The following is a 115,343-nucleotide window of genomic DNA, read 5'->3' as shown; positions in this document are numbered from 1 at the left end:
TGATCGCTTTCGGCGCTATACTGTCCTACACTTTTCTTCGGATTAAAAATATTAAGTAATAATTTAAAGCTAGACCAAAATCCAACGGTTTGAGAAACTATAAATCCAACAAAAAAACCGTGGGTATTATTATTAAAATGTATATCAGTTTTAAATGTTGTTTTTCTATTTACTTCTTTAATTAAGTGCTTTGGAGATGCCGATGAAGGGCAAATCTGAGTCGCAAACTTCGCTTTTTCGGGTTTAAATTTTGCTAAAATATTAAAATGAGCAGGTGTTCCAAAAGTTTGACATTCAGGAAATAAAAGCTCAATATTTCTTCGGATACTCTCTTCTCTGTCGTCAATACAAAAAAATGCTTGTGTTTTTATCGCTGTTAATTCTTCCTTTTTTGAATATTTTATTCCCGCCAAAACTTGGTCGTGAAACATCAATTCAAATGAGGTGTGCCATAATTCTAAAACCTCCCAGTAATCAGTAGTTTTAACCTCTCTAAAAATATCTTCAGGCGCAAAATCGGCACCGATTGCTAGTGGTCTAAAATTTTTATTTACCGATAATTCTAAGGCTTCAAGCTCTAGTAATAATTCTAAATAAATAAATTCAAACAACAAAATTGGACGTGCTGCATACAGCGCATCAGGTTTTTTTTCAATGGCACAAACCATACCCGATATTCCTGGATGTGTGTATTGTTGATCTAGCAAATATTGCTCATAATAGCGCTCATCACCTACAATTAAACACAGTATATCCGACAATGATTTCTCTTTTTTATAAAGAAGTTTTATGGCTCTTTTTGAATTAAAAACCTTTGCATAGCTATGTTCTTGAATTTCAATAATGGTGTTCAGTAAACCATCTGCTTGCTTAGGAAATCCTTTAATTGCAATTCCTTGATCTAGGTAGGCGTTAATAAGTCGAATTAATTTTGGGCGAACCATTGCATCCATATCGATGCTGTAATCGCTTTGCCAATGTGCTCTTAATTGTCCAATTCTTGGATTTATAAAAATAGGTTCTTCCAAGTTGAACATCTTTTTACGCCAATCATCAATTTGATTTTTACCTTTTTTAACGGTAATTATTTCATTGATAATTTGATCGTTAATTTCGCCATTTTTATACTTTTTTCTATAATTAGATAGCGGTAATAATGTTCGATTACCAAAAATATTAGAAGAAACTCGTAGTGCTTTAAAAAATTCTAACTCTTGAAAAGCGTGTAATGTATTATGATGCACAAAATCTTTTAAGGGTGCTTGTGCGGGTAAAAAGTGCTTGAGCTGATGTAACGTAAATGCTTCATCAAAAACGGCTTTTTTTGTAGACATTTTTGTGTATTTATATTGAAAATCAATGTATTTTTATAAAAACCACCAGCAACCACCATGATTTAAAAGAAGTTACAAGGAGTTGAAGTATTGAAATTCAAAAAATTATGAAAATTAAGAAGATAAGCGGTTAAGAGCCTGTTTAAATTTTATCTAAAAAAAATTATCCCTAAAAGTAAAAAACAGAACCATCAAAGGGGTTTTATTTCAGTTTTACATACTGATTTGTGGCAGTTTTTTACTTTATTGCGATGCTGAAATAAATTCAGCCTAACTTTTAAAGTATTTAAACAGGTCTAAAAAAATAAGAAGAATGTAAAATTTGAATTAACAAGGAATTTTTAACGAACAATATTCAATATACTTTGCATTTTTAGGGGTGAAAACACAAAACTCAAAATCAATAAAAAGAGGAATATAATAATCGTGAAAAATAAATGGATTTTTTGGTTTTATAAAAACAGTATTAGCACCACCAGAAGAACTTCCTGATTCTATTGTTTTTTTTTCAGATAATGCCGATACACTTTCTAGTTCAGTTTCTTCTTCAAGCCATTTATTACTTAAATTTTCAGTAGTATTGCAAGGAATAAAATTACCCAATAGCATCGCTTCCGAAACCTCTGGTATCAGAAAAAAAACAAGCGCTATTATAATATATTTTAAATTCACTCTCTAAAAACAAAATACTAAACAAGGTACAAATGTAACAAATATTACATTTAAAAATAACATTTATTACATTTATTGATATATTTTAATGATGAAAAATTTTTTTACACAGTTTGATTTCCAAAGTAATCTCTTATTTGAGGGCTTAAGAAAAGAAGATTTACAATTATTAGCGACTGTTTTAGAGCCTTGGCATATTAAAAAAGGTGCTGATTTATTTATTGAAAATGCGATTCCAACAGGGATATTTCAAATTAAAGAAGGACGTGCTAAAAAATTTAAAAAAGGATTTAGTGGCGATAATCAAATATTTTATATTTATACAGCAGGTGATTTATTAGGATACCACGCTTTATTAGGCGAAGAGCGTTATCAGGATTCTTGTCAGGCGCTAGACGATGTGGTTCTTAATTTTATTTCTGAAAAAAACTTTAGAATGTTACTCCACAAAATCCCGACTCTTAAAGAAGCTTTCATCAAGAATATTAGCCATGAGTTTGGGGTGCTAGCAAACACAATTGCCTTGCTAGCTCAAAAAGATCAAAATGCCCGATTAGCAATTTTTTTAATATTACTAGACCATAAATTCAACCCTGATAAAGAACAAAATAACGGTATTGATTTAACTAGAGATGATTTGGCAAATGTTATTGGTACCTCACGAGAAAGCTTAGGGAGAAGTCTTAAAATTTTTAAAGATAATAATTGGATTACAATACCTAAAAAAATCATTTATATTAAAAACAAAACAGCCCTTTTAAATTTTTTAAATTTAGATTTGACTGCTTTGTAGTCTTGTACTTTTTTAAATATGAAAAATGCGATAAATTACGGCGTTACATTACGCGTTCATCTGCTTTATAAGCACCACGTCTATGTAAAATCCATTGGGCTTCATCTAGTGGATTTACGCCTTTATAATCTCGGTGTGTTCCTTCATTTTTAGGGCAAACATCATAGCCAGAAAATTGCAAACGCAAGCGTAATTTCCCGCTAGATATCGTATTTAATTTAATGCTAAAATCTAAGGAAGTAGCTACAGGAATTTTTCCTTTTAAACTAAAGGTATCGCCTGAAAATTGTGGCGTATCAAAAGTAGCTCTTCGGGTGCTTAATTCAGAGGCTACTTTTCCTAATAACGTCTCATTTGCCTTTATTTCAAAACTTAAAATTGGTTCTAATAAATGCGTTCCCCCCTTTTTTAAACCTTGCATAAGCCCCATCGGAGTTGCTAAATTAAAATCACCAGGGCGAGAATGTATATTATGGTCTTGCCCTTTTATAAGTGTAATTTTTACATCGGTAACCTCCCAACCTAAAATTCCTTGTGCCAATGCTTTTGGAATGGTTCGGGCTATTTCGTTTTGATATTTTATATGCACATCATTTTGAGAAACAATACTACTATAACTAACCCCTGAATTTAACGGCGCAGGCTCGATTAAAAACGTCATAATTGCCCAACAAGGTTTTGGCATCCAATAACGAATATAACCTTCGGCTTTTTTACTGATGGTTTCTTTATACACCACTTGTGGGTTAGTAAAAGTTGCCGAAATATCAAAACGTTCTTTTAAAACATGGGCTAATATTTCAATTTGCATCTGCCCCATTAACAGCAATTGCAATTCTTTTTCTGCTTTAAACCATTTGAATTTTAACGAAGGATCTTCGCTATCTAATTGCTCTAAAGCTTGTGCCAAGGCATTATAATCTTCATTTTTTTCAGGAATAACCTCAACGGTAAGCACTGGAATATGCAATTGCGGAAGTGTAGGTATTTTATAAGGGTTTCCTAAAACATCGCCTGCTTTTGTTCCTAAAACTCCTGTAATTACACCAATATCGCCTGCTTTTAAAACAATATTATCAACATATTTTGTTTGTTCTAATTGCTTGGTTTGATTTATTTTTGTTTCTAATTTCTGAGTATAATTGTACACCGTTATTTTAGAAGATAATTCGCCTGAAAAAACTTTTACGTGTGCCATTGCCCCAAAAACCTTATGATGTTCTAACTTAAAAACATAGGCTGAAAGTGCTGTTTCTGCTATTTTTTCTGATGATGCTATTTCTGTTTTTTCTGATATCGGACAAAAAGCGATAATTCCATCTAACAATTCGGTTACACCCAAGTTATTTTTAGCAATTCCTGTATAAACAGGTGTAATTTTTGCATCAATAGTTAAATTTCGGATGCTTTTTAAGTAGGTTTCATCAGTTATTTTTTCATCATTTAAAAAAGAGACTAGTAAATTTTCGTCCGTCTCTACTAAATGTTCAATTGTTTTTTCTCTGATATCTGAAGTTGTCACTACTGCTTTATCATCCGAAGAAATATTAAAAATCGCCGAAATATTCGCCTCTAGCAAACCATCATTTTCAGAAGTGTATAACACAACAGGTTTTACTTTTAAATCGGTTTCTAATTGCGTAATTACCATTTCGGCATCGGCTCCTTGCCTATCTATTTTATTGATAAAAATAATGGTCGGAATTTGTAATTCTTGTAAGGAGTCCCAAATATTTAAGGTGTGGGCTTGCACGCCTTCTACAGCAGAAACAACCAAAACAACAGCATCAACAACACAGAGTGCTCGCTCTACTTCACTCGAAAAATCAACGTGACCAGGTGTATCAATTAAATTAATTTTAACGCCTTTCCAATCAAATGACGTGGTCGCAGCTTTTATAGAAATACCACGTTCTTTTTCAATATCTAAGCTATCAGTACTTGTTGAACCTTTATCTACACTTCCAAGAGTTCTAATTGCTCCTGAATTATATAAAAAATGTTCTGTTAAAGTTGTTTTACCTGCATCCACATGCGCCAAAACTCCAATATTTATAGTTGGTTTATTCATTAAATTTGATGTGATTTTTAAAAAGCACTTATTATTTTAGTTTCATAATACCTAAAACTATTTTTTAATTATTCCGATTGTGCTTCATTTTTATCTTCTATAATTTTCTTTGTTATTTTTGATGTTTCTTTTTTAACAGATTTTATTTTCTTTTTTTTAGGCATCTTATCTTTAATACGTTTTTTTTGTTCGATAATTATTTCCATAAAAGCCGTATTAAAAGTGTGTTCTTTTGCTTCGTTAATAAAATATAAAGCCTTTTTATATTTTTTTAATTTCTCATACAAAACTGATTTTTTAGCATATAAAACAGCTTTATCAGCACCTTTTACAGTTAAAGCAAAATCTATAAAATCTTCAGCTTCTTTAATATCTTCATTCCATAATAGTGCATTTATAAAAGGTTCATATACCTCAAAAGCATTAATTTTAATAGCTAATACTTGTTTAAAATATAAAATAGCTTCTGTGTAATCATATAATTTTTCACTATACACACGCCCCATTAAAGTTAATGCCATGGTATTTTCAGCATCATAAGACAGGGCGTAATTTAAAGCCTCCATAGTTTCTTCTGTATCGTAATGAAAAGAATCTAATGCTTTAAAAACGTAGTTATTTGGTACTATTCCCATTTGTTTCTTATTTATATTTCTTTAAAAGAAAACTTATTTTAATTATTCTATTTGTTTTCGTAAATCAATTTTTAACTGATTTCTTTTTGATTTAAAAGATGTTTTCTTTTTTTGATTTTTAAAATCAGTACCTGCAAAGATACGCACAGGATTTCCTCTTTCTAAATCTAAATGATTTTTCCATGCCGTTTTTACAGCAGATTTTAATTCAATTGTGCTATGCTCTTTAATTTTCTCTTTTAATCGTTCAATTGCTATTTTTTTATTTTGATGTTGTGAACGACTATCCATCACCAAAACCTGAATACCACTTGGTATATGTTTTGCTCTTATAGCAGAACTTACTTTGTTTACGTGTTGTCCACCTGCACCTGAACTTCTAATTGCTTGAAATTTAATTTCAGTATCAATAATTTTTTTTTGCTGATACTCCTCTAATTCGTAACAACCAATAAACCAATTTTTACGTTTATGAAATTTTCTAATTGTAGATGTTCCAACCCATTGAATAGTTCCTAACCAATCTTTTAAAAATACGGCAAGTTCTTTTCCTTTAATTTCGATACTTACTGATTGTACAGTACCGTTTTCAATACCATCCTCTTTATGAAGAATTTGATACGTACATTTAGTACGCATCAATTCTTTTAAAAACATTTTTAATACTTTTGCAACTACCCATGCACATTCAGCAGGACCTTTTGCAGCAGTAAATTGTATTATTTTTGTGTCCATATTATTTATCCATTCTTACAATTTTCGGTGTAAATGTTCCTAACACCTCAACTAATTCTTGTTGATTATTCATTACTTTTTCAATATTTTTGTACGCCATCGGTGCTTCATCAACTCCGCCACCAATAAGACTCACGCCATTATTTTTCAACTGTTGCTTCACCTCGCTTTTTGTAAATTTCTCTTTACACTTTCTACGAGAAAACAAACGCCCTGCACCATGAGAAGCCGAATTTAAACTTTCACTATTTCCTAAACCTCTAACGATATAACCTGGCGCAGTCATCGACCCAGGAATAATTCCTAATTGTCCTTTATTTGCAGGAGTAGCTCCTTTTCTATGCACAATTAATTCCTGTCCATTTATTTGTTCTTTCCATGCAAAATTATGATGATTTTCAATTGTAGCAATCGCCTTTGCTCCTAACAACTTTGCGATACGTTTATGAATATTATCATGACACGCTTTCGCATAATCACCAGCTAAATTCATTGCCAACCAATATTCTTGTCCATCGTGTGTATTTAAATCTAACCAGGCTAAATGTTGCACATTTTTTGGTAATGGACATTGCTTTGTAGCTAAATACGTATAGTGTTTTGCGATATTTGCACCTAAACCACGGCTTCCACTATGCGTTAATAAACCAACATATTCGCCAAGTGGTAAACCGAACTCATTTTTTTCATCTGTAATTGTTACAATTCCAAATTCTACAAAATGATTCCCTCCTCCCGAAGTTCCTAATTGTTTGTATGCTTTATTTTTTAAGCGTTTTAAAAGCGGAATATCCTGAAATTCTGAACGTTCAAATATTTCATGGTCGTGTTTTGTATTATGAGTTTCATACATTCCGAATTTAGTATGTTCAGATAATATATTTTCTAACTGATATACTTTTCCTTTTAAGTACGAAGCCTTTACAGGATATACCGTTAAACACATTCTACAACCAATATCTACGCCAACGCCATACGGAATTACAGCATTTTCTGTAGCTAAAACTCCACCGATAGGCAAACCATAACCAGCGTGTGCATCGGGCATTAAAGCACCTTGAACGGCTATCGGTAATTTTAAGGCATCATATAATTGATACTTTGCAAGCTCATCAATTTCATTTTCACCATAAATAGAAAAAGGCGCTCGGGTATTTTTTAGTTGATGAAATTTTACATCAACAGGTTTTATTAATCCTTCGACCACTTTTCCCCAAATTGCATTTCCTTGAAATTTTTCAGGCGATAAAAGTACCTCCTTAGCTTCTTCTAAAATACGTTCTTTCTTTTCTTTTTTACGATATCTATTTATTTGCCCCAATGCAATATTGATACTATTATTCTTCGGAAAGCCTAATTTTATAAGGTCTTTTCCTTTTAATTTATTTCCCATTATTTAATTTTGAGATGTTTTTATTTAGAAGTCAACTTTTGATTGATTTCTTTAATAGTTTTCTATTTTGAATAGAAATATAAACTTCGAAAAAAATTCAGGAAATAAACTCCATAAAAAAAGTCCGAAATTTTTAAACTTCGGACTTTTCATATATATAATAGTGCTTATTATTTATAATGAAGAAAGTCGCGAAGTAAACAAGAAAAAGAACCTAGCTCTCTTTGTATGTTTTTATTTTTTGAATATTTAAACATTGTACTTCGTTTTTTTAATATTAAAACCTCTCGTTGGTAAATCATTAGTTAACGATTCCTAAAAGTTTTATTTCAATATTTATTTTGTTGCATAATTGCGGTGCAAACTTATAATGATTTTTTGAATCACACAAACAAAAATTAATATTATCTATCTAAAAATCAATTAGTTAGATGCAAGTGATTTAAAATTAAACACTAGTTTCCCTCTCCACTTTTTGCAGATTATTTAATAGACTGATACCTTGTTATGTATGTTTTTACTAGACTATTTTAAAAGAAGAAATTCAGGATAAAATTTTCCATAAAAAAAGCGTCCAAAAAATTAATTTTGGACGCTTTTACTATTATTTAAAAGTTATATACCTAAAACATCAACTTAAAAAGTCGCAGTTTAGCGCCCGATTTATGTGATTTGAATAAGTTCATAGGTTTAATTTTTGTTTTTTATTTATAAAATATAAAAGCATCTTACTGCCTTATCAATTGTTGTTGTCTTAAAATAATGCCTATGGCATTGTTAGTATTTCTACTATTTTTCCATACACATTTTTAGTCCATCCATTTATTTTACCACGATTATTACCTATTTGTAATCCTCTTTTATCATTTTTACCTTTTACAAGATGTGTAAAGCAGTTTCCACGAACTTTACAATAAACAATATCTCCAACTTCGCAGGCTTCCCAATTAATAGGTTGTAATTTTACGGGTTGTTTCGATTTTAATAGTGGTAACATCGAATTACCAGGTTCTTTTGAAATAATAGTTTCTCCAGCATTTAATTTCTGAATTTTCCAATTCATATTTTTATATTTTATAAATTATGTAACGCAAAATTGAATTACATATCTCATAATATAAAAAGAACCTTTTTTATAATGAACTATCGCAAAGATGCGATAATTAACCTATTACCTCCAAATTTAATTTTTAAGCATTAAAAAAATCAATAAATTACCTGCGTCTGTACGGGATATGATTTAACGTCTTCTTTTTTTCCAAGGTGCATTTTTTTGCCAATTTCCCGCCATAATACAACCATAAGGCAATACTTCATCAATTACTTCGCCTAAACCAAACTCTTTCATTTGCTTACGTACTGTTGTAGCGTTTTTATATGCTGATGGCAATTCTGTAATATCAATTTCATCAGAAAAAAAACGAACATCTAAACCTTTTGTTTCTTCATCAAAAATTTCTTGAACTGTGCCTATTTTGCTTTTTTTATGTTCGGTTCTACTTACATTTCTTCCTGCTCCGTGTGGTGCAAATCCTAAATTATTTTCAGTTGTATTTCCTGATACAATTAAAACTGGCTCACTCATATTTAACGGAATTAAACGTGGTCCTGTAATATCGGGCATAAAAGAATCATCTAACGGAGTTGCGCCTTTTGCATGATAAAATAAATCACCCTTTTTAAAAACAAAATTATGTTCGTTCCAAAATCTGTTTTCTTTTTTAATATTTAATTTTTCTAAAGTTGCGTTATGTAATACTTCATGATTTAACTTCGTCCATTTTCTGATGATTTGCAACGCCTCCCAATAATCTTTACCTTCTTTGGTATCAAAAGGAATCCACGCATTTTGTTTTAAAGTTTTTGGTGATAATTTTTTTCTGAATTTTTCAGCAACCTGCATTCCATTACGATATAAATTAGCTCCAAAACCTCTACTTCCATGATGTGTTACCAACATAGTATTTCCTGTTTTTTTCGATTTCCCGACAAACAAAAAATGATTTCCATCTCCTTGCGTTCCTAAATGACTTCGAGCCACTGAAATAGCTCTTTGAGTATTTAAAAATGAATTTCCTTCAATCTCGGCTAATAAATCCATCGGAAAACGAAATTGAGAATCTCTATCTCTTCCTCCTGCTCCAAAATGAGTAATTGAATGTGCTGCGTTTAAAACATCCTTCGGATTTATCTTTCCAAAATCTGTAAGCATTACCGAACAACAAACATCTGCACTATGCATTCCTGGATGAATAGCATTTTTAGCCACCGCAACACCACCTACAGGAATTGTTCCTGTTCCGCCAGTAGGACAAGCATCTGGCATAATAACAGCATTTACAATAGTAGGCGTTTTTACTAAGGTTTCCATAGTGTTAACTACTTTTGCTACGTTAATTTCTTCCAATTCGTTTTCTGCTTTTATATTTATTTTAACAGCAACAGGATTTTCTAATAATGGAATTGTTGGAGGTGCTTTAAACTGCTCTAAATAAGCTACTACTTCTTCTTCTGATAAATTATTAATATTGATATATTCCATAGCTTCGGGAAACCATTTCCCTGAACTAAATCCCATTTCAATTAATTTTTTTCCTGTAATTTTCATGTTTTTTATTTATTTTGATATTATTCAAATCAACTGATTTATATTCTTTTTATATCTTTTTCTTAACAACACTGCAAATGTTACACACAAATGCGCATTCTTTTTGCGCAGTAAATATTATTTGCTATTTTTATTGAATATTTTTATATAAATTTTATAAAATGGACTTAAAACAACGATTTTATCAGCTTGTTAACAGTTATACAAAAAATCAAAATTTAATCAATAGTTTATGGAGTGCTATTGCTATTCGATATGCCGAAAATCATAGAACTTATCATAACTTAAACCATATTACCGAAATTTTTAAAGCTTTTGATACTTACAAATCAAAATTAGAAAATCCTGATATTGTTGCTTTTTCAATTTTTTATCATGATATTATTTACAGTATTTATAAAAAAGATAATGAAGAAAAAAGTGCACTTTTTGCCTTGCAAGAATTGACACCGTTAAATTTTTCATTAAATACTTCTCTATATAATAATCATACTTTTTTAGATGGTATAAAAAATCAAATTATAGCTACAAAAACACATACAGCAATAAACAACGATACCAAATGGCTACTTGATTTTGATTTAGAAATATTAGGAAAATCTTCAGAAGTATATAAAAACTACACAAAAAAAATTAGAGAAGAATATAAATTAATACCAACCATATTATATAAACAAGGACGAAAAAAAGTGTTGCAACATTTTATTGATAAACCTTTTATATATAATACCGATACCTTTATAAATTTATATGAAAAACAAGCAAAACTAAATTTAAGTAATGAATTAAAATCATTGTAAATTAATACGTTGACAAAAATCATTCTTAAAAATAAATCACAAAAAAGAATTATATAAAATGGCTGCAAATAAAAATGCACTTATCCGATATAAAACAATTGACGAATGTTTACGAAACAATATGAAACGCTGGACACTAGTCGATTTAATTACCGCTTGTTCCGATGCCTTATACGAATATGAAGGTAAAGATGTACACGTAAGTAAACGAACTATTCAAGCAGATATTCAATTAATGCGAAGCGATAAATTAGGATATAATGCACCCATTGAAGTATATGAACGTAAATATTATAGGTATTCAACTACCGATTATAGTATTAAAAATATTCCGATTACAAATACCGATGTAAAAATTATGAATGAAGCAATTCAGGTATTACGTCAGTTTAAAGATTTTTCATTATTTAAAGAAATGGACGGTGTTTTACAACGTTTGGAAGACTCTGTGTATGCTTCTCAAAAAACAAATAAAGCTATTATTCATTTAGAAAAAAATGAAAAATTAAAAGGTTTAGAATATATTGACCCTATTTATAATGCCATTCAAAATAAAAAAGTATTACACATTACCTATAAATCATTTAAGGCTTTAACAGAAAGTAAAATGACTTTACATCCGCAGTTATTAAAAGAATATAATAATCGTTGGTTTGTTTTATCGCTTTATAAAACAAAAAATATAACCTTAGCTCTCGATAGAATTTTAAATATTACCATTGCAGAAAATAACAGCTATAAAGATTTAAAAATTAATGGCGATACCTATTACAAAGATGTAATTGGTGTAACGGTTTCAAATACCCGTGCACAACGTGTTCAGTTTTGGGTCGATGCTATAAATGCACCGTATGTTATTACCAAACCTTTTCATAACAGCCAACGAATAATTAAATATACTGATGATGGCGGAGTTATCTTTAATATTTTAGTTCAAATAAATTATGAATTAGAACGCTTAATTTTAGGCTTTGGTGATGCTATTGAAATTCAAAAACCTGAATTTTTACGCAAACGAATAATTCATAAATTAAATAAAGCTGTTAATCATTATATTGAAAAATAAATGCAATTATTAGACGCGATAAATCGAGTCTCTACAATAATATTTCCTGTAAAATATCTCGTTTTTTTTCTAAAGATACAAGGGCTACTATTAATTTTAATTCTTCATGATAGGGTATGTTTTGTAATGAGTTTTCTAAATGTACTTTACGTAATGTTATCCATTTGGCATCATTAATAGTTATTGATTCTTTTCCCTTTTTTTTTGCAAGTAATACCGTACAGGCTTGTAAGCCTCGTAAAATTACTGCTCGTTTTTTTTGTACCGATTCTAAAAGTTGTTTTTTTTTATAAACTTCTTTATTTGCAATTTTTAACATTCGTTCTAAAGGAGCTTTTGATTTTAATCTTTCTATTCCTAATAAATTAATAACTTCTGGCAATTCATATACGTCAGTTTTTAATGCCAATGCCTCATGCAAAACAAGTAGCTTGTTTAATTTATCTAAAGAATACGTTCTACGGCTTACAGACAATGAATAAAGTGTATGGTAAGACATCCCTACATAATTTGCAAACGCTGTAAAAGAACAACCAAAATATAATTTTAATATATTTAACATTTTTCGAAAATTTTTTAATCTTATATAATACTTTACTGTTTTTTTGTACAAATTTTTAAATCTACTTTTAAAAACTTGTACAACACTTGTACAAATTCCTAAATCTACTTTTAAAAATTTGCACAAACCTGTACAAATTCTTTAATCTATTTTTAAAAATTTGTACAAAAACGACATAAAAAAACCCAACAAGTTAAAACTGTTGAGTTTTTTAACAGTTAAACTAACAAGGTTTCTTTGTAAGTTTCAATTTCTGAGATAGCATTGGCTAATATTGCTACTTGTGCCTCTAATTGTTGGTGGTTTATTTGGTCTTCCAAAACATTTACCGCACTATAATTGGCATTTTTGTTTTCTAAAGATTTTAACTTTGTTTCTTCACGTTCTATTTTTAATTCTAAATTTCTTTTCTCTCTTTCATCAGTAATAACAGCTAGTGCAGCCTCAAAACCTGCAATAATTGCTTTTACACTTACTATTCCTTCTAAAACAGTCGTAGTTCTTTCTGTTTTATCATCTAACGATTCGCCAAGGTTGCGTAATCTGCGGTCTAAAGTTGTTTTTTCTGTTTGTGTAATTTCAATTGCTTTATCACTCTCTTTTTTTGTTTTTAATAATGTTAAATTCAATTCCATAATTTTTTAATTTTAAATTTTAATGATTCTATTTTTTATAAAATCTTTCAATCACAATATACAATCAACTACTTATCAATACCTTAAACCAATATTAATTATATTTTACGATATTGTTATTAATAAATAACCTCAGTACAGACGCGATTTATCGCGTCTCACATAGTAAGAATCACATAATAAATCAGAATAATAATCAAAATTTATTATTACGATAAATAAAGTCGCGATAAATCACGCCTATACGATTATCACATCGAAAATAAACCACACGTACAGACGCGATTTATCGCGTCTCACATAGTAAGAATCACAGAATAAATCACAGAATAAATCACAGAATAATAATCAAAATTTATTGTTACGATAAATAAAGTCGCGATAAATCACGCCTCTACGATTACCACATCGAAAATACACCACACGTACAGACGCGATTTATCGCGTCTCACATAGTAAGAATCACATAGTAAATCAGAATAATAATCAAAATTTATTGTTACGATAAATAAAGTCGCGATAAATCGCATCTCTACGATTATCACATCGAAAATACACCACACGTACAGACGCGATTTATCGCGTCTCACATAGTAAGAATCACATAATAAATCAGAATAATAATCAAAATTTATTGTTACGATAAATAAAGTCGCGATAAATCGCATCTCTACGATTATCACATCGAAAATACACCACACGTACAGACGCGATTTATCGCGTCTCACATAGTAAGAATCACATAATAAATCAGAATAATAATCAAAATTTATTATTACGATAAATAAAGTCGCGATAAATCACGCCTCTACGATTATCACATCGAAAATACACCACACGTACAGACGCGATTTATCGCGTCTCACATAGTAAGAATCTCATAGTAAGAATCTCATAATAAATCAGAATAATAATCAAAATTTATTATTACGATAAATAAAGTCGCGATAAATCACGCCTCTACGATTATCACATCGAAAATACACCACACGTACAGACGCGATTTATCGCGTCTCACATAGTAAGAATCTCATAGTAAGAATCACATAGTAAGAATCACATAGTAAATCAGAATAATAATCAAAATTTATTGTTACGATAAATAAAGTCGCGATAAATCACGCCTATACGATTATCACATCGAAAATACACCACACGTACAGACGCGATTTATCGCGTCTCACATAGTAAGAATCTCATAGTAAGAATCACAGAATAAATCACATTAAAAATTACCGTAAATAAAAATGCGATGATTAGACCCAATAAATCTCATATTTACCAGAATAATTCCGAAATTGCACCATCAAAAAAATCATCAATAATTAATTACATGTCAGAAGAGCAACAAAAATTACTAGAAAAAAAATTATGGGATATTGCCGACCTACTTAGAGGTAAAATGGATGCTGACGATTACAGAAACTACATATTAGGTTTTATCTTTTTTAAATATTTATCTGAAAAATTAGAATTATATGCGAATGAAATATTAGTCACTGATAATTTAATTTACAATCAATTAGATGAAAAAGCAGACAACGATATTATTCATGAAGTAAAAAAAGCATGTATTAAAAAATTAGGTTATTTTTTAAATCCTTCGGAATTATTCACTGAAATTGCTAAAAAAGGAAACAACTTAAATAAAGAAGACGATAATTCAGACACAAATACCAAGCTCAACGAAAATCAAGAAGCTACAGAATTTTTTATTCTTGAAGATTTAGAACGCATCTTAAATAACATCGAACAAAGTACCATGGGGAACGGTTCGGAAGATGATTTTGTCCGTTTATTTGAAGACCTCGATTTAACATCGTCTAAATTAGGGCGTAATGTTAAGGCTCGTAATCAGATTATCGCTAAAATACTTACCTATTTAAACGAAATAGATTTTAAACTTCAAGATACCGAAAGCGATTTGTTAGGCGATGCTTACGAGTATTTAATTGGCGAATTTGCTTCTAATGCTGGAAAAAAAGCAGGCGAATTTTATACACCACAAGAAGTCAGTACTATTTTAGCTAAAATTGTTACTTCAAGAACAAAGCGTATAAAAGCCGTTTACGACCCTACATGCGGAAGTGGTTCGTTATTATTAAGAGTGCAAAAAGAATTAGGCGATAAAAATAACGGTTCTAATATTGGTATGTTTTACGGGCAGGAATTAAACCGTACTACTTACAATTTAGCACGTATGAATATGATTTTGCACGGCGTACATTATTCTCAATTTGACATTAAGCAAGAAAACACCCTAGAAGAACCTCAGCATATAAAAATAAAATTAAAAGCCGATGCTATTGTTGCCAATCCGCCGTTTTCTGCAAAATGGAGCGCGAGTAATACCTTTAATACTGACGACCGTTTTAGTCAGTACGGAAAATTAGCTCCAAAAACGAAAGCCGATTTTGCCTTTGTACAGCATATGATACATCATTTAAGTGATGACGGAATTATGGCAACCGTTTTACCGCACGGAGTTTTGTTTAGAGGTTCTTCCGAAGCACATATAAGACGTTATTTAATTGAAGACCGTAATTATATTGATGCCGTTATAGGATTACCTGCAAACATTTTTTTTGGTACGGGAATACCTACCTGTATTTTAGTTATCAAAAAATGTAGAGAAGAAAATGAAGACGTTTTATTTATTGATGCCAGTAATCATTTTGAAAAACAAGGGAAAGATAACAAGCTATTGCCCGAGCATATAAATACAATCGTAAATACCTACACTAACAGAACCGTTACAGATAAATACAGTTATAAAGCGAGTCTTAAAGAAATTGCCGAAAACGATTACAATTTAAACATCCCTCGTTATGTTGATACCTTTGAAGAAGAGCCAGAAATTGACATTGACCAAATTGCCGATGAAATAAAAGCCTTAGATATTCAAATTACAGAAACCGACCAACGAATTGCCGACTTTTGTAAACAACTGCAAATTAAAACCCCGTTTTAAATGAATAATAAAATGACAATTAATTTGGGCGTGCCCCAAGGGTCGGGCTATACGTTACAATCTTTTTGTTCGTGCCTCACAAAAAGGATTTCCACTGCTATCCCTCACGCAATAAAAAAAAATAACCATGGATAATAAAAAATTAATTCCTAATTTAAGATTTCCTGAGTTTAATAATTCGTGGGAAGAAAAAAGGTTAGAAGAAATTACAACCAAAATTAGTGATGGTATTCATTCTACTCCTAAATATAATAACTCAGGTAAATATTATTTTATAAACGGTAATAATTTAGTTAATGGTAAAATAAAAGTAAATTCTAACACTAAAAAAGTTTCTACTAATGAATTTGATAAACATAAAAGAGATTTAAATTCAAATACTTTATTATTATCTATAAATGGTACAATAGGTAACTTAGCTTATTACAATAACGAATCAATAATACTAGGTAAAAGTGCTAGTTATATAAATATTGAAAAAAAATACCCTGTATCATACTATTATTATATTCTTCAAAGTCCAAGAATTAAAAAATATTTTTTATCTGAATTAACAGGAAGCACAATTAAAAACCTTTCATTAAAGACTATTAAAAATTGCCGATTATATTCACCTCAACTTTCAGAGCAAGAAAAAATCGCATCATTTTTAACTGACGTAGATAGTAAGCTAACGCAATTAACAAAAAAGAAAGCCTTATTAGAAAACTACAAAAAAGGCGTGATGCAAAAAATCTTTAATCAAAAAATAAGATTTAAAGATAACAAAGGAAATAACTTCCCTAAATGGGAGGAGAAAACTTTAGGAGAAGTTTTAGATTATGAACAACCAACAAAATATATTGTTTCATCTACAGAGTATCAAAATAATTTTAAAACACCTGTGTTAACTGCTGGTAAAACTTTTTTACTTGGTCATACAAATGAAGTCAATAATATTTTCACAAATTTACCAGTGATTATATTTGATGACTTTACTATGGCTAATAAATTTGTAGATTTTGATTTTAAAGTTAAATCATCAGCAATGAAAATTTTAAAACCAAAATCTAGTAAAATAAATTTAAAATTTATTTATGAGAGTATTCAATTAATAAAATATCCGAAAGGAGATGAACACAAAAGGTTTTGGATTTCTGAATATTCTAAAATAAATATAAAATACCCCTGTTTAGAAGAGCAAGAAAAAATCGCTAATTTTTTATCAGAAATAGATAACAAGATAAAAACGCTCAATACCAACATAGAAAATAATAAAGTCTTTAAAAAAGGCTTGTTACAAAAAATGTTCGTTTAAAAGGCTAAAAAAAACGGCATCAAAAAAAAATAAAAAAAATCCGAATCCGTCAAAGGGATTTTATTTCAGTTTCACATACTGATTTTTCACCATTTTGTCAATTCGAGTGATTTTAATGACTAGAAGGAATTAAAATTGTATCGAGAATTTTATTTTGATTGATTTTGATGCTAAAAAGTTCTCGATACAATTTTTTTGAAGGAAAAAAATCACTCGAACTGACAGGTTTTTGTAAAAAAATTATTGACAAAAATTTAAAAGGCTAAAAAAAATTGCTATCAAAAAAAGAAAAAAAATAAATGAAAACAGAATCAGAACAAGAATTAGAAAACAAATTAATACAGCAGTTAATAGGTTTAGGGTATAAAAAAGCGGTTATAAATACCGAAGAACAACTAGTAAATAATCTTAAAACACAATTAGAAACTCATAATAATACACAATTTACTGATAACGAGTTTAAACGCATTTTAATCCACCTTAGCAAAGGAAATATTTTTGATAAAGCAAACACCTTGCGAGAGTTAAAATACGATTTGCTAAAAGACAACGGAAAAAAAGAATACATCGAATTTATCAATCAAAATCATTGGTGTAAAAATCAGTTTCAAGTAACGCACCAAGTAACAATACACGGCAAACGTGAAAACCGTTACGATGTTACTATTTTAATAAACGGTTTGCCTTTGGTACAAATAGAGCTTAAAAAAAGAGGCATCGAACTAAAGGAGGCTTTTAATCAAATATGCCGTTATCAACAAGATTCTTTTGCCTCTAATCATTCGTTGTTCAATTATATACAGCTTTTTGTAATTAGCAACGGCGAGAACACCAAATATTTTGCCAATACTTTTAAAGGTAGTAAAATGCCGAGCTATAAATTTACTTCTTATTGGAGCGATGTAAAAAATAAACGAATTACACAGCTTCATAAATTTGCTGATATTTTTTTAACGCCCTGTCATATTGCCAAAATGATAACCAAGTATATTGTGTTGCATCAATCGGACGGTATTTTAATGGCGTTGCGTCCTTATCAGTTTCATGCGGTCGAAGCAATTATTGACAGAGTAAAAAACTCAGAAAAAAACGGCTATATTTGGCACACCACAGGTTCAGGAAAAACATTGACTTCTTTTAAAGCCAGTCAAATACTTACCAATAATCCGAATGTAAAAAAAGTGGTATTTGTTGTTGACCGTCAAGATTTAGACCACCAAACAGTTAAAGAATTTCGAGCCTTCGACAAAGAAAGCATCGACAGTACTGCCGATACAAAAACATTAGTAAAACATTTTTTAGATAATAGTCGACCTTTAATAGTTACAACCATTCAAAAATTAAATGTTGCTATTAAAAAATCTGTGTTTAAAAATCAGATAGCTACTTTAAAGGACGAAAAAATAGTTTTTATTTTTGATGAGTGCCATCGCTCGCAATTTGGCGACACTCACAAAGCAATTGTACGTTTTTTTACTAATCATCAATTATTCGGTTTTACAGGAACGCCAATTTTCGAAAAAAATGCCCTAAGCGTAAAAAGTGTAAAACAAACTACGGTGAATCTTTTTGATGAATGTTTGCATAAATATGTAATTACAGATGCTATCCGTGATGAAAATGTCTTAAAATTTTCGATAGAGTATTATAATGTCTTTAAAAAAAAGGTCTCCGAAAATGAAGAGGATACTCCCGAAGATGATATTAAAGTCGAAGGAATTGACACCCAAGAAGTTTTTGAAAGTGATGCCTATATAAAAACGGTAGGGAATTTTATTTTAAAAAATCATTACGCAAAAACAAACAGCAAAAAATTTACAGCGATATTTTGTGTGAGTTCTATTGATACACTAATAAAATATTACAATTATTTTAAAGCTGAAAAAGAAGCAGGAAAACATCGCTATAAAATAGCAACTATATTTTCTTATAACCCCAATCCGCCCAGAGCTGTTATTGATGGAAATATTGACGGAACTATTGAAGAAGAAGATGTAAGCGATACTGCGCCTGTAAATCAATCGGCACGTGATAAATTAGACGAGTTTATTGACGACTATAATAGTATGTTTAAAGAAAAGCATTCCGCAAACGATGCCAAAAGTTTTTTGAACTATAAAAATAACATCGCCGATAGGGTAAGAAATAAAGACATTGATATTTTACTGGTGGTAAATATGTTTTTAACAGGCTTTGATAGTAAAACTTTAAATACCTTATATGTTGATAAAAATTTAAAATATCATGGCTTAATACAGGCATTCTCACGAACCAACAGAATTTTAGACAAGCATAAAACACAGGGTAATATTGTTACTTTCCGAAATTTAAAACAAAATACCGATGACGCAGTTCGTTTGTTTTCGAATCAATCGGCAAAAGAAAGCATTACTATTGCACCTTATAGCGAACAGCTTGCTTTTTTTGAAGAAGCCTACGCAAAACTTATTGCCATCACTCCTATTCCTGACGATGTAAGTAATTTGGTTACTGAGCTAGACGAATTAAATTTTGCAAAAGCTTTTAGAAATGTTGTAAGGCTTAAAAATATTTTAAATTCGTTTACGCAATTTTCTTTTGATGAAATTTCTATGGAAGAACAAGAGTTTTATAGTTTTTCAAGTAAATATCAAGATTTAGATGATAAAATAAAAAATGACCGCAAAAAAAATAAGGTTTCTATTTTAAATGAAATAGATTTTGAAATTTCGCTGTTACATAAAGATGAAATAAATGTAACCTATATAATGAGGCTATTAAATCAACTAAAAGATGCAAATCCTAAAGAAAAATCCAAGCAGAAAAAAGAAATTTTAGATTTATTGGCAGGAGAATCGACCTTGCGTAGTAAACGAGAATTAATTGTGCAATTTATCGAAAATAATTTGCCAAATATTTCTGATGATGCCGATATTGAAGCAGTTTTTAAAACCTACTGGCAAGAGGAATCGAAAAAAGCATTGCAAAAATTAAGTACCACCGAAGCACTGCACCAAAATAAAGTAGAAATTATTATTAACGATTATCTGTTTACAGGAAAAATGGCAACCGAAGACGAAGTTTTAAATACACTAAAAAAACAACCGAGTATTTTACATCGTGAAACAATCGGTAACAGAATTATCGAAAAAATAAAAGATTTTATTCAAACGTTTATAAATGGTATGGATGCCTAATGTGTGATTAAATATATACGGTATTTTAGACGCGATTTATCGCGTCTCCCATAATAAATTTCACATAATAAATTCAAAATTAATAGATTCAGTTAAATAGACGCGATGTTTTAGATACGATGTTTAGACACGATAAATTGCGTCTCTACGTGAATTATTATTTTTTGAAATGGCAATTGTTTTTTCAAAAAAATAATTGCATTTTTACAATATATTGGATTTTTATCATCAATAAAACCATCAATAAAAAATGGAAAAATTTAATAATAAATATCGCATACCATCAGCACGGTTACAAAATTGGGATTACGGAAATAATGGTGCATATTTTATAACCATTTGTACGGCAGGAAATCAACATTTTTTTGGTGATATAAAAAATAAAGAGCTACATTTTAATAACCTCGGAAAATTAGCAGAAAAATATTGGCTTGAAATTCCTAATCGTTTTTCGTTTATTACATTAGGTAACTTTGTAATTATGCCCAATCATATGCACGGTATATTAATTATTGATAAATTTTCATCCGATATTTCCGAATCATTCGTACAGACGCAATCCGTAGAGACGCGATTAATCGCGTCTCTACCCCCTGACTCAAAAATAGGTGGAATAACAGGCAACACAAACCCGATGTTTCATCAAAATATATCACGAATTATTAGATGGTATAAAGGATGTTGTACTTATGAGATACGTAAAATTCACACCGATTTTTCGTGGCAACCACGGTTTTACGACCATATTATTAGAAATTCAAAGGCGTTTGATAAAATTCAGAATTATATAGAAAATAATCCCGTCAATTGGAATGAGGATAAATTTTATAGATAAATAATATACGTGATAAATCGCATCCAACCCGTACAGATACGATTTATCGCGTCTCACATAATAAATTCACTATTTAATAGATTCACTATTAATAGATTCCGCTAAATAGACGCGATAAATCGCGTCTCTACGGTAAAACACAAAAACACTAACTGAATAACTTACTATCTATATTTTATTCAATATTTTTGTGCTTCAAAAAAACAAAATGAAAAACCTACACCCTATTATGTTAGTCGGCACAGGCTCTGATGTTGGTAAAAGCTGGATAACTACAGGAATTTGTAGGTGGCTAAAACAAAAAGGATATAATCCAGCACCTTTTAAAGCACAAAATATGTCATTAAACAGTTTTTCTACACCCGATAATCTTGAAATTGGAAGGGCGCAAGCTGTACAAGCAGAAGCCTGTGGTATTTTACCAACTGTAGAAATGAATCCGATTTTATTAAAACCTTCTTCTTTAAATAAATCGCAAATTGTTTTACATGGAAAACCAATTGGCAATCAAACTGCAAAAGAATATTTTTTAGGCGATAATAAAAAACAACTGTTTGAAGAAGCTAAAAAAGCCTTTAAAAAATTAACTGCAAAACACAATCCTATTGTTATAGAAGGTGCAGGAAGTATCAGCGAATTAAATTTAAAACACAGAGATATTGTAAATATGCCCATGGCGGCGGCGGCAAATGCTTGTGTTTATTTAATTGCCGATATTGATAAAGGCGGCGTATTTGGTAGCGTATATGGAACCATTGAATTATTAGAACCTTGGGAACGTAAACTTATAAAAGGTATTATAATTAATAAATTTAGAGGCGATCCTGATTTATTTATCGAAGGAAAAAAGAAGTTAGAAGAACTTACAAATATTCCTTTATTAGGAATTTTACCCTATGCTACAGATATTATTATCGAAGAAGAAGATTCTGTTGCTTTAAATAAAAGAGCTACTACGGCAACGGATAATAAATTAAATATTGCAGTAGTAAGACTTCATTACATGTCTAATTACACCGATTTTCAAGTATTAGAACAAGAACCGCTTATCAATTTATATTTTACAAGAGATTCCGAAGAACTTAAAAAGGCTGATATAATTATTATACCAGGTACAAAAAATACTATTGAAGATTTAATCGCTTTAAAAAAAGATAATTTAGATACCGTTATAAAAGAACAATACAAACACGTTCCTGTTTTGGGTATTTGTGGCGGATATCAAATGTTAGGCAAAACAATTAACGACCCTTTTTCTGTAGAAAGTGAAATTAAATCGGAAAAAGGTTTGGGTTTATTTGATATTGAAACCACCCTTTCTAAAACTAAACAAACCATACAACGCAGTTTTTATTTTAAAGATAAAAAGGAACTTTGTGAAGGTTACGAAATTCATATGGGCGAAACAATTGTGCCGAAAAATAAGCATCTAAATTATATCAACGGAAAAAAAACAGAAAAAAAAGAAGGTTATTTTGATGGAAATAAAAGCTGGGGAACCTATTTACACGGTATTTTTGATAATCAAGAAATAGTAACCGAATTATTACGCATAAAATACCCTGATGCTAAGGCTATAAATTATAAAAATTTTAAAGCTAAACAATTTGATAAATTAGCCGATTGGATTAATGAAAATTTAGACATGAAAGCCATCATAAAAAACAGCACAAAAGAATGTTAAACGGACATGGAGATGACCTTCATTTAATTAAAGGAGAAATTAAACACAATTTTAGCTCGAACGTATATTATAAAGGATGCCCAGAAAATTTACTTTCACATATTTCAAAAAACATTCCTTTAATTCAAAGTTACCCCTCGCCCACTGCAAGCGAATTAAATATTTTGGCGGCTAAAAAATTCGATTTAAAAAGCGAAAACTTTTTATTTACCAATGGTGCAACTGAAGCTTTTTATTTGATAGCTCAATTATTTTCTGATAAAAAAACGGCTATTGTTGCTCCTACTTTTTCGGAATATGAGGATTCTTGTAAAATTTTCAAATTAGATTATCAATTAATTTCTAGAGATAGAATAAACCAAACAAATGCCGACCTTATTTTTATTTGTAATCCTAATAATCCTACGGGAGCTATTTTTTCATCCGAAGAATTAGCATTGTTATTTCAACAAAAACCAAATACTATTTTTGTTATTGATGAAGCTTATATCGAGTTTACAAACAGTGCAAAATCAATTGTTTCATTAATAAAAGAGCTTAATAATTTAATAATCGTTCGTTCATTGACAAAAACATTTACCATTCCTGGTTTACGTTTGGGTTATATTATTTCTAATGATAAATTAATAGCATCACTTTTAAATTTAAAAATGCCTTGGAGCGTTAATTTATTGGCAGTAAAAGCGGGTGAATTTATCTTTAACAATTATAAAACGCTTCAATTTAATGTTACTGAATTAATTTCAGAAACTACGCAATTTAAAAATCAACTTGAAAATTTAAAGGGCATAAAAGTTTGTAAAAGTAATACGTCTTATTTTTTAGTAGAAATTTTAAATGATAAAAAAGCAAGTGATTTAAAAGCGCATTTAATTGAAAAACATCAAATTTTAATTAGAGATGCTACTAATTTTAAAAAATTAAACGGCGAATATATTCGATTATCGACACAAAATAAATCGGCAAATAACACTTTAATTCAAGCTTTAAAAGAATGGCTTTAAATTCAATATATATTTTAATTATTGCTTTTTTGTTAGATTTAATCTTTGGCGACCCAAAAAAATTACCGCATCTTATTGTCGCTTTTGGAAACAGTATTTCTTTTGGTGAAAAATGGCTTAATAAAAAAAATAATCAATTTTTAAAAGGTGCTTTTTTAACCATTTTTTTAGTGAGTATTTCTTTTGTCGCTCCATATTTCATTATTAAATGGCTAAATGCTGCCGATTTTAAAATTTTAGCGAACATATTTTCAGTACTGATGTTATTTTATTGTCTTGCAAATAAAACGTTAGTTAAAGAAGGATATGCTGTTTTTAACACCTTAAAAAATGAAGGTTTAGAAGCAGGAAGAAAACGTTTATCATGGATTGTTGGGCGAGAAACCACCAATTTAAACGAACAACAAATCAGAATTGCTACTTTTGAAACCATGTCGGAAAATTTAAGCGATGGTATTATTGCTCCGTTATTTTATTTTTTAATTTTCGGTGTTCCTGGTGCAATGGCTTATAAAATGATAAATACTTTCGATTCTATGATTGGTTATAAAAGTAATCGATATTTTTGGTTTGGAAAATTTTCCGCAAAATTAGATGATGTTGTCAATTATATTCCTGCCCGAATTACTGCAATATTAATGTTAGTTGTGCAAAATAAAATCAGCGGAATTTCTTTTGTTTTTAATGAAGGAAAAAAACACAGTAGCCCAAATGCTGGTTACCCTGAAGCTGCTTTGGCGTATATTTTAAATTGCCAATTTGGAGGCTCTAATTATTATCATGGTAAATTAGTTGAAAAACCTTTTATCGGAACTAATAACCGAATAATTAAACATGAAGAAATTAAAATAGTACATCAAATTAATTATAAAGTAAGCATATTGTTTGTTTTATTGATGATTAGTGTGTTTTTGCTTACCGTAAAATATGCCTAAAAACCAAAAGAAATATATTATTACTGGCGCTCCTGGAACTGGAAAAACAACCTTGATTAATCTTTTAAAAAATCGCTTTTCTTGTATGGATGAAGTTTCAAGAAAGGTAATTACAGAGGAACAACAAAATAACCGAAACGGCATGCCTTGGGCTGATATTAATCGGTTTTCAGAATTAGTTTTCACCCGTACAAAAAAAGAATTATTAACTTCGGATGCCCAATTTTGTGATCGGTCGGTGTTAGATTTAGAGGCGTATTTATCCGTAGAAAAAAAAGAAATACCTGATTATTTAAAAAATTTCTGCTATAAAAAAAACTACCACAAAACCGTGTTTTTTACCCCTACTTGGTTTGCTATTTACCAACAAGATCCACAGCGATTACAAGAATTTGACTATTGTTTGAAATTAGAAAAATCGCTTTTAGAACACTATAAAAGTAAAGGCTTTAAAATCATTATACTACCTCGTTTTTCGGCTATAAAAAGAAAAAAACTCATTTTAGATTCTATCTTTTAAGTCAAAAAAAAACTATACATTCGCGCCGATTTTGGTTTCTTATTCTTTTTGATCATCAGAATATAGAATTAAAAGGGAATTTGGTGTAAATCCAAAGCTGTCCCCGCAACTGTAAAACTTATTTAAAGGCATCATTAATAAAACCACTGTAGCAAAACTATGGGAAGGTAAATGATTGCTTGAGTTGAGTCAGGATACCTGCCTAAATCAAAAACATAATCTAAACTTTCGGGAATAAAAGTTAAAGTGTTCGACTGCCTATATTTTAGGCTTATGACCCTTCATTTTTATTTCTGAACAAATGAAATTCAATGAAATTCAAATTACTTTTTTCTTTTTTAATTAGCAGCAGTTTACTGATTGCTCAAAATTCAAAATCCGTTCAACTTTTAAATAAACAAAACGGGCTACCTATTGAGTTTTCCTCTATTATAAATAACAATTCTAAAAAAGGAACAAGCTCTAACAATAAAGGGATTTTCAAAATTACAGGAAACCCTAACGATGTTATTAACATCTCATATGTTGGCTACAAATCAACAAGTATTTTATTTAAAAAATTAGCCGATATTATTTATTTACACCCGCTATCGGTTCAATTACAAGGGGTCGAAATTTCGAGTACAAGAAAAAAATATGTTGAACTAAACAAGCTTCAATTAAAAAATTTAGACGCGCCATTAACAACCAATAGCGTGAGTTCTAAATTAATTAAAATTAGAAATACCAATGATTTAGGGACTGCTGTTAAAAGTGCTACAGGTGTTCGCCCGATAAACAGATACGGTGGTTTTCAAACTTTTAGAATACGAGGTTTTAACAATTTTGTTTTATTAAATGATGGTACAAGAGATGAACGTCATAATCTTTCTACAAGTGCGCCGAGTACTAATTTAGCCAATGTTGAGCGTATAGAAATACTTAAAGGACCTTCTGGTGTTATGTTTGGACACGCTGCTTTAGGCGGAATTATAAATATTATTCGTAAAAAACCAACTACGGATTTTTCTGCTGAATTTAATACTACCTATGGTTCTTTTAATACTTACGAAATGTCGGTAGGTATGGGAGGCCCTATTGATCAGAAATTAAGATATCGAGTAGATTTTGGTGTTTCTAAATCTGACGGTTGGAGAGATTTTGGCATCAATACAAATAACGCTTCTTTTGCGGTTAATTATACACCGACCAAGAAAGATGTTTTAGATATTTCTTTCCAAGCCAATAATGATAAATATGATACTGACACAGGAATTCCTGTTGATAAAGACGGAAGCATTGTAAAAGCAATGGATGTTAAAACGCGATATAACGATCCTCAAGATTATCTGAAACACAAACGTTTTGACTTACAAATTAAGTACAAACATCAGTTTAATAAAAAATTAAAATTAACTAATAATTTTTCATGGTCTGATGATGATATTAATTATCTTTCAACAGAATGGCTGTCTTTTAATGCAGCAAAAGATTCAATAACTAGAGGGTTTCCTTTTTATTTTAACCACACCACTAATACCATTCAAAATCAATTAGATTTAAGCTATCAGTTTAAAACAGGAAAGGTAAAACACAAATCGTTGTTTGGTCAATCGGTAAGTATTTTAGAAAGAAAATCGTTTAGAGGAAGCGTTGTTGGTCCTGGTACATACACTACTATTTCTGTTCAAAATCCTATTCTGAACCAAGGGCATATAGAGGCTGTTGATCAAAAAGTACAGATAAGAGATGAATTTAATAGTGGTTTTTATTGGCAAAACTGGTCGAATATTTCTGATAATTTTAAAGCCTTAATTGGTATTCGCTACGATATTTTTAAAGGAAGATATGCTACCGATAAAATTAAAGCAAATAGAACCTTAATTAAAGCGGGCGACAGAACAGAAGTTCCTTCAACAGCTTTTAGTTATAGAGCTGGTTTGGTGTATCAGCCGCTTAAAAATATTAGTATTTTTTCTTCTTATTCTAATTATTTTAAACCTTCAAGAACTATTGCTCCTAACAGTGAAATTTTTGATCCTGAAAAAGGATATCAAATAGAAGGAGGGCTTAAATTTGAAAGAAATAACACTTTAAACATTAGCCTGTCTACCTTTTATATTTTAAAACACAATATTGTTGAAAAAAATAAAGTAAATCAATACCTTCAAATTGGAGAAGCTGATTCCAAAGGTATCGAATTTGATTTAGAATACACTCCTATAAAAAATGTTTATCTTAAAGCTGGCTATGCTTTTACAGAAGCTAAATTAGGTGCTTACGGAGCAGCTAATTCACAGGTTAAAAAGGCAGGAAATACCTTACCTTTTACCCCTAAACATTTAGCAAATTTATGGGTTAATTATGAATTAGAAGACGGCTTAGGTTTTGGAATTGGAGGTAATTATACGAGTGATAATTATACAAATTCTGACAATTCATATACACTACCCTCTTATTTACTAATGGATGGCGCAATTTATTATCAAAAAAATAACGTCAGAATTGGTGTTAATATAAATAACATTACCAATAAATTATACTTTACAGATGCCATTTATGATTATCAGTTTTTCCCGGGCGCTGAAAGAAATTTCAAAATAAATTTAAGTTATAAAATTTAATATCAATTAAAAATTAGCGATTTACATCATTACTTAGGTATTTTATTTTTGATACTTTTTCTTGATTCGTTTTTATCAAGATTTGTAATGATGTACAAGCTTTTTTCTTTTTTATCCGAAACTGATTGCATAAAAACTCCTTTTCGATTCCATCTTTTAAATCAAAAAAAACAATACATTTGCAGCATATTCGGTTTCTTATTCTTTTTTTATCATCAGAATATAGAATTAAAAGGGAATTTGGTGTAAATCCAAAACTGTTCCCGCAACTGTAAGACTCAAGCAATATTTTATTAGTAAAAACCACTGTAGTTATAACTATGGGAAGGTAAATAAAATAGAGTTAAGTCAGGAGACCTGCCGTTTAAACATTAATTTATATTAACTCTCGGGTAAAGAGTTAGAAAATTGTTTTTTTATATTTTCTTTCCTTGCCTGCTTAATCTCATTTTTAAATGCAAAAATTGATTTTATGCAGTCTATGGATAATGTGTTTTTCATTATCTGTATTCTCACAAAACAACAAAAAAAACTCAGAAATAGAACTTTCTGAAATAATTATCAACTCTAAAAACGAAAAAAAATTAGGTACTCATAAGGTTTCTAAAATTTCGTTGCAATTACGACCAATAAATAGCGCTCACGATTTTTTAAAAACAGTACCAGGTTTATTTATAGCGCAACATGCTGGTGGCGGAAAAGCCGAACAAATATTTTTAAGAGGTTTTGATAACGACCATGGAACCGATTTTGCTGTTTTAGTTGATGATATTGGCGTTAATTTAAGTTCTCACGCACACGGACAAGGCTATGCAGATTTACATTTTTTAATTCCTGAAACTGTTCAAGCTGCCGATTATTATAAAGGACCTCATGAAACTTCATTAGGAAATTTTGCCGTTTCTGGAGCTGCTAAATTTTCATCAAAAGATAAAGTACATCGTAATTTTGTAAAGTTAGAATATGGTCAATACGATTTTGCTAGAGCTTTGGCAATGGTATCACTTATTGATAAAAACAATTCTTTAACTAAGAATGAAGAAAGTGCTTACATTGCTATTGAAGGAACTTATAATGACAGTTTTTTTGAAAGTGAACAAAGACTTAAAAGATTAAATACATTTACAAAATATACCGTTGCATTTTCTGATAATCATAAATTAAGAACATCAATTTCTACATTTAATAGTAATTGGAATGCTTCGGGTCAAATACCTTTAAGAGCTGTTAAAAGTGGATTAATAGATAGATTTGGAGCTATTGACGATAAAGAAGGTGGCGATACTGAAAGAATGCATTTTAACATGCAATTATCTTCTGATATTTCTGATAAAACACAGCTTACAAATCAGTTTTATTATGTTTCTAATAAGTACAATTTGTTTTCTAATTTTTCTTTTTATCAAAATAATCCTGTTAATGGTGATATGATTCATCAACAAGAAAATCGTAAAACATATACTTATAAAGGAAATATTTCAACTAAAAACATATTTCAAATACCAAATAGCACCACTACTTTTGGTTGGGAAATTCAACGTAACAATAACAATATTGGTTTAAATAATGCTATTGGACGTACCTTGTCAAATCCTATAAATGAATTTGATATTAAAGAAACAAACGTTGCTTTATTTTTAAAAGAAAGAATTCAAATAACTCCTAAGCTAACTGCTTTAGCAGGTCTTAGAGCTGATTATTTCGATTTTAATGTAACCGAAATAGTACCAGTTTCTCAACAAGGGAAAACAAATTCTATTAGAATAAGTCCGAAATTTAGTTTGTTTTATGATGCTACTAAAAACTTACAATTATATGCAAAAGCAAGTTCTGGTTTTCATTCAAACTACGCAAACGCAGCTATAAAAAACAAAGAAATTAATCCGTTACCTAAAGCTATCGGATACGATATTGGTACAGAATTTAAAATAGGAAAAAACTTTGTTGGTAACATTGCTACTTTTTATTTACAAAGTGATGCTGAATTTGTTTTTAGTCCTGATGGATTTGAATTTGAAAATAAAGGAAGATCGAAACGAATTGGTAGTGAAGCATCTTTTAGATATCAACCATTGCCTTATTTTTGGTTCGATACCGATTTAAATTATAGTTTTGGAACTTTATTAGATACTCCGAAAACTGAAAATAAAATTCCTAGTGCGCCTCGTTTTACTTCAACTGGTGGCGCTACTTTGCGTTTAAAAAATGGAATTAACACATCGTTACGTTATCGTTTTTTAGGAGAACGTCCTTTAATTAAAGACGAATCTGTAATTGCTGACAGTTATTTTATTGCAGATTTTGTTATCAACTACATAAGACCAAAATATCAAATAGGTTTATCCGTAGAAAATATTTTTAATACAGCATGGAGAGAAGCTTTTTTTTATGATTCGTCACAATTAAAAAACGAATTACAACCTATTGATGATATTCATTTTACACCAGGAACTCCTTTTTTATCAAAAGTAAGTTTCACTTATTTCTTTTAAATTATGGGAAAAGATATAGCTAATACAACGCATACATTTTTCTTTTGCGACGGAGGTTCTTGTCAAAAAGCAGGAAGCGAACAAGTAACAAGAACGGCAAGAGCTTACTTACGAAACAATAATCTTTGGGATAAAACGCATACAATTAAAACAAGATGTAACGGTAGATGTGAAGATGCTCCAACTTGTATTGTGTATCCTGGCGAGTTTTGGTATAAAGAATTAACACCTGAAAAAATTACTCCAATTATAAAGGCTCATATTAATAATGAGCCTTTTAATGAAGATGATTTATTATACAAAAAAGAATGGAATAAACTAGTTTCTAATAACGAAAGAGCGCCTATAAAACCAAAACCTTTCGAGTTAAAAAATGATGCTGAATTAGGAAATTGTTTTATTACTAAAGGTTTTAGCTCTGATCAATATTTATATCCTCTTTTCTTATATTTATCAGAAAATCCAAAAGGTGTAACACTTGCTATGGCTGATAAAAATATTATTTCTTTTGATAAAATAATTACAGTAAATTATTCAGATACACATACGCTTGAATTAAAAACTAAAACGGAAATCATAAAGTTAACAATTGCTGCAGTTCCTAAAGAAAATAAGGAATTACAACAATCAAAAATTTCTAGTACAGAATATTTTCATCAAAAAGAAACAGCACTCACAGGTATTCGTTTCAAAAATAAATTTGGTGAAATTTTAGGAAAAATAACTTTCGATTCCATAGAAAATAAAGCTTGGTTATATTGCACTAAAATTCAGTTACAAAACACCAACTTACATTTAAAATAATTATGAATAAACAACATGTTTCAATATTAGGTTTGGGCTGGTTAGGTTTACCGCTTGCTTTACAGTTACAAAAAAATGGATATACTGTTAATGGAAGTACCTCATCTGTAGAAAAACTAAAAACACTTGCTAAATATTCGTTTCATACTTGCAGAATAAGACTTGAAGCCGATAATATTATTGGTGATTGGGAATCTTTTATTACAGATACAAACATCCTTATTATTAATTTTCCGCCTAAAAGAATTGATAATATTGAAACAATTCATCCGAAGCAAATAGCGCAAATTATAGAACAAACTCCTAAATCAACAAAAGTTATTTTTGTGAGTTCTACTTCGGTATATCAAAACAATAATAATCTGATAAATGAAGCTGAAAAATGTGTTCCTGAAAAAGCATCTGGACACGCATTAATTAAAGCCGAAGAATTATTACAACAACATTTTGGTGATAATTTAACTATTTTACGTTTAGCGGGTTTAATCGGTGCGAAACGTCATCCTGGAAGATTTCTTGCCAATAAAAAGCAATTAAAAAACCCTAATGTACCTGTTAATTTAATTCATCAGAAAGATGTTATTAGTTTAATTGATACTATTTTAAATCAAAATTGTTTTGGTGAAATTATTAATGGTTGTGCAGATATACATCCGAAAAGAAAAGAATATTATGAAAATGCAGCTATCAAATTAAATATGCCTGCTCCTATTTTTGAAACAGCTAAAACATCAGAAGAACGTTTTAAAATAATTGATAATTCAAAATCAAAATCGTTATTAAATTTCACGTATCAATTTGCTAATCCTGAATGGATTTTTACAAGAGAACATTTACCTGAAATTTCGATTGTTGGCGCAGGTCCTGGAAATAAAAATCTACTAACTTTAAAAGCTTTTGAGGCGATTGAAACTGCGGAAATTATTTTACATGATAATTTAATTTCTGATGAAATATTAAACATCAATACACAAGCGGAACGTATTTATGTCGGTAGAAAATTTGGCGATAAAGAAGACCAACAAAGTCGTCAAGATAACATCAATTTATTGATGAAAAAACATTGTGAACAAGGTGATAAAGTCGTTCGCATAAAATCTGGCGACCCATATATTTATGGAAGAGCTGCCGAAGAGGTTCGTTTTTTAAAGAAACATAAACTTCCTTTTACAGTTGTCCCAGGGATTTCAGCTGTATTAGCAGCCGCTAGCGCAGTTGACATACCTATTACAGAAAGAAGAAAATCAAACGCCGTTTTAATTTGTACCGCACATACAGCAGATTATTCAACCGAACAATTGAAAGGAATTGCTGAAATGCTAAAAGCAGGAAATACATTAGCGCTGTATATGGGCTTAAAAAGTTTAGATAAATTAATTCCTAAATTGATAAGCATTTGTGGAGATTCTACAATTCCTATCAATGCTGTTTCTAATGTATCAAGAAATAATGAAGTATTACTTTCATCAACATTAGGAGAAATAGAAAACGATATAAAAAAACAACCACTACAAATGCCTGTAGTATTTTTAATAGGTGTAAAACCAATAAATTAAATCAATGAAAAAAGGAATTTTACTTTGCGGACATGGTAGCAGAACCAAAACAGGAACTGATGCTTTTAAACAATTAGTTGAAGCCTTACAGGCTCGTTATACTGATTATGAAGTGGATTATGGATTTTTAGAATTCAATCATCCTGTGTATGAAGCTTCTATTGAACGCATGTATCAAAAAGGAATTCGTGAAATTTATGCTTTGCCGATTATTCTTTTTGCAGGTTCTCATGCTAAAAATGATATTCCGTATGAAATGAATACCATACAGAGTTATTATAGCGATTTAACTATAAAAATGGGAAAACACCTTGGTGTAAATTCGTTTTTACTAGAATTGGCTCAAAAAAGAATTTTAGAAGAAGAAAGCAAACATCCTGTTATTGATAGAAAAGATGTTTGTTTAATGGTGGTTGGACGAGGAACTACAGATACTGATGCCAATTCTGATGTACACAAATTAGCGTGTATGTTAGGCGAAGGAATGGGTTTTGGTTTTACAACCGTTGCATATAGCGGAACGGCGTATCCGACGGTTACTAAAAGTTTAGAATTAACCAGTAAAATGGAATTTAAACGAACTATTGCGATTCCGTTTTTCTTTTTTACAGGAATTCTTTTAGAACGTATTTACAATCAAATTCGCACTTTTGATGAAACCTCTCCTTTTGAACATATTTATACTGATGCTTTTGGTAGCGATGAATTAATTTTAAAAGCTTTTGATGAACGTTTAGATGAAACCATCAACGGTACAGCAAATATGAATTGCCAATTGTGTAAATATCGAAAACAAATTGTTGGATTAGAAGATGAAGTTGGTAAAGAACAAGTTGGACATCATTTAGGTGTAAAAGGTGTTTTATTTGAAGAAGATGAAAAAGTTGGGCAAAAAAGTAATGTATTTACTAAAATTAAAAAAGGCTTAGGAATATGATAACGGGTACAATACACGGTGTTTCGTTAGGTACTGGTGATGCGGATTTAATTACCTTAAAAGGATTAAAAACCTTACAGCAAGCTGATAAAATATATTATCCTGGTTCATTATTTAAAGATGGTCGAAAAGTGAGTTATTCACGTACTATTTTAAATAATTACAATTTAGAGACTAATAAATTGGTCGGATTTTATCTAAAGATGGATTTAGAAAGAATTCAGGCTAAAGAGGTTTACGAAACTACTTTTCAACAAATTTTAAACGATTATAAAAATGGTTTATACATAGCTATTGTAAGCGAAGGTGATATTAGTACCTACAGCTCTTTTTCTTATCTATTAGAAAAAATTAAAGCTCATCAATTAAAAATAGATTTAATTCCAGGAATTACTTCTTACTTGCATTTATCATCAGAAAGTCAAATTCCTTTGTGTTTGCAAAATGAAAAAGTAACCGTTATTCCTCGCATCCAGAGTAAAGAAGAATTACAAGAAGCTATTGATAATTTTGACACCATAGTTTTAATGAAAATTATATCGGTTATTGATATAATTACCACTGTAATTGACACTCAAAAACATAGCGTCACCTATGCCGAACGCCTAGGAACTGACCAACAATTTATAACTAATAACTGGGATATAGCTAGTAAAAGAGAAACTCCTTATTTTTCTCTTATCATTATTAAAAAAATAAAAAAATGAAAATAACCGTTGCGGGATTAGGTCCTGGAGATATAGATTATATGTTACCCGTTGTTAAAAATGCGTTGCAAAAAGCGGATGTTGTTATTGGGTACGACTATTATTTTCAATTTGGAAAATCGTTATTTAAAGAAGATGCCGAATTAATTTCGATGCCTCTAGGAAAAGAAGAAGCAAGAGCTCACAAAGCTGTTGAAAAAGCAAACGAAGATAAATATGTAGTAGTTATTGGTTCTGGTGATGCCAGTATTTATGCAATGGCTGCGATTGTTTACGAAGTTGTATCTAAAGAAAATCATGATGATATTGAGTTAGAAACCTTACCTGGTGTTTCTGCTTTTTTAGCTGCTGGAAGTAAATTAGGTGCGCCGTTAGGTCACGATTTTTGTTGTATTTCATTATCTGATTTAATGACTCCTTGGAACAAAATAGAACAAAGAATTAAGGCTGCCGCAATGGGCGATTTTGTAACGAGTTTATACAATCCGAAAAGTAAAAAAAGACATTGGCAGTTAGGTCGATTACAAAAAATATTTTTAGAAAAACGCTCTCCTTCTACTCCTGTTGCAATTATTAGGCATGTAACTCGCCCTGAAGAAGAATGTAAAATTACCACTTTAGGCGAATTTAATCCTGAAGATGTAGATATGTTTTGTTTGGTGATGATTGGAAATTCGCAAACATATCGTTTTAAAGATTATTTAGTTACTCCTAGAGGATACTTAAATCGAAAACCACATACAGGAAAAGAAATTCAACAAGAAAGTTTTAGAATTGTTACCGAACATATTCAAGATTTACCTTTTACTGTTGCCGATAAATGGGCAATAACAAGAGTTATTCATACCACAGGAATTTTAGAAGATTTTAATCATTATTCAGCAACTCCAGAAGCGATTGAAAACTGGCATGAACATTTAAAAAATGGTGGTGAAATTGTAACAGATGTTACTATGGTTAAAGCAGGAATTACAAAGGCTTTCACTAAAGAATATGGAAATCAAATACATTGTTTATTAAATGATGAAGATGCGCAATTATTAGCAACTTCAGAAAATATTACACGTTCTCAAGCAGGAATTAGAAAAGCTATTGAAAAATATCCAAACGCTTTATATGTTGTTGGAAATGCTCCAACTGCTTTATTCGAAATTGTAGATCAAATAAGAGATAACGACAATTTTAAACCTGTTGGAGTTGTTGGTGTGCCTGTTGGTTTTGTAAATGTTTTAGAAGCTAAAGAACAATTGTCGCAAACAAAAAACACAAATTGGGTAGTTATAGAAGGAAACAGAGGCGGAAGTAATGTTGCTGCCGCTATTGTTAATGCTGCTTTTACATTACCTGAAGCTTCAATTTATTTTAAATCATAAATAATGAACAAATTTACTCCAGAAAATATTGAAACCCTTGAGCAAATAATACTTGCACGTAGAGATGTTAGAGGAAATCGGTTTTTAAATACGCCTATATCTAAAGAACATTTAGATAAAATTCTGTTTGCTGGAGTAAATGCGCCATCTGTTGGATTTTCTCAACCGTGGGAATTTGTGGTTATTAAAGATTTAAAAATCAGAAATAAAATTAAAGACAGTTTTTTTGAAGAAAACGAAAAAGCTAAAACTCTTTTTGAAGGTAAAAAAGCAGATGCTTACACACAATTAAAATTAGAGGGTATTGTAGAATCGGCATTAAATATTGCGGTTTTTTACAAACCAAGTGAACATCCTGTTTTAGGGCAAACTTCTATGAAAGAAGCAGGTGTTTATTCGGTGGTTTGTGCCATTCAAAATATGTGGTTGATGGCAAGGGCGTTAAATGTGGGTTTAGGTTGGGTTAGTATTTTAAATGCGAACAAAGTGAAAACTATTTTAAATGCGCCTAATGACAGACAATTAATTGGTTATTTGTGTTTAGGTCATGTAGATAAATTTTATGAGAACCCAGAATTAGAACGTTTAAAATGGGAAAAACGTAAGAACATTAACGATGTTGTTATTAAAGAATCTTATCAATAAATGAATAAAATTCAAAAACATATCGACTTTCATTTAATTGGAATCAGCAATCATCCTGTGCCAAAATTCAATGATGATGTCTTGGAATTAATTCAAAAAGCAAGCGTTTTTTCTGGCGGAAAACGTCATTATGAATTGGTAAGGTCATTTTTACCTAAAAACCATACTTGGATTGAAATTTCAGGTAAAATGGATTTTCTTATCAATCAATATAAAAAAATTGATACGACTATTGTAGTTTTCACCTCTGGAGATCCTTTTTTCTATGGTTTCGGAAATACGTTACAACGTTTATTACCAAACGCAAAATTAAAAGCAACACCTTATTTTAACAGCATTCAATTATTGTGTCATAAAACACAAACAAATTATAATGCTTTAAAATCGATATCTGTTCACGGTAGAGATTGGTCAGCTTTAGATGAAGCTTTAATCAATCAAAATGAATTAATTGGCGTATTAACAGATGCTAAAAAAACACCTTGTGAAATTGCAAAACGTTTGTTAAAATATGGTTTTGATAATTATTCAATAACCATTGGCGAGGCTTTAGATGGAAATGAAGAACATATTGAAACGCTTGATTTAGCAACTTGTACTAAAAAATTACATAACAATTTAAATTGTGTTTTATTAAAACAAATTACAAATAAAGATAAAACATTTGGTATTGCTGATACAGCTTTTATTCCTTTACCTAATCGGGCAAATATGATTACTAAAATGCCCATCCGATTGAGTACAATAAACGCTTTACAATTACAAAATAAAACTGTTTTTTGGGATATTGGAGCTTGTACAGGTTCGGTTGCTATTGAAGCAAAACAACATTTTCCACATTTAAAAATAGTCGCTTTTGAAAAACGAACTGTATGCGAAGATATAATTCAGCAAAATACAGAACGCTTCTCTACTCCTGGCATCGCTATTATTATTGATGATTTTTTTAACCTCAACTTACAAGAATTTCCAATTCCAGATGTCGTATTTATTGGCGGACACGGAGGTCGATTAAACGAATTAATTCATCTAATTCATCAATTAAACCCGAAAGCAAGGTTTGTTACAAACGCTGTAAAAGAAAACAGTACCAACATATTTATAAAAGAGCTCACTACACTAAACTACACGATAAATACAAGTGTTATTCAAGTAAACGAGCATAACAAAATTAGCATTCATTCAGCAGAAAAAATATAAATGAAAAAAATAGCCATTATAGCAGTTACTGAAAAAGGATTAGAAAAAGCCCTTATAATTCAGAAAGAATTTCCAAAATCATTAGTCATAACAACCTTACAATCTAGTAACGGGAATGTTTCGACTATTGCATCTATTTCAGACTATTTAACCGATAATTTTTCAAAATTAGATGGTATTTGTTTTGTAACCGCATTAGGTATTTGTGTACGTTTAATTGCACCATATATTCAAGATAAAAACACCGACCCTGCGGTTATTTCTGTGGATGATTTAGGTTTAAATGTACAATCAGTATTAAGCGGGCATAAAGGAGGTGCTAATAATTTTGCTTTAAAAGTTTCGGCTGTTTTAGGCGCAAATTCTGTAATATCAACATCTAGCGATGTACAAGAAATTTGGGCTTTAGATACTCTTGGAAATCAATTTGACTGGCAAACAGAAAGTTCTTTATCAATAACTAAAACAATGGCGTTGTTTGTAAACAATAAACCAACCGCTTTACTTTTAGATATTAAAGATAAAGGAACACAGCATTTAGAAAAAACAGCACCTAATTTTGTAACTGTTTTTTATGATGAAAAAAATATTGATTATACGCAATTTGAATTATTTATTACTGTTAGTTACAAAATATACGAAGCAAAAATTCCTAGTTTATTTTTAATTCCAAAAGTGCTTTCAGTTGGTTCGGGATGTTCGAAAGAATTAAATTTCACTGTTTTTCAAGAAACATTCAAAACTAAATTAGCTAACGAAGGATTCCATTTTTCAGCAATCAAAAATTTTGGTTCTATTGATATTAAAGCAAATCAGCAAGCGTATTTAGATTTTAGTGAAGTCAATAATATTCCTTTTAGCACGTTTACTTCGGATGAAATAAATAAGATCTCAATACCAAATCCTAGTGAAATGGTACAATCTAAAATTGGCGTTGCAGGAGTTTCAGAATCTTGTGCAATGTTATTATCAGAAAATAATGAGCTATTAGTTGAAAAGCAAAAAATTCATATTGAAAATAATGAAAAATTTACTTTTTCTGTTTCTTTAGATGCAAAAGCTGTTCGTAAAACTGCTGTTGCTATTATTGGTGCAGGTCCTGGTGATTCATCATTAATTACCGTAAAAGGAAAGGAATATTTAGAAGCAGCCGACTGTGTTTTATATGCAGGAAGTTTAATTCCTGAAGAAATGACAAATTGGTGTAAACCTTCTGCTGTGGTTCGAAATTCTGCAATGATGACTTTAGAAGAGCAAGTTTCATTAATGCAAGAACATTATAAAAAAGGAAATTCCATTGTGCGTTTACAATGTGGCGACCCTTCATTATACGGAGCAATTCAAGAACAAATGACCATTTTTGATGAGCTAAATATGGAGTATTTTATTGTTCCTGGAATTTCTTCATTTAGTGCTGCCGCAGCGGTTTTAAAATCAGAATTTACCATTCCTGAAGTAGTACAATCTATTGTATTAACTCGTGGAGAAGGAAAAACACCAATGCCATCAAAAGAAAGTATTTCTGCATTTGCTGCTACTAATTCAACAATGTGCATCTTTTTAAGTGCAGGAATTGCATCAAAAGTACAAGCGCAGTTATTAGAACATTTTGATGCCGATACTCCAGTTGCTGTGATGTACAGAATTACTTGGAAAGATGAAGAAATTTATCAAGGAAAATTAGAAAACCTTGCCGAAATTGTAAAAAATAGTAAAAAAACAAGAACTGTATTAATTGTTGTTGGTAGTGCTATTGGAGCACGTAAAAACAGATCACAATTATACAACCCAAAATGGAAACATATTTTTAGAACTAATAAGAAATTTGTAGTTACTGACTAATAAATAATCTATAAAATAATAAAAGATAAAAAATGATACTTGTATTTGGAGGAACAACAGAAGGTAAAAAAGTAGCAACCTTGCTTCAAGAAAAACTGATGCCTTTTGTTTATTCAACAAAAACAAGTATCTCTTTTAATGAAACAGAAATTGCGAGTTACAGATATGGTGCGTTAAATGAAATAGATTTAGAAAATTATCTAATCAAAAATAAAATTCAAATTATTATAAATGCCTCGCATCCTTTTGCAGAAATTTTGCACAAAACCATTGCTAAGGTGGCTAAAAATTTACAAATCCCTGTAATACGTTTTGCTAGAAAATTGCTACCTCAAACAAAACACGTATTAGTGTCTTATGTTAATTATTACGATAATGCCTTAGCAATTTTAAAAGAAAATCAAATATTATTAGCTTTAACGGGGGTACAATCTATCAAAAGGTTAAAACCTTGGTGGCTAAAAAACCTCACTTATTTTAGAATTTTAAACAGACCCGAATCTTTAGCAATTGCAACTGAAAGTAATTTCCCTAAAAATCAATTAATTTTAGAATTTCCTTCTTCTGATTTAGAAAAAGAAATTTCGATTATCAAAGAAAATAAAATTGATATCATTTTAACTAAAGAAACAGGCAACAGTGGTTTTTTACACACTAAAATTGAAGCTGCTTTAAAAACAAGTACACAAATAATAATTATCAAACAACCTGAAATTCCAAAATATTTTACGCAAGTTTTTAATGAAAATCAATTAATTACGGCATTATCTATTTTATCACCTCAAAAAAATTCAATAATATGAGTTTAAGAAAAGTACCAAAAGGCCCTTTACAAGATGGGTTTACAACAGGAACTTGTGCAACAGCTGCTGCAAAATCTGGGTTGATGGCTATTATTTATCAGAAAAAAAATGCTACCGTAAAAGTTCATTTACCTATTGATAAAATAATTGAAATTCCTATTCATCATTGTGAATTTACTCAAAATACAGCTAAATGTTCGGTTATTAAAGATGCTGGTGATGACCCTGATGTTACAAATGGTGCTGAAATTGGTTGTGTTTTAAAATTAACGGAGCAAAAAGGTATTCAGTTTTTTGCGGGAGAAGGCGTTGGAACTGTTACGCTTAAAGGTTTAGAATTAGCAATTGGTGAACCTGCAATTAATCCTGTTCCTCGAAAAATGATAAGCAATGCAATTCAAAAATTGTTACATGATTATGATTTAGAATGTGGCGTATCAGTTACAATTTATGTGACTGATGGAAAAAAATTAGCCAAGCGTACGCTTAATGAACGTGTTGGAATTATGAATGGATTATCTATTTTAGGAACAACAGGAATTGTAAAACCATATTCATCATCATCATATATTGCAAGTATTGAGCAAGGAATTGATGTTGCTATTGCAAATAATATTTCCGAATTAGTAATTAATTCAGGCGCAAGAAGTGAAAAGTTTTTATCTGATAATTTTAGTCATTTACCCGAATATGCTTTTATTCATTATGGAAACTGGATTGGTGAAACACTTACGAAAGTAAATCAATGTGCTATAAAAAAAGTTAGTATTGGAATTATGCTAGGAAAAGCAGTAAAATTAGCTGGCGGAATTACTGATACACATAGTTGTGTGTCTAGCTGGAATAAAGATTTCGTAGTAAAATTAGCGCAAGAAGTTGGTTTTTACGATGCTGATAAAATTAAAGAATTAAACATGGCTGGGCGGTTAATTGAGTTGTTTGAATTTGACCAAAATTCGCCATTTTTTCAATTATTATTAGCCCATTGTTACAAACACACCCATACAAAAATTAAAGAGGTTGATTTAAATATTTACCTAATTCATAAAAACGGAACACTTATTAAATACATTAAAAATGACAATAGTATCATTAGTTAGACCTTTAATGGCAGGAATTTTACATTCTTTTGAGCCTGATCATGTAACCGCAGTTTCAGTTTTAGCTACCGAAAATGCTATCAATAAACAAAAAGTGAGCTTTAAAACTGTTTTTAAAGCATCACAATGGGCATTTGGGCACTCTGTAACTTTATTACTTTTCGGAGGATTTGCACTGCTTTTTAAAAGTATGGCGACTTTATTTATACATGATATTTCTTTTTATGCCGAACTTGCCGTTGGTCCTATCATGATTTGGCTAGGAATTGTAGCCATCAAAAGAAATCATCAAATTAATGAGATGGTTAAAAACCATAAAAAAATTGAAGCTCACGAACACGATCTTTCTAATCCAATACATTTACACGGTACAAAAGGCGAAGAAATCGCAGTAAATCCAATGAATAAATCCTTTTGGATTGGAATGTTACACGGTTTAGCGGGTACAGGTGGTGCTTTAACATCGGCACTAGTTTTAAGTAGTGCTACCATAGGTGAAGCAATTCTTATACTTGCCGTAGAATCGGTAGGAATTATTGTAGCAATGGGGGTTTATAGTTATGTTTTAATTTATGTTATGAGTCGATTTTTAGAACGAAATTTAGCTATTTTTAAATGGATGAACGGCGTTGCGGGAGTTGCATCGGCAATTATCGGATTTGTATGGTTGTATAATAGTATTTCGGCTTTATAATGGAAAATAAAAAACAGCACCACTTCCCTTTTTCGGCAATCGTTGGGCAAGATAATTTTAAGTTAGCCTTAATTTTAAATTTAATTGACCCACTTATTGGCGGAGTATTGGCAATCGGCGATAAAGGAACAGGAAAAACTACTTTAATACGTTCATTAACCAACCTAATGGAAAATCAACAAAAACAACCTTTTGTTAATTTACCCATTGGTGTTTCTGAAGATAGACTTCTTGGAAGTATCGATTTAGAACAGTTAATAAACACTAAAAAAGAAGTTGTAAACCTCGGATTAATGGCACAAGCACATCAAGGTATTTTATATGTTGATGAAGTTAATTTATTACAAGATTATCTTACTGATATTTTATTAGATGCCGCAGCTTCTGGAAATTATTATTTAGAAAGAGAAGGAATTTCTCGTTATTTTGAAAGTCGATTTTGCTTAGTCGGTTCTATGAATCCTGAGGAAGGAAATTTAAGACCGCAACTAAAAGACCGTTTTGGTTTAAGTGTAAACGTTACAACTCCTACGGATGTAAAAATCCGTCAAAAAATAATTAAACAACGTTTTTTGTTTGATGATTCTCCAATTCCTTTTATCGATGCTTATAAAAGTAAAGATGCTGTTATTTCGAAGCAAATAATCAAGGCAAAAGAGGTATTATTATCGATAAAAATAACCGATGAAATTATTGAATATTGTAGTGAATTAGCCGTTTTACATCAAGTAGAAGGACTTCGTGCCGATATTTTATTAGTAAAAACTGCAAGAGCTTTTTCGGCTTATAAAAATGCTACTGAAATCACAAAAAAAGACGTAGATACTATTGCCGATTTCGTGTTAAATCATCGAAGTTTAAATAATGATGCGCCTAATCAACAAAATCCGCCTGATAATTCACCTGAAAACAAAGACGAACAACCTCCTGAAAATCCTTCTGAAACAAACGTATCAAAAGAAGAAACAATTTCATTTTTAATGCCGAAGAATAAATTTCAGAAGCAAAAAAACAGCACTAAAAACACCCAAGAAAACGGTGTTAATTCAATTAAAAATTCAGCAGGAAATATTACAATAACAGATACTAAAAAAACTGTTGGACAATATTTAGCAACCGATAAATTTGATTTAAAAACCAAACGAAAAAGTACATTTTTAAAACAGCATCATATTTTTTTAATAGATTCTAGCGGTTCTATGTTAAAAAATCAGATTATCGCTTATGCAAAAGGAAGTGTACATAAAATAGCCGAAAACTCTAAGAATCAAAACACACAATTTTCTATTATTTCGTTATTTAATGGAGATGCGCAATTAATTTTAAATCAAACTGCTGTTTTAGCTGATGTTGAAATAGCATTAAAAAATCTTAAAACAGGCGGAAAAACAAATTTCAGTGCAGGTTTTAAATTGATAAAAAGAAATTGTTCTAATATCGATTTTAATCATAATCTTCATATTATTACTGATGGAAAATTAAACGCAGAAAATAATTTAGAAGATACCGTATTATCTTTTCAAACCTATTGCAAAGGAATTGATAAAACACAAATTATTGATGCCGAAAAAGGAATTGTAAAAATTGGAGAAGCCAAAGAACTTGCAAACAGTATTAATGCTAATTATGAAATTTTAATTACTGAAAACCTATAAATTTTATTTTTTTGACCAAACAACTCATCATATCAGCGCCAAGTAGTAATGCAGGTAAAACAACGCTTACCTTAGGATTATTACGTTTATTCAAACGAAAAAATTACGCTATTCAACCTTTTAAAGTTGGTCCTGATTATATCGATCCTAAATTTCATCAATTAGCTTGTAACAAAATTGGTGTGAATTTAGATTTATTTATGATGCCTCAAAATGACATAAATAACAACTTACATTTTTACAGAAAAGATGCAGAAATTAATTGCATAGAAGGTGTTATGGGCTTATTTGATGGCGCAAAAAAAGACAAAGGTAGTACCGCCGAAATGGCTAAAAAGCTAAAAACACCCGTTTTAATGGTGATTGATGCCAAAGCGGTTGCTTATTCTGTTGCACCGTTAATTCAAGGTTTTGTTAATTTTGATAAAGAAGTTCAAATAATGGGCGTTGTTTTTAATCGTGTTAGTTCTGAAAGACATTATACCATGTTAAAAGAAGCCTGTAATGATATTGGTGTACAGTGTTTTGGTTATTTATCAAACTTAAAAAATATTGAAATTCCTTCAAGGCATTTAGGTTTAAATATTCAAGAAATTGAAAAGTTTGATTCTGTTATCAATCAAATTGCTGATGAGCTAGAAAAAACAGTCGATTGGAAAGCTATTTTAAAAGCATCCAAAGAAATTAAACAAGTAAGTGTTTCATCAGAAAAAATAATTCAGGCTAAAAAAATAAAATTTGCAGTAGCTAAAGATGAAGCTTTTAATTTTATGTATCCTCAAAGTATTTCAGCAATGGAAACATTAGGAACTGTTGAATTTTTCAGTCCTATAAAAGATGTTGAAATTCCTGATTGTGATTTTATATATTTTGCTGGAGGATATCCTGAATCGTATTTAAAAGAATTATCTTCTAACACAAAAATGCTTGCTAGTATTAAAAAATTCGCAGAAAATAACGGGCAAATTTATGCAGAATGTGGCGGAATGATGTACTTAGGAAAAACTATTATATCAGAAAATAATACCGCTTTTAAAATGGTAGGTATTTTTGATTTTGATGCTACAATTGCCCATAAAAAATTGCATTTAGGATATCGAATTTCTAAAATTAACCAGCATATTTTTAAAGGACACGAATTTCATTATTCGAGCTTAATAAATGATACTGAAATACCTATAAACGCAACAATTACAAATGCTAGAGATGGGAATACTACTACTAAAATTTATAAAAAAAATAAAGTAATGGCTTCTTATGTGCATCATTATTTTGGTACATCAGAAATACTTTTACAATTGATTAACGAAATAAATAATACTATATGAAAATTTACACAAGAAAAGGAGACAAAGGTACAACTGGCGTTTTTGGAGGAAAAAGAGAGTTTAAAAACTCAGCAAGAATTGAATGTATCGGAACTTTAGACGAAGTAAATTCTACCATAGGATTGATGCGTTCTAAATTAGGAAACGACCACGAATGGCAACCAAATTTACACCGTATTCAAAAAGATATGATGAATATGATGTCGCATTTAGCACGTCCGTCAGATTCTAAAAAAATAAATCCAAATCCTGAACCTAAAGATGGTGCTGATTTCTGTGAAGTTTGGATGGATGAAATGGAAGAAAATATCAGTTCTCCTTCTGATTATTTTTTATTGCCTGGAGGAAATGAAATATCGGCACTTTGTCACGTTTGTAGAACACAAATGAGAAGAGGTGAACGACAATTAGTTACCTTAATGCAAGAAGATCCTGAATGTGTACACGATTATATTATGAGTTATGTAAACAGAATGTCTGATTTATTTTTCACAATGGCAAGAGCCGAAATGGACAAACACGGTGTTGCTGAAGAAAAATGGAATCTATTTTTATACAAAAGAAAGAAGAAAGCAGCGACTAAATAATACATTAAAAAACTCATCAAACAAAATTTTAAAAAATGAATAAAAAGATACCAATTACCATAGTAACCGGATTTTTAGGAGTAGGAAAAACAACCTTAGTGCATAATATGTTAAAAAATGCCAATGGAAAACGCATCGCTGTTTTAGTCAATGAATTTGGTGAAGTTGATGTAGATGGACAATTAATTGCATCATCAGAATGTGATGATGATGGTTGTAACTTAATTCAATTACCTAACGGATGTATCTGTTGTACGGTTCAAGAAGAATTTTTACCATCGATGTTACAATTACTAGAGCGTAAAGATGAAATTGACCATATTGTTATTGAAACATCAGGTTTATCAATGCCTAAACCTTTAGTAAAAGCCGTAAACTGGCCAGACTTAAAGCCTCATATTACTATTGATGCCGTTATTACTGTAGTTGATGCTGTAGGAATTGCAACTGGCGAAATCTGCGATAGAGAACGTGTACAAAAACAACGTTTAACTGATGATTCTTTAGATCATGAAACACCTATTGAAGAATTATTTTTAGATCAATTATCTTGTGCCGATTTAGTTTTAGTTAGTAAAAGAGATTTAATTGATGATGAAAAATTTGAAGAAGTTACTAAAGTAATTATCGATAAAGCAAGACCAAATACTAAAATTGTTCCTGTTATAAATGGTGAATTAGATAATGCCTTATTATTAGGTGTTGGAGCTTCTGCGGAAGATGATTTAGAGAATCGTCATTCTATTCATGAAGAGCACCATAAATCAGGTAATCACCACCATCATAATGATGATATTAAAACAGTTTTATTAGAGTATTCTGAAACTTCTGATATTAAAGCATTGGTTAAAGACTTGAAAAAACTTGTTGAAGACCACGAAATTTACAGAATTAAAGGTTTTGTAAACATTCCTAATAAACCAATGCGTATGGTTTTACAAGGTGTAGGTTCTCGTTTCGATTATTATTTTGAAAGACTTTGGGGTGATAATGAAGAACGAAAAACAAGTTTAGTTGTTATTGGTAAAAATATTGAACTTACTAAAAATAACGAAGTAATTACTCATATTAACGCTCATTATCACACTCATTAATAGATGACAAATATTTTCGCAACAAAAAAACTAGAAAAAATAATCTATAAAAAAATTGAAGACAAGGGTTTAATTTATGAGAATGACCTTGGAAGTTGGAATGCTAATGTTTTTTATATTGCTAAAAAAAAGTGTATTCTTTTTGTTAATTCTGAGAGTTTTTTTTCTGTAATAATTCCTCGTTTCTCTGTGAAAGATATTAATAATCTTGATACATTATTTATTGAAAACTTACATCAGCAATTATTATTTGAAAAAATAGCGATTGATTATGACGTAATATCTTCAAAAATTGGGCAAATAGCATTTAATTCAACAAATAACAACAGAAAAAGTATTGGTATTCTTAATTATAATATTGAAAAGCTAAATTATTTTAAATATGAATATTATATTTTTAATTCTTCTGTAATCAGAGAAATGACAAATAAATTAAACAAAACCCCTTTTAAACAGTTAGATTGGAAAACTCCATATGAAAAAATGACTTCCTTATTAAACAACAATATTTAATTATAATATATCTAAAAAACTATAAGGCATGCATTTAATTTCTACCATACCAGGAGGCTGGAATCCTAATGATGAAGGAGTCTTTTACATCGACCAATCTCCAGGGGATATTATATTTTTATCTTCCGCAGATTCCGATTTATTCATGATGAATAATGCCTACAAATTAATACATAATTCTGTAGAAAAAACACCTTCTTTTAGGTTTGCCAATCTTAGTTACTTTAAGCAAGAATTAACTATTGATACTTATATTGATGAAGTAATTTCAACTGCAAAAATTGTGGTGCTTAAACTTTTAGGTGGAAAAGCATATTACAATTATTTATGTGAAGCTCTAACTGAATGTTGTGAAGAAAATAATATTCAGTTACTGTTTTTACCTGGTGATAACAAACCCGATTTAGAGTTGATGCAATCGTCAAATATTCCGTTAAAAAATGTGGATATTATTTGGAAATACATTCAATCTGGTGGTATTGAAAATTGTCAATCGGCGTTGCAATTAATTAGTAATCAGATTACTGATAAAAAAGTGATTCCGAATACTATTAAAACGATTCCTGATTTATTTTTATATCACCCAAAAGAAGGAATTTACACTTCTTTAAAACCAAAAAGCACTCAAAAACAAGCCATCATTTTTGGATATCGAAGTTATTATTTATCTAATAATTTAGCTCCGATTCACAGTATTATTGATTCCTTAGAAGCTAAAGGTATTTCGGCTATCGCTTTAATGGCTTCAGGATATAGAGAACAAGATATTCAACAACAAATTTTTGATTTACTTAAATCACATCACCTAGAAAAACCGCAAGTTATTATAAATACAACTGGTTTTAGTGTGCAAGGATTTCATGATACTAGACAAAGTTTGTTTGATGTTTTTAACGTTCCTGTTATTCAGGCAATCGTGGGTAGCTGTAATAAAGAAAGTTGGCTAGAAGGAAATTTTGGCTTGCCTCCTACTGATATTGCTATGAATATTGCCTTGCCAGAAGTTGATGGAAAAATTATATCAAAAGTTATTTCGTTTAAAGAATCGATTGAAAAAGATATTTTAACAGATTCTGAAGTTGTTTCTTATGTTCCAAATATTGAAGGTTGCGAATTTGTTGCTAAAATGGCAAAAAATTGGATAAATCTTCAAAATAAAAATAATTCTGATAAAAAAATAGCCTTAGTTTTACCTAATTATCCAAATAAAAATAGTCGTTTAGCAAATGGTGTTGGTTTAGATACTCCACAAAGTACTTTGCAAATATTAGCTCATTTATCCAAAGAAAATTACAGCTTATCAGATGATTTTCCTACAACAACAAATCAACTTATAGATAAATTAACAAATGCTGTAACCAACGATTTAGAAACAATAAACAGCCTAAACGAACGAAAAACTATAAAATTAGATGCCACTATTTTTTATAAATACTACAATCAATTATCCGTAGAACTTCGCGAAAAAGTAGAAAAACAATGGGGGAATCCTGAAAAATCACCTAATTATCAAAATGGTTATTTTTTAATCCCTGGTTTTCTTTCTGATAATATATTTGTTAGTATTCAGCCAAGTAGAGGTTATAATTTAGATTTACAAGCAAGTTATCATTCTCCTGATTTACCGCCACCGCCTGCTTATTTAGCGTATTATATTTGGTTACAACACAGCTTTAAAGCCGATGCTTTGGTGCATATTGGTAAACATGGAAATTTAGAATGGCTTCCTGGTAAAAGTGTTGCTTTGAGCAAAAAAACTTGTTTTCCTTCGGCAATTTTAGGAGCAATTCCTCATTTTTATCCTTTTATAATTAATGACCCTGGCGAAGGAACTCAAGCCAAAAGAAGAAATCAAGCCATTATACTAGACCATTTAATTCCGCCAATGACACGGGCTGAAAATTATGGCGATTTACTAAAACTAGAACTTTTAATTGATGAATTTTATGAATCGGCTTTAGTAGATAGAAAACGTGCTTCGCTGATTAAAACTAAAATTGAAAAATTAGTAAATGAAACACATTTAAAATCAGATTTAAATCAAGATGGAAAAGATATTGATACTTTACTAGAAGTTATTGACGGTTATTTATGTGAATTAAAAGAATCTCAAATTAGAGGCGGTTTACATATTTTAGGGAAATTACCAAGACAAGAAAAATTAGTCGATTTAGTTGTTGCACTACATCGATTACCGCAAGGAAGTTTAAAAGGAATTACACAATGTTTATCCGAAGATTTACAACTTAATTTTGACCCTATAAATGTTGTTTATTCCGATGTTTTTGATAAAGATATTTTCGGGATTCATTGTCGAACTTTCGGACAGGCTATCGAATTGTTAGAAAATAAAGCCAAAAATATCGTAAATCAATTATTAAATAACAAAGAAATTGAAAATATTGGTGCTTATACTACAGAAATAATCACTTATATAGAACAACATACATTGCCTGTTTTACACAAAACAAGTAATGAAATTACCCATTTAATTAAAGGACTAAACGGACAATATATTCCTGCGGGAGGCTCTGGTGCGCCAACAAGAGGACGCATCGATATTTTACCTACGGGAAGAAATTTTTACTCTGTTGATGTACGTACTGTTCCGTCTGAAACTGCGTATCAAATAGGGCAAAAAAGTGCGCAAAATATTATTGATCGCTATTTACAAGAAAATGGAGAATATCCTACTTCTATCGGTTTATCGGTTTGGGGAACTTCTACCATGCGAACTAGTGGCGATGATATTGCACAAGCTTTGGCATTAATCGGTGTAAAACCTGTTTGGCAAGGAAGTAACAGAAGGGTTAAAGATTTTAAAGTGCTTTCTACTTTAGAATTAAAAAGACCCAGAGTTGATGTAATGTTGCGTATTTCTGGTTTTTTTAGAGATGCTTTTCCTGATTTAATTTCACTGTTTAATTCGGCTATTGAAAAAGTAGCTTCTTTGGATGAAACTACGGAACAAAATCCTATAAAAAAACGTTTTGATGAAGAAAAACAACAATGGAAACAAGAAGGTTTAGATGAAAAACAAGCCAATGAAAGAGCTTTATATCGAGTTTTTGGTTCGAAACCAGGAGCTTATGGAGCTGGTTTACAAGGTTTAATTGATGGTAAAAACTGGACTACTTCGGATGATTTAGCAAATGCTTATATTAATTGGAGTGGTTACGCATATCATGGGAAAAATAACAGTGGAAAATCGGCACATGAAACCTTTAAAAAACGATTATCAAATATTGAAGTTGTCATGCAAAATCAAGATAATAGAGAACATGATATTTTAGACTCTGATGATTATTATCAGTTTCAAGGAGGAATGACGGTAGCTGTAAATACCATAAAAGGAGAACAACCTGAAACTTATTTTGGTGATAATTCTCGCCCTGATAATCCGAAGGTAAAATCTTTAAAAGAAGAATTATTAAAAGTTTTTCGCTCACGAGTTGTCAACCCTAAATGGATGCAAGGTATGCAAGAACACGGTTACAAAGGTGCTTTTGAAATGGCGGCAACTATGGATTATTTATTTGCTTATGATGCTACAACTAATTTAATTGAAGATTTTATGTACGAACAAATTACAGAAAAATATTTGTTTGATGATAATAATAAAGCTTTTATTGAAGAGCATAATCCTTGGGCTTTAAAAGATATGTCGGAACGTATGTTAGAAGCAATTCAAAGAGGTTTATGGGAAAATCCATCCGAAGAAACCATAGAAGAGTTAAAAGATATTTATAAAAAATCAGACGCTATAACGGAGTAAATTATTTTTAAAAATAGTAGAAAACAAGAATCCGTCAACCTAAATTTAGTTCAGGTTCGTATTCTGATTTGCCGCAGTTCTCCTATTGATGAGATGCTGAAATAAATTCAGCATAACGGTAGTGTAGTAAACAAAAAAAACCGTTGAATTTTAAATTCAACGGTTTTTTTATATGTAATAATGTTATACTTAGTTTAAAAAACTATGCTAAAACGTTTTTTAATACTTTCGCTACCATTTCTCCAATTTTAGCTGGAGATTCTACAACGTGTACACCATTTTCAGCTAAAATTTTCATTTTTGCTTGAGCTGTATCATCATCACCTCCAACAATTGCACCTGCATGTCCCATTGTTCTACCAGCTGGTGCAGTTTGACCTGCGATAAAACCAATAACTGGTTTACGGTTACCATCTGCTTTAATCCAACGAGCAGCTTCAGCTTCTAAGTTACCACCAATTTCACCAATCATAACGATTGCTTCTGTTTCATCATCATTCATTAATAACTCAACAGCTTCTTTTGTTGTAGTTCCAATAATTGGATCTCCACCAATACCGATTGCAGTTGTAATTCCGTAACCTTGTTTTACAACTTGGTCAGCAGCTTCGTAAGTTAAAGTTCCTGATTTAGAAACGATTCCAACTTTTCCTTTTTTGAAGATAAAACCTGGCATAATACCAACTTTAGCTTCATCTGGAGTAATTACCCCTGGACAGTTAGGACCTACTAAAGTACATCCTTCTAATTGATCGATATAAGACTTTACTTTTACCATATCAGCTGTAGGAATTCCTTCGGTAATACAAATGATTACTTTAATTCCTGCTTCAGCAGATTCCATAATAGCATCAGCAGCAAATGCTGGTGGTACAAAAATAATAGAAGTATCTGCTCCTACTTTTTGTACAGCTTCGTCAACCGTATTAAAAACTGGTTTACCTATGTGCTCTTGTCCTCCTTTACCTGGTGTTACACCTCCTACGACGTTTGTTCCGTAATCGATCATTTGACCAGCGTGAAAAGTACCTTCACTTCCTGTAAAACCTTGAACTATAATTTTTGAATCTTTATTTACTAAAACACTCATGGTATATTTTTATTTTATTTAAGCTTTACAAAAATAGTTTTTTGTAATTGATTTGTGAAACTTTTATTTCTTTTTTTGTTCTTTTAAAAAGCGTTTTATTTCTGCTAATTCTTTTAGCTTGTTTCTCGATTCTGAAACAGGTGTTCCAAAATACGATTTACCGCCTTCTACTGATTTTGTAACACCAGTTTGCCCAAGTATTACAGCTCCTTTACCTATGGTAATTCCGCTATTTGTACCTACTTGTCCCCAAATAGTTACCTCATCTTCAATAATAACACAACCTGCAATTCCTGTTTGAGATGCGATTAAACATTTTTTACCAATAACAGTATCATGCCCTACATGAACCTGATTATCTATTTTTGTACCAGCTCCAATAGTTGTATTTCCTGTTACACCTTTATCTATTGTACAAGAAGCTCCTAAATCTACATTATCTTCTAAAATAACTTTTCCTCCTGATAATAATTTATCAAAACCTTCTGGTCTATTTTTGTAATAAAAAGCATCAGCTCCTAAAACAGTATTTGCATGAATAATAACGTTATTACCTATAACTGCGTTACTGTAAATAGTAACATTAGGATGAATAACACAATTTTTTCCAATAATTACATTATCACCAATAAAAACATTTGGCTGAATAACAGTTCCTTCTCCAATAATAGCACTTTCTGCAATACTTTGTTTAGATGCTATAAATGGATTAAAATTTTTGGTTATTTTATTAAAATCTCTAAATGGATCATCAGAAATTAATAATGTTTTTCCTACTGGGCAATCAACTTTTTTATTGATTAAAACTGTTGTTGCCTTAGAATTTAATGCTTTATCGTAATATTTAGGATGGTCAACAAAAACAATATCGCCATCTTCTACTACGTGAATTTCATTAATTCCTTTTACAGGAAAATTTTCATCACCCACAAATTCTACTTCTAATAAAGTAGCTATTTGCTTTAAAGTTTGTATGTTTTTAAATTTCATTCTAAAAAAGAAATTCCCACCGAAGTGGGAATAAATTTATGCTTTAACACGTTCTTGATACGTTCCTTTTGTAGTTTCTACCTTAATTTTATCGCCTTCGTTGATAAATAAAGGTACATTTACAATTGCACCAGATTCAACAGTTGCTGGTTTTGTAGCATTTGTAGCCGTATTTCCTTTTACACCTGGCTCTGTATGGGTAACCTCTAAAATTACACTTGCTGGCATATCTACTGATAACGGCATTTCATCTTCAGAATTGATAATAATAGTAACTACCTCTCCTTCTTTCATTAATTCAGGTGCATCTAAAGCACTTTTTTCTAAAGTAATTTGAGAATAATCTTCTTGATTCATAAAGTGATATGTTTCACCTTCTTTATATAAATATTGAAATTTATGCGTTTCAACTCTAACGTCATCAAGTTTTCTTCCTGAAGGAAAGGTATTGTCAACAACCTTACCGTTTGTTACACTTTTTAATTTTGTTCTTACAAATGCTGGTCCTTTTCCTGGTTTTACATGTAAAAATTCAATTATTTTATAAATATCGTTGTTGTATCTGATACATAATCCGTTCTTAATATCTGATGTTGTAGCCATTGTGTAATGTATTAATATAAACTGCTAATTACAGTTTAATTTTTATAATTAATTTGATTTAAAATATCCTTTCATAATTCCACGGTGCGAGTTTTTTATAAATTGAATAATTTCATCGCGTTCTGAAGTTGCCTCCATTTCAGCTTCTATAATGTCAATCGCTTGTGAATTATTAAAGTTTTGTTGAAATAAAATTCTAAATATATCTTGAATTTCTCTAATTTTTTCGATAGAATATCCTCTTCTGCGTAAACCGACAGAATTTATTCCTACATATGATAACGGCTCACGAGCTGCTTTTACATAAGGAGGTACATCTTTACGAACTAAAGAACCACCTGTTACAAATGCGTGATTTCCTATTGATGCAAATTGATGCACGGCAACCATACCTGCTAACACCACGTTACTTCCAACGGTTACATGCCCTGCTAAGGTAGTATTGTTTGAAAAAATACAGTTTTCACCAACGAAACAATCGTGTGCAACATGACAATATGCCATTATTAAACAATTGTCACCAATTACGGTTTTCATTCTATCTGAAGTACCTCTATTAATGGTAACACATTCTCTAATTGTTACATTATCACCAATTACAACGGTTGTTTCCTCATCATTAAACTTTAAATCTTGAGGAATTGCAGATATTACAGCGCCTGGGAAAATTCTACAATTTTTACCTATACGAGCTCCTTCCATTATAGTAACATTTGAACCGATCCATGTTCCTGAGCCAATTTCGACATTAGAATGTATAGTGGTAAATGGTTCTATTACTACATTTCTAGCAATTTTTGCTTGCGGATGTACGTATGCTAGTGGTTGATTCATAAAATTATTGTTTTTTTGCTATTTGTGCCATTAATTCAGCTTCTACAACGACTTTATTATTTGCGTATCCAAAAGCTTTCATATGACAAATACCTCTTCTTATCGGAGTTATTAATTCACATTTAAATGTTAAAGTATCTCCTGGAAGTACTTTTTGTTTGAATTTAACTTTATCCATTTTCATGAAATAGGTTAAATAATTTTCAGGATCTGGTACAGTATTTAGTACTAAAACACCACCACATTGTGCCATTGCTTCTACTTGTAAAACACCTGGCATTACAGGTGCTCCTGGAAAATGTCCTGTAAAAAAAGGTTCATTCATGGTAACATTTTTCATCCCTACTACGTGCGTGTCTGATAGCTCTAAAATACGGTCTATCAATAAAAATGGCGGTCTGTGAGGTAAAATATCCATTATTTGATGAATATCCATTAATGGAGGGCTATTTAAATCATATTGAGGAACATTATTACGTTTCTCTAATTTAATAATTTTTGCTAATTTTTTGGCAAACATTGTATTTACCAAATGTCCAGGTTTATTAGCAATAATTCTACCTTTTATACGTGTACCAACTAAGGCTAAATCACCAATTACATCTAATAATTTATGACGTGCAGCTTCGTTTTCCCAATGTAATTTTAGGTTATCTAAAATTCCGTTAGATTGTATTTTTATATCTTCTTTATTAAAAGCTTTTTTTAATTTATCGGTTGTACTATCTGATAATTCTTTATCAACATATACAATAGCGTTGTTTAAATCGCCTCCTTTAATTAAGTTATTATCCAATAACATTTCAATTTCATGTAAAAAACTAAACGTTCTTGCTTCTGAAATTTCTTGTTTAAAATCGGTAATTTTATTTAATGTAGCATTTTGAGTTCCTAATACTTTAGTATCAAAATCTACCATTGTAGTTACCTGATACTCATCGGCAGGCATTAAAATTATTTCACTTCCTGTTTCCTGGTCTTTATAGCTTATAATTTCTTTAACTACATATTCTTCTACTTCGGCATCTTGTGCTACAATAATAGCTTCCTCTAATGCTTTTACAAAATATTTTGAAGACCCATCCATAATTGGAAGTTCAGAAGCATTCAATTCGATAATTAAATTATCTATTTCTAAACCAATCACGGCAGCTAAAACATGCTCTGGAGTTTGAATTTTTACGCCTTTACATTCTAAATTTGTTCCTCTTTGTGTGTCGGTTACAAATTCTGCTTTTGCCTGAATTGTTGGAGCACCTTCTAAATCTACTCTTGTAAAAGAGAATCCATGATTTACTGGAGCAGGTTTTAAAACCATTGTTACTTCATTTCCTGTATGCAGTCCTACACCAGTTAATGTAATTTCGTTCTGTATTGTTTTTTGTTGCTTACTCATTTTTTATTTTTTGAGCATTTAACTCTTTTTCTATTTTATCTATTTTTGATGCTAATTTTGGTAAATTTTTAAAATGAACGTATGATTTATTGTAGGCATTATAACCAAAAGCAGGAGTTCCCTGTACTACGTCTTTATCTTTTAAGCTTTTACCAATTCCTGACTTAGCTTGTATTTGTACATTATTACCAATAGTAATATGTCCTACAATACCAACTTGACCACCAATCATACAATTTTCACCAATTTTTGCAGAACCTGCAATACCTGTTTGCGAAGCAATTACGGTGTTTTCACCAATTTCAACATTATGAGCAACCTGTATTTGATTGTCTAACTTTACTCCCTTACGTATAATTGTTGATCCTAAAGTAGCTCTATCAATAGTAGTATTAGCGCCAATATCAACATTATCTTCTATAATAACATTTCCTATTTGAGGAACTGCTTTATATTCGCCTGTTTCCGTAGGTGCAAAACCAAAACCATCAGAACCAATAACACAGCCTGAATGAATTTTACAATTCCTACCTATTTGGGTTTCTGAGTAAATTTTTACACCAGCAAAAATAGTGGTGTTATCGCTAATTTTAACATTGTCGCCGATAGATGAATTTGGGTAAATTTTCACATTATCACCCAAAACAACATTTTCACCAATATATGTAAAAGCACCGATATATTCTTGCTTACCTATAGATGCTGAACTAGCTATAAAATGAGGGTTTTCACGCCCTTGTTTATTGTTTTTTACTTCATTATAAAATTCTAATAATTTAGAAAATGACGCATAAGCATCCGTTACTTTTATTAACGTTGCTTCTATATTTTTTTCTGGCTCAAAAGACTTATTTACAATTACTACAGATGCTTTTGTAGAATATATATAAGCGTTATATTTAGAATTAGACAAAAAACTTAACGCCCCTGTTGTACCTTCTTCTATTTTAGATAATTTAGAAACTTCTGCATTGGCATTACCAACTATTTCTCCCTCTAAAATGTCTGCTATTTGTTTTGCTGTAAATTTCATTGAATGCAAAAGTAATTATTTTTGTTTAATTACCTCTTATTAGACGTCTTTAACAATTAAACTAATTGTGTTTTTTTAGGATAACACACATAATATTTAACAACTGGCTTGGTTAAAGCTTTCAAGTTTAATTGATCAGAAGCTTTAGCGATATCTTTAAGTTTGCCTTTTTTTGTATAAATTTTAATTGGGTTTTTAGTAATATACGCCTGATGTTTAATCTTATTCGATAATACAAAATAATTTAAGTCAGCTATTTTTATATCGGTGTTTTCTAAAACTTTTTTATGAATTTTAGCAATATAATCATCATCAAAAGGCTCTTTCTGAATTTCTATTTTTAATAAATTTCTACGGATAATCATTTTTGCTAAACAAGAAAGTACAAAATCGTTGTGATGTACCCATTCTTTTATTGCCGACATTACATCATAATCATCTAATTCTGCGAATATCTCTAAAGTATCTTTTGTAAAATTAATTTGCGTAATTGGATTGTATAAAAAATGCTTTAAGGCTTTTCCTGCAGGTAAATCAATGCCTTTACTAGCAAGTTCTTTGGCTCTTTTTAATACATTTACCAGCGTGTTTTCAACGACCAAACCTGTTTTATGCAAATACACTTGCCAATACATTAAACGACGAGCAATAATAAATTGTTCTACCGAATAAATCCCTTTTTCTTCAATTACTAATTGGTCTTTTACCACGTTCATCATGGCTATTAACCTGTCAGACGAAATATTTCCTTCAGTTACTCCTGTGTAAAAACTATCTCTTTTTAAATAATCTAACCGATCAATATCTAATTGACTCGATATTAATTGATATAAAAATTTTCGAGGATATTTTCCTTCAAAAATTTGAATAGCCAAACTCAGCTTGCCATCAAACTCATCATTTAAGGCTTTCATAAATTTCAATGAAATTTCCTCGTGTGAAACACCACTAACAATACTATGTTCTAAAGCATGCGAAAAAGCCCCATGACCAATATCATGCAATAAAATAGCTACATATAAGGCATTTGCTTCATCATCAGAAATAACAACTTCTTTATTTCTTAAAACATGCACTGCTTTTTGCATTAGGTGCATGCAACCAATTGCATGATGAAAACGGGTATGATTTGCTCCAGGATACACCATATTAGACAAGCCCATTTGAGAAACCCTTCTTAAACGTTGAAAATAAGGATGCTCAATAATATCAAATATTAAAGAATTTGGGATGGTTATAAACCCATAAATAGGGTCGTTTATAATTTTTAATTTATTCGGTTTTCTGTTTTTCAAAATCTATAAATACTTCAATTTCTAACAAAATAATCATATTTAATCAACAAAACCAAATAAACAAAGGCTTTATTAACTTATTTTTAGCTATTACAAATACAACAAATACGTTTTAAAACGTTATTTTTAAATATTACTTTAAAAGTAAATTCAAAATTATATGAAAAACATAGAAATCCTTTGGGTTGATGATGAAATCGATTTATTAAAGCCACATATTTTATTTTTAGAAAAGAAAAATTACTCCGTAACAACCGCTACAAATGGTGCTGATGCTATTGATTTAGTAGATGAAAACAATTTTGATATTGTTTTTTTAGATGAAAACATGCCAGGAATAACAGGCTTAGAAACTTTGGCATTGATTAAACAAAAAAACGCCAATCTTCCGGTGGTAATGATTACCAAAAGTGAAGAAGAAACCATAATGGAAGAAGCTATTGGTTCTAAAATTGCCGATTATTTAATAAAACCCGTTAATCCGAACCAAATATTATTAAGTTTAAAAAAAAATTTAGATAATTCTCGATTAATTTCGGAAAAAACAACGGCTAGTTATCAACAAGAATTTAGAAAAATTTCTATGGATTTAGCCATGGTGAATTCACATGAAGAATGGATTAAACTATACAAAAAACTAATACACTGGGAGTTAGAACTAGAAAACATTAATGATATAGGGATGCTTTCTATTTTAGAATCTCAAAAATCAGAAGCAAATTCACAGTTTTTTAAATTTATCAAAAAAAATTACCAAGAATGGCTTACTAGTTACGATAAACCAACATTTTCACATACCTTATTTAAAGATTTTATTGTGCCTGAACTTCCTAAAGAAGAAAATGAAAAAGGGGTATTATTCGTTGTTTTAGATAATTTAAGGTATGATCAATATCGTGTTTTAGAACCTTTTATAAATACCTGTTATAAAAAAGAAGAAGAGCATTCCTATTACAGTATTTTACCTACAGCTACACAATATGCTCGTAACGCCATTTTCGCTGGATTAATGCCCTTAGAAATGGAAAAAAAACATCCTAATTTGTGGAAAAATGATACCGATGAAGGTGGAAAGAATTTATACGAAGCTGATTTTTTAGAAGCACAGATAAAAAGGTTAAATTTAAATATTAAACACGAATATTATAAAATTGTATCGCTTAAAAGCGGAAAAGAATTAGCAGACAATTACAACGGTACAAAGCAAAACGATTTAACGGTTATTGTATATAATTTTGTTGATATGTTATCGCATGCTAAAACAGAAATGGAAGTTATAAAAGAATTGGCGGGTGATGACAAAGCCTACCGATCATTAACTGTTAGTTGGTTTAAAAATTCGCCTTTGTATGAAATTATTAAAAAGGCCAAAAAATTAGGGCAGAAATTAATTATAACAACCGATCACGGAACAATTAATGCCAAAAACTCTACAAAAGTTGTTGGTGATAAAAATATCAGTTCAAATTTGCGTTATAAAACAGGAAGAAGCTTAACCTATGAAAATAAAGATGTATTTGCGGTTCAAAACCCGAAAGACATTTTTTTACCAAGCGTAGCCATAAATAGCCCGTTTATTTTTGCCAAAGAAGACTTGTTTTTCGCTTATCCGAACAACTACAATCACTTTGTGAAGTACTTTAAAAACACCTATCAACACGGAGGAATATCATTAGAAGAAGTGATTATACCCTGTGCGATTTATAGCCCTAAATAATACTACAACTAGCCTTAAAACAAATTTAATAAAACGAAACACTTTTAATTTGTAGAAATTTAGTAAAGATGCCTAGCCCCGATTGAAGCTTTGTTTGAGCTCCTTTTTTTGATTTTTCTTCAAAAAAAGAGCGAGTGCGGAAAGCAGGAAATTGCTTCAAATTATTTTTCTACAAATTTTAAAACTTGAGTAACAATAGTATTTAACTCTTCATTATTTTTGCAACTATGAACAAAAATTACGCTTTAAACGAACTAGCTCAAATAGCCGAAGAAATTATTAAAAACGTACCGCATAAAGTTTTGCTTTTTGATGGTGATATGGGTGTTGGCAAAACTACTTTAATAAAAGAAATATGTGAGAAATTAGGTGTTAATGACGTTGCTCATTCACCCACTTTTTCATTAGTAAACGAATACCAAACAAAAAATAACGATACAGTATATCATTTTGATTTTTACCGTATTGAACAAGAAGAAGAGGCCTACGACATGGGTATTGAAGAGTATTTATACAGTAATGATTGGTGTTTAATTGAATGGCCTGAAAACGTTAAAAATTTACTACCTTTAGATGCTGTTACTATTAAAATTACTCTTTTAGAAAATGGACAACGCAATATTCAATTAAAAACTAACAAACTATAATGAGCCTTATATCCCCTTTTACCAAAGCGCAATTAATGCCACAACCTGAAATGCTTGAAATAAAAAAGCAGAAAGGGGAACTATTTATAGGAGTACCTAAAGAAACGCATTTTGAAGAGAAACGCATTTGCCTAACCCCTGATGCTGTTGCCGCTTTGGTTTGTCAAGGACACCGAGTTGTAATTGAAACTGGAGCTGGCGATGGCGCTAATTATAGTGACCATTTATATGCTGAAGCAGGCGCAAAAATTTCCTATAATATTAAAGACGCTTTTTCATGTGCCATTGTTTTAAAAGTAGCACCTCCTTCTTTAGATGAAATAAAAATGTTACATCCGCAAGCTATTTTAATTTCTACATTACAATTAAAAACACGCACTAAAAAATATTTTGAAGCACTCTCTAAAAAACGAATTACTGCCATCGCTTTTGATTATATGAAAGATGAGCAAGGATTACACCCTATTTTAAAATCGTTAAGTGAAATTGCAGGAATTGCTTCTATTCATATTGCTGCCGAATTAATGACAACATCTAACGGTGGAAATGGACTTTTATTAGGAAATATAAGTGGTGTTCCTCCTACAAATGTTGTTATTTTAGGAGCAGGTACTGTTGGTGAATTTGCTACCAAATCGGCAATTGGTTTAGGTGCTCGAATAAAAGTTTTTGATAATTCAATTAGTAAACTTAGACATTTACAACACAGCGTACAATCGCCTATTTATACCTCAACAATTCAGCCTAAAAGCTTACAAAAAGCTTTAATGCGTTGCGATGTAGTGATTGCAGCTCTTAGAGGAAAAGACCGATCGCCTATTATTGCTACAGAAAATATGGTTAAAAAAATGAAAGACGGTGCCGTTATTGTCGATGTAAGTATTGATCGTGGAGGATGTTTTGAAACCTCAAAAATAACCACACATAGCAAGCCAACCTTTACAAAGCATGGCGTAATTCATTATTGTGTACCTAATATTCCTTCAAGATATGCCCGAACAGCCTCGGTTTCTATTAGTAATATTTTTATGCCATATTTATTAAGTATTGCTGAAGAAGGAGGCTTTGAAAATGCTAGTCGCTACAATAATAGCTTACGAAATAGCATGTATTTTTACCACGGAATTTCAACAAACAAAACCGTATCAGATTGGTTTGATTTACCTTATAGAGATATTAATTTATTAATTTTATAAGCTGATTTTACGTACTTTTGCCACCACAAAAAATTATTATGCAATTATTAAAACGTTTTGGGTATTACGCCATAGGATTAACTTTTGGTTCTTTAGTCGTATTTTTTATATGGAAAGGAAAAGATGTTTCTTTTGATTACGGAATGGATGCTCGTACTTTAAAAACAATTCGTGTTAGAGAACGCTTATTTTCAGCACAAGCGAAACAAATTTTAGCTACCACAAGTATTGACAGCGCTACAATTACAACTATTTTTAAAAATGGCGATGTTAATTTTGGCAAAAGCAAACCCCGCTTAAAACCCTGCCCTAAATATTTTATTACAGGAAAAGACAGTTTAAAAAATATTGATTTACACGTTATCAGGTGTAAAAACACAACCACTATTGATAAAATAACGATACATAAAAAAGAATAATTTTATTGTTGAAATTTATCTGAAATAAACTAACAAATGAATTGGTACTTCATTAATAGTGTTTAGAATTTATGTGATAATAAAAACAAAAAAGAACCTAATATTTAAATATTAGGTTCTTTTTTGTTTTTAATTCAATTTAACATCTTAAAATTGAATTTTTAATTTGCAATTTCACTTGTAAATTTAATCCGCATTAATCGCAATTCATCTTCATCATAATCACCATCAAATTCATCTAAAGCATCTTGAATTTTATCAGATTCCGATTCCATGAAATAATCGTGTATTTCTTCTTGCTGGTCTTCATCTAACAAATCTTCAACAGCATAATCTATATTTAATTTTGTTCCAGAAAACACAATCGCTTCCATTTCTTTGATTAGCTCGTTCATAGCCAATCCTTTCGATTTTGAAATATCTTCTAAAGGTAATTTTCTATCGGTATTTTGAATAATAAATAATTTTAATCCTGAATTTACTCCCGTACTTTTAACGATTAAATCATCAGGTCGCATAATTTCATTTTCGGCTACATAACTTGTAATAAGCTTTACAAAGTCTTTACCAAATTTTCTAGATTTTCCTTCTCCAACACCATGAACTTTAGATAATTCTTCTAAATTTACAGGATATTTCAATGCCATATCTTCTAATGAAGGATCTTGAAAAACAGCATAAGGAGGAACACCTAAACGCTTTCCAACGCTTTTTCGTAACTCTTTTAGCATTTTTACCAATTTCGTATCTACAGCTCCTGTTGCTTCTTTGGTTGTTGATATTATTATTCCATCATCATCTGTAGCATAGACATGATTTTCAGTCATCATAAATGACTTCGGATTTTCAATAAATTGCTTTCCTTTTTCTGTTAGTTTTAAAACTCCATATTGTTCAATTTCTTTCTTAATTAAATCGACTACTAATATTTGACGAATTAACGCCATCCAATAATGATTATTTTTGTCTTTTCCAATTCCGAAAAAAGGCTGTGCCGTTGTTTTGTGTGATTTTAACAAGGCATTTTCAGCACCAATAATTGTATTAACTACTTCTTTAGGTTTGTACATTTCGTTGGTATCTCTAATAACCGACAATAATGTTTTTACCTCATTTTGAGCTTCATTTTGTTTTTTAGGATTTTTCATGTTATCATCTAACATAGCTCCTTCTCCATTTACTTCGTCAAATTCTTCTCCAAAATAATGAAGAATATACTTACGTCTGTTCATTGAAGTTTCAGCATACCCTACAACTTCTTGTAAAAGTGCATGTCCAACCTCCTGCTCTGCAACAGGTTTGTTAGCCATAAACTTCTCTAATTTTTCAATATCTTTGTAAGAGTAAAAAGTTAAGCAATACCCTTCGCCACCATCACGCCCTGCTCTACCAGTTTCTTGATAATAACTCTCTAAACTTTTAGGAATATCATGGTGAATTACATAGCGTACATCTGGTTTATCTATTCCCATACCAAAGGCTATTGTAGCTACGATAACATCACAATCTTCCATCAAAAACATATCTTGATGCTTTGCTCGTTTTTTAGCATCTAATCCTGCATGATAAGGAAGAGCATTAATACCATTTACTTGTAAAACTTGAGAAATTTCTTCTACTTTTTTACGACTTAAACAGTATATAATACCTGTTTTTCCTATTCGTTGTTTTATAAAACGAATGATATCTTTCTCAATATCTTTTGTTTTCGGGCATACTTCATAAAACAAATTTGGTCTATTAAAAGATGCTTTAAATACATTGGCATCACTCATACCTAATGTTTTCAAAATATCTTCTTGTACTTTTTCGGTAGCAGTTGCTGTTAAACCAATGATTGGCACATTATCAATTTGCTTAATAATGTTACGTAAATTCCTATACTCTGGTCTAAAATCATGCCCCCATTCAGAAATACAATGCGCTTCATCAATAGCTACAAAAGAAATATTTTGCTGTCTTAAGAAAGCAGCATATTCTTCTTTTACTAACGATTCAGGTGCTACATACAACAACTTGGTAATTCCTGATTCAATATCTGATTTTACCTGTGCAATTTCTGCTTTATTTAAAGATGAATTTAACACATGTGCAATACCATGCTCTTCCGAAATACCTCTAATAGCATCTACTTGATTTTTCATCAAAGCTATTAATGGCGATACAACAATCGCTGTACCTTCTTTCATCAATGCAGGCAACTGGTAACAAAGAGATTTACCTCCTCCAGTTGGCATTATTACAAATGTATTTTCGTTGTTTAAAATACTTTTTACAACAACTTTCTGTAAACCTTTAAATTGGTTAAAACCAAATATTTTCTTTAATGATCCGTATAACTCCGTCTCCTCTGTATTCATCATCTAATATCAAAAAATTAAAAACTTAAACTAAGTTACAAAAAAAAATTATACAAACTCCTGTAAATTTTATTTTTATTAAAAAGTTTTCTTCTTAAATATTCCTATTTTTACATTTTAAAAATTATTTAAAACTTTTTTAACTTGAAAGACGCAAATGCAATTCTCTCAACAGCAAAACAAACCATACTTTTAGAAAGTAATGCTATTGCTAATTTAGCAAATTTATTAGATAGTTCGTTTGTTGATGCTGTAAATTTTATATTCAATTCAAAAGGTCGTGTTGTCGTTACTGGAATAGGTAAAAGCGCTAACATTGCTAATAAAATGGTTGCTACTTTTAACTCTACAGGTACTCCATCTCTTTTTATGCACGCTGCTGATGCTATTCATGGTGATTTAGGTAGTATACAAAAAGATGATGTGGTTATTTGTTTATCTAAAAGTGGAAATACTCCTGAAATTAAGGTTTTAGTTCCTTTAATAAAAAAAACGAATAATAAATTAATTGCAATTACTGGAAACCCTGAATCATTTTTAGCAACCAATGCTGATTTTTCACTAAATTCTTTCGTTACCAAAGAAGCCTGTCCTAATAATTTAGCTCCTACATCAAGTACTACAGCACAGTTAGTTTTAGGCGATGCTTTAGCTGTTTGTTTATTAAAACTTCGAGACTTTACAAGTAGTGATTTCGCTAAATACCACCCAGGAGGTGCCTTAGGAAAACGCTTATATTTACGTGTTGATGATTTAATAAAAAATAATCAATTACCTAAGGTTAGTAATACTGATTCTGTAGCTAGTGTAATTGTTGAAATTTCAGAAAAAAGACTCGGTGTAACCGCTGTTATTTCTGATAAAAATATAATATCAGGAATTATTACAGATGGTGATATCCGTAGAATGCTTAGCAAAACAACTAAAATTGATACGCTAACAGCCAACGATATTATGAGTAAAAACCCTAAAACTATAAATGTAAATGCTATGGCAGTTGAAGCTTTAGAAGCTTTAGAAAACAATAGTATTACGCAAATTTTGGTGACAGATAACAACAACAATTATGTTGGTGTTGTTCATTTACACGACTTAATTAAAGAAGGTATATTTTAATATGGCAACAACAGAAATGTCTTTTTTAGACCATCTTGAAGAATTAAGGTGGCATCTGGTTAGAAGTTTTGCTGCAATATTTATTATAGCAATTCTTATTTTTGCAAATATAAATTTTGTTTTTAATGATATATTATTAGCCCACTTAAAACCAGACTTTGCAACCTATCATTTTTTTTGCAAGGTATTTACAGCAATTGGTATTGATAGTAGTTTTTGCAATATTAGTTTTAAACAAACCTTGCAGGCATTAAACCCAACACAGCAATTAATGACGGGTATTTGGTCGTCTTTAATTTTAGGTTTTGTGGTCGCTTTTCCATATATTCTATGGGAATTTTGGCGTTTTGTAGCCCCCGGATTACACAGTTCTGAAAGAAAAAAATCAAAAGGTTTTATTTTTATTGCTTCCTTATTATTTTTTTTAGGAATACTTTTTAGTTATTATGTTATCTTACCAATGTCTGTTTATTTCTTTTATAATTTTGAAATATCGAGTTCAATTGAAAACAATTTTAAACTAGAGGCATACATAAGCCTAATAACCAACACACTAATTGGTGTTGCTGTATTTTTTGAACTGCCTGTTATTATTTATTTCTTAACAAAAATAGGACTAATAACACCTGAATTTTTACGAAAATACCGCAAACACGCATTGGTCGTAGTTTTGGTTTTATCGGCAATAATAACACCTCCAGATATTGCAAGTCAAATAATTGTTTCCGTACCAATTATGATACTTTATGAAGTAAGTATTTATGTATCGCAATTTATTTTAAAAAAACAACAAAAGAATGTCTCAAAAAGTCCAAGAGTTTAACGACTACCGAACTAAAATGAATGATAAAATTTTAGCGGGTGATAATAAAATAATCAAACGAATTTTTAATTTAGATACCAATGCCTTTAAAGAAGGTCATTTACCTGAAAAAACAAAAGAATTACTTGGTTTGGTTGCCTCTGCCGTTTTGCGTTGTGATGATTGCATCGCTTATCATTTAGAAACTGCTCATAAAAATGGCGTAACCAAAGAAGAAATGATGGAAACCATGAGTATTGCTACCTTAGTTGGCGGAACTATATTGATACCCCATTTACGTAGAGCCGTTGAATTTTGGGATGATTTAGAAGAAAAATAAATGCTTTTTATCAAAAAAATAGAGTAATTCATGAAGTTAAGAGCAGATAATATACAGAAAATTTACGGTAGCCGAAAGGTAGTAAAAGGAATTTCTGTAGAAGTCAAACAAGGTGAAATCATTGGTTTATTAGGACCTAATGGCGCAGGAAAAACTACATCTTTTTATATGATTGTTGGTATGGTAAAACCTAATTTTGGACATGTTTTTTTAGACGATCAAGATATTACCAAAGACCCAATGTATAAGCGTGCTCAAAAGGGAATTGGATATTTAGCACAAGAAGATTCTGTTTTTAGAAAATTATCTATTGAAGATAATATCATGGCTGTTTTAGAATTTACTGACCGATCTAAATCAGAAAGAAAAGCCCGTTTAGAGGAATTAATTGATGAATTTAGTTTGGGGCATGTTCGTAAAAACCGTGGTGATTTACTTTCAGGAGGAGAACGCCGTAGAACAGAAATTGCACGTTGTCTTGCTTCCGACCCTAAATTTATTTTATTAGATGAGCCTTTTGCAGGAGTAGACCCTATTGCGGTGGAAGATATTCAAGGAATTGTAGCCAAATTAAAAACAAAAAATATCGGTATTTTAATTACCGACCATGATGTACAAGCAACTCTAGCAATTACCGACAGAACTTATTTAATGTATAACGGAGGGATTTTAAAAGAAGGAACTCCTGAAGAATTAGCCGAAGATGAAACCGTGCGTCGTGTGTATTTAGGAAAAGATTTTATCTTAAAAAAGAAGAAATTTTAAGATTAAACCTTGATATAAACTATAAAAAAGGAGCAATTAAGCTCCTTTTTCTTATTTTAAAACGATATTATTTTACGATTTCTTTAAATTATTAACCACTGAAAAAGTAACATATATCAATATTATTAAAGGAATTGCTACAAACTTTAATAAAGTTAACAATAAAACACAAATCGCTAAAAAAATATATTTTAAGGCATTTTCTTTAAATCCAAAGGTTTTAAATTTTAAGGCAAATAACGGGATTTCAGCATTCATTAAAAAAGTTAAAACAATCGTTACAATCGCTAAAAAATAAGAATTATTAATTAAATCAACAAAAAAAGCTTGATTTGAATATTCCGCAATTAATGGCAACGAAATTACAAATAACGCCATAGCAGGCGTTGGAAGCCCAATAAATGAATCTGATTGGCGAGTATCAATATTAAAATTAGCCAAGCGATAACAAGCTCCTAAGGTTAATAACAAGCCGAAATACGGCAAATTACTGCCCGTTGCTCCGTAAATATCTACGCCAAAATAACCCACTGCATCAACATCTAAAGCTGTTACGAAAAGTTGTAACATCACGATTCCTGGCACTACACCACTGGTTACCATATCAGCTAAACTATCTAATTGCTTGCCTAATTCGCCCTGAACGCCTAATAATCGAGCTAATAATCCATCAAAAAAATCAAAAATAATCCCTAGAATAACTAAAATTGCTACGCCAAAAAAATCACCTTTTATCGCAAAAATTACAGCTATAGTACCGCATAATAAATTCCCTAATGTTACTAAATTAGGAATATGTTTTTTAAAATTCATTTTCAAATATTTATAGCGAAAATAAGAAACTTATATCATTTTTTAGCTTTTAATTTTGATGCTATTTTTATATTTTATATTATTTTTGATACATCTCTTTATTTTTAAACATGCCGATTATTTACGCTGATTTCAAACCTTCTTTTTTACTTAAAAACCCCCATTTTAACACGATATATCGTCCGTTATTTGCAAAAGATGCTATAAAATATCAACGAAAAAGAATTACTACTTGGGACAATGATTTTATCGATTTAGATTTTTCAATAAATTCAGAAAACTCACAAAATTCAAAAACGCTAGTTTTATTGATTCACGGATTAGAGGGAAGTTCAAATTCAAATTATATAATTACAACTTCAAATCACTTAAATAAAGTAGGGTTTGATACCGTTTCCATGAATTTACGAAGTTGTAGCGGAGCAAATAATTTGCTTTTAGAAACCTATCACAGCGGAAAAACCGATGATGTTCATTTTATAACCGAATATCTTGCGACAAATTACACATATGAAAATATGATTATCGTTGGTTTTAGTTTGGGCGGAAATTTAACCCTAAAATATTTGGGTGAATATGAAAATATTTCACCAAAAATAAAAGGAAGTATTGCCGTTTCTACACCGATTGATTTAACAAGTTCACAAGCCGAATTATCAAAATTTAAAAACAGGCTCTATTTAAAGGAGTTTTTACGAACCTTAAAACCCAAAATACTAGCAAAATCTAATCAATTTCCAGACTTTAAATTAGATAGAAAAAAAGTGGAAAATGCTACCAGACTTTGGCAGTTAGAAGCACAATATACCGCACCAATATTCGGGTTTAAAAACCCGCAAGATTATTGGACAAAAGCAAGTTCAAAACCGTATATTAAAAATATTACATTGCCAACGTTGCTTATCAACTCACTTGATGACCCTTTTTTATCCGAAGAATGTTATCCTTTTAAAGATGCCAAAAAGATGACTAATTTTTATTTATTAACACCAAAATATGGCGGACACGTAGGATTTATTTCTTCTTTTAATACTTCAAAAAATAGTAAAAACATCAAAAATAAATGGCTCGAAGAAAGTATTCTGAAATTTATTCAAGATAAAATTGGCGTTTATTTTTAGAGCTTTTAAAAATTTTATTCCAAAAATTTTTGCAATATCAAAATAGTATGACAAGGAGTTAAAACCCCTTGTTTTAAGAATAAAAATGCGTCAAAGGGTTTTTGTTTCAGTTTCACACCCTGATTTGCCGTAGTTCTTCGCTTTATGCGATGCTGAAATAAATTCAGCATGACGTTTAAATGTTTAAAAAAAACTTTAGTTAAAATTTAAACAGAGACTCTTAAAATAATAGCTACACAAAAATGATATTTTTTTAATCTTAATTAAGATATTTGTATTGTAAAATCACTCTTTTTAGAATTCAATTATGATAAAAAAAATCACTACTATTTTCTTGTTTTTATGTTGTTTCAATACCGTTTTATCACAAGTAACTGATAGTTTAAAATTATCAAATAACGCACAGATAAGCATCATCACTTCAGGACCTGGCGAAGCTTTGTATGAAAAATTCGGACACGCTGCAATTCGTATAAAAGACCCTGTTTTAAACTTTGATTTCATTTATAATTACGGAATTTTTGATTTCGAAAACCCTACTTTTTATGCCGATTTCACCAAAGGATACATGAAATATAAATTGGCGAAATATCCTTTTTATTTGGCTTTAAAAAACAATCAACAACATAAACGCTGGGTAAAAGAACAGGTTTTGAATTTATCACAAGTACAAAAAAATGAGTTTTTCACAATTTTAGAAATCAATATTTTGCCCGAAAATGCGGGTTATTTATACGACCCGTATTTTGATAATTGCGCGACAAAACCTAGAGATATTATCAAAAAAGTTGTAGGCAAAAATCTAATTTTCAAAGATGATTTTGTTAGGCAAAAAATGTCTTTACGTCAATTAATGAACAACGAAATTCATCAAAATACTTGGGGAAGTTTAGGAATTAATATCGCTTTAGGAAGTCGATTAGATAAAGTTGCAACAGCAAATGAATATTTATATTTACCCGATTATGTTTTTGAAGCTTTAAATTATTCTAAAATTTTAAAAGATGGAAAAGAAGATACTCTCATATCAAAAACTAATATTTTATTAGATTTTGATGAAAAACAGCCAAAAAGCGATAATTTCAGCCCATTTTTAATCATTTTAGTACTTTCTTTACTTGGTTTATGTATCACATATAAAGATTATAAAAATGCCAAAAGAAGCAAATGGCTCGATTTTATCATCTTTTTTATATCAGGAATAACAGGCGTTTTAATTGTGTATTTATGGTTTTTCACGAATCACTCAACAACCCCAAATAACTTTAATTTTTTATGGGCATTTGCTCCTAATTTAATCGTTTCTTTCTTTTTGATACAAAAAAAATCACCAAAATGGATTTCAAAATATATGCTACTTTTACTAGCCTTTTTAGTGATATTAGCTATTATTTGGGTAACAAAAACACAATTATTTTCAATTACGTTAATCCCTTTATTTGTTTTGTTTGCTGTAAGATATTGGTTTTTACAAAAAACTTTGAATCGCTAAATGATAACTTTTTAAACCGAAACCTAAAATAACACCTTTCGCATTTGCCGATAAATAACTTTTATGACGGAAACTCTCACGAGCGTGTACGTTTGAAATATGCACCTCAACAACAGGCGTTTCAATTCCTTTTACAGCATCGGCAATAGCGATTGAAGTGTGCGTGTAAGCGGCGGCGTTTAACACAATTCCGTCATACTGAAAACCAATTTCATGTAATTTATTGATGATTTCGCCTTCAATATTCGATTGAAAATAACTTAACTCAGTAGTATTATAAGTTTCTTTTAATTCTTTAAAAAAATCTTCAAAAGAATTTGAACCATAAATTTCTGGCTCACGTTTTCCTAATAAATTTAAATTTGGACCGTTTATAATTATTATTTTTTTCATCTCGTATATTTATCTTTTATATTTTCTTGGTAAAAATACTGTTTTAAAATCTTATTTTTGATTTCTTGATACATTACACCTGAAAACAACTTAATGAACTGGAAACAAGCAATAACAGATTATATCAATTATTTAAAAATAGAAAAAGGACTTGCCAAAAATTCTATTAATGGTTATTCAAGAGATGTAAAAAAACTGATTTTATTTGTTGATACGCTTGAAAATTATAGCAGTCCAATTAATATTACTTCGGAAATAATTAAGCAATTTATATACGATAGCGGAAAAAATTTAAATGCAAAAAGTCAGGCACGGTTAATTTCGGGATTACGCAGTTTTTTTGATTATTTAATTTTTGAAGATTATCGAAAAGACAATCCGACCGATTTAATCGAAAGCCCAAATACGATGCGAAAATTACCCGATACGCTCGAAAAAGAAGAAATTGACAACCTAATTAACGCCATTGATTTGAGTCATCCGCAGGGCGAACGCAATAAAACGATTATTGAAACCATTTTTAGTTGCGGTTTGCGAGTTAGCGAATTAATTAATTTGCAACTTTCCGATTTATTTTTTGATGAAGGCTATATTCGAGTATTAGGAAAGGGAAATAAATATCGTTTTGTACCGATTCATAGTACAACTATTTCCCGCTTAAATTTTTATATTGATGATATTCGCCCAGCAATAATCCCGAAGGAAAAGGAAGAAGATATTATTTTTTTAAACAGACGAGGAAGCCGATTAAGTCGTCAAATGATTTTTATGATTTTGAAAGAGTTAGCGATAAAAATAAACCTTAAAAAAAGTATTGGTCCTCATACTTTGCGTCATTCTTTTGCGACTTATTTATTAAAAAACGGTGCAGATTTACGTGTTATTCAGCAATTATTAGGGCACGAAAGTATTACAACCACCGAAATTTACGTGCATTTAGATACCAGCTATTTAAAAGAAGTTGTTGATTTACATCACCCAAGAAGTTCAATGAATATTAATGACCAATAAAATAATTTATAGTTGAAAAATCGAATCCGTCAAAGGAATTTTATTTCAGTTTCGCATACTGATTTTCCGTAGTTATTAATTTTATGTGATTCTAAAATAAATTCAGAATGACGTTTATACCTTAAAAAAGATACTTTATTTAAAATTTAAAGAAACTCTTATACTTTTTGATTTTAGCATTACACAAAATCAGAAAAAAATATAAAATTGAGCATTAAGGTAAAAAACAACTAAAATATAAAGAAAATATAATTTTTACAGAAATGTAAAACGAAAATAAAAGACACAAAAAATGGCAAGCTACCTACATCACACTGCTACAACCTAATACCCTTGCTGCGTTCCCGCCCTGGGGGAGTTCAAAGGGAGCTAGTTGTGTAGAACTTGCCGTGGCAAATATACATCCTTTTTTGAAACTGACAATAAAAAAAATAGCTTTTTTTTCATGATATTTTTAACTCGCTGACTGCTAATATATTGTTTAAAAACTTTTTTAAAAAAAATTTAGAATCGAAAACAAAATAATATATTTGTACTAACTAACTCAATTAATTCAATGGAAAATCAAACGCAAAGCAGAAACATTATTTTAAATTACGGCTTAATTTATGGAGCAATAATTATCTTTATCAATTTAATAATTTACGCATTAGGAATGACTTTTGACACAACAGGTGGTGTTATTAATATGGTTGCCCTTATGCTTTGTATTGTCGTATTACCTGTGTTAGCAATTAAAAAATTTAAAAAAGAGAATAATGGTTTACTTATTTGGGGGCAAGCTTTGAAAATAGGCGTTGGTATTGTTGCTGTTGGGGCAGTTATTAGTATTATATACACCCATGTTTTTACAGGTATTATTGAGCCTAATTTTTACAATCAGTTAGCCGATTTTCAAACAGGAAAATTTTTAGATGCAGGTTTGTCAGAAGATCAAATTGAAAGTCAATTAGCCATGCAAGCTAAATTTCAAGGAACTATTATTGGCGATGCTTTAGGACTTTTGTTTTATGTATTTTTAGGATTTATAATATCGGCTATTACAGGGGCTATTATGAAACATACTCCAGAAGATGAATACTAAAATTATTAAAAAGGTAACTTATAAAGTTTTTGAAATACTCCAAATATTCTAAAGACTTTGTAACTTTACCTTTTTTTAATTTGTACATACTAATTTGCATCAAAAAACATGGATATATCGGTAGTTATACCACTTCTTAATGAAGAAGAATCTTTACTAGAATTACACAATTGGATTGCTAAAATTATGCAATCCAATACTTATTTATATGAAATTATTTTTATTGATGATGGTAGCACCGATACTTCTTGGCAGGTAATTGAGCAATTATCCGAAGAAAATAATGCCGTAAAAGGAATTCATTTTCAAAAAAACTACGGAAAATCGCAAGCTTTAGATGCTGGTTTTGGTTTAGCTGAAGGAAATGTAGTTATTACTATGGATGCAGATTTACAAGATAGCCCTGATGAAATCCCTGGATTATATGAAATGATAACAAACCAAAATTTTGATTTAGTTTCAGGATGGAAAAAGAAACGTTACGACAATCTTCTTACCAAAAATATTCCATCTAAATTATTTAATTGGGCGGCTCGTAAAACATCTGGATTAAAATTAAACGATTTCAACTGCGGATTAAAAGCTTATAAAAACGAAGTAATTAAAACTGTAAAAGTTAGTGGCGAAATGCATCGTTATATTCCTGTTTTAGCGAAAAACGAAGGTTTTAATAATATTGGCGAAAAAGTAGTACAGCATCAAGCACGTAAATACGGCGTTACTAAATTTGGAATCGATCGGTTTATAAATGGATTTTTAGATTTAATTACGATTTCCTTTTTATCAAAATTCGGAAAACGACCAATGCACTTTTTTGGACTTTGGGGAAGTTTAATGTTTATATTCGGCTTTTTATCAGCATTTATTATTGGTTCACTAAAAATTTATCACTTATTTTCAGGTATAAAAGCTATTTTAGTTACTAATAATCCGTTATTTTATATCGCTTTAACATCAATGATTTTAGGAACACTTTTATTTTTAGCTGGCTTTTTAGGCGAATTAATTATAAAAAGTAATCCACAACAAAAACACTACACAATTAAAGAAAAATTAAACTTTTAAAATACGTACTTTGTACGCTATTTATATAACTTATAATTTATGGAAGAGATTTTAAACAAAGCTAAATTATGGCTTTCTGAATCATTTGATTCAGCTACTAGAAATGAAATTGAACAATTAATAAGCGAAAAATCGGACGATTTAGCCGACCGTTTTTATAAAAATTTAGAATTCGGAACTGGCGGAATGCGTGGAATTGTAGGCGCAGGAACGAACAGAATCAACAAATATACTTTAGGGAAAGCAACACAAGGTTTAAGTAATTATTTACATCAAATACATCCGAAGAAAGAATTAAAAGTAGCGATTGGCTATGATTGTCGTCATGACAGTAAATGGTTAGCAAAAGTAGTTGCCGATGTGTTTTCTGCAAATAACATCAAAGTTTTTCTTTTTGAAGACCTACGCCCTACTCCTGAACTTTCGTTTGCAGTAAGTCATTTAGGTTGCGATGTTGGAATCGTTTTAACAGCTTCTCATAATCCGCCTGAATATAATGGTTATAAAGTTTATTGGTCTGATGGAGGTCAAATTGTTCCACCTGAAGATACTGAAATTATAAATGAAGTAAATTCATTAGCTTTTACAGATATTAATTTTAAAGCAAATGAAGAATTAATTTCGAGCATCGGAAGTGAAATTGATGAAGCTTTTTGGCAAGCATCTATTAAAAATGGAACTTTTGATGTAAAAGGACGAGAAGATTTAAAAATTGTTTTTACTTCTTTACACGGAACTTCTATTAAATTAATTCCTGAAGTTTTAAAACGTGCAGGTTATACGCAAGTTTATATTGTTGATGAACAAGCCGAGCCAGATGGAAGTTTTCCAACGGTAAAATCTCCAAACCCTGAAGAACCTGAAGCTTTACAAATGGCGGTGGATTTAGCGAATAAAGTAGGTGCTGATATCGTTTTAGGAACTGACCCCGATTCTGATAGAATTGGTATTGCTGTTCGTGATTTAGAAGGAAATATGAAATTATTAAACGGAAATCAGACCATGAGTATGATGACCGATTTTTTAATTAACGATTGGAAAAATAACGGGAAATTAAACGGAAAACAATTTGTAGGTTCTACTATTGTTTCTACGAATTTGGTAAACGAAATAGCTAGTTCATACGATGTTGAAACTAAAGTTGGTTTAACTGGTTTTAAATGGATTGCTAAAATGATTAAAGATTTCCCAGAGCTTGATTTTATTGGCGGTGGAGAAGAAAGTTTTGGTTATATGGTGGGTGATTTTGTAAGAGATAAAGATGCGGTAACGGCTGCTTTATTAGCTTGTGAAATTGCTTCGGATGCAAAAGCAAATAACAGTTCGTTTTATTATGAATTATTAAACTTATACACTCGTAATAATTTTTATAAAGAACACTTAATTTCTATTGTTAAAAAAGGAATGGACGGCGCACAGCAAATCAAACAAATGATGGCTGATTTACGTAGTAATCCTTTTACAGAAATAGACAATACTAAGGTTGAGTTTTTATATGATTATCAATCATCAATTAAAAAGAATTTAATTACTGGTGAAGAAGTAATTATGGATATTCCAAAATCGAATGTGCTAATTTATCAAACTACCGACGGAACAAAAATAGCTGCTCGCCCAAGTGGAACAGAGCCTAAAATAAAGTTTTATTTCAGTGTTAAAACAGCATTAGATTCGGTTAAAAATGCAGAAGCTATTGAAGTATCATTAGATGCAAAAATTCAAAGAATTATTAAAGAAATGAAACTAAATTAATGGGATATTTTAAAGATATATTAAAATATGAAAAAAAGTATCGAAAATTTACAGTTCTAAATATTGTATTTAATATACTTTACGCAATTTTTAATGTGCTATCAGTTTTAGCTTTTATCCCTGTTTTAGGAATTCTATTTGGTACTGATAAAAAAATTATAAATAAACCAAACTATGAAGGTCTTAGTAAAATTGGTGATTTTCTAAAAGATAGTTTTTATCATTTTATATCAGAAAAAATAAAAACAGAAGGTGACATAAATACACTTGTATTTATTTGCTTATTAGCACTTTCATTATTTTTTCTAAAAAACTTATTTAGATATTTAGCGTCTTATGTTATTGCTTTTTTAAGAACAGGTATTGTAAAAGACCTACGAGATAAACTCTACGATAAAATTGTTGAGTTACCGATTTCTTATTTTTCCGAAAAAAGAAAAGGAGATATCATAGCACGTATGACTTCTGATGTACAAGAGGTAGAAGGTTCTATTATATCATCAATAGAAACCATTGTTAGAGAACCTTTAACAGTTATAATATCTATCTCTATCATGCTTTTTATGAGTTTAAAACTCACCTTATTTGTTTTTGTTTTACTACCTGTTTCTGGTGTTATAATATCATCTATAAGTAAAAAACTAAAAGCAAATTCAGCAAAAGCACAAAAAGAAACTGGTAATTTTTTATCTTTTATTGAAGAAACATTAACCGGCTTAAGAATAATTAAGGGTTTTAATGCTGAAGGTGTAATTGCAACAAAATTCAATAACTCTACAAGTAATTTTAAACAATTAACGACAAGTGTTTTTCATAGGAAATCATTAGCTTCACCTATGAGTGAGTTTTTAGGTTCTGCAACCATTATTGCCATTCTTTGGTACGGAGGAACCGAAGTTCTATCTAAAACAAGTGCACTACAACCAGATGAGTTTTTTGGTTATATTGTATTGTTTTACACCGTTTTAAACCCTATAAAATTAATAACATCAACGTTTTATAATATCCAAAAAGGTGAAGCTTCTGCAGAAAGAATTATGACGGTCTTAAATACAGAAAACACTATTAAAGACAAATCAAATGCAACCATAAAAGAGACCTTTAAAAATAAAATTGAATTTAAAAACATTTCTTTTAAATATAAAGATGATTATGTTTTAAAAGATTTTACATTAACTATTAATAAAGGCGAAACTGTTGCTTTGGTTGGGCAGTCTGGGAGTGGAAAATCTACTTTAGCAAACCTTATTACTCGTTTTTATGATGTAAACAAAGGAGAGGTGGTAATTGATGATGACAATATTAGAGACATCACCAAAAAATCTTTAAGAAATTTGATGGGAATTGTATCACAAGATTCTATTTTATTTAATGACACTATCACAAACAACCTTAAATTAGGGTCACAAAACGCCAATGATACTGCTGTTTTAGAAGCTGCAAAAATTGCAAATGCTGATGAATTTATTCAAAATTTACCAGAAAAATACAATACAAATATTGGTGACAGTGGAAACACACTTTCTGGAGGACAAAAACAACGTTTATCTATTGCAAGAGCTGTTTTAAAGAATCCACCAATTATGATTTTAGATGAAGCAACCTCAGCTTTAGACACAGAGTCTGAACAATTGGTACAAGTTGCATTAGAAAAAATGATGCAAAATAGAACTTCTTTAGTAATCGCACATAGATTATCGACCATTCAAAATGCCGATAAAATTGTTGTGATGAAAAAAGGTGCAATCGTTGAGCAAGGAAAACATGATGAATTATTAGCTAAAAAAGGCGAATATTATAAATTAGTAACCATGCAATCTTTAGCGTAAAATTAAATTATCAATATATATAATTAACAAAAAAAAGAGAAGTTTATTAAAACTTCTCTTTTTTTACTTTATGAAAACTAAACTAATTCTAAGCCTAAGTTTTTTCCTTTTAATATCATAAAATCGTAACAAGCTTTATGTTCATTAGGAATTTCACCTTCTAAAATGGCTTCTTTTATGGCTTCTTTTATCTGTCCTATTTCTCTACAAGGTGTTAAATTAAAAGCCTTCATAATTTCTTCTCCAGTAATTGGCGGTTGAAAATTACGGACTTTGTCTCGTGCTTCAACTTCTTTAATTTTTTCACGAACCAATTTAAAATTCTTGTGATATCTACTAAATTTCTTCGGATTTTTAGTCGTTATATCTGCTTCACAAAGTGTCATTAATGAATCGACATCATCACCAGCATCAAAAACTAACCTACGCACAGCAGAATCTGTTACATCACTAGCCAACACAATTGGTCGAGAACTTAGCATGACCATTTTTTGAACAAATTTCATTTTATTGTTCAATGGCATTTTTAATCGCTTAAATAATTTATAAACCATTTTAGAGCCTACAAATTCATGTGCATGAAACGTCCAACCTTGTTTTTTATGGTAACGCTTTGTAGGTGCTTTACCAATATCATGTAATAAAGCTGACCAACGAAGCCAAACATCATCTGTATTTTCAGCAATATTATCTACAACTTCTAAAGTATGATAAAAATTATCTTTATGTTTTTGTCCTTCTACCTCTTCTACTCCTTTTAATGCTGTTAATTCTGGAATAATACGCTTTAATAAAGCTGTTTTTTCCAACAATAAAAACCCTACAGAAGGTTTTGAAGATGCTAAAATTTTATTCAATTCAACAACAATTCGTTCTTTTGTTATGATGTCAATTCGCTTTGCATTTTTAGTAATTGCATGTAGCGATGCTTCTTCAATTACAAAGTTTAATTGAGAGGCAAAACGAATAGCACGCATCATACGTAAAGGATCATCAGAATAGGTAATATCAGGATTTAAAGGCGTTTTTATGATTTTATCTTCTAAATCAGCAATACCATCAAAAGGGTCTAATAATAGTCCGAAAGTTTCTTTATTTAAAGATAACGCTAAGGCATTTATAGTAAAATCACGCCTATTTTGGTCATCTTGTAAAGTTCCTGAAATTACTTGAGGGTTTCGACTATCTTCGGTATAAGATTCTTTTCTTGCTCCTACAAACTCAATTTCTACATCATTATAACGCAACATTGCAGTTCCATAGGTTTTAAAAACTTGAACTTTTGGTTTATTTGGCAATAAAGAAGCTACTTTTTGAGCCAATTCGATACCACTACCAACAGCCACGACATCAATATCTTTTGCCGTACCTCTTTTTAAAATAAAATCACGAACAAAGCCACCAATTACGTAACTTTCTAATTGTAATTGTTCAGCTGCTTTACTTATATATTGAAATATTTCGGCAGAAATTGCCTCTTTATAATATTGATTTTGCATAAATTATTCTCTTATCACATTCACAGAAGTACCCACTACTTTTAAAATTGTAGAGGATTTTTCGGTTGTCTTATCTTGATGCAAAGCTACTACATAATCTACACTTTGTAAAATTGCGGTACTTATTTCTGAAAATGTTTTTGGCGTAGGTTCTCCACTAACATTAGCCGATGTAGATACAATGGGTTTTCCAAAAGCTTTTATCAATTGTAAACAAAAATCATCTTTAGGTATTCTGATAGCGATTGTATTATCAGAAGCAATCGTGTTTTTTGCTAAATTTTTAGGATTTGGATATATAATTGTTGTTGGTTTTTCGGTTATTTTTAAAATATTCAAAACAGTTTCTGAAACAGCATGGACATATTTTTTAAGCATTTCAACAGAATCAACTAAAATTATTAAACTTTTAGATTCTTCCCTATTTTTTAGTTGATATATTTTTTGAACAGCCTCAAAATTTGTGGCATCACAACCAATTCCCCAAACCGTATCGGTTGGATAGAGGATTGTTTTTCTATCATTTAGGATTTTTAATATACTTTTATATTTCATTCTCAAAGTTAGAGTCTAATTTTTTATCAACCCATTTTAAAATATATTTCAAAGAGCTTTTAGGGGCTGTTTCTAAACTTTGTAAACACATGAATAAGACCTTATCTCCTTTTATTTTTGCTTTTAGTATCTTATTTCTTATTTTGAGATAATTAAATGACTGAATATAACACAATGCTAATTTAGATTCTTGAATTACTGTCTTATTTTTTATTTCTAAATGATTTACTAAGCCTTGTGGTACGTATTGGTTTATATGCCTGAATTTACATTCAATATTTCTTTTTTGAACATTTTCATTGTTTTTAAAAAAAGTTTCAAAAGTAGATACTCTCATAGGGTATGGCGTATGATGAAAATCATAACTTTTTTTAAAGCCTACTATTTTAGCACCTGTTTCTTTTGCTTTTCGGTGAGAAACTTTATTTTTTTTATTTTTAGAAGAAAATATTCTTTTATAAAGAATGTTTTCATTAAATTTAATCCACTGACCTCTTAATACGGGAAATCCATCAATAAAAAAATCGGTTTTTTTTGTTTTATTTATTAAAAACATATCGTCATTAAAATACACAAAATGCTCTGACAAATTAGGGATTCTATATAACATTGTTTCTATAGATTGAGAATTAAAAGTTGGTAGGTATTCCTCATATCCTTTAAAAATGATTGTATGGTCTATAATTTTTAAAGTAACACCTAATAATAATGCTTTTTCTTTTAAATCATTAAAATTCTTAGGTCTTTGATTATCAGTAACTACATAGATATTCTTAATAAATGTAGCAAATTTTAATATTGACACAATAGCTATATCAATTTCATTTATAGAGTTATACCTTGTAGAATCTTCTTTATTATTCCAATCTATTTTTTTATCTAAATATTGATTTATTTTATCCCTCCAAAGCTCATCAGAGCTATCAACCCATGTAATTACAGCGTCTATTTGCATTTATTTTTTATCTTTTAATAAAATATCATTTAACTTAAAAAACTCAGATAATGCCAACCACTGAACCTCATTTTTATTTTTCTTTATGTTTTCATCTTTTAAAGAAACCTTTTGAGAACCAATAATAGGAATTGGTTCAGCAGGTTTATTTGATGATTGTCTAGAAATAACATTATTAGCTAGTGCCATAGCTTTAAACCATAAATCATCTGCTTTTGGGGCTAATTTCATAAATAAATCAACGTCATGAACTTTTGAAGGCATTGCATTTACAGGATACAAAATACCCCACGCACCAATTGGCAATAATCTATCCGAAGGTTTATTTTCATCTATAATTCGCCAATCAACAAAAGGTTTATAAGTTCCGTCAGCATTAATTTTTATTTGTGTGGTGGTATTTCCGATAATATCTTTCGGATATTTTAAATGCTCTTTATATAATTTTGATAACCAATCTTCCTTGTAAATTAAGTCATCATCACAAGTTATTATTGGCATATCAGGATATTCAATTAAAGAATGTATTAATTTTCTATGTGAACATTTTAAATTGGAATATTTTATCTCAAAAAAAGCGCCTTGTAAATTTGATAATCTTTTAGGTAACTTATTTTTTAAGCCATCATGCAGCCATAAAACAATTTTAGAAGGCAGTACTTTATCTTGATTTAAGATGCTTTTTATTACTAAATCTAAGTTATTTAATCTTTCAGGAATCGATGTTAAAGATACTATTATGGGTAATTTTGTTTTATTTTTAACCAAACTATCTGCTGATCGTAGCCGTAAATAACAAGAATAAAAGATCGATTTAGGTAATTCTTTAATAACTTTCATTTAAAAGATGTTTTTTGATTAATTTTTCGCCAGCAGGTATTTTAGGTAATTCAAAATAATCGCCAATAATTTTATTGTATTTTTTCGGATAAAAATCTCTTCTTCCATCCCCTGGATAAAAAGTCATTTCACCAAAAGTAATTGTATTGTTTACCGAATAAAAATCAACTCTAACAAAAGGAAAACTTTCAGATAATTTACCAGCAAGTTCTACCATTTTTGATAAGGTTTGCGGTTTTCCAAAATCTTCTTGAATCAGCTTATCTGCAGGTGAATCTGAAAAAGGTAATTTTTTAAATTCAAAATCGTAAAAAGCACTTTTATGATTTTTTTCTCTATCTAAGTGAACTTCCAAAAATTTAGGTATTCCATTAAAGCAATAAAATTTATAATCGGTTAATGAATCTCTATTTTCATTTTTGATGAATTTCTCAGCAATAATACGAGGTTTCACATCTTTATATGCCCATTCTTGCCCTGTTCGTTTATATTGATTTTTACGCAACCATTTAGCCATTAAACGCTTTGTTTTGGCTTTATTTAAAGTGGTTTTATCTTTAACAACCAAATTGATATTACATCCGTGCGTACCTTTTAATACAAATTGATTTGGTAATTTATCAAAATTAACTTCCGATGGTTTATTAAAAACACCATAACATTCATTTAAATAATCTTCCCCTATTTTATCTTTTACAAATGCTCTAACAGCATATTTATCAACAAGAGTATTTAAAATTTTAGGTCTAAAAAAAACTTTATACCACGATAATTTCTGATTAAATTCAATTAAATTATCATAATCTAATTTTTTACCTGAATAATATTCATAATAATGTTTAATATAATAAGGAGCAGGTAAAAATCTCAATCTTTTAATAATTGTTACCCAGGTTTTTCGTAAAAACATAAAATGCAGTAATTATTTTGCTCAAAAATAATATATTTTAAAAGAATCATGATTACTTTTGAAGCAAATATTTTTTATGAAAACTACTGAAATATCAATAATTATAACGACCTACAATGCAACTGAGTGGTTACAGAAAGTTATTTGGGGCTACCATCAGCAAACATATTCTAATTTTGAATTAGTGATTGCCGATGACGGCTCAAAACAAGAAACTAAAGAACTTATTGATACCTTACGAAAAGAAGTTTCTTTTCCTATTACGCACGTTTGGCATGAAGATAACGGTTTTCAAAAAACAATTATTTTAAATAAAGCTCTTTTAAAAAGCAAAGGCGAGTATCTTATTATTTCTGATGGAGATTGTATTCCTAAAAAAGATTTTGTAGCAACACACTATAAAAAACGAAAAAAAGGTTGTTTTTTATCGGCAGCTTATTTTAAGCTTCCAATGAATATTTCTAAATTAATAACTAAAGAACACATTATTTCCCAACAATGTTTCGATATTAATTGGCTAAAACAAAACGGTTTAAAAAAGAGTTTCAAAAACAACAAATTAACTGCTAAAGGACTAAAACAAAGTATATTAAATAATTTCACACCAACAAAACCAACTTGGAATGGTGCAAATTCATCGGCTTGGAAAAAAGATATTATTGCCGTAAATGGTTTTGATGAACGTATGCAATATGGCGGATTAGATGTTGAACTTGGCGAACGATTATGCAATAATAACATCAAGCCTATACAAATACGATACAGTGCCGTTACCGTACACTTAGACCATCCGAGAGGCTACGCAAACCCTGAAAGTTGGAAACTAAATAATGCTATTCGAAAAAATGTTCGAACAAAAAAAATAACATGGACTGATTACGGTATTATTAAAAAATCATAAAAAAACGCACAAAATCATAATTTGTGCGTTTTTGTTTAGTTTTCAAGAAATATTTCAATAAATAATATTAAACTGCTACATCATATTCTCTTAATGCATCGTTTAATGAAGTTTTCTTATTCGTACTTTCTTTACGTTTACCAATAATTAAAGCACAAGGAACTTGAAATTCGCCTGCTGGAAATTTCTTGGTGTAACTACCAGGAATCACTACTGAACGAGCAGGAACAACTCCTTTCGTTTCAACAGGTTCATCACCAGTAACATCAATAATTTTAGTACTCATTGTTAATACAACATTTGCACCTAAAACCGCTTCTTTTTCAACTTTTACACCTTCTACAACAATACAACGAGAACCAATAAAAGCACCGTCTTCTATAATTACTGGAGCTGCTTGTAATGGCTCTAAAACACCACCAATTCCTACACCGCCTGATAAATGTACATTTTTACCAATCTGAGCACAAGAACCTACCGTTGCCCAAGTATCAACCATTGTTCCTTCATCGACATAAGCACCAATATTTACATAACTTGGCATTAAAATAGTTCCTGCCGAAATGTATGCTCCATGACGTGCAACTGCATTTGGCACAACTCTAATTCCTTTTTCAGCAAAGTTTTTCTTTAATGGAATTTTATCATGATATTCAAAAATACCCGCTTCTAAAGTTTCCATTTTCTGAATAGGGAAATATAAAACAACGGCTTTTTTTACCCACTCATTAACTTGCCAACCATTATCAGTAGGTTCAGCTACACGTAACGCACCTGAATCTAATAAATCAACTACTTCTCTAATGGCGTTAATCGTAGTTTCTTCTTGTAATAAATCACGATTTCCCCACGCTTTTTCTATAATATCTTGTAATGTTGTCATCTTTAAAAATTAAAATTTTCTACAAATATAAAATCTATGTTACTATTTTACACTAAAAGAATTAATTTAAACAGATGTTTTTTTCTTGTTTAAAAATACATATTTCAATAAAAAATGATAAAGATTATTAGAAGCAATTTCCCGCTTTTCGCACTCGCTTTTTTTATTTTTTCAAAAAGAAAAATAAAAAAGAGCTCAAACAAATGCTTCAATCGGGGCTAGGCATTTTTGCATCTATTTAAAAATTTTAACACTATTTATTATTTAAAAAACAATAGAAGTACAATTTATAAAGGTTTAAAACTTTATTTTTGTAAAAAATAAAAACATTTGGGACGAGTTTTAGCCATCGATTTTGGTAAAAAAAGAACAGGAATTGCAGTTACTGATGAATTACAAATTATTGCATCAGGATTAACGACAGTTAATACAAAAGAATTAATATCTTTTTTAAAAGACTACATAAAAAAAGAAAATGTAGCATTATTTATCATTGGAAAACCCAAGCAAATGGATAATTCCGACAGCCAAAGTGAAGCCTTGATACTTCCTTTTTTAGAAAAATTAGCAAAATCAATACCTAACATTCCTATCAAAAGAGAAGACGAACGTTTTACCTCAAAAATGGCGTTTCAAACCATGATTGATAGCGGACTCAACAAAAAACAACGTCAAAACAAGGCTTTAGTCGATGAAATAAGCGCTACAATCATCTTACAGTCGTATTTATACAATAAATAATTTCATACATAAACCATTCTTTGTATTTTCGTAACCTTAAAAAATTTAAAAACACATGATTTTACCCATTGTTGCTTACGGAGATCCCGTATTACGTAAAGTAGGAACAGAAATCGATAAAGATTATCCGCAGTTAGAAAAATTAATTGCGAATATGAAAGAAACAATGTACAATGCGCAAGGTGTCGGGTTGGCAGCACCGCAAATTGGTAAAGACATTCGTTTATTTTTAATCGATGCGTCACCTTTTGCTGATGATGAAGATTTATCCGAAGAAGACAGAAAAGCCTTAGAAAACTTTAATCATGTATTTATAAATGCAAAAATCATTAAAGAAGAAGGTGAAGAATGGGCTTTTAACGAAGGTTGTTTAAGTATTCCTAATGTTCGTGAAGATGTTTTTCGTCAAGAAACCATTACTATTGAATATCAAGATGAAAATTTTGACAAACACACCAAAGTTTTAAGCGGTTTAGCGGCACGTGTTTTTCAGCATGAATACGATCATATTGATGGTGTTTTATTTACTGATAAATTATCGACCTTAAAAAAACGCTTGATTAAAAAGAAATTAGAAAATATTTCTAAAGGAAAAGTAGACGCAGGTTACAGAATGCGTTTTCCTAATGCCAAGAAAAAATAGTCTTTTATATAAAGACACTAAAAACACCATAATATGGAATTTAACAAAGTTATAGCAGTTACTGGGAAACCAGGATTATTTGAAATTATCTCTCAAACAAAAACAGGAGTAATCGTTCGTTCAATTGTTGACGGTAAACGTTTTCCTATTGCAGCAACTCACAATGTAAGTTTATTAGAAAACATTGCTATTTATACTTACGAAGAAGAAGTGCCTTTAGCAATCATACTTAAAACTATGGATGAAAAACAAGAAGGTAAAGATGCACTTTCTCATAAAGAAAGTAACGATACTTTAATGGCTTATTTTGAAGAAGTTTTACCAGGTTTCGACAAAGAACGTGTATATGCTTCTAACATTAAAAAGGTAATTCAGTGGTATAATACTTTAGCTGCAGCTGGTTTTGATTTCAAAACCTTAGAGAAAGTAGCAACAACAGAAGAAGCTAAATAAATTATGAATACTCGTAAGCAACAATTAGACGCTTTTAACCGTTTGTTAGACATTATGGACGAACTTCGAGAGCAATGTCCGTGGGATAAAAAACAAACTTTAGAGAGTTTGCGTCATTTAACGATTGAAGAAACTTACGAATTAGCAGATGCCATTCTAGACAATGATTTAGAAGAGGTTAAAAAAGAATTAGGCGATGTGTTATTACACATCGTCTTTTATGCTAAAATTGGTAGCGAAAAAAAAGCGTTTGATATTGCTGATGTCGCCAATTCAATTTGTGATAAATTAATTCATCGTCATCCGCATATTTATAGCGATGTGGTGGTTAAAGATGAAGAAGAAGTAAAACGAAATTGGGAAAAATTAAAGCTAAAAGAAGGAAAAACTTCTGTTTTAGAAGGTGTTCCAAAGAGTTTACCTGCTTTGGTAAAAGCTAGTAGAATCCAAGAAAAAGTTGCTGGTGTTGGTTTTAAATGGGAAAAACCTGAGCAAGCTTGGGAAAAAATTCAAGAAGAAATTCAGGAATTAAACCAAGAAATAAACATCAAAAATAAAGGCGATAATAAAAACAACAATCAAGCTGATAATCATAAAAACATCGAAAAAGAGTTTGGCGATGTGTTATTTTCACTGATTAATTACGCAAATTTGATGAAAGTAAATCCTGAAAATGCCTTAGAAAAAACGAATAAAAAATTTATCAATCGTTTTCAATATTTAGAAGAAGAAGCCAAAAAACAAGGCAAAGAAATTTCTGATATGACTTTAAACGAAATGAATACTTATTGGGAAAAATCAAAAGATTTTTTTGAGTAAAATTCGCTAGTATTTTTCATTTTTCTTATTTTTTTCATGAATATCATCATAATTACAGGCGGAAGCAAAGGTATTGGAAAGGCATTGACTCAAAAATATGCTTCTGAAAATTACACCGTTTTTTCATTAGCTAGAACTTCTTCTGAAATTTCAGAAATAAAAAATATACAAAATATTAAAGTTGATTTAGCTGATAGCATAGCAACTCAAACTATTTTTACGGCTCTTTTAGATAAAATTATCCATCAAAATTCAACTTCTAAAATAACGTCAATTACCTTAATTAATAACGCTGGGCGTTTAGGTAAAATAGCCCATTTAGAAAACTTAGAAGCCAATGATATTGCAAAATCTATGCAATTAAATATTACTACGCCACTTATTTTATCAGGATTATTTATCAAAAAAACACCACATCTAGCTTGTAAAAAACAAATTATCAATATTTCATCAGGAGCATCTAAAAAACCGTATGAAGGCTGGAGCGTGTATTGTACCTCAAAAGCTGGTTTGAATATGCTAACAAAAACCATAGCCTTAGAACAAGCCGAACTTCAAAATGGCGTAAAATGTATCGCTATTTACCCTGGTGTTGTTGCTACAGATATGCAAACTAAAATCAGAAATACTCACAAAAATGATTTTAAAAATCTACAACGTTTTATCGATTTAAAAAATCAAAATAAATTATACACGCCTAGTTTTGTTGCCGATACTATTTATAAAATTGATACTGAAAATCAATTAAAAAGTGGCGTTATTTTTGATATTCGGAATATTTAATACGCATCTACATCCATAATAAAACGAATCGACCTAAAATCTTTCACACTTTCAAAAGAATTTTTAACCCTAATAATTTGTTCTTTTGTTTTTCCTAACGATTGTTTTGGCGGAATTTTAATTACTAAATTTTTAATATATAAATTTCGAACACGAGATACGGCAGGCGTTGTAGGTCCTAATACATTTTGCGCAAACACATTTTGCAATGATTTCACTAACCAATTTACACCCATTTCTACACGAACAGGGTCTTTATGTTTTAGCGTAATTTTAATCAATTTATAATATGGTGGATACTTAAAATTCCAACGTTCCTGCAATTGTTCTTTATACATTTCGGCGTAATTAGTGGTCGAAACTTGCTGTAATATTTGATGATTCGGATTGTAGGTTTGTATCGCAACATTTCCTTGTTTTTTGCTACGTCCTGCTCTACCCGACACCTGAACCATTAACTGATACGCTCTTTCGTGGGCTCTAAAATCGGGGAAATTTAACATCGAATCGGCACTTAAAATCCCCACTAACGATACATTTTCAAAATCCAAGCCTTTCGATAACATTTGTGTTCCTACTAAAATATCAATTTCTTGTGCCTCAAAGGCTCCAATTATTTTTTGATAGCCGTATTTTCCACGTGTGGTATCTAAATCCATTCTTCCGATGTTATAATCAGGAAATAAAGTTTTTAGTTCTAGCTCAATTTGCTCTGTTCCAAAGCCTTTTGTATCAAGTGTTGTACTTCCACAAGCCCCGCAATTATTAGGCATCGCACGTTGGTAGCTACAATAATGACATTTTAATTCTCGCCTAAATTTATGAAATGTTAAACTCACATCACAATTTGGGCATTCTGGTGAAATACCACAAGTATCACATTCTACAACGGGAGAAAAACCACGCCTGTTTTGAAATAAAATAACCTGTTCTTTTTGCTCCAAAGCATCGGTAATCATGGTTAATAACCTATCGGAAAAATGCCCTTTCATTTGCTTTTTTCGATATTTTTCTTTGATATCAATCAGTTCGATTTTTGGCAGTTGAATGTTTCCAAAACGACGGGTTAATTCAACAAAACCATATTTATTTTGCTTGGCATTAAAATAACTTTCTAACGATGGCGTTGCCGAACCTAACAATACTTTTGCCTTGTGTAAATGTCCTAAAACAATTGCCGAATCGCGGGCATTATAGCGTGGTGATGGTTCAAATTGTTTGTACGAAGTTTCATGCTCTTCATCAATTACAATTAATCCTAAGTTTGAAAATGGTAAAAAACCAGCCGAACGAGCGCCTAAAATTATCTGTGCTTTTGGCTTATTTTCTAACACGTTATTCCAAACTTCTACCCGCTCATTCATGGAATATTTTGAATGAAAAACAGATATAAAATCGCCAAAATAACGTTCTAATCTACTAATTATTTGTGTTGTTAATGCTATTTCGGGCAATAAAAACAATACTTGTTTTCCTTCTGCAACAACTTCTTTTATCAGTTTTACATAAATTTCTGTTTTCCCTGAACCTGTAACCCCGTGTAATAAGGTTACATTTTGAGTTTCAAAAGATGTTTTAATTTCATTAAAAGATTGTGTTTGAAAATCGTTTAATTCTTTAATTTGATTGGTTTCTCCTTCAAAATTAATTCTATCGGTTTGAATTTGATAAAACTCAAAAATTTCTTTATCAACCAAGGCTTTTAATATTGCTGATGAAACGCCTGATTTCTCTTCTAATTCTTTTGCTTTTATTGGTTTTTTACTACTTGCTAATTGAAAATAAGTAAGCAATGCTTCCCGTTGTTTTTTTGCTCTTGATAAATTTTCTAATAATTTTTGAAGGGCTTCATTCGATTCATAAACAGCATTTAAACGAACAAATTTTACTAATTTTGGTTTATAGGTTTCATAAATTTCTTCTTTGATAAAAGCGACTTCTTTCTGAATTAGAGAATCAATAATTGGTAAAGTTGTTTTTTTACTGATGATATTTGCAACTTCATGAATTGTAAGTTGTGAACTATTTTGAAGGGCTTCAAAAATTAAAAATTCATCATCAGTTAAAATAGTTTCATCGGTAAAAGTGTCATTTTTATAGATAATTGTTTCACTTTCTAGCATAAAAGCCGACGGTAACGAAGCTCTATAAACATCGCCTAACGAACACATATAATAGCTCGAAATCCATTGCCAATGCTTTAATTGACGTTCGTTTACAATAGGAAATTCATCTAAAATTTGATGAATATCTTTTGCTTTATACGATTCAGGTGCATTTTGATGAATATCAAAAACAAGTGCTGTATAAATTTTACTTTTCCCAAAAGAAACCGCCACTCGCATTCCTTTTTTAAGAAACGAAAATTCGGCTTTATTTACACAATATGTAAATGTTTTTTGTAATGGAATAGGTAATATAACGTCGATAAAATACATGATAAATTTTAGTGATTTTTCGGTTGAAAATATCTATTTAATGAAATTCACTAAAATGGATAATATCAAAATTACAAAAAAAATATTAAATTTTAGCACGGGGTTTTATGCCTTTTTTTAACAGATATATATCATAGAGACGCCGATTTATCGTGTCTTTATCTGTTGCTAAAAATCTGAAGTAAATGCAATGCTGAAATAAATTCAGAAATACGTTGAAGAATTTTAAAATAAATTATAATAAAAGACGCGATAAATCGCGTCTCTACCATACCATATTTTTATAAATAAATTTAACGAATAAATTTCAAATAAAAATTCTCTACTTTGGTTCTTGCCCAAGGTGTTGTTCTTAAAAATTTCAAACTCGATTTATAAGTAGGATTATTTTTAAAACAATTAATATTTAAAATTTCTCCTAACTCTTCCCAGCCATATTCTAAGTATAATTCTTCTAAAATGGTCGCTAATTTTATTCCGTGAAGCGGATTATTTGGTTGTTCTTGGCTCATATTTTGACTCGTAATTTTATCTAAAAAAACAAAAATAAAGGTTCTATTTGATTAATTCATCTAATAACCTTCTTACTTTAATCAGCTTAACTTCACTTCTTATTTTTACAAAACAATATCAACACATTTTTAGGTAATAATTCATTAAAACATTAACCAAAATAAGGTTATTTATTTGTCATTTTTCAATATTTTAGCATATACTTTTAAATAAAAAATTTTAGAATGAAAAATACTGCATTAACACATATTCACGAAGCTTTAGGAGCAAAAATAGTTCCTTTTGCGGGTTATAACATGCCTGTACAATACGAAGGAATCAATATAGAACACGAAACGGTTAGAAAAGGCGTTGGTGTTTTTGATGTAAGTCACATGGGAGAATTTTTCTTAAAAGGAGAAAATGCCTTAGCTTTAATTCAAAAAGTAACCACAAACGATGCTTCAAAATTAGTTCCTGGTAAAGCGCAATATAGCTGTATGCCAAATGCTGATGGCGGAATTGTAGATGATTTAATTATTTACATGATTGCTGAAAACGAGTATATGTTAGTTGTAAACGCATCTAACATTGAAAAAGATTGGAATTGGATTGCTAGCCATAATGACTTAAATGTTACTATGGAAAACCGTTCTGATGACTGGTCTTTATTAGCTATTCAAGGACCAAAAGCTGTAGAAGCTATGCAGTCGTTAACAGCTGTAAATTTATCAACCATTAAATTTTACACCTTTGAAATTGCTGATTTTGCAGGGATTCCTAACGTTGTTATTTCGGCAACGGGGTACACAGGTTCTGGTGGATTTGAAATTTATGTAAAAAACAAAGATGTAGAGCAACTTTGGAAAAAAGTTTTTGAAGCTGGTGCAGACTGGAATATTAAACCAATCGGTTTAGCAGCTCGTGATACTTTACGTTTAGAAATGGGTTATTGTTTATATGGTAACGATATCGATGACACAACTTCTCCTTTAGAAGCTGGTTTAGGTTGGATTACTAAATTCACAAAAGACTTTGTAAATTCTCAAGCGTTAAAGGCTCAAAAAGAAGCTGGTGTTACTAAAAAATTAGTTGCTTTTGAATTAACAGAGCGTGGTATTCCTCGTCATGACTATGAAATAGTTGATGCTGAAGGTACTGTAATTGGTCGTGTTACTTCTGGAACAATGAGTCCTTCTTTAGGCAAAGGAATTGGTTTAGGATACGTTACTAAAGAAAATTCAAAATTAAATTCTGATATTTTTATTCAAGTTCGTAAAAAACAATTAGCTGCAAAAGTGGTTAAATTACCTTTTTACAAAGGATAAGAAAATTTTATCATATATATATAAAAAAGCAACTCTTTTTAAGGGTTGTTTTTTTGTTAAATTATTTTAAAATAAGGTTTTTCATCGACTATTTAGAAGAATTATTTGGAGCTATTTCCCGCTTTCCGCACTCGCTTTTTTTGTTTTTTTAAAGGAAAAAACAAAAAAGAGCTCAAACAATTGCTACAATCGGGGCTAAACATCCGTTGTTTATTTTTAGTGTAAATATGTAAAATAGTAACTATCAATTTTTACATATTTACACTAAAAATAAATTACTATTTAGGTTTAATTACATACAAGCCTTTATTATCCGCATCAAAAGCATTTGAAGGATAAAAAACCTTTAAAAAACTTACTGAATTTTTATCTGTATATATTTTAGGTAACACATAATAAGATACATAATGTACAGGGTTTAAAAAAGAACCCACATATTTAATTCCTTGTTCTTTAAATTTAAATACCTCATTTTTTATTTTGAGTTCAAGATAAATTGTTCCCATAAATGACACAGGAATGTTGGTATATACAATTGTTCCATGAGTATTTTGTTTTTGATAAAAATGTGATTTTATCCCTTCATATTTTGGATAGATTAATTTATTTTCTTTTGATACATCAACAAAATCGGGAGTTCCTGAAAATTGTTCATCACCTGACGACCAGGTAGCGTATTTATTATTTTCAGGATTTTTAAGTAAAATTAATTTGGTGTATTTCTCTGGATATTTTGTTAAAATTTTACCTTTTGAATAAAATTTTATTCCATTATTATCAGCTTCCTTTTTTGAAATATAAATTCCGAACCAGTCATTATCAATTTTAAAATATACTTTGTAATTTTTAGCCCCGTATGTTTCGGTATTCGCATAAATAACAATACTTGCTTTATGGTAATAATCTTCTATTATATTTAAAAAACCTGCCAACTCTAATTGATTTCCCGAAGCTTTAATTACTTTTTTAAGTATTGTTTGTTTTACTTCTTTTTTGGTTAAATCATACACTGCTTCTTCTGTAAAAATATACGACCCTAAATCGGAAAAGCTAATATTATCGGTTCTTTCAATATTAAATACTATTTCTCCTAAGTTATTTATTTTTATAATATCGTTACCGCTATTGAGTATAAAGTAATTTCCTTTTTCATCATAAGAAATTGAATTATAACTACTTTCAGATATTTTTAATATTTCTGATTTTTCACTATAAACACCTTCTTTTAAAGCTGGATAACTATCATACTCTTTCTTTTTAAATAATGAATTAGACATTATATTTATAGTCGTACATTTTTGAATAAAAACTAACAGTAAAAAACCCCATAGTAGCATATATTTATATTTTTTTATCATCTTTTATAAGTCTAAAATTCAAATTACAATTATATCAATCAAAAAACCATAAAAAAAGGAGAAATTCAATACTGAATTTCTCCTTTTAACCCAATTAAAAAAACTAAAATGATTAATGTTCTTTTTTCGTATCGTTCGTATCTTTTGATGCTTTGTTCCAAATTTTTATTTTATCATCTTTGGTAACACCTTCTAAAACCTCAACATTTACACCATCAGAAGTTCCTAATTTAACCGTTATTTTTTCAAATTTATCATCAGAATTTTTAACCTCAACATACGGTTTTTCTGTTTTTTTATCAAACCTAAGCAAGGCTTCTTTTATTGATAAAACCGAATCTTTTTTCTCTAAAACAATATCTGCATTTGCGCTATATCCTGCTCTAATAAAATATTCATCATCTAAAGTAACATCGGCTTTAATTTTAAACTGTACCGCTCCACCTTCATCAGTTCCTTTTGGCGCTATAAAGTTTAAAACCGCAGGGAATTTCTTGTTTTCAATCGCCCCGATAGCAATATCGATATTACTTCCTTTAATTAATTTTCCTACTTCCGATTCATCTACTTTTCCTTCAAAAATCATTTTAGTCATATCAGCAATACGAGCAATTGTTGTTCCTGCATTAAAATCGTTGGTTTGTGTAACCTGATAGCCTTTTTTAACAGGAATTTCAACAATCATACCCGAAGTTGTTGCTCTAATACTTGTATTTGCAGCACTTCCTAAACCTGATGTTGTTCCTTTTTTAATAATATCCATGTCCGATTTTGCGTTGGCTAATAACAAACGAGCGTTGTTATAATTTAATTCCGCATTTTCAAAATCTTGACGAGAAATTACTCCTTTATCAAATAAATTTTTATTTCTATCAAACTGTAGCTTTGCATTATTAAACGATAATTTTGCATTTTTCACACTACCATTTGCTCTGTTTAAAGACGCTACGTTAGGAACAACTCTAACTTTTGCTATTAAATCGCCTGCTTTGACAATAGCACCTTCTTCCACTAAAATTTCAGAAACAATACCAGCTATTTGGGGTTTAATTTCAACCTCTTCTAAAGGAATTACCTTTCCTGTTGCTACGGTTTTTTTAACTATTGTTGTTCTAAATGCTGTTTCTGTTTCGTATGCTATAATATTTTTTTTGTTCTTTTTTGCGAACCATATTAACGCTATTGCAAATAATATTGCTACAATTCCTAAAATAATTTTTGCTCTCTTACTCATAATTTGTTAATTGATTTATTCTTCTCTTAATGCTTCGATTGGTTTGATTACTGTTGCCATATGTGCAGGTATTAATCCTATTAAAGTTCCTAATACTACCAAAGTAGTAAAGGCAATTAATATAATTGGAATGTTTACCGTTGGATTGATTAATTTAGCATCGGGTCCTTGCCCAAAAGCCATATCTATTAAATAAAGTACCAGTGCGCCCAATATAATTCCTAGCATCCCGGCGATAGTCGTTAAAAAAACAGATTCTAATACAATTTGTTGTCGGATACTTTTAGGTGTTGCTCCTAAGGCTCTACGGATTCCTATTTCTTTGGTACGCTCTTTTACCGTTATTAATAAAATATTACCAATTGCAAAAACTCCCGCTATTAAAGTAGCAATTCCTACAAACCATGTTAAAAATTGCATTCCTGTTAAAAAGCCTGTGAACTTTGCTATTTCAACCCCTAAATTTACGCTTCCGAAGGCTTTTTTATCATCAGGATGCACTTTATGTAGGTTTTTTAAGGTTAATAACACATCTTTTTCTAGTTGTTTAATATCTACTCCTTCATTGGCTGTTATCATCATCCAATGAATTTTATCACCCATATTATACACCTGCTGAAAGGTTGTAAATGGAATATAAGCACAAGCGCCATCAAAATTAACACTGCTTGACTCTTTATAAACTCCAATTACTTTATAGTTGATATTGTTAATTTTGATGTATTCTCCTATTGGTTTTTCATTTTTTTCGAATAATTGTTTATAAATATCTTCGGCAATTACCGTTACTTTTGCTTTAGATAAAATATCATTTTCGTTTAAAAAACGCCCATAAATTAAGTTCTTTTTTTGCACCTGATCTAAAATAGGATAATCGCCACTAATATCAAAACTTCCAGATTTGAAACCTTTAACTATCTTCCCGTTTGATTGACTTCTTGGTGCTAATAATTTTATTTCTTTAAACTCTTTTTTTAATATTTTAACATCCGTTAATGTGGGTAAAAAACGTCTTCCTTTTTGAAAACCTTTAAAAGGTCTGTCGGTAGATTGCGTCCATACAAAAACGCTATTGGTTGCAAAATTTCCAAAAATTTTCTTAAAACTATTTTCCATCCCTCGAGATGCCCCTAACAGAACAACTAATAAAAATATCCCCCAAAGAACCCCTATAATTGTTATTACGGTTCTAACTTTATTTTTACGGATGCTTCCATAAATTTCTTGCCAAGTATCTGAATCAAATAAAAATTTCATAATTAATCTGCTCTTAATGCTTCAATTGGTTTAATATTCGCGGCTCTTTTTGCAGGTAAATATCCTGCAATTAAGCCCGATAAAACTAAAACAACAGTTGCTCCTATTACAATCCCTGGGCTTACGCTAGGATCTTTTATAAAATATTTCTCTAAACTATCGCCAAGTAAACTTAAAATATAGGTTCCTAACGACAGCCCTAAATACCCTGCAATTGTAGTTATTAATACAGATTCTTGTACTACCATTCCTACTATTGATGAAGGCTTTGCTCCTAATGCTTTTCGAATACCAAATTCTTTGGTACGTTCTTTAATTACAAAAATCATAATATTACTAATTCCTATAATACCAGCGATTAAAGTTCCTGAGCCTACAAAAATGACAATAAAATACAACGCCATCATAAAAGTACCAATACCTTTATTTGCTTCCGCCATATTCCGTACCGAAAGTGCCACTTGATCGTCTGGATGAATGCCTAAATTTTTACGTAAATCACGCTCCATTTTATTTCCAAAAGCAATTGCCTGATCTAAACTTAGTTTAGGGTCATAACCTACAACAATTTGACTTAAATGGTCGTTATTTCCATAAATCATCTGTGCTGTAGTAACAGGCATATAGGTTTGACGCTCTTCTCTATCGCCTCCATCATCAGAAAAAATACCGATAATTAAATAAGATATTCCGTTTACACTTACTCGTTTTCCTAAGGCTGGTTTTTCACCAAATAAATCTTGCTTTACCAAACGACCAATAACAATAACTTTCGATTTTTCTTGTAAATCGCGCGTGTTAATATATCTACCTTGATCAATAATTGTTTTCTCTAAAAATTGATGATCAGGATGAACGGCTCTTAAACTATACTTATCTGATTTATTTTTATACGAAATACTTACATTCTTATAAATACGCGCCGTTAAGTGCTGAATTTTATCATCATATTCTTTTTTGATAAAATTGAAATCTTTATTTTTAAGTTGAATTTCTCGCCCTGTTTGTAAGCCTTTATAAGGTTTTGATGTTTTCCAAACACGAATTCTCATGGTATTCATGGCATCATCAACAAAAGCGCCTCTAAACGAATTACTTAATCCGCTTACAATTCCAAAAAGTAAGGTAAATAGTAAAATTGCAAAAGCCACGGTAAAGCCAGACATTACCGAACGTAATTTATTTTTACTGATGCTTTGAAATATTTCTCTCCAACGATCTAAATCAAACATATTTAAATTGATTTAGATTTAACTTTATTTTCGATGTTTGCAGTTAATTCATCACTAATAATAACCCCATCTTTTAAACGAATTATTCTTTTAGTTTGTTCGGCAACCTCTTCTTCGTGGGTAATTACAAAAACCGTCATTCCTTCTTCATTAATTCCTTTTAATAAATCCATCACCGAATCGGTAGTTGTAGAATCTAACGCACCTGTAGGCTCATCAGCTAAAACAACTTTGGGTTTTGTAGCTAAAGCTCTTGCAATAGCAACCCGTTGTTTTTGCCCACCCGAAAGTTCATTTGGCAAATGATGCGCCCATTCTTTTAAGCCTACTTTTTCTAAATATTCTAAGGCAATTACTGCGCGTTCTTTTCTGTTTACACCTTTATAATATAAGGGCAATGCTACGTTTTCTAGAGCAGTTTTATAAGATATTAAATTAAAAGACTGAAAAATAAATCCTAAAAATTTATTTCGTAAAACAGCTGCTTTAGTTTCATTTAAATTTTCAATTAATTGATTATTTAAATAATATTTTCCTTCATCGTGTGAATCTAACAAGCCAACAATATTTAATAAAGTTGATTTTCCTGAACCTGATGAACCCATAATAGATACAAATTCTCCTTCTTTAATATGTAAATCTAGTCCTTTTAAAACATGAAGTGAGTCTTTACCAATTGGGTAAGATTTGTGTAAGTTTTCTATTCGAATCATTGCGCTAGTTAGTTTTAAAGATAAAAAATACTGATGCTTAATTTGCAACTAATTTTATGTTAAATTAGTATTTACTTCCTTACAAGACGCTTAATTTTGATTTATGTTACAAAATATTTTTATATTTTTAAAAACCATTCATCAAAAACAAATAAATGACTGATTTACCTGCTGATAAAAAAATAATTCTGTTTGATGGAGTTTGTAATTTTTGCAACTCTTCAATTTTAAAAATAATTAAATTTGATAAAAAAAACCAGTTTATTTTTACCTCTTTACAGTCGGATATTGGTAAAAAAATACTTGTACATTTAGGAATTGACACTACAAAAATTGATTCCATTATTTTATATGAACCGACTATTTCTTATGATATCAAATCGACAGCAGTTTTAAAAATAATGGCTTGTTTTGGTGGTTTTTGGCGTTTAACAGTATTTTTAAGGTTTTTACCCGAAGGATTTCGTAATTTTTGCTATGATATTATCGCAAAAAACAGGTATAAATGGTTTGGCAAAAAAGAAACTTGTATAATTCCATCTAAAGAAATAAAAGAGAAGTTTTTATAAAAAACAAACCCACTTAACAATATGTTAGCGGGCTTATTCAATTCAAAATTGGGGGATTATTCTATGAGAAGAAGAGACTTCTTCTATTCTTTTAGTTATTAAAATAAATTTTAGAAGCTCCTAAACCTACAGGTGAAGCATATATTTCTGATTTAGTATTTATATCAAAAACTTTTAATTTACTTAATTTTTTAAACGCATATTCTACCGTAAATAATTGATTTTGTCTTACATTCATTCCGTAAATTGAACCAACATTTACACTATTTTCTGCAGTTAATTTTGTTGCAGTTTCATTTATTGAATGTACTTTTTTATCTTTTGTGGTATAATAATATACATTTCCATTTTGATACGTCATTAAACTTGCATTTGCCATTTTCGGGAATGCTAATTCTTTAATTATCTTTTTAGTCGATACATCAATAAATGAAATTGCAGAAGTTGTTCTGTCAATAACTTTCGACCAATCGGCATTATAAACAGGTTTTCCTTCAGATAAAACAATTAAATTTCCAGCGTTATCAAAAGCCATTTCATCTGGATTATCTTTTACAGTAATTGTTGAAACACTATTATTTGCCTTTAAATCGACCACAGAAATAATATTACTTGACGACCAAGCTCCTTTGTGAGAAATATATAATTTATGATCTTTATTTAAAATTTGTTCTACACCGTTTTCTAAAGAAATAGTTGTTGTTTCAATTTTATTTGTTTTCAAATCGATAATAGCTACATAATCATCTTTAGTATTTCCGCCATCGCCCCAATTGGTAACATATCCTTTATCGCCTACAACGGTCATATATCTAGGGTTTTTTAAGCCTGTCGTAATTTCTGCTTTTTTCTTAAACGTTATTTTATCAGCAATAATAATGGTGTTTACATCATTTAAAATAATATAAGCTTCTGTATCGGTAAATGTAATTGATTGAATTAATCCACCTAATTGCGCATTATTTTCACCTGTATAAACGAAATTTGTTGCTAACTTCGATAATTGACTATTTACGTAAGCAATCGAGCCATCTTTATTTCCAAATCCTCCTTCCGAACTAATAATAATTCCTTTAGTATATTCACTTGGAAGTTCTTTAATTGGGGCATCATCACTAGAACAAGAAGTAATAAGTAAACTCCCTAAAAAAAGCGATAAAAATATTTTTGTAATTTTCATTTTATTAAAATTTATAGTTGATATTAATATTAAAATTTGTTCCAGGCATCGGGCGTAAATTTGAGAAATAATACACTTTGTTAAATATATTATTAACAGTTAGCCCAATTATAGGAAGGTTTATTTTTGTTGTTGATAACTTAAAATTAAGTCCTATATTTTGTACGTTTACTTTTTTGAGCGAATAAAAATCTAAATTTATTTCGTTGGTATATACTTTACTTTGATATAAACTCTGTAGAAAAATACTAATTTTTTTATAAGAATAATCGGCAGTAAAATTCCATAAATGCTTTGGAGCATATGGCAAAATTTTATTATTTTCGATATTTTCAGCCGTTGTAAACGTGTAATTCGATGAAATAGCAAATCGATGTTCTGCTATTTTTTTTTGAAAACTGATAAACGATTCTATTCCTTTATGAACTACATCATTTACATTTTTTGGTCGCCATAAATTACTATTTCCAGCGGGCAGCCATAAAATTTTATCATTTATATGAATATAAAATGCTGTTGATTTTAACTCTATATTTTTATTTTTAAAAGAAACACCCGCTTCTCCTTGAACCGAATTTTCTGCTACTAAATGTAAGTTTCCTACTATCGGCCAATACATTTCGTTATACGTTGGCACTCTGTAATTGGTAGAGAAATTCGCTGAAAAATTTACTTTTGAAGCTATTTTATATTCACCTGCTACAAATACAGAAACAGGCACGTTAAAATCTGAATTAAGTTCTTTTCTTAGCTGAAAACTTGTTTTAACTTTTTTTAAAGGCTGATATTTTACACTTCCGATAAAAGCGATTGAATTTCTTTTTTTAGTTATTTTTGAATTATCTCCAATCATATTCTCTTTGATATTCCCATTGATGTTTTCAAAAACAGTTTTATAATTAAAAGATAAAATATTCGAAGGTTTATAAGTCAGATTATAATTGATATGTGTCGTTTGCGATTTTCCAAAACTAAAATCGATAGCATTTTTATTGGTATAATAGTGATATTCTTGGGTTAAATAAGCAATACTTAGTAGCTGTTTAAATTCAGATGAATACTTATAGTTCCACTGTAATAAATTGCGTTGGTTAAAATCTTCATTGCGTTCACTTCCTGCTGATGGATTTGGTAATCCATCGGAAAACAACCGATTTCCGTAATATTTTGTGGTATAAAAAGCGAGTTTATTTTTTGAATTAAATTGATGCGCGATATTAAAATTAACGCCATAATTTTTATAGTTTCCATTTTTATTTTTCAATAAACGCCCATTTTCATCTTTATATCGCTTATCGATAAAGGTATAATTATTATCAGAATAATTAAATGTAGAAGCCAATTTTACGCTCCATTTTTTATCAGCAAAAGCACTTTTAAAAAAGTTAGAACTTGTATTAAAACTTCCAAAAGAAGAAAAAATATGGATTTTTTGATGTTTCGTAAAATTTATTTCATCGTTTAAATGCACCGTTCCGCCGATAGCTCCCGAGCCAAAATCGGTACTATTTCCGCCACTTTGAACAGTTACAATATCGCTAATATTAGCAGATAAGGCATTAAAATCGGTTTGACCGCTACCAACCGAATTAATCGGGATTCCATTCCAAAGTACCAAAGTATTCGAAGCCGAAGTTCCTCTAAAACGAGCCGTACTTACACCCCCGTTTCCATAATCTCTAAAGGAAATTGGGCTGTTATATCGTAAAAGATTGGTGAAATTAATAGGGTTTTTAACTTGTTGTTTTATGCCTATTTTTATGGATTTTACACGTATTTTTTTAGGAGCTATTTTTTTATTTCCAACAACTACCACTTCCTCTAAAACATTCGAAATCGAATCTTTTTGAGCAAAGCAAGAAAATGCCAGTATAAAAAATAATATAAAAAGTACGTGTTTTTTCATAAATATATTAAAAACCTTTATCCCGAAAGTTTGAATTATTTAAAATATAGGCAGGTCTCCTGGCTTGCGTCTTGTAATTGGTCTTCCCATTTCTAAAAAACAGTGACTAAAGAATTATTACAAGCTTTCTAGCTTACAGTTGCGGGAACAGCTTCGGTATTTAACCGAATTCCCTTTTAATTTGATGTTATGTTTTTAAACATCAAAACCTAAATTTTCGGCAAATGTAGACTATTATTTTAATAATAAGAATTCATTATCATTAAAAAAGCTATTATTCACTTTTTCTAAAAAATGTTTACAATATTTGCAATAAATTCATTTATTATAATTATTAATTATGATGTATTATATCTCTGGCGGAGAACGTTCAGGAAAAAGCAGTTATGCACAAGAATTAGCAGAATCATTATCAGAAAACCCTTATTATTTAGCAACTTCAAGGATTTGGGATGCCGATTTTAAAAAACGTGTAGACAGACATATTTCTGATAGAGATGAACGTTGGACAACTATTGAAGAAGAAAAAAACATCAGTAATGTAATTCCTAAAAATGCCACCGTAGTTATTGATTGCGTTACTTTATGGCTAACTAATTTTTATTTAGATACTAAAAATGATGTTCAAGAAAGTTTACATTTAGCTACTCAAGAAATTGACAAACTAATTGAAATTGATGCAACTATTATTATTATTTCAAATGAAATAGGAATGGGTTTACATGCCGATACTAAAATTGGTAGAAAATTCACCGAATTACAAGGTTGGACGAATCAATATATTGCAAAAAAAGCCGATAAAGCCACTTTTATGGTATCAGGATTGCCTTTAACTTTAAAATAAAAAACTAAAAAAATGTATTCTACTGATATAAAACCACTTTCAAATACGCTAAAAACTGCACTTCAGGATAAAATTAATTTCAAAACAAAACCAATTGGTTCGTTAGGAGTTTTAGAAGAGATTGCTTTACAAATAGGACAAATTCAAAACAGTCTTACTCCTACCATATCAAAACCAACTATTGTTGTTTTTGCTGGCGACCACGGAATTGTAAAATCAAAATCGGTGAGTCCTTATCCGCAGGAAGTAACACAACAAATGGTGTTAAATTTCTTGAACAATGGAGCTGCAATTAATGTTTTTTGTAATCAGAATGATATCAATTTAAAAATTGTTGATGCAGGTGTAAACGCTGATTTTGAACCAAATATTAATTTGATATCAGCAAAAATAGCTAAAGGAACAAAAGATTATAGTATTGAAAAAGCAATGACCACAGAAGAGTGTTTATCAGCTTTAGATAAAGGAAAAAAACTAGTTACAGAATTACATAAACAAGGAACAAATACTATTGGTTTTGGTGAAATGGGAATTGGAAACACTTCTTCTGCTTCTTTATTGATGAGTTATTTTACGGATATTTCTATTGAAGATTGTGTTGGAAAAGGAACTGGTTTAGATGATTCTGGAGTTCTTAAAAAAGCCGAAACCCTTAAAAAAGTAGTTGATTTACATCAAAAAAATATTCAAAATCCAATAGATGCTTTAGCTACTTTTGGTGGTTTTGAAATTGTAATGATGTGTGGTGCAATGCTAGAAGCGGCATCTTTAAAAATGACCATTTTAGTAGACGGATTTATTGTTACTTCGGCATTATTAGCCGCACAAGCTATTAATAAAAATGTTTTAGATTACTGTATTTTTTGCCATACATCAGGCGAACAAGGTCATGAAAAAATGTTACAATTTTTAAATGCAAAACCACTCTTAAATATTGGTTTACGTTTAGGTGAAGGAACTGGTAGTGCTATTGCTTTTCCTATTGTAAAAGCTGCGGTTAGTTTTTTAAATGAAATGGCAACTTTTAAAAGTGCCAATGTATCTGAAGCTTAATTCATGAAAAATCAAATTCATTATTTTTTAACAGCTATTTTATTTTTCACTCGAATTCCTTGCCCAAAATGGGTAAATCATTCTCCTGAAATTTTAAATAAAAGTAGTCGTTATTTTTCATTAGTCGGTATTCTTATTGGCTCAATTTCAGGATTTATTTATGTTGGTACATCTTTTTTATTCACCCCAAGTATTGCACTTGTTTTTAGTTTGATTGCTTCTGTTTGGACAACAGGCGCTTTTCATGAAGATGGTTTTGCTGATGTTTGCGATGGTTTTGGTGGCGGTTGGACGAAAGATAAAATTTTAACCATCATGAAAGATTCTAGATTAGGAACTTATGGTGTTGTAGGAATTATCTGTCTTTTATCGATTAAATTATTGAGTTTACACGAGCTTTTACAACTCAATAATTCGGTACAAAATATTCCTTTAGTATTGATTTCTGGACACGCAATTAGCCGATTTATCGCTACTATTTTATTATATACTCACGAATATGTAAGAGATATTGATACTGCTAAAGTAAAACCAACCACAAAAAAAATGAGTACAAAAGCGCTTATTATTTCTGGTTTCTTTGGAATACTACCTCTTGTATTTTTTCAAGATATTAAAATATTTGCCGTTTTAATTCCATTATTATTGACCTATTTATATATGAGTCATTTTTTCAAAAAATGGATTGGCGGACAAACTGGCGATTGTGCTGGGGCATTACAACAAGTATCCGAAGTTATTTTTTATTTATCAATACTTATTTTATGGAAATTATTTTAGTCAGACATACAACTCCAAATATTGAAAAAGGAATCTGCTACGGACAAGCAGACATTGGTGTTATTGATACTTTTTTAGAAGAAGTACCCCTAATTTTAAAAGAAGTTCCTGTAAATGATACTGAAACTGCTTATTATTCAAGTCCTTTAAAACGTTGTAAATTATTAGCAGAACAATTATCAGATACTATTATTTTTGATGATAGATTAAAAGAACTTGATTTTGGAGATTGGGAACTGAAAAAATGGGATGATATTAACAAGCCCGAGTTAGATATTTGGATGAACGATTTTGTAAATATTACGGTTACAAATGGCGAATCTTATATTGATTTGCACACCAGAACTGTTCAGTTTTTAAACGAAATTAAACGCTTAAAAAAACAACATATTGTTATCGTTACACATGCTGGAGTTATCAGAAGTTTATGGGCTTATGTAAACAATATTTCTTTAGAAAATTCTTTCGATTTAAAATTAAAATACGGAGATATTATCAAATTCACACTATAATTCAATCATCAAAATGAAACAGTTTTTAATATTTCTTATTTTTTCATTATTTTTTATCCAATGTAAAACATCAAAAGAAAAAGACAGCCAAACAATAACAGCAAACCAAAGTCCTATTAAATATGCAAAAGGCTTTGATATTATTACTGAAAATAATCAGAAAAAATTAATCATTAAAAAAGTATTTCAAAACTCAGATAAACAATTTGAATTTACACTTACCAATAAAACTGATATTTCTAAAAATCAACTAAAAGTTCCTGTTGAAAAATTAGTCGTTACAAGTACTACGCATATACCGATGCTAGAACTTTTAAATAGTGAGAAAAAATTAGTCGGATTTCCACATGCAAAATATATTTCATCAGAAAAAACAAGAAAAAGAATTGATGCTGGAAAAATTACAGAATTAGGAAATGAACAAAGTATGAATACCGAAAAACTACTAGATTTACAACCCGAATTAGTTATTGGTTTCTCTTTACATCCAAATAGTAAATTATACGAAAACATTAAAAAATCAGGTATTCCTGTTGTTTTTAATGGCGATTGGTTAGAAGAAACACCTTTAGGAAGAGCCGAATGGATTAAATTTTTTGGTGTACTTTTAAATAAAGAAAAACAAGCTGATAGTATTTTTAATACGATTGAAAAAAATTATTTAGAAGCTAAAAAAACAGCTAAAAAAAGCTCTAATTATCCAACAATTTTATCAGGAAGTATGTTTAAAGAAGTTTGGAATGTTCCTGGAGGAAATAGTTTTACAGCTACTTTTTTTAAAGATGCTCATTTAAATTATTTATGGAAAGAAACTAAAAATACGGGTAGTTTACAATTAAGTTTTGAGAGTGCTTTAGATAAAGGAAAAAAAGCAAATTACTGGATTGGTTGTGGTTTATACGAAACAAAAGAACAATTATTAAGTGCGAATAAACATTATAAAGAATTCGATGCTTTAAATAATAAAAATACTTATACTATCGGTACAAAAAAAGGAAAAACAGGTGGACTTATCTATTTTGAACAATCACCAATTAGACCCGATTTAGTTTTAAAAGATATCATCAAAATTACCAATCCAACCGCATTTCCCAATTATGAATTGACCTTTTTTGAAAAAATAAAATAACCTTATTAGAAACAAAAAACTCCTGTTTATAGCAGGAGTTTTTTGTTAAAAAATTTTAAAATTGTTAGTTTCTAAATTTATTTTTTGTGATAATATTTTTGAGTCTTTCTTTTAAATCTGTACCTGTATCATAAATCATTTGTTCGTTTGATGGAAAATTTACCGATTGCAATCTTGTTAAATTAAAAAACGATTCATCTAAAGCCCTTCTATCGCCATCATAACGAGCGTAAATATGTTCAAAAATAAATTCGCTATCAATAGGAAAACTCTCTATTAATTGATTTGTTGAATTATCAAAATACTTTACAAGACCTGCTACTTTACTACTCTTAAATTGTGTAAAACGATATAACTGACATCTAATAGTTTTAAAATTATCAACTTTAATTTTAACACCTAAACTGTCTTTTACATAACCGCCCTTGTTATCTTTTAAATATTTAAAGCCATCTTTAAGTTGTTTTTCTTTGATAATTTCTTTTTCGTGAATTTTTTCGGGCGAAATAACAATACTTCTCAAATTTAACTCCACATCAAAATCATACTTTACTAAACTATTTTTTTCCGCATGATAAACCGTCCATAAATTATTTAATCCATAGGTGTCTAATGCTAATAAATCAGCTTCTAACCTTCTCGGAATTATTTGATTTGTTTGATTATTTAAAGATACAAAAATATAATCTGTTCCTTTTAAATGTGCTTGTTTCTGTAAATCGTTGGTATTTTTATAATTTGGTGATATTTTATTTAATTTGGTAAAAACAGTATATGAATTTCTATAATTCATCTTATTTTGATAGCCAGTATTTAATAAACGAACACCCTTTTGATATAAATAATTAGCATAATTTTCTTTGGCTTCAATAATATTAGTATCGTAATTAACCAAGTTAAAATCTACAATTTTACCTGTTGAAGCGTCGGTTAAAGGTAATAAGGGCTTAATTTTTTCTTGCCTGTTTTTTAAGCGATGATATAACGTATAAATAGCTTCTAAATTTGCAGAATTTGCTTCTTTTTTTAAATAATCTATTTTTTCTAAATCTCTATTTGTAGCCTTAAAAAAAGCATTTTGAAGCGTTATAACATAGGGTTGGTTTTTCGCTTTATACTTATTTTTTGCTAATTTTTTAATTGATAAAGCAATTGCTTTTTCATAATCGCCTGTATTTAATGCTTTTTCAGTGGTTTTAAGACTGTTACAAGAAAGCGTTACAAAGCTTATAAAAAGCAGTAATAAAGTAGTTTTTTTCATGAGTTTTAAATTTTGATAACAAAAGCAACTAATATGCCAATAATTAAGAATTTCGTTTAACTATTTTTTATTCCAATAATTGCGCCATTGCCATTTTTGCAATTTCAATATTTTTTAATTTATTAGGATGATTCTCTTTCTTTTGTTTTTGCACCAACTCACGCAATAAATTTACGCCTACTTTATCAAAACCATATTGTTTATATTGCATTCCTTTCGAAACAATATCTGCCGATAAATTTTTAATAGCCTGCATATTATTACTTTTTGCAATTTTTAAATACGCCTTTTTATACAACGATTGTATTTGATTATCTTGGCTTAAATACATTCCTGACATTACATTGCTTGCGATAAAAACAAGCTCATCGTCGTCATTTTCTTCTAAATAAATACGTGTTAAAGGATTTGCTATAATTTTTTTCACTTCAATAGGCAGTGTTTTTGATTTTTGAATTGCTAATTTTTTATCAATATAATACATCGCTACTAACGATTTTCCTAAAACTGCATACGATGTACTTTGCAAGCCTTTTTCAAAAACCGATTTTAATTCAGGGTCGGTTAATTTCCCTAAAGTTTCAATAGCGGCTGCTTGCACCAATGTTTTCGAATCGTTTACAGCACGTTCTTTTATCTTTTGAATAGCATTTTTTTTAGCTTTTTTATTTGCTAAACTAATGTTTTCTAAGGCTAAAATTCTAAGTTTATAAAAATCGGCAGTCATAGAATTTACAACTGCATTAAAGGCTTTTTTATCATCTTGATGCTTAGAAACCTCCAATAAAGCCTCTTTTTTATGTTGATAATTAGTCGCATATTTTAGTTGATAAATATAATCGCTTAAAACTTTATTTTCAAAAATATCACATAATAAAACTCCATCAGCATTTACCTGAATTAAGCTTGGTTGTTTTACAAATGCAAATGTGAAAGAAGCATCTTTATCATTTACAAAAACAGTATGACGCGTTGGTTTATCACCTTCAAAAATATCAATAGCTAAAGGAAATTTAAAGTCATTTTCTTGGGTTTGTATTATATTTACGCTTACTGTTTTTCGTAATTTATTATAATCATAAGAAATTTCCAATACAGGATGTCCGCTATTAAAATACCATTGCTTAAAAAACCAATTTAAGTCTTTTCCTGTAATTTCTTCAAAAGATAATCGCAATTGATGTGCCTCAGCAGTGCCGTATTTATTAGCGGTTAAATAATGTTTTAAACCCGCATAAAATGCTTGATCGCCTACATAATTTCGCAGCATATGTAAAATTGCGCCACCTTTATTATAGCTAACAGCATCAAACATATCTTCTTTATCAGTGTAATTAAAACGCACCAAATGTTTATCAAAATTCTGCCCGTTTTTATAGCCTTCAATATCTTCTAATAAATGTGCATCGGCAGCATTTTTTCCATATTTATATTCCTGCCATAAATATTCGCTGTAATTAGCAAAACTCTCATTTACCGTTAAATTACTCCAACTTTCAGCCGTTACATAATTACCAAACCAATGATGAAAAGCTTCGTGTGCAATGGTGTTTTCATGGATGTTTTCATCAATTAATTGCCCTGGCATTTGATAGGCATTTTCGCCATGAATTACCGCCGTAGTATTTTCCATCGCACCACTCACATAATCACGCCCTACAATTTGTGCGTATTTATTCCACGGATATTCGATGCCTGTAATTTTCGAGAAAAAACCCAACATTTCAGGCGTATTTCCAAAAATAGCCTTTGCGTGTGGTGCATATTTTTTTTCGACATAATAATTTACAGGGATATTCTTATAGGTATCTTTTACAATTTCATATTCGCCTACGCCCATAAAAAATAAATACGGCGCATGTTTTTGAGTAAAATTCCAATAATCGGTACGAGTTCCGTTGCTGTTTTTCTGTTGATTTTCTAATTTACCGTTCGATAATGTTACATATTTATCAGGAACAGTTATATAAATTTCTTGTGAAGTTTTCTGATTAGGCGCATCAATTGTAGGAAACCAACAACTACTTGCTTCGGTTTCCCCTTGAGTCCAAACTTGGGTTGGTTTATTTTTATCTAAACCTGTCGGATTTATAAAATATAATCCTTTTGCCGAAGTAATAGCAGTACTTCCTTTTTGTTTTACCTTTTCAGGACGTGCCGTATATTTTATATAAATGATAAATTCTTCATTTTTTTTATAGACGCGAGGCAAATCAATAATCAATTTAAAATCATCATAATTATAGGCTAATTTTTGATTATTCATCGTTATTTTATCAATAAGCATGGCTTTAGCATCTAAAATAACCTTATCGGTTTGATAAAAATGAGGTTTTAACCTTATCCAAGCCTCGCCGTTTAATTGCTTTTCTTTAAAATTAAAATCAACCTTTAATTTAGTGTGAATTAAATCGTGAATTTTAGCTGTTTCAGGATGATAAACAGCAGTCGACTGTGAAAATAAATTCAGTGTACAAAAAAGGAGTATCAGTATAAAAGCGCTTTGAAACTTCATAAAATAATTTAATTTGAACCTCAAAAATAAGAAATTCTATTTGGAGACTTGTTAATGCGTCGTTAAAAAGAAAAACCATCAATAAGTTGATGGTTTTCGTTTTTTATTTTTAAGATTATTGTTATTTATCCTTAGAAAAAGTGGTTGCTAATTTTGACATTTTATTAATATCAATAGTACCTGTTAAAAATACAATTATTGATTCTGCCTTGCCATTTTCACCTTTTTTATCCTTTATAAACATTAAAACCTCACTTACAAAATTTTTGTTTTTAGTTGATTTTACATAAATTTTTACACGAGAATTTTCATCTTTTATACGCATCAACGCTACCAGATTATTTTTGCTAACAGCACTTTTAAGCAGCTGTTCCATTTGAACAACAACACTTGGCTTTTTGGTTGAAAATACTTTTAACTCGTCTAAATTTTTAACCATATTAAAAACCTCGATAGCTTCGTTATCTTGTGAATTTACATCAAATTTTGAGAGCATTTCAAAAGCATCTTTGTTTACAATTACTGACGATACATCGTCCATATCTTCTAGTTTATCAAATATTGATTGCCCAAAACTTAGGTTTACTGTAAATATCAATCCTATTATTATTGTTATAATTTTCGTCATCTTTTTTAGCTTTTATTTTACGCTATTTATTACTTTTTGTACTGTTTTATCGTAGGTATTTAAACGTGCTAGGGCATTATTTCCTTTGTTTAAATTTTCTGAAACTAACTGTAATGCTACTGTTATTTGCAAAAATTGTTTTCTTTGCTGATAGTCTTCATATTTTTTATTTCCTACAAAAAATAACACTACAAGTGCTATTGCTGCTACTGCTATCCATTTTTTTTTAACTTTTTCCATTTTCAATTCAATATCTTTGATAACTATTTCTTTTTCAATCTTTTTAAAGAACACAATAACAAATATATTCTTACAAATGTAATGCCAAGTTAACAAGTATATTGCTTACTTGCCTATTTTTAAAAGGTCTTTTTATCCTTCATTTTAAGTTTATTACATCAAACTTAATAAAAAAATAATATTATTCATTAAATTGCGTTAATAATAGCTAATATATTCCTTATGAAATTATTTAAAGCATTTTCTAGTACCTTTTTCAGCTTATTTTTATTGATATCAGTTGTTTCTTGCAGTAAAAAAGCAGCAACTCCAAGTGATATTCAAATTCAAAATTTTATATGGAAAGGATTAAATGCCAATTATTTATGGCAAGATAAAGTAGCTGATTTATCCGATAAACGCTTTACAACCGACCAAGAACTATATGCTTTTTTATCAGAAACAGAAAACCCGTCAGACTTTTTTGAAAAATTATTATACAAAAGAAATGAGCTAGATAAATGGTCGTGGATTGTTGATGATTATCTTGCCTTAGAGCAATCTTTTCAAGGAACAAGCCAAACCACAGGGATGGAATTTGGCTTAAAAAGATTCAAAACAAACGCTAGCGAAGTATTTGGTTATGTTCGTTATGTTGTTTCAGGAACAGACGCCGATACTAAAGGTATTAAAAGAGGGATGATTTTCACCCAAGTAAATGGCACACCGATAAACGATAAAAATTACAAAGAATTATTATTTTCAAACGCAAATTCATACACTATTAATTTAGCCGATTATAATAATGGTGATCCAATAACAAATACAACAAGCTATACTCTTGAAAAAAGTATTTATACCGAAAACCCGATTCATATTGCCAAAACAATTGAGCATGCGGGACAAAAAATGGGCTACTTAATGTATAATAGTTTTACCGCAAATTTTGATTCTGAGTTAAACCAAACGTTTCTTAAGTTTAAAACAGCAGGTATTCAAAATTTAATTATTGATTTAAGATATAACGGCGGTGGTTCTGTAAACACAGCAACCCGATTAGCAAGTATGATTACAGGGCAATTTACAGGTGATATTTTTGCAAAACAACGCTGGAATAGTAAATATATGGCAGTTCTTAATCCTGATGATATTACCAATAAATTTACAGATAAAATAAGTGCTTCTGAAGCAATTAACAGTTTAAACCTAAGCAATATTTATTTTATTACTACAGAAAGCTCAGCATCGGCATCTGAATTAATTATTAATGGTTTAGTGCCACATATTAACGTAAAAACAGTCGGAAGTAAAACCCACGGAAAATATGTAGGTTCAATTACATTATATGACTCTCCTACTTTTAGCAAAAAAGACATTAATACAGCACATAATTGGGCAATGCAACCCATTGTTTTAGAAATTGTAAACAAAGATAATCATAACGATAAAGAAGGGATTTCACCAACAGTAACACGTTTTGAAGACTTTGGTAACTTAGGCGAATTAGGTAACAAAACCGAGCCTTTACTAGCAAAAACACTTCAACTGATAAGTTCAGGAGCTCGTGGAAATACGAATAATAACATAACTCAATTAGAAACAATTGGAAGTTCAAAATCAAACAATGTAAACTACAACACCATGTATGTTGATTTAAAATAATACTTCTTTTTAATAAAAAACTAAGAAAACCTAACTGAAAAAGTTGGGTTTTTTTAATAGATAAATAATACTATTTTATTTCTTGATTTTCAAGCATCTCAGGTCTAAATGGGGTCATTTTATCAGCATCTAATTTTTTAGCATATTTGTATCCTGACTTCCACCATTTGGCCATTAATTTTTTATCAAAAACTAAAGTATTTGTTGTTAAAACAGTTGGTGTGTAATATAAATTTAATTTTACATCATGATGTTTTGCAGATAATTTACCAATGGTAATATTATGTTTTTCTACATGCTCTAGCAAAAAACCAAAAACATCTAGCATTAGCGAAAATGGATTTTTAGCAGGCATTCTATTAATTTGATTCACCTCAGTTTCTAAAATAATCGCATCAATTTCTTTAGCACCACGTAAAATAGCTTCTCTTATAGGTACTAAACTTCCAAAACCACCATCAGCATACTGATAGCCATTTTTTTCTAACAAACTCATAAAAGGTACGTAATTACACGAGCCCCAAATCCAATCACAAAAATCTTCGTAAGTACATTCTGAAATCGCTTTATATTCAATCTGATTTGCTGTTAAGTTTGACACCGTTACCACAACTTCCTTATTTTTTTCACGAATTTCATCATACATTTCACGAGTAACATTCTTTTTAATCAATTTTCTTAAATTTTTACTTTCCCCAAAGGTTTTTCTTCCATTTAAGAAGTTCCAAAATGTATTTATATGCCTAATAGATATTACTTTTTCTCCATGAACTATCTTTATTTTAAAAGGACTATTACTAAAAATAGATTTTTGATTTACATTAGTATATAGTTTCTTTAAAGAATCTACTTTTCCTAGTGCTAAATGCGAAACCATTAAACTACCTGTTGATGTTCCTACAAATAAGTCATAGTCTTTTTTCTTTTCTTTCATTAAAAATTCAGCTACACCACCCGCAAATGCGCCTTTGCTTCCTCCTCCAGAAATTACCAATGCTTTTTTCATGTTTTTTTTCAGATAAGTGAATTGATTTGGTTATTTTTAATATTGTAAAAATATCAAAAAAATGAACCGTTTCCCTATTTTAATTTTAGTGTTATTTATTTCTTTTTCTTGTCAAAAAACTTCACTAAAAAAAGTTAGCTCTAGAAAATTTAAAAATATTAAAATCAGTCAATTTAAACAAGAAAACAGCAGTATTCGTGCACTTAAAATTATCAATAAAAATGAAATTGTTTTTGCGGGTTCAAACGGAATAATTGGTACTACTAAAAATGGCGGAAAATCTTGGAATCAAACACAAATACGTTATCAAGACACGATTATTCCTAATTTTAGAAGCATTGCCCTAACTAAAAATGCTGTTTTTGCTTTATCTATTGAAAACCCTGCATTGTTATATAAAATTACTGCCGATTCCTCAAAAATTGTCTATCTAGAAAAACATCCGAAGGTATTTTACAACAGTTTACATTTTTTTGATGATAAAAAACACGGAATTGCCGTAGGAGATCCAACAGATAAAGAAAATTGTGCGGCTATTATTTTAACTTCGGATGGCGGAAATTCTTGGACAAAATTGCCTTGTAATAAATCTCCAAAACTAAAAAAAGGAGAAGCTTTTTATGCCGCAAGCAATACCAATATTGCAATAATTAATAACACGGTTTGGATTGCTTCTGGCGGTACAAAAGCGAGGGTTTTAAAATCTACCGATTTCGGAAATACTTGGGAAGTTTATAATACACCAATTACACAAGGAAATACTGGTGATGGTATTTATTCCATTGATTTTTATGATGAAAATAACGGATTTATTATTGGAGGAAACTACACCAAACCAACCGATAATTGCGCCAACAAAGCCCTTACTTCCGACGGAGGAAAAACCTGGAAATTAGTAGCTAAAAATCAAAATCCAACCTATAAAAGTTGCGTACAATATGTACCAAACACCAATGGAAAAGAACTTTTTGCTGTCGGAATAACAGGAGTTTCATTTTCTAATGATAACGGGTATTCTTGGCGAAAAGTAAGCGAAGAGCCTTATTATAGTATTCAATTTTTTGATAAAAATACGGCATGGTTATCTGGTGATAAAAAAATAGGGAAATTAAATCTTAACCAAACTAATTAATCGTCAATTAAATAAAAATGACACTATATTCTTTTATGAAAATTTCCTATTTACATTTTGATAAATCTATTATCTTACATAAATAAACACAAAATAATGAAAAACTATATTTACATACTTCCGTTTTTAGATGGTAAGTATTTTAAAATAGGAATTAGTAATAATGATTTAAGGAGAATAAAAGAACATGATTCTACTTATGGAATTGATAAATATAAAGCGTTAGTTTTTGAAGGTAAAAAAAGAGTTATTAAAGCCCTAGAATCGTCTTTATTATCTATTTGTCCTGAAATAAATATTTTTGAAGGTAAAGATG

At 30.0% G+C, this 115,343-nt stretch carries 101 protein-coding genes, 1 other RNA gene and 3 riboswitches (2 of these 105 only partly in view); of the genes, 61 read left to right on the top strand and 41 right to left on the bottom strand.

Annotated features, from left to right (window positions below; genetic code table 11):
* A protein-coding gene (locus tag ABNT14_RS04780) for a YbcC family protein (protein WP_101901737.1) crosses the window boundary here: on the bottom strand, positions 1-1,334 show its 5' portion. The gene continues 1,174 nt to the left of window position 1, outside the view; 1,334 of the gene's 2,508 nt are visible here — the first part of the coding sequence; its start codon is at positions 1,332-1,334; the stop codon falls past the left edge of the window.
* 327 nt (positions 1,335-1,661) lie between these two features.
* The gene (locus tag ABNT14_RS04775) at positions 1,662-2,006 is read right to left on the bottom strand and encodes a hypothetical protein (protein ID WP_101901739.1); all 345 of its coding nucleotides are present in this window, start codon (positions 2,004-2,006) and stop codon (positions 1,662-1,664) included.
* Between the two features lie 91 nt (positions 2,007-2,097).
* Here ABNT14_RS04775 and ABNT14_RS04770 point away from each other — a divergent pair, with 91 nt between their 5' ends.
* Complete coding sequence (locus tag ABNT14_RS04770) at positions 2,098-2,799, top strand: cyclic nucleotide-binding domain-containing protein (protein WP_101901741.1); 702 nt, start codon at positions 2,098-2,100, stop codon at positions 2,797-2,799.
* 43 nt (positions 2,800-2,842) lie between these two features.
* On the opposite strand, the gene ABNT14_RS04765 is transcribed toward ABNT14_RS04770, so the two are convergent.
* From ABNT14_RS04765 to ABNT14_RS04740, 6 genes are all read right to left on the bottom strand, one after another.
* Positions 2,843-4,870: a GTP-binding protein gene (locus ABNT14_RS04765; RefSeq protein ID WP_101901742.1), complete on the bottom strand. Its 2,028-nt coding sequence runs from the start codon at positions 4,868-4,870 to the stop codon at positions 2,843-2,845.
* Between the two features lie 68 nt (positions 4,871-4,938).
* Positions 4,939-5,505: a tetratricopeptide repeat protein gene (locus tag ABNT14_RS04760; RefSeq protein ID WP_101901745.1), complete on the bottom strand. Its 567-nt coding sequence runs from the start codon at positions 5,503-5,505 to the stop codon at positions 4,939-4,941.
* A gap of 42 nt (positions 5,506-5,547) precedes the next feature.
* A complete protein-coding gene (gene prfH, locus ABNT14_RS04755) occupies positions 5,548-6,240 on the bottom strand; it encodes a peptide chain release factor H (protein WP_101901748.1) in 693 nt (230 codons plus the stop codon).
* 1 nt (position 6,241) lies between these two features.
* Positions 6,242-7,633: an RtcB family protein gene (locus tag ABNT14_RS04750; RefSeq protein WP_101901750.1), complete on the bottom strand. Its 1,392-nt coding sequence runs from the start codon at positions 7,631-7,633 to the stop codon at positions 6,242-6,244.
* A gap of 766 nt (positions 7,634-8,399) precedes the next feature.
* Positions 8,400-8,696, bottom strand: coding sequence for a phage repressor protein (locus ABNT14_RS04745; RefSeq protein ID WP_101901753.1), 297 nt, complete (start codon positions 8,694-8,696; stop codon positions 8,400-8,402).
* A gap of 177 nt (positions 8,697-8,873) precedes the next feature.
* Entirely contained in the window at positions 8,874-10,241 is a 1,368-nt protein-coding gene (locus ABNT14_RS04740) for an RtcB family protein (RefSeq protein ID WP_101901755.1), read from the bottom strand.
* A gap of 161 nt (positions 10,242-10,402) precedes the next feature.
* Between ABNT14_RS04740 and ABNT14_RS04735 the strand changes: the two genes are divergently transcribed.
* Together ABNT14_RS04735 and ABNT14_RS04730 are read left to right on the top strand one after the other, a co-directional pair.
* Positions 10,403-11,041: an HD domain-containing protein gene (locus tag ABNT14_RS04735; RefSeq protein WP_101901757.1), complete on the top strand. Its 639-nt coding sequence runs from the start codon at positions 10,403-10,405 to the stop codon at positions 11,039-11,041.
* Between the two features lie 58 nt (positions 11,042-11,099).
* Entirely contained in the window at positions 11,100-12,107 is a 1,008-nt protein-coding gene (locus ABNT14_RS04730; protein WP_101901758.1) for a helix-turn-helix transcriptional regulator, read from the top strand.
* A gap of 31 nt (positions 12,108-12,138) precedes the next feature.
* Here ABNT14_RS04730 and ABNT14_RS04725 read toward each other — a convergent pair whose 3' ends face one another.
* Positions 12,139-12,669, bottom strand: a complete 531-nt coding sequence (locus ABNT14_RS04725) for a hypothetical protein (RefSeq protein WP_145993553.1) — start codon at positions 12,667-12,669, stop codon at positions 12,139-12,141.
* A gap of 218 nt (positions 12,670-12,887) precedes the next feature.
* Positions 12,888-13,304: a hypothetical protein gene (locus ABNT14_RS04720; protein WP_101901760.1), complete on the bottom strand. Its 417-nt coding sequence runs from the start codon at positions 13,302-13,304 to the stop codon at positions 12,888-12,890.
* Positions 13,305-14,637: 1,333 nt separating this feature from the next.
* Between ABNT14_RS04720 and ABNT14_RS04715 the strand changes: the two genes are divergently transcribed.
* From ABNT14_RS04715 to cobN, 27 genes are all read left to right on the top strand, one after another.
* Positions 14,638-16,275, top strand: a complete 1,638-nt coding sequence (locus ABNT14_RS04715) for a type I restriction-modification system subunit M (RefSeq protein ID WP_101903408.1) — start codon at positions 14,638-14,640, stop codon at positions 16,273-16,275.
* A 127-nt stretch (positions 16,276-16,402) separates the two neighbouring features.
* Positions 16,403-17,572, top strand: coding sequence for a restriction endonuclease subunit S (locus ABNT14_RS04710; RefSeq protein WP_101903409.1), 1,170 nt, complete (start codon positions 16,403-16,405; stop codon positions 17,570-17,572).
* Between the two features lie 299 nt (positions 17,573-17,871).
* Positions 17,872-20,748 carry a type I restriction endonuclease subunit R gene (locus tag ABNT14_RS04705; protein WP_101903410.1) on the top strand — a complete coding sequence of 959 codons (2,877 nt, stop codon included), beginning with the start codon at positions 17,872-17,874 and terminating at the stop codon, positions 20,746-20,748.
* 250 nt (positions 20,749-20,998) lie between these two features.
* The gene (locus ABNT14_RS04700) at positions 20,999-21,583 is read left to right on the top strand and encodes a transposase (RefSeq protein ID WP_101903411.1); all 585 of its coding nucleotides are present in this window, start codon (positions 20,999-21,001) and stop codon (positions 21,581-21,583) included.
* Positions 21,584-21,791: 208 nt separating this feature from the next.
* Positions 21,792-23,267 carry a cobyric acid synthase gene (locus ABNT14_RS04695; RefSeq protein ID WP_101903412.1) on the top strand — a complete coding sequence of 492 codons (1,476 nt, stop codon included), beginning with the start codon at positions 21,792-21,794 and terminating at the stop codon, positions 23,265-23,267.
* The gene (locus ABNT14_RS04690; protein ID WP_101903413.1) at positions 23,261-24,271 is read left to right on the top strand and encodes a pyridoxal phosphate-dependent aminotransferase; all 1,011 of its coding nucleotides are present in this window, start codon (positions 23,261-23,263) and stop codon (positions 24,269-24,271) included. The genes ABNT14_RS04695 and ABNT14_RS04690 overlap by 7 nt, the downstream gene beginning before the upstream one ends.
* Positions 24,262-25,206, top strand: a complete 945-nt coding sequence (gene cbiB, locus ABNT14_RS04685; protein ID WP_101903414.1) for an adenosylcobinamide-phosphate synthase CbiB — start codon at positions 24,262-24,264, stop codon at positions 25,204-25,206. The genes ABNT14_RS04690 and cbiB overlap by 10 nt, the downstream gene beginning before the upstream one ends.
* Complete coding sequence (locus ABNT14_RS04680) at positions 25,199-25,726, top strand: AAA family ATPase (protein WP_101903415.1); 528 nt, start codon at positions 25,199-25,201, stop codon at positions 25,724-25,726. The genes cbiB and ABNT14_RS04680 overlap by 8 nt, the downstream gene beginning before the upstream one ends.
* A gap of 15 nt (positions 25,727-25,741) precedes the next feature.
* Positions 25,742-25,946: riboswitch (cobalamin riboswitch) on the top strand.
* A 91-nt stretch (positions 25,947-26,037) separates the two neighbouring features.
* Positions 26,038-28,329 (top strand): TonB-dependent siderophore receptor, encoded by a 2,292-nt coding sequence (locus ABNT14_RS04675; protein WP_101903416.1) that lies wholly within the window; start codon positions 26,038-26,040, stop codon positions 28,327-28,329.
* Between the two features lie 174 nt (positions 28,330-28,503).
* Positions 28,504-28,708: riboswitch (cobalamin riboswitch) on the top strand.
* Positions 28,709-28,784: 76 nt separating this feature from the next.
* Positions 28,785-30,821, top strand: a complete 2,037-nt coding sequence (locus ABNT14_RS04670; protein WP_101903417.1) for a TonB-dependent receptor — start codon at positions 28,785-28,787, stop codon at positions 30,819-30,821.
* Between the two features lie 3 nt (positions 30,822-30,824).
* Positions 30,825-31,625 carry a (2Fe-2S) ferredoxin domain-containing protein gene (locus ABNT14_RS04665; protein ID WP_101903418.1) on the top strand — a complete coding sequence of 267 codons (801 nt, stop codon included), beginning with the start codon at positions 30,825-30,827 and terminating at the stop codon, positions 31,623-31,625.
* A 2-nt stretch (positions 31,626-31,627) separates the two neighbouring features.
* Positions 31,628-33,181 (top strand): uroporphyrinogen-III C-methyltransferase, encoded by a 1,554-nt coding sequence (gene cobA, locus ABNT14_RS04660; RefSeq protein WP_101903419.1) that lies wholly within the window; start codon positions 31,628-31,630, stop codon positions 33,179-33,181.
* Positions 33,182-33,185: 4 nt separating this feature from the next.
* Positions 33,186-34,118 carry a sirohydrochlorin chelatase gene (locus ABNT14_RS04655; RefSeq protein WP_101903420.1) on the top strand — a complete coding sequence of 311 codons (933 nt, stop codon included), beginning with the start codon at positions 33,186-33,188 and terminating at the stop codon, positions 34,116-34,118.
* Positions 34,115-34,825, top strand: coding sequence for a precorrin-2 C(20)-methyltransferase (cobI, locus tag ABNT14_RS04650; RefSeq protein ID WP_101903421.1), 711 nt, complete (start codon positions 34,115-34,117; stop codon positions 34,823-34,825). Before ABNT14_RS04655 ends, cobI begins: the two co-directional genes overlap by 4 nt.
* Positions 34,822-36,198 (top strand): precorrin-3B C(17)-methyltransferase, encoded by a 1,377-nt coding sequence (cobJ, locus tag ABNT14_RS04645; protein WP_101903422.1) that lies wholly within the window; start codon positions 34,822-34,824, stop codon positions 36,196-36,198. Before cobI ends, cobJ begins: the two co-directional genes overlap by 4 nt.
* Before the next feature lie 3 nt (positions 36,199-36,201).
* Positions 36,202-36,843 carry a 5,6-dimethylbenzimidazole synthase gene (gene bluB, locus ABNT14_RS04640; RefSeq protein ID WP_101903423.1) on the top strand — a complete coding sequence of 214 codons (642 nt, stop codon included), beginning with the start codon at positions 36,202-36,204 and terminating at the stop codon, positions 36,841-36,843.
* The gene (gene cbiE, locus ABNT14_RS04635) at positions 36,844-38,043 is read left to right on the top strand and encodes a precorrin-6y C5,15-methyltransferase (decarboxylating) subunit CbiE (RefSeq protein ID WP_101903424.1); all 1,200 of its coding nucleotides are present in this window, start codon (positions 36,844-36,846) and stop codon (positions 38,041-38,043) included. It begins immediately after the preceding gene.
* Positions 38,044-39,885, top strand: coding sequence for a precorrin-4 C(11)-methyltransferase (cobM, locus tag ABNT14_RS04630; RefSeq protein WP_101903425.1), 1,842 nt, complete (start codon positions 38,044-38,046; stop codon positions 39,883-39,885). It begins immediately after the preceding gene.
* 32 nt (positions 39,886-39,917) lie between these two features.
* Entirely contained in the window at positions 39,918-40,688 is a 771-nt protein-coding gene (locus ABNT14_RS04625) for a precorrin-6A/cobalt-precorrin-6A reductase (protein ID WP_101903426.1), read from the top strand.
* Positions 40,685-41,788, top strand: a complete 1,104-nt coding sequence (gene cbiD / locus ABNT14_RS04620) for a cobalt-precorrin-5B (C(1))-methyltransferase CbiD (protein WP_101903427.1) — start codon at positions 40,685-40,687, stop codon at positions 41,786-41,788. The genes ABNT14_RS04625 and cbiD overlap by 4 nt, the downstream gene beginning before the upstream one ends.
* Positions 41,766-42,482 (top strand): hypothetical protein, encoded by a 717-nt coding sequence (locus tag ABNT14_RS04615; RefSeq protein WP_101903428.1) that lies wholly within the window; start codon positions 41,766-41,768, stop codon positions 42,480-42,482. The genes cbiD and ABNT14_RS04615 overlap by 23 nt, the downstream gene beginning before the upstream one ends.
* A complete protein-coding gene (locus tag ABNT14_RS04610; protein ID WP_101903429.1) occupies positions 42,482-44,137 on the top strand; it encodes an AAA family ATPase in 1,656 nt (551 codons plus the stop codon). Before ABNT14_RS04615 ends, ABNT14_RS04610 begins: the two co-directional genes overlap by 1 nt.
* Positions 44,138-44,148: 11 nt before the next feature.
* The gene (locus ABNT14_RS04605) at positions 44,149-45,465 is read left to right on the top strand and encodes a cobyrinate a,c-diamide synthase (RefSeq protein WP_159459556.1); all 1,317 of its coding nucleotides are present in this window, start codon (positions 44,149-44,151) and stop codon (positions 45,463-45,465) included.
* Positions 45,462-46,052, top strand: coding sequence for a cob(I)yrinic acid a,c-diamide adenosyltransferase (locus ABNT14_RS04600; RefSeq protein ID WP_101903431.1), 591 nt, complete (start codon positions 45,462-45,464; stop codon positions 46,050-46,052). The genes ABNT14_RS04605 and ABNT14_RS04600 overlap by 4 nt, the downstream gene beginning before the upstream one ends.
* A gap of 35 nt (positions 46,053-46,087) precedes the next feature.
* The gene (gene cobW, locus ABNT14_RS04595) at positions 46,088-47,146 is read left to right on the top strand and encodes a cobalamin biosynthesis protein CobW (protein ID WP_101903432.1); all 1,059 of its coding nucleotides are present in this window, start codon (positions 46,088-46,090) and stop codon (positions 47,144-47,146) included.
* A 3-nt stretch (positions 47,147-47,149) separates the two neighbouring features.
* Positions 47,150-47,659, top strand: coding sequence for a DUF6933 domain-containing protein (locus ABNT14_RS04590; protein ID WP_101903433.1), 510 nt, complete (start codon positions 47,150-47,152; stop codon positions 47,657-47,659).
* Between the two features lie 28 nt (positions 47,660-47,687).
* Entirely contained in the window at positions 47,688-51,434 is a 3,747-nt protein-coding gene (gene cobN, locus ABNT14_RS04585; RefSeq protein ID WP_101903434.1) for a cobaltochelatase subunit CobN, read from the top strand.
* A 202-nt stretch (positions 51,435-51,636) separates the two neighbouring features.
* Here cobN and sucD read toward each other — a convergent pair whose 3' ends face one another.
* From sucD to ABNT14_RS04550, 7 genes are all read right to left on the bottom strand, one after another.
* Entirely contained in the window at positions 51,637-52,524 is an 888-nt protein-coding gene (gene sucD, locus ABNT14_RS04580) for a succinate--CoA ligase subunit alpha (protein WP_101903435.1), read from the bottom strand.
* A gap of 63 nt (positions 52,525-52,587) precedes the next feature.
* Entirely contained in the window at positions 52,588-53,514 is a 927-nt protein-coding gene (locus ABNT14_RS04575; protein WP_101903436.1) for a UDP-3-O-(3-hydroxymyristoyl)glucosamine N-acyltransferase, read from the bottom strand.
* 36 nt (positions 53,515-53,550) lie between these two features.
* Positions 53,551-54,117, bottom strand: coding sequence for an elongation factor P (gene efp / locus ABNT14_RS04570; RefSeq protein ID WP_101903437.1), 567 nt, complete (start codon positions 54,115-54,117; stop codon positions 53,551-53,553).
* 48 nt (positions 54,118-54,165) lie between these two features.
* Complete coding sequence (gene lpxA / locus ABNT14_RS04565; protein WP_101903438.1) at positions 54,166-54,951, bottom strand: acyl-ACP--UDP-N-acetylglucosamine O-acyltransferase; 786 nt, start codon at positions 54,949-54,951, stop codon at positions 54,166-54,168.
* Positions 54,952-54,955: 4 nt separating this feature from the next.
* Positions 54,956-56,347 carry a bifunctional UDP-3-O-[3-hydroxymyristoyl] N-acetylglucosamine deacetylase/3-hydroxyacyl-ACP dehydratase gene (locus ABNT14_RS04560; RefSeq protein ID WP_101903439.1) on the bottom strand — a complete coding sequence of 464 codons (1,392 nt, stop codon included), beginning with the start codon at positions 56,345-56,347 and terminating at the stop codon, positions 54,956-54,958.
* Positions 56,340-57,380 (bottom strand): UDP-3-O-(3-hydroxymyristoyl)glucosamine N-acyltransferase, encoded by a 1,041-nt coding sequence (gene lpxD / locus ABNT14_RS04555; RefSeq protein WP_101903440.1) that lies wholly within the window; start codon positions 57,378-57,380, stop codon positions 56,340-56,342. The genes ABNT14_RS04560 and lpxD overlap by 8 nt, the downstream gene beginning before the upstream one ends.
* Before the next feature lie 56 nt (positions 57,381-57,436).
* Entirely contained in the window at positions 57,437-58,675 is a 1,239-nt protein-coding gene (locus tag ABNT14_RS04550; protein ID WP_101903441.1) for an HD domain-containing protein, read from the bottom strand.
* A gap of 160 nt (positions 58,676-58,835) precedes the next feature.
* Between ABNT14_RS04550 and ABNT14_RS04545 the strand changes: the two genes are divergently transcribed.
* The 4 genes from ABNT14_RS04545 to ABNT14_RS04530 all read left to right on the top strand — a co-directional run bounded on the left by ABNT14_RS04545 (position 58,836) and on the right by ABNT14_RS04530 (position 62,654).
* Positions 58,836-60,392 carry a bifunctional response regulator/alkaline phosphatase family protein gene (locus ABNT14_RS04545; protein ID WP_101903442.1) on the top strand — a complete coding sequence of 519 codons (1,557 nt, stop codon included), beginning with the start codon at positions 58,836-58,838 and terminating at the stop codon, positions 60,390-60,392.
* A 227-nt stretch (positions 60,393-60,619) separates the two neighbouring features.
* Positions 60,620-61,039 (top strand): tRNA (adenosine(37)-N6)-threonylcarbamoyltransferase complex ATPase subunit type 1 TsaE, encoded by a 420-nt coding sequence (gene tsaE, locus ABNT14_RS04540; RefSeq protein ID WP_101903443.1) that lies wholly within the window; start codon positions 60,620-60,622, stop codon positions 61,037-61,039.
* Complete coding sequence (locus ABNT14_RS04535; protein WP_101903444.1) at positions 61,039-62,235, top strand: alanine dehydrogenase; 1,197 nt, start codon at positions 61,039-61,041, stop codon at positions 62,233-62,235. Before tsaE ends, ABNT14_RS04535 begins: the two co-directional genes overlap by 1 nt.
* 38 nt (positions 62,236-62,273) lie before the next feature.
* Positions 62,274-62,654, top strand: a complete 381-nt coding sequence (locus ABNT14_RS04530) for a DUF4258 domain-containing protein (protein WP_101903445.1) — start codon at positions 62,274-62,276, stop codon at positions 62,652-62,654.
* Positions 62,655-62,815: 161 nt separating this feature from the next.
* Here ABNT14_RS04530 and ABNT14_RS04525 read toward each other — a convergent pair whose 3' ends face one another.
* Positions 62,816-65,014, bottom strand: coding sequence for an ATP-dependent DNA helicase RecQ (locus tag ABNT14_RS04525; RefSeq protein ID WP_101903671.1), 2,199 nt, complete (start codon positions 65,012-65,014; stop codon positions 62,816-62,818).
* Positions 65,015-65,158: 144 nt separating this feature from the next.
* Between ABNT14_RS04525 and ABNT14_RS04520 the strand changes: the two genes are divergently transcribed.
* From ABNT14_RS04520 to lptB, 4 genes are read left to right on the top strand one after another with little or no spacing between them, the layout of a single operon-like run.
* Entirely contained in the window at positions 65,159-66,130 is a 972-nt protein-coding gene (locus tag ABNT14_RS04520) for a KpsF/GutQ family sugar-phosphate isomerase (protein ID WP_101903446.1), read from the top strand.
* Between the two features lies 1 nt (position 66,131).
* The gene (gene tatC, locus ABNT14_RS04515) at positions 66,132-66,953 is read left to right on the top strand and encodes a twin-arginine translocase subunit TatC (RefSeq protein ID WP_101903447.1); all 822 of its coding nucleotides are present in this window, start codon (positions 66,132-66,134) and stop codon (positions 66,951-66,953) included.
* Positions 66,928-67,272, top strand: a complete 345-nt coding sequence (locus ABNT14_RS04510) for a carboxymuconolactone decarboxylase family protein (protein WP_101903448.1) — start codon at positions 66,928-66,930, stop codon at positions 67,270-67,272. The genes tatC and ABNT14_RS04510 overlap by 26 nt, the downstream gene beginning before the upstream one ends.
* Before the next feature lie 30 nt (positions 67,273-67,302).
* Positions 67,303-68,037: an LPS export ABC transporter ATP-binding protein gene (gene lptB, locus ABNT14_RS04505; RefSeq protein WP_101903449.1), complete on the top strand. Its 735-nt coding sequence runs from the start codon at positions 67,303-67,305 to the stop codon at positions 68,035-68,037.
* Positions 68,038-68,109: 72 nt separating this feature from the next.
* Here lptB and ABNT14_RS04500 read toward each other — a convergent pair whose 3' ends face one another.
* Entirely contained in the window at positions 68,110-68,850 is a 741-nt protein-coding gene (locus tag ABNT14_RS04500; protein ID WP_101903450.1) for a CDP-alcohol phosphatidyltransferase family protein, read from the bottom strand.
* Between the two features lie 110 nt (positions 68,851-68,960).
* On the opposite strand from ABNT14_RS04500, the gene ABNT14_RS04495 reads away from it, so the two are divergent.
* Complete coding sequence (locus ABNT14_RS04495) at positions 68,961-69,971, top strand: YheT family hydrolase (protein WP_101903451.1); 1,011 nt, start codon at positions 68,961-68,963, stop codon at positions 69,969-69,971.
* A 307-nt stretch (positions 69,972-70,278) separates the two neighbouring features.
* On the top strand, positions 70,279-71,463 hold the full coding sequence (locus ABNT14_RS04490; RefSeq protein ID WP_101903452.1) for a DUF4105 domain-containing protein: 1,185 nt from the start codon (positions 70,279-70,281) through the stop codon (positions 71,461-71,463).
* Here ABNT14_RS04490 and aroQ read toward each other — a convergent pair.
* Positions 71,440-71,856: a type II 3-dehydroquinate dehydratase gene (gene aroQ / locus ABNT14_RS04485; protein ID WP_101903453.1), complete on the bottom strand. Its 417-nt coding sequence runs from the start codon at positions 71,854-71,856 to the stop codon at positions 71,440-71,442. The two genes, ABNT14_RS04490 and aroQ, sit on opposite strands and share 24 nt — an antisense overlap.
* Positions 71,857-71,949: 93 nt before the next feature.
* Between aroQ and ABNT14_RS04480 the strand changes: the two genes are divergently transcribed.
* A complete protein-coding gene (locus ABNT14_RS04480) occupies positions 71,950-72,867 on the top strand; it encodes a site-specific tyrosine recombinase (protein WP_101903454.1) in 918 nt (305 codons plus the stop codon).
* A gap of 290 nt (positions 72,868-73,157) precedes the next feature.
* On the opposite strand, the gene ffs is transcribed toward ABNT14_RS04480, so the two are convergent.
* An RNA gene (gene ffs / locus ABNT14_RS04475) (signal recognition particle sRNA small type) lies at positions 73,158-73,257 on the bottom strand.
* Positions 73,258-73,423: 166 nt separating this feature from the next.
* On the opposite strand from ffs, the gene ABNT14_RS04470 reads away from it, so the two are divergent.
* From ABNT14_RS04470 to ABNT14_RS04455, 4 genes are all read left to right on the top strand, one after another.
* Positions 73,424-73,951, top strand: a complete 528-nt coding sequence (locus ABNT14_RS04470; RefSeq protein ID WP_101903455.1) for a DUF4199 domain-containing protein — start codon at positions 73,424-73,426, stop codon at positions 73,949-73,951.
* A gap of 108 nt (positions 73,952-74,059) precedes the next feature.
* Positions 74,060-75,016, top strand: coding sequence for a glycosyltransferase family 2 protein (locus ABNT14_RS04465; RefSeq protein WP_101903456.1), 957 nt, complete (start codon positions 74,060-74,062; stop codon positions 75,014-75,016).
* Between the two features lie 39 nt (positions 75,017-75,055).
* Positions 75,056-76,768, top strand: coding sequence for a phospho-sugar mutase (locus ABNT14_RS04460; protein ID WP_101903457.1), 1,713 nt, complete (start codon positions 75,056-75,058; stop codon positions 76,766-76,768).
* Positions 76,768-78,597: an ABC transporter ATP-binding protein gene (locus tag ABNT14_RS04455; RefSeq protein ID WP_101903458.1), complete on the top strand. Its 1,830-nt coding sequence runs from the start codon at positions 76,768-76,770 to the stop codon at positions 78,595-78,597. Before ABNT14_RS04460 ends, ABNT14_RS04455 begins: the two co-directional genes overlap by 1 nt.
* A 77-nt stretch (positions 78,598-78,674) precedes the next feature.
* On the opposite strand, the gene ABNT14_RS04450 is transcribed toward ABNT14_RS04455, so the two are convergent.
* The 5 genes from ABNT14_RS04450 to ABNT14_RS04430 are packed head-to-tail and all read right to left on the bottom strand — an operon-like array spanning position 78,675 to position 83,317.
* Positions 78,675-80,096: a CCA tRNA nucleotidyltransferase gene (locus ABNT14_RS04450; RefSeq protein WP_101903459.1), complete on the bottom strand. Its 1,422-nt coding sequence runs from the start codon at positions 80,094-80,096 to the stop codon at positions 78,675-78,677.
* 3 nt (positions 80,097-80,099) lie between these two features.
* Positions 80,100-80,651, bottom strand: a complete 552-nt coding sequence (locus ABNT14_RS04445; RefSeq protein WP_101903460.1) for an L-threonylcarbamoyladenylate synthase — start codon at positions 80,649-80,651, stop codon at positions 80,100-80,102.
* Complete coding sequence (locus ABNT14_RS04440) at positions 80,641-81,606, bottom strand: Stealth CR1 domain-containing protein (RefSeq protein ID WP_101903461.1); 966 nt, start codon at positions 81,604-81,606, stop codon at positions 80,641-80,643. Before ABNT14_RS04440 ends, ABNT14_RS04445 begins: the two co-directional genes overlap by 11 nt.
* The gene (locus ABNT14_RS04435) at positions 81,607-82,446 is read right to left on the bottom strand and encodes a hypothetical protein (RefSeq protein WP_101903462.1); all 840 of its coding nucleotides are present in this window, start codon (positions 82,444-82,446) and stop codon (positions 81,607-81,609) included. It lies immediately after the preceding gene.
* Positions 82,433-83,317 carry an ATP-grasp fold amidoligase family protein gene (locus ABNT14_RS04430; protein WP_232114366.1) on the bottom strand — a complete coding sequence of 295 codons (885 nt, stop codon included), beginning with the start codon at positions 83,315-83,317 and terminating at the stop codon, positions 82,433-82,435. Before ABNT14_RS04430 ends, ABNT14_RS04435 begins: the two co-directional genes overlap by 14 nt.
* A 115-nt stretch (positions 83,318-83,432) precedes the next feature.
* Between ABNT14_RS04430 and ABNT14_RS04425 the strand changes: the two genes are divergently transcribed.
* Complete coding sequence (locus ABNT14_RS04425) at positions 83,433-84,257, top strand: glycosyltransferase (protein WP_101903464.1); 825 nt, start codon at positions 83,433-83,435, stop codon at positions 84,255-84,257.
* Between the two features lie 67 nt (positions 84,258-84,324).
* Here the strand turns inward: ABNT14_RS04425 and ABNT14_RS04420 are convergent, their stop codons facing one another.
* Positions 84,325-85,140 carry a 2,3,4,5-tetrahydropyridine-2,6-dicarboxylate N-succinyltransferase gene (locus ABNT14_RS04420; RefSeq protein ID WP_101903465.1) on the bottom strand — a complete coding sequence of 272 codons (816 nt, stop codon included), beginning with the start codon at positions 85,138-85,140 and terminating at the stop codon, positions 84,325-84,327.
* Positions 85,141-85,470: 330 nt separating this feature from the next.
* Here ABNT14_RS04420 and ruvX point away from each other — a divergent pair, with 330 nt between their 5' ends.
* The 5 genes from ruvX to ABNT14_RS04395 are packed head-to-tail and all read left to right on the top strand — an operon-like array spanning position 85,471 to position 88,579.
* Entirely contained in the window at positions 85,471-85,881 is a 411-nt protein-coding gene (gene ruvX, locus ABNT14_RS04415; RefSeq protein ID WP_101903466.1) for a Holliday junction resolvase RuvX, read from the top strand.
* 55 nt (positions 85,882-85,936) lie between these two features.
* Positions 85,937-86,524 carry a peptide deformylase gene (gene def / locus ABNT14_RS04410; RefSeq protein ID WP_101903467.1) on the top strand — a complete coding sequence of 196 codons (588 nt, stop codon included), beginning with the start codon at positions 85,937-85,939 and terminating at the stop codon, positions 86,522-86,524.
* A 33-nt stretch (positions 86,525-86,557) separates the two neighbouring features.
* Entirely contained in the window at positions 86,558-86,977 is a 420-nt protein-coding gene (locus ABNT14_RS04405; protein ID WP_101903468.1) for a DUF5606 family protein, read from the top strand.
* Between the two features lie 3 nt (positions 86,978-86,980).
* Entirely contained in the window at positions 86,981-87,796 is an 816-nt protein-coding gene (gene mazG / locus ABNT14_RS04400; protein ID WP_101903469.1) for a nucleoside triphosphate pyrophosphohydrolase, read from the top strand.
* A gap of 36 nt (positions 87,797-87,832) precedes the next feature.
* Entirely contained in the window at positions 87,833-88,579 is a 747-nt protein-coding gene (locus ABNT14_RS04395; RefSeq protein WP_101903470.1) for an SDR family NAD(P)-dependent oxidoreductase, read from the top strand.
* On the opposite strand, the gene priA is transcribed toward ABNT14_RS04395, so the two are convergent.
* Both priA and ABNT14_RS04385 read right to left on the bottom strand, forming a co-directional pair.
* Positions 88,576-91,017 (bottom strand): replication restart helicase PriA, encoded by a 2,442-nt coding sequence (gene priA, locus ABNT14_RS04390; RefSeq protein WP_101903471.1) that lies wholly within the window; start codon positions 91,015-91,017, stop codon positions 88,576-88,578. The two genes, ABNT14_RS04395 and priA, sit on opposite strands and share 4 nt — an antisense overlap.
* A 293-nt stretch (positions 91,018-91,310) precedes the next feature.
* On the bottom strand, positions 91,311-91,529 hold the full coding sequence (locus tag ABNT14_RS04385) for a VF530 family DNA-binding protein (RefSeq protein WP_101903472.1): 219 nt from the start codon (positions 91,527-91,529) through the stop codon (positions 91,311-91,313).
* 225 nt (positions 91,530-91,754) lie between these two features.
* On the opposite strand from ABNT14_RS04385, the gene gcvT reads away from it, so the two are divergent.
* The gene (gene gcvT / locus ABNT14_RS04380; protein WP_101903473.1) at positions 91,755-92,837 is read left to right on the top strand and encodes a glycine cleavage system aminomethyltransferase GcvT; all 1,083 of its coding nucleotides are present in this window, start codon (positions 91,755-91,757) and stop codon (positions 92,835-92,837) included.
* 278 nt (positions 92,838-93,115) lie between these two features.
* Here gcvT and ABNT14_RS04375 read toward each other — a convergent pair whose 3' ends face one another.
* From ABNT14_RS04375 to ABNT14_RS04355, 5 genes are all read right to left on the bottom strand, one after another.
* Positions 93,116-94,114, bottom strand: a complete 999-nt coding sequence (locus ABNT14_RS04375) for a hypothetical protein (protein ID WP_101903474.1) — start codon at positions 94,112-94,114, stop codon at positions 93,116-93,118.
* 193 nt (positions 94,115-94,307) lie between these two features.
* The gene (locus ABNT14_RS04370; protein ID WP_101903475.1) at positions 94,308-95,429 is read right to left on the bottom strand and encodes an efflux RND transporter periplasmic adaptor subunit; all 1,122 of its coding nucleotides are present in this window, start codon (positions 95,427-95,429) and stop codon (positions 94,308-94,310) included.
* 15 nt (positions 95,430-95,444) lie between these two features.
* The gene (locus ABNT14_RS04365) at positions 95,445-96,686 is read right to left on the bottom strand and encodes an ABC transporter permease (protein ID WP_101903476.1); all 1,242 of its coding nucleotides are present in this window, start codon (positions 96,684-96,686) and stop codon (positions 95,445-95,447) included.
* A 2-nt stretch (positions 96,687-96,688) separates the two neighbouring features.
* Positions 96,689-97,918, bottom strand: coding sequence for an ABC transporter permease (locus tag ABNT14_RS04360; protein WP_101903477.1), 1,230 nt, complete (start codon positions 97,916-97,918; stop codon positions 96,689-96,691).
* Positions 97,919-97,920: 2 nt separating this feature from the next.
* Positions 97,921-98,631, bottom strand: a complete 711-nt coding sequence (locus tag ABNT14_RS04355; protein ID WP_101903478.1) for an ABC transporter ATP-binding protein — start codon at positions 98,629-98,631, stop codon at positions 97,921-97,923.
* A gap of 155 nt (positions 98,632-98,786) precedes the next feature.
* On the opposite strand from ABNT14_RS04355, the gene ABNT14_RS04350 reads away from it, so the two are divergent.
* Positions 98,787-99,200, top strand: a complete 414-nt coding sequence (locus tag ABNT14_RS04350; protein ID WP_101903479.1) for a thiol-disulfide oxidoreductase DCC family protein — start codon at positions 98,787-98,789, stop codon at positions 99,198-99,200.
* A gap of 91 nt (positions 99,201-99,291) precedes the next feature.
* On the opposite strand, the gene ABNT14_RS04345 is transcribed toward ABNT14_RS04350, so the two are convergent.
* A complete protein-coding gene (locus ABNT14_RS04345) occupies positions 99,292-100,380 on the bottom strand; it encodes a YncE family protein (RefSeq protein WP_101903480.1) in 1,089 nt (362 codons plus the stop codon).
* 4 nt (positions 100,381-100,384) lie between these two features.
* Positions 100,385-102,286 (bottom strand): TonB-dependent receptor plug domain-containing protein, encoded by a 1,902-nt coding sequence (locus tag ABNT14_RS04340; RefSeq protein ID WP_101903481.1) that lies wholly within the window; start codon positions 102,284-102,286, stop codon positions 100,385-100,387.
* 32 nt (positions 102,287-102,318) lie between these two features.
* Positions 102,319-102,514, bottom strand: a riboswitch (cobalamin riboswitch).
* Positions 102,515-102,626: 112 nt separating this feature from the next.
* Between ABNT14_RS04340 and ABNT14_RS04335 the strand changes: the two genes are divergently transcribed.
* From ABNT14_RS04335 to ABNT14_RS04315, 5 genes are read left to right on the top strand one after another with little or no spacing between them, the layout of a single operon-like run.
* Positions 102,627-103,130 (top strand): bifunctional adenosylcobinamide kinase/adenosylcobinamide-phosphate guanylyltransferase, encoded by a 504-nt coding sequence (locus ABNT14_RS04335; protein ID WP_101903482.1) that lies wholly within the window; start codon positions 102,627-102,629, stop codon positions 103,128-103,130.
* Between the two features lie 12 nt (positions 103,131-103,142).
* On the top strand, positions 103,143-104,183 hold the full coding sequence (gene cobT, locus ABNT14_RS04330; protein ID WP_101903483.1) for a nicotinate-nucleotide--dimethylbenzimidazole phosphoribosyltransferase: 1,041 nt from the start codon (positions 103,143-103,145) through the stop codon (positions 104,181-104,183).
* A 3-nt stretch (positions 104,184-104,186) separates the two neighbouring features.
* A complete protein-coding gene (locus tag ABNT14_RS04325; RefSeq protein ID WP_101903484.1) occupies positions 104,187-104,963 on the top strand; it encodes an adenosylcobinamide-GDP ribazoletransferase in 777 nt (258 codons plus the stop codon).
* Positions 104,948-105,475 (top strand): alpha-ribazole phosphatase, encoded by a 528-nt coding sequence (gene cobC / locus ABNT14_RS04320; protein ID WP_159459557.1) that lies wholly within the window; start codon positions 104,948-104,950, stop codon positions 105,473-105,475. The genes ABNT14_RS04325 and cobC overlap by 16 nt, the downstream gene beginning before the upstream one ends.
* A 13-nt stretch (positions 105,476-105,488) precedes the next feature.
* Positions 105,489-106,604 (top strand): ABC transporter substrate-binding protein, encoded by a 1,116-nt coding sequence (locus ABNT14_RS04315; protein ID WP_101903486.1) that lies wholly within the window; start codon positions 105,489-105,491, stop codon positions 106,602-106,604.
* Between the two features lie 64 nt (positions 106,605-106,668).
* Here the strand turns inward: ABNT14_RS04315 and ABNT14_RS04310 are convergent, their stop codons facing one another.
* From ABNT14_RS04310 to ABNT14_RS04295, 4 genes are all read right to left on the bottom strand, one after another.
* Positions 106,669-107,865 carry a hypothetical protein gene (locus ABNT14_RS04310; protein WP_101903487.1) on the bottom strand — a complete coding sequence of 399 codons (1,197 nt, stop codon included), beginning with the start codon at positions 107,863-107,865 and terminating at the stop codon, positions 106,669-106,671.
* Between the two features lie 67 nt (positions 107,866-107,932).
* The gene (locus tag ABNT14_RS04305; RefSeq protein WP_101903488.1) at positions 107,933-110,380 is read right to left on the bottom strand and encodes a M1 family metallopeptidase; all 2,448 of its coding nucleotides are present in this window, start codon (positions 110,378-110,380) and stop codon (positions 107,933-107,935) included.
* A 121-nt stretch (positions 110,381-110,501) separates the two neighbouring features.
* On the bottom strand, positions 110,502-111,008 hold the full coding sequence (locus ABNT14_RS04300; protein WP_101903489.1) for a DUF4252 domain-containing protein: 507 nt from the start codon (positions 111,006-111,008) through the stop codon (positions 110,502-110,504).
* 12 nt (positions 111,009-111,020) lie between these two features.
* Positions 111,021-111,248, bottom strand: a complete 228-nt coding sequence (locus tag ABNT14_RS04295) for a hypothetical protein (protein ID WP_145993586.1) — start codon at positions 111,246-111,248, stop codon at positions 111,021-111,023.
* 222 nt (positions 111,249-111,470) lie between these two features.
* On the opposite strand from ABNT14_RS04295, the gene ABNT14_RS04290 reads away from it, so the two are divergent.
* A complete protein-coding gene (locus tag ABNT14_RS04290; protein ID WP_101903491.1) occupies positions 111,471-112,889 on the top strand; it encodes a S41 family peptidase in 1,419 nt (472 codons plus the stop codon).
* Positions 112,890-112,959: 70 nt separating this feature from the next.
* Here the strand turns inward: ABNT14_RS04290 and ABNT14_RS04285 are convergent, their stop codons facing one another.
* On the bottom strand, positions 112,960-113,895 hold the full coding sequence (locus tag ABNT14_RS04285; RefSeq protein ID WP_101903492.1) for a patatin-like phospholipase family protein: 936 nt from the start codon (positions 113,893-113,895) through the stop codon (positions 112,960-112,962).
* Between the two features lie 61 nt (positions 113,896-113,956).
* Between ABNT14_RS04285 and ABNT14_RS04280 the strand changes: the two genes are divergently transcribed.
* Together ABNT14_RS04280 and ABNT14_RS04275 are read left to right on the top strand one after the other, a co-directional pair.
* Entirely contained in the window at positions 113,957-115,027 is a 1,071-nt protein-coding gene (locus ABNT14_RS04280; protein ID WP_101903493.1) for a WD40/YVTN/BNR-like repeat-containing protein, read from the top strand.
* 96 nt (positions 115,028-115,123) lie between these two features.
* Positions 115,124-115,343: the start of a hypothetical protein gene (locus ABNT14_RS04275; RefSeq protein WP_101903494.1), read on the top strand. The gene runs 548 nt beyond the window's last position; 220 of the gene's 768 nt are visible here — the first part of the coding sequence; the start codon lies at positions 115,124-115,126; its stop codon lies beyond the right edge, outside the window.

Origin of the sequence: Tenacibaculum dicentrarchi, from assembly GCF_964036635.1 — a bacterium.
Lineage (GTDB): Bacteria > Bacteroidota > Bacteroidia > Flavobacteriales > Flavobacteriaceae > Polaribacter > Polaribacter dicentrarchi.
Note: the sequence above shows the minus strand (reverse complement) of the source record. Positions and strands in the feature narration are given on the sequence as shown.

What these genes read in the sequence shown, in the direction of transcription:
- efp (WP_101903437.1), bottom strand. Translation starts at nt 54,117, where the DNA reads ATGGCTACAACATCAGATATTAAGAACGGATTATGTATCAGATACAAC.
- ABNT14_RS04480 (WP_101903454.1), top strand. Translation starts at nt 71,950, where the DNA reads ATGAACTGGAAACAAGCAATAACAGATTATATCAATTATTTAAAAATA.
- ABNT14_RS04375 (WP_101903474.1), bottom strand. Translation starts at nt 94,114, where the DNA reads ATGTCTAATTCATTATTTAAAAAGAAAGAGTATGATAGTTATCCAGCT.
- ABNT14_RS04300 (WP_101903489.1), bottom strand. Translation starts at nt 111,008, where the DNA reads ATGACGAAAATTATAACAATAATAATAGGATTGATATTTACAGTAAAC.
- ABNT14_RS04440 (WP_101903461.1), bottom strand. Translation starts at nt 81,606, where the DNA reads ATGCAAATAGACGCTGTAATTACATGGGTTGATAGCTCTGATGAGCTT.
- ABNT14_RS04590 (WP_101903433.1), top strand. Translation starts at nt 47,150, where the DNA reads ATGACAAATATTTTCGCAACAAAAAAACTAGAAAAAATAATCTATAAA.
- tsaE (WP_101903443.1), top strand. Translation starts at nt 60,620, where the DNA reads ATGAACAAAAATTACGCTTTAAACGAACTAGCTCAAATAGCCGAAGAA.
- ABNT14_RS04450 (WP_101903459.1), bottom strand. Translation starts at nt 80,096, where the DNA reads ATGCAAAATCAATATTATAAAGAGGCAATTTCTGCCGAAATATTTCAA.
- ABNT14_RS04445 (WP_101903460.1), bottom strand. Translation starts at nt 80,651, where the DNA reads ATGAAATATAAAAGTATATTAAAAATCCTAAATGATAGAAAAACAATC.
- ABNT14_RS04385 (WP_101903472.1), bottom strand. Translation starts at nt 91,529, where the DNA reads ATGAGCCAAGAACAACCAAATAATCCGCTTCACGGAATAAAATTAGCG.
- ABNT14_RS04285 (WP_101903492.1), bottom strand. Translation starts at nt 113,895, where the DNA reads ATGAAAAAAGCATTGGTAATTTCTGGAGGAGGAAGCAAAGGCGCATTT.
- ABNT14_RS04455 (WP_101903458.1), top strand. Translation starts at nt 76,768, where the DNA reads ATGGGATATTTTAAAGATATATTAAAATATGAAAAAAAGTATCGAAAA.
- gcvT (WP_101903473.1), top strand. Translation starts at nt 91,755, where the DNA reads ATGAAAAATACTGCATTAACACATATTCACGAAGCTTTAGGAGCAAAA.
- ABNT14_RS04325 (WP_101903484.1), top strand. Translation starts at nt 104,187, where the DNA reads ATGAAAAATCAAATTCATTATTTTTTAACAGCTATTTTATTTTTCACT.
- cobM (WP_101903425.1), top strand. Translation starts at nt 38,044, where the DNA reads ATGAAAAAAATAGCCATTATAGCAGTTACTGAAAAAGGATTAGAAAAA.
- ABNT14_RS04340 (WP_101903481.1), bottom strand. Translation starts at nt 102,286, where the DNA reads ATGAAAAAACACGTACTTTTTATATTATTTTTTATACTGGCATTTTCT.
- ABNT14_RS04335 (WP_101903482.1), top strand. Translation starts at nt 102,627, where the DNA reads ATGATGTATTATATCTCTGGCGGAGAACGTTCAGGAAAAAGCAGTTAT.
- tatC (WP_101903447.1), top strand. Translation starts at nt 66,132, where the DNA reads ATGGCAACAACAGAAATGTCTTTTTTAGACCATCTTGAAGAATTAAGG.
- ABNT14_RS04680 (WP_101903415.1), top strand. Translation starts at nt 25,199, where the DNA reads ATGCCTAAAAACCAAAAGAAATATATTATTACTGGCGCTCCTGGAACT.
- ABNT14_RS04405 (WP_101903468.1), top strand. Translation starts at nt 86,558, where the DNA reads ATGGAATTTAACAAAGTTATAGCAGTTACTGGGAAACCAGGATTATTT.
- ABNT14_RS04420 (WP_101903465.1), bottom strand. Translation starts at nt 85,140, where the DNA reads ATGACAACATTACAAGATATTATAGAAAAAGCGTGGGGAAATCGTGAT.
- ABNT14_RS04705 (WP_101903410.1), top strand. Translation starts at nt 17,872, where the DNA reads ATGAAAACAGAATCAGAACAAGAATTAGAAAACAAATTAATACAGCAG.
- ABNT14_RS04535 (WP_101903444.1), top strand. Translation starts at nt 61,039, where the DNA reads ATGAGCCTTATATCCCCTTTTACCAAAGCGCAATTAATGCCACAACCT.
- ABNT14_RS04730 (WP_101901758.1), top strand. Translation starts at nt 11,100, where the DNA reads ATGGCTGCAAATAAAAATGCACTTATCCGATATAAAACAATTGACGAA.
- ABNT14_RS04345 (WP_101903480.1), bottom strand. Translation starts at nt 100,380, where the DNA reads ATGAAAATTACAAAAATATTTTTATCGCTTTTTTTAGGGAGTTTACTT.
- mazG (WP_101903469.1), top strand. Translation starts at nt 86,981, where the DNA reads ATGAATACTCGTAAGCAACAATTAGACGCTTTTAACCGTTTGTTAGAC.
- ABNT14_RS04625 (WP_101903426.1), top strand. Translation starts at nt 39,918, where the DNA reads ATGATACTTGTATTTGGAGGAACAACAGAAGGTAAAAAAGTAGCAACC.
- ABNT14_RS04655 (WP_101903420.1), top strand. Translation starts at nt 33,186, where the DNA reads ATGAAAAAAGGAATTTTACTTTGCGGACATGGTAGCAGAACCAAAACA.
- ABNT14_RS04470 (WP_101903455.1), top strand. Translation starts at nt 73,424, where the DNA reads ATGGAAAATCAAACGCAAAGCAGAAACATTATTTTAAATTACGGCTTA.
- ABNT14_RS04745 (WP_101901753.1), bottom strand. Translation starts at nt 8,696, where the DNA reads ATGAATTGGAAAATTCAGAAATTAAATGCTGGAGAAACTATTATTTCA.
- cbiD (WP_101903427.1), top strand. Translation starts at nt 40,685, where the DNA reads ATGAGTTTAAGAAAAGTACCAAAAGGCCCTTTACAAGATGGGTTTACA.
- cobC (WP_159459557.1), top strand. Translation starts at nt 104,948, where the DNA reads ATGGAAATTATTTTAGTCAGACATACAACTCCAAATATTGAAAAAGGA.
- ABNT14_RS04365 (WP_101903476.1), bottom strand. Translation starts at nt 96,686, where the DNA reads ATGAAATTTTTATTTGATTCAGATACTTGGCAAGAAATTTATGGAAGC.
- ABNT14_RS04670 (WP_101903417.1), top strand. Translation starts at nt 28,785, where the DNA reads ATGCAAAAATTGATTTTATGCAGTCTATGGATAATGTGTTTTTCATTA.
- priA (WP_101903471.1), bottom strand. Translation starts at nt 91,017, where the DNA reads ATGTATTTTATCGACGTTATATTACCTATTCCATTACAAAAAACATTT.
- ABNT14_RS04750 (WP_101901750.1), bottom strand. Translation starts at nt 7,633, where the DNA reads ATGGGAAATAAATTAAAAGGAAAAGACCTTATAAAATTAGGCTTTCCG.
- ABNT14_RS04370 (WP_101903475.1), bottom strand. Translation starts at nt 95,429, where the DNA reads ATGAGTAAGAGAGCAAAAATTATTTTAGGAATTGTAGCAATATTATTT.
- ABNT14_RS04435 (WP_101903462.1), bottom strand. Translation starts at nt 82,446, where the DNA reads ATGAAAGTTATTAAAGAATTACCTAAATCGATCTTTTATTCTTGTTAT.
- ABNT14_RS04500 (WP_101903450.1), bottom strand. Translation starts at nt 68,850, where the DNA reads ATGAATTTTAAAAAACATATTCCTAATTTAGTAACATTAGGGAATTTA.
- ABNT14_RS04395 (WP_101903470.1), top strand. Translation starts at nt 87,833, where the DNA reads ATGAATATCATCATAATTACAGGCGGAAGCAAAGGTATTGGAAAGGCA.
- cobI (WP_101903421.1), top strand. Translation starts at nt 34,115, where the DNA reads ATGATAACGGGTACAATACACGGTGTTTCGTTAGGTACTGGTGATGCG.
- ABNT14_RS04690 (WP_101903413.1), top strand. Translation starts at nt 23,261, where the DNA reads ATGTTAAACGGACATGGAGATGACCTTCATTTAATTAAAGGAGAAATT.
- cobN (WP_101903434.1), top strand. Translation starts at nt 47,688, where the DNA reads ATGCATTTAATTTCTACCATACCAGGAGGCTGGAATCCTAATGATGAA.
- ABNT14_RS04770 (WP_101901741.1), top strand. Translation starts at nt 2,098, where the DNA reads ATGAAAAATTTTTTTACACAGTTTGATTTCCAAAGTAATCTCTTATTT.
- cobT (WP_101903483.1), top strand. Translation starts at nt 103,143, where the DNA reads ATGTATTCTACTGATATAAAACCACTTTCAAATACGCTAAAAACTGCA.
- aroQ (WP_101903453.1), bottom strand. Translation starts at nt 71,856, where the DNA reads ATGAAAAAAATAATAATTATAAACGGTCCAAATTTAAATTTATTAGGA.
- lpxA (WP_101903438.1), bottom strand. Translation starts at nt 54,951, where the DNA reads ATGAATCAACCACTAGCATACGTACATCCGCAAGCAAAAATTGCTAGA.
- sucD (WP_101903435.1), bottom strand. Translation starts at nt 52,524, where the DNA reads ATGAGTGTTTTAGTAAATAAAGATTCAAAAATTATAGTTCAAGGTTTT.
- ABNT14_RS04695 (WP_101903412.1), top strand. Translation starts at nt 21,792, where the DNA reads ATGAAAAACCTACACCCTATTATGTTAGTCGGCACAGGCTCTGATGTT.
- ABNT14_RS04350 (WP_101903479.1), top strand. Translation starts at nt 98,787, where the DNA reads ATGACTGATTTACCTGCTGATAAAAAAATAATTCTGTTTGATGGAGTT.
- ABNT14_RS04665 (WP_101903418.1), top strand. Translation starts at nt 30,825, where the DNA reads ATGGGAAAAGATATAGCTAATACAACGCATACATTTTTCTTTTGCGAC.
- cbiE (WP_101903424.1), top strand. Translation starts at nt 36,844, where the DNA reads ATGAATAAAATTCAAAAACATATCGACTTTCATTTAATTGGAATCAGC.
- ABNT14_RS04675 (WP_101903416.1), top strand. Translation starts at nt 26,038, where the DNA reads ATGAAATTCAAATTACTTTTTTCTTTTTTAATTAGCAGCAGTTTACTG.
- ABNT14_RS04310 (WP_101903487.1), bottom strand. Translation starts at nt 107,865, where the DNA reads ATGAAAAAAACTACTTTATTACTGCTTTTTATAAGCTTTGTAACGCTT.
- ABNT14_RS04295 (WP_145993586.1), bottom strand. Translation starts at nt 111,248, where the DNA reads ATGGAAAAAGTTAAAAAAAAATGGATAGCAGTAGCAGCAATAGCACTT.
- bluB (WP_101903423.1), top strand. Translation starts at nt 36,202, where the DNA reads ATGAACAAATTTACTCCAGAAAATATTGAAACCCTTGAGCAAATAATA.
- ABNT14_RS04525 (WP_101903671.1), bottom strand. Translation starts at nt 65,014, where the DNA reads ATGAATACAGAGGAGACGGAGTTATACGGATCATTAAAGAAAATATTT.
- lptB (WP_101903449.1), top strand. Translation starts at nt 67,303, where the DNA reads ATGAAGTTAAGAGCAGATAATATACAGAAAATTTACGGTAGCCGAAAG.
- ABNT14_RS04710 (WP_101903409.1), top strand. Translation starts at nt 16,403, where the DNA reads ATGGATAATAAAAAATTAATTCCTAATTTAAGATTTCCTGAGTTTAAT.
- ABNT14_RS04610 (WP_101903429.1), top strand. Translation starts at nt 42,482, where the DNA reads ATGGAAAATAAAAAACAGCACCACTTCCCTTTTTCGGCAATCGTTGGG.
- ABNT14_RS04700 (WP_101903411.1), top strand. Translation starts at nt 20,999, where the DNA reads ATGGAAAAATTTAATAATAAATATCGCATACCATCAGCACGGTTACAA.
- cobA (WP_101903419.1), top strand. Translation starts at nt 31,628, where the DNA reads ATGAATAAACAACATGTTTCAATATTAGGTTTGGGCTGGTTAGGTTTA.
- ABNT14_RS04315 (WP_101903486.1), top strand. Translation starts at nt 105,489, where the DNA reads ATGAAACAGTTTTTAATATTTCTTATTTTTTCATTATTTTTTATCCAA.
- ABNT14_RS04355 (WP_101903478.1), bottom strand. Translation starts at nt 98,631, where the DNA reads ATGATTCGAATAGAAAACTTACACAAATCTTACCCAATTGGTAAAGAC.
- ABNT14_RS04305 (WP_101903488.1), bottom strand. Translation starts at nt 110,380, where the DNA reads ATGAAGTTTCAAAGCGCTTTTATACTGATACTCCTTTTTTGTACACTG.
- ABNT14_RS04530 (WP_101903445.1), top strand. Translation starts at nt 62,274, where the DNA reads ATGCAATTATTAAAACGTTTTGGGTATTACGCCATAGGATTAACTTTT.
- ABNT14_RS04460 (WP_101903457.1), top strand. Translation starts at nt 75,056, where the DNA reads ATGGAAGAGATTTTAAACAAAGCTAAATTATGGCTTTCTGAATCATTT.
- ABNT14_RS04425 (WP_101903464.1), top strand. Translation starts at nt 83,433, where the DNA reads ATGAAAACTACTGAAATATCAATAATTATAACGACCTACAATGCAACT.
- ABNT14_RS04725 (WP_145993553.1), bottom strand. Translation starts at nt 12,669, where the DNA reads ATGTTAAATATATTAAAATTATATTTTGGTTGTTCTTTTACAGCGTTT.
- cobJ (WP_101903422.1), top strand. Translation starts at nt 34,822, where the DNA reads ATGAAAATAACCGTTGCGGGATTAGGTCCTGGAGATATAGATTATATG.
- ABNT14_RS04715 (WP_101903408.1), top strand. Translation starts at nt 14,638, where the DNA reads ATGTCAGAAGAGCAACAAAAATTACTAGAAAAAAAATTATGGGATATT.
- ABNT14_RS04360 (WP_101903477.1), bottom strand. Translation starts at nt 97,918, where the DNA reads ATGTTTGATTTAGATCGTTGGAGAGAAATATTTCAAAGCATCAGTAAA.
- cobW (WP_101903432.1), top strand. Translation starts at nt 46,088, where the DNA reads ATGAATAAAAAGATACCAATTACCATAGTAACCGGATTTTTAGGAGTA.
- ABNT14_RS04600 (WP_101903431.1), top strand. Translation starts at nt 45,462, where the DNA reads ATGAAAATTTACACAAGAAAAGGAGACAAAGGTACAACTGGCGTTTTT.
- ABNT14_RS04720 (WP_101901760.1), bottom strand. Translation starts at nt 13,304, where the DNA reads ATGGAATTGAATTTAACATTATTAAAAACAAAAAAAGAGAGTGATAAA.
- ABNT14_RS04740 (WP_101901755.1), bottom strand. Translation starts at nt 10,241, where the DNA reads ATGAAAATTACAGGAAAAAAATTAATTGAAATGGGATTTAGTTCAGGG.
- ABNT14_RS04465 (WP_101903456.1), top strand. Translation starts at nt 74,060, where the DNA reads ATGGATATATCGGTAGTTATACCACTTCTTAATGAAGAAGAATCTTTA.
- ABNT14_RS04560 (WP_101903439.1), bottom strand. Translation starts at nt 56,347, where the DNA reads ATGAGTAAGCAACAAAAAACAATACAGAACGAAATTACATTAACTGGT.
- ABNT14_RS04575 (WP_101903436.1), bottom strand. Translation starts at nt 53,514, where the DNA reads ATGAAATTTAAAAACATACAAACTTTAAAGCAAATAGCTACTTTATTA.
- ABNT14_RS04615 (WP_101903428.1), top strand. Translation starts at nt 41,766, where the DNA reads ATGACAATAGTATCATTAGTTAGACCTTTAATGGCAGGAATTTTACAT.
- ABNT14_RS04510 (WP_101903448.1), top strand. Translation starts at nt 66,928, where the DNA reads ATGTCTCAAAAAGTCCAAGAGTTTAACGACTACCGAACTAAAATGAAT.
- ABNT14_RS04495 (WP_101903451.1), top strand. Translation starts at nt 68,961, where the DNA reads ATGCCGATTATTTACGCTGATTTCAAACCTTCTTTTTTACTTAAAAAC.
- prfH (WP_101901748.1), bottom strand. Translation starts at nt 6,240, where the DNA reads ATGGACACAAAAATAATACAATTTACTGCTGCAAAAGGTCCTGCTGAA.
- cbiB (WP_101903414.1), top strand. Translation starts at nt 24,262, where the DNA reads ATGGCTTTAAATTCAATATATATTTTAATTATTGCTTTTTTGTTAGAT.
- ABNT14_RS04280 (WP_101903493.1), top strand. Translation starts at nt 113,957, where the DNA reads ATGAACCGTTTCCCTATTTTAATTTTAGTGTTATTTATTTCTTTTTCT.
- ABNT14_RS04735 (WP_101901757.1), top strand. Translation starts at nt 10,403, where the DNA reads ATGGACTTAAAACAACGATTTTATCAGCTTGTTAACAGTTATACAAAA.
- ABNT14_RS04760 (WP_101901745.1), bottom strand. Translation starts at nt 5,505, where the DNA reads ATGGGAATAGTACCAAATAACTACGTTTTTAAAGCATTAGATTCTTTT.
- ABNT14_RS04765 (WP_101901742.1), bottom strand. Translation starts at nt 4,870, where the DNA reads ATGAATAAACCAACTATAAATATTGGAGTTTTGGCGCATGTGGATGCA.
- ABNT14_RS04290 (WP_101903491.1), top strand. Translation starts at nt 111,471, where the DNA reads ATGAAATTATTTAAAGCATTTTCTAGTACCTTTTTCAGCTTATTTTTA.
- def (WP_101903467.1), top strand. Translation starts at nt 85,937, where the DNA reads ATGATTTTACCCATTGTTGCTTACGGAGATCCCGTATTACGTAAAGTA.
- lpxD (WP_101903440.1), bottom strand. Translation starts at nt 57,380, where the DNA reads ATGAAATTTACAGCAAAACAAATAGCAGACATTTTAGAGGGAGAAATA.
- ABNT14_RS04545 (WP_101903442.1), top strand. Translation starts at nt 58,836, where the DNA reads ATGAAAAACATAGAAATCCTTTGGGTTGATGATGAAATCGATTTATTA.
- ABNT14_RS04490 (WP_101903452.1), top strand. Translation starts at nt 70,279, where the DNA reads ATGATAAAAAAAATCACTACTATTTTCTTGTTTTTATGTTGTTTCAAT.